Here is an 81,930-nt window from a genome sequence, read left to right on the forward strand (position 1 = left end):
TGCCTCCTGGATGGCGGCCAACTCCCGGGCCGCCTTGTCCTCGGAACGCTTGTCCGCGGTCGCCCGTGCGATCACTATGGCCTCTCGGGCACAGGCCAACGCATCTTCCGGCCGATTGAGGAGCCAGTTGGCCTTGGCCAGCAGAGTGAGGCACTCCGGCTCGATATCGCGGTCCTTAGCTGCTCGGGTCAGGGCGAGCGCCTCCTTAAGGTGGTGCTTCGCCGACCGCGGATCCTTGCGCTGGAGCCAGACTTTGGCCAGGAAACGGTGGGACGAGGCCTCCTGGAATCGGTCGCCCGCCGCACGCGCCATCGACAGTGCCTCTTCCAGCATTGCAGTGGCGGACGTGAGATCACCGAGTCCCCGGTAGGCGCTACCGAGCATGCCAAGCGCATGCCGTTCTCCTACAGCCGTACCGATCTCCCGGGCAATCGCCAGTTGTATCCGCGAGGATTCGAGGGCCTCCGCGTACCGCTCCAGGAGGAGGTAGGCGGCACTCAGGTTGCCGAGCGCTCGCATCTCCGCGAATCGGTCCGCCCGGTCGCGGTGAAGCCCCAACTCGATTTCATGGTGGGCCACCGCCTCGGACGGGCGTCCCACCAGCCCCAACGCCATCGCGACATGGCCGTGGGCCAGTGCCGTGAGCTCCTGATCGCCGAGGCGCTGTCCAGTGCGGAGTGCCTGCTGATTGATCCACAGATTGTCGTTTCGATGGCCCGCGCGGTACAGGTGCCACATTAGCGAGAAACCTATGTATACGCCCATGCGGGCGACTGCGTCGTCCGCTGATGACATGGCATGCGAAGCGGCGGCCAGAATGTTCGCCCGCTCACGCTCCAGCCAGGCGTAGGCGGCCTGGCCATCGGTGAGTGGCACCGGTTCCTGCTCGACCTCGGGCCAGGGAGCCAGGACACGGTGTGGGTCCAGCAGCGTCATGGCGAGACGCACTGTCGTTCCGTACTGGCCGAGCGTCCGTTTGAGCGCGTCCGACCGGAGCTGTTGTGACAGGTGGTCTTCCGCCAGCTCCATCGCGAACAGACGCACCAGATCGTGAAGCTGGAAGCGGTCGCATTCGTGCGACTCAATGAGGTGTGCCTCCACGAGGCGTTCCAGCGCTCGCTCGGCGAGATCGACGGGGGCGTCGAGAAGCGCCGCGACGACGTGGGGGGTCACATCCGGCACGTGGAGGACGCCCAAGTGGGGCAGCGTACGAGCGGCCGTGCGATCGATCGGGCGGGAGCTGCGCGAGAGCGTGTCATGACTCAGCTCCAGGCTCGATCGTACGGCGATGTCCCCCGACTCCAGCTCGTGCAGGATCCGGCCCCGGTCTTCGAGCCGCTCGACCAGGTGTCGTACCTCCCAATGCGGCCGGTCGATCAGGCGTGCCGCGGCCAGTCGCAGGGCCAGCGGCAGGCCGTCGCAGAGATCCACCAGCCGGGCCGCCGCGGCGGGGTTCGCCGCGACCCGCCTCGCACCGATCAGTTTGGCGAGCATGGTGACCGCCTCCGAGCGGACCATCATGCCGAGACGTACCTGAGCGCAGTTGTCCACGGCCGCGAACGACTCCCGGCTCGTGATCAGGACCGCGTTCCCCGACGGCAGATCCAGCAGTGGGCGCACCTGATCGGGGCCGGACGCGTCGTCGAGCACGGCGAGGACGCGCCGCCCGGCCAGCGTGTCCCGCAGCATGGCCGCCGCCTCGTCGACCTCATGCGGCACGGCCTCGGCGCGCACGCCGAGCGCGCGCAGGAACCTGCCGAGCAGGTCGATCGGCTTCAACCGCTCGACCCCCGGCGTCGCGCCGAGCAGGTTGGCGTAGAGCAGGCCGTCCGGAAAGTGATCGCCGACGGCGTGGGCGGCCTGAACGGCCATCGCCGACTTGCCGGCTCCCGCGGGACCGGTGATGGCGACCACGGCCTGCGGCGGGCCGCCCTCCCAGGGAGCCAGCAGTGCACGCAGCCGCACCGACTCATCGGTCCGGCCCACGAACCCGTCCATGGCGCGGGGGAGTTGACGCGGCACCGGAACCTCGGGATCTCCCGCGTGAAGCGGTGACCGGGAGTCGAGCCTGATCTGTCCCTGATCGGGGTCGGCCGAGTCGAACGTCGGGTCGCTTCGCAGGATCGCGTGATAGCGCCTCTGCAGGCTCTCACCCGGATCCACCCCGAGCCGCTCCGCCAGGAGTCGGCGGAAGTCCAGGTAGGCGTCCAGCGCAGCGGCCTGCCGACCGGAGCGGTAGAGCGCCAGCATCAGCAGTTCCCGAGCCCGTTCCCGGAGGGGGTGTTCGCCGACCAGGTCATGCAATGCCGGGAGAGCTTCCTGATGACGGCCCAGTCCGAGCAGGATGTCGGCGCGATCCTCAACCGTGATCAGGCGGAGCTCCTCCAGCCGGGCCCGTTCCGCCTCGGCGAATGGGCCGGGAATTCCGGACAGCGCCCGCCCAGTCCAGAGTTCCAGTGCGGCGTCCATTGCGCGCAGCGATTCTTGGCGGTCGTCTTCGGCGCGAAGTCGACGGGCCTTGGCGATGCCGTGCTCGAACTCCTCGGAGTCGATCTGAAACCGCCCCTGTGACAGCGTGTATCCTCCCGACCTGTTCACGAGCAGGGCGAAAGGACCGCGAGGTCCTCGATCCGGTTCCAGTTCTCGCCGGAGTCCGGCGATATAGGTATAGATGCTCTGGGATGCGGTTTTGGGGGGAGCCTCCCCCCATAATCCGCTGATGAGAGTTTCCTTCGCCACGATCTGACCCGGTCGGGCGGCCAGGATGCACAGGGTGGCCCGCTGGAGCGGAGCTCCGAGATCCAGTCGGCGTCGCCGATGCCAGGCGGTCACGGGACCAAGTACATGGAAACGGTGGGCCGGATGCTGGGACTCTTCGTACTCGCCAGCCATATCCATACGCCTGCGGATCTCCATGTGAAGGGTTGCGCATTCAGTGATGGTCGGGGAAGTCCATGGCCGCATCCGCCATAGAAGGAGATGACGGTTGGTGCGGAGTTACCGTATTCCGTAGATCCAGATGCCGTCTAGTTTCTCGGGATGGTGTGGACTCCGGCATCGCAGGTGCGCACAATGAATCGGCGTAGGGCCTACGCGTGCGACCAGATCGGAGTCGCGTGCAACCCGCCACGAATATCGCGGCGTTGACCCCGCCCCGGCATCTGCCCCCCGAGTAGGGCCAGCGGGTGAGCACGAGGCGGGGTGTCGTCCTTACGGGCAACGAGTCGGCTCGGTCAGCAGCAGGTCGTCACGGCGCTGAGGTGCATGGGTGACGTGGAGGCGCTGGCGGACGTAGCATTGCCTGCAGTAACCAGGCCAACCGATATCAGGGCAGTCAGGGCAAGCAGTGCGAAGCGGCGCATGAGAGTCTCTTTCGTGAGGGACTGACTGTCAGATCTACATTCTCTCTAGAGGTGCATGTGACCAGTCAAGGTTTGGTCGGCGAGCGGATCAAGATGATCCGTCGGCAGCGCGGTCTCTCGCAGGCACAGCTCGCCCATCCGGAACTGTCAGACAGCTACGTCTCCTTGATCGAGAGTGGAAAGCGGACGCCGACCCCCGCTGTCCTGGAACTGCTTGCCCAGAAACTGGACTGCTCGCTCACCTTCCTGGTCAACGGCGTCACGGCCGAGCAGATGGAGGACCTCGAGCTGGGGCTGCGCTTCGCGCGACTCGCTCTGGAGAACGGAGAGGTGACCGAGGCGAGGAGTCGGTACGCGGAGCTTCTGGAGGACAACAGCCTGGCGGGCCTGGCGTCGCTGAGGCAGGACGCCAGATACGGGTATGCACTGGCCGCCGAGGCCTGTGGAGACCTTCCGGAGGCGATCTCCGTTCTGAGTTCGCTCAGGGAGGACGAGACCGAGGGGCAGTCTCCGGAACGCCGTGTTCAGATCGCTCTCGCCCTCTGCCGCTGCCACCGCGAGTTCGGGGACTTCTCGGCAGCGGTGCGGATCGGCGAAGAGACGCTCGGGTTGGCCTCCAACAGCCCGCAGTGGAACGACGACCTGATCGAGCTCGGGTCGACGCTTCTGTCGGTCTACCTCGATCGCGGTGACCTGCTTCGCGCCAGGCAGTTCGCGGCCGAACTTCTGTCGGCGGCCGAGCAACTGGGTACTCCCCGTGCCATCGTCGCCGCCTGCTGGAACGCCGCGGTGACGGCCGACCTGCTGGGGTCGGGTGAGGAGGCCATGGCCCTGGTGGAACGCGCGATGGCCATCCAGTCGGAGAACGGCGAGCCGCGCAACCTCGCCCGACTTCGCAGCGCCTATGCCATGTTGCTCTACCGCGTGCGACCGGCAGAGGTGGCAGCCGCCCGGGATCTGCTCCTGCGCGTGCTGTCGGAGTTGAAGGAGTCCGCTGCGGCCAGAGGGGACATCGCCCAGGCGTTGCTCTACCTCGCGCGAGCGGAGATGACGCTGGGCCACCCGGATGAGGCGGTCGATCATGCGCACGCCGCCTTCGTGATCGCGGCTGATGGGACGAGTAAGGCCTTGCTCGCCGAGGCGCACCTGGTGCTGGGGCAGGCGTATTGGATGCGACGCCAGGATGACGAGGCGGCCGCCGAGCTGGGTTCGGCCGCCGGATGCCTGGAGCGTCTCCCCGCGACGCGAAAGGCCGCCGAGACTTGGCAGGCCGCCGCGGAGACGTTTGGCCGCCTGGGCGATCACGAGGCGAGCGCGGCAGCCTACCATCGGGCCCTTGCCTGCGTGGGCCTTTGACGGACCGGCCACCGGGCTCGGTAGCCTGGGGGTGCCATGAGAAAATACTCGTTCGCCACCGTCGCCGGGTTGATCGTGACGCTGACGCTGGGAGTGGTGCTCGCCCTCCCGGCGTGGGCCCATACTTCGCTCAGGAGCAGTGATCCGGCGAAGAACGCCCAGGTTCAGACCTTGAGCAAGGTGACCCTGGAGTTCACCGAGTCCGTGCGCTTCCCCGTCGTGGTCGTGCAGGGCCCGGGCGGCAAGCGGTACGAGAGCGGTGCTCCCGTCGTCGAGGGGCCGAAGGTGACCCAGGCGGTCCTGCCCTCGGTGCCCCCCGGCAAGTACACGATCGCCTGGCGGGTCGTCTCCACCGACGGGCACCCGGTGGAGGGGGAGATCCCCTTCACCGTGATCGGCTCGCCCGGTGCGTCGGAGGCCGTGCCGGATTCCGCGAGCTCCCAGGGGTCTGAAAGCCCACAGGGCGTCGAAGGCGCCCAAGGGGGCTCCGGCGAGGCCGCCCCGGCGGCCACGTCGGTGGCCCAGAACGCTCAGGACGCTCAGGACGCTCAGGAGACGACCATTCCCGGTTGGGCCTGGGCCGTGATCTTCGGGGTCGCCGGAGTCGGCATCGGACTGTTCCTCAGTCTGCGGAAGAGGCCGTGAACCGGGCCGCGCGCCTGACCGTCGCTGCGCTGTGCGCGGCGGTCGGCGCCCTGGCGATCACGATGATCCTCAGCGGCGCGGCCACTCCGCGGATCATTCCCGGCCTGCCCGACGAGGGCATGGTCACCCGGTGGATGCTGCCCATCTCGAAGCTCACCGTGGACGTCTCCGGCGTGCTGACCGTGGGGCTGCTGGCCGCCGCCGCGACCTTCCTGCCCAGCGACAAGGGCCTGCTCGGCGAGGCCGCCCAGTTGTACGTCAGGGCCGCCTCCTGGACGGCGCTGGCCTGGGCGGCGGGGGCGGCCGGTGCGCTGGTCTTCGGCGCTTCGAACACGTTCGGCCAGCCGGTCAGCGAGCTCATCGACGGTGCCATGCTGACCAGCTACGCGAGCCAGACATCACAGGGTGTCGCGCTCACGCTTGTCGTTCTTTTCGGCGTCGCCATCGCCCTGTTCGCCCGGAACGCGATCACCGCGGGTGTCGCCGCCGGACTGCTGGCCCTCGCGCTCGTGACGCTCCTCCCGCCGGCCCTCACCGGTCACTCCGCCTCGTCGCCCAACCACGGGCTCGCCACCACCTCGGTCGCGTTCCACCTGCTGTTCCTGGCACCGTGGGTGGGTGGGCTGGCCGTCCTGTCCGTGCACGCGCTGCGTGGAGAACGTCACCTCGCCGTCGCGGCCGACCGGTTCTCCCGCATGGCGTTATGGTGCTTCATCGGCGTCGGAGTGTCCGGCCTCGCCAGCGTCGCCGCCCGGCTCGCCTCGGTCGACGCCCTGTTCACCTCGTCGTACGGCCTGATCCTGCTGGCCAAGATCGCCGCGTTCGTGCTGCTCGGCTTCGTGGGATGGCGGCATCGCAGGCGGACCCTGCCCCGCCTGGCCTCCGGCGAGCCGCACGCGTTCCTGGCACTGGCGCTCGGTGAGATCCTGGTGATGGCGGCCACGATGGGCCTGGCCGTCGCGCTGTCGCGCACCGCTCCGCCGCCGGTCGAGGTGCCGCTGGACCGGGCGTTCGAGCTGCTCGGCTACCTGGTGCCGCCTCCACTGACCTTGGGCAACCTGCTGGCGCTGTGGTGGCTCGACCTGTTCTTCGCCGCGCTCGCCGTCGTGCTGGCCGGGCTCTACGTCGCCGGAGTCGTACGGCTCTACCGCCGCGGCGACCGCTGGCCGTGGGGACGCACGGTCAGCTGGCTCCTCAGCATCGTGATCTTGGTGTTGACGACCCAGAGCGGTGTCGCGCGCTACGGGCCCGTGCTGTTCAGCGTGCACATGACCCAGCACATGATCCTCTCGATGCTGATCCCGATCTTCCTGGTGCTGGGCGCGCCCGTCACGCTCGCGCTGCGCGCGCTCAGGCCGGCGGTACGGAAGGGCGACCGGGGGCCCCGTGAATGGATCACGGTGATCCTGCACAGCCGGGTCGTCAAGTTCTTCACTCATCCCGCCATCGCGACGGCGATCTTCATCGTCTCCACGTTCGCGCTGTACTTCACTCCGTTGTTCGCCTCCGCGATGCAGGAGCACATCGGGCACATCGCGATGATGGTGCACTTCCTGCTCAGCGGCAGCCTGTTCTTCTGGGTGATCATCGGGGTCGACCCCGCGCCGAACAAGTTGCCCCACTTCGGGCGTCTGCTGCTGCTCATGGTCACGATGCCGTTCCACGCGTTCTTCGGGATCGCCGTGATGAGCATGGGCGCCGTCCTGGCCGCCGACTACTACGGTCAACTCGGCCGGACCTGGGGGGTCTCCTCCCTGGCGGACCAGGAGACCGGCGGAGCGATCGCCTGGGCCTTCGGCGAGGTCCCGACGCTGATCGTGCTGCTGGCGCTCGGCTTCCAGTGGTGGCGTGCGGACGATCGGGCGGCCCGCCGGGCCGAGCGGCGGGCCGACGCCGTCGCCGCGAAGACCGGCGGCACCGGTGACGCGGATCTCGACGCCTACAACGACTACCTGGACAAGCTGAACAAGCGGGACGCGACGGCGGAGTAGCGGCTCCCCGATCTCACCGTCAGGGTCCACAGGCCCGAATGACCGGTCAGGGGAGCGTGAGGATCTCGCGGCCCGAGTCGGTGACCAGGATCGTGTGCTCGAACTGGGCGGTGCGCTTGCGGTCCCTGGTCACGGCCGTCCACTGATCGGGCCAGATCTCGTAGTCGATGGTGCCGAGCGTGAGCATCGGCTCGATCGTGAACGTCATCCCCGGCACCATGGTCACCGGCAGGGACGGATCGTCGTAATGCGGGACGATCAGTCCGGAATGGAAGGCCGCGCCGATGCCGTGGCCGGTGAAGTCGCGGACCACGCCGTACCCGAAGCGCTTGGCGTAGGCCTCGATCACCCGGCCGACGATGTTGAGCTGCCGTCCGGGGGCGACCGCCTTGATCGCCCGCATCATCGCCTCACGGGTCCGCTCGACCAGCAGCCGGGACTCCTCGTCGACCTCGCCCACCAGGAACGTCGCGTCGGTGTCGCCGTGCACGCCGCCGATGTAGGCGGTGATGTCCACGTTGACGATGTCGCCGTCCCGCAGCACGGTGTCGTCCGGGATCCCATGACAGATCACCTCGTTGATGGAGGTGCACAGGGACTTGGGATAGCCGCGGTAGCCCAGCGTCGAGGGGTAGGCATCGTGGTCACAGAGGAACTCGTGGCCGATGCGGTCGAGCTCGTCGGTGGTCACGCCGGGGACGGCGTGTTTGCCGACCTCCTCCAGGGCCTGCGCCGCGATACGTCCGGCGATCCGCATCCTTTCGATGGTCTCCGGGGTCTGGACGTCGCTGTCGCCCCTCTTGGGTTCGGCCTTCCCCACGTACTCCGGCCGGACGATATGGGCGGGGACCTTGAGGGTGGGCGAGATACGCCCTGGGCGGAGCAGCGTCGTCATGCGGACAAGTCTAGTTCCGCCGCGAGGGGGCACGATTAGGGCGTGAGCGATCAATGGTGGTTCTGCCTGAAGCACATGCGAGTCGAACCCGAGAAGGGATGCCCCAACAAGGACCGGCTCGGCCCCTACGAGTCGGAGGACGTCGCCGCCCATGCCCTGCGGCGGGCGGCGGAACGCGACAAGGCCTGGGCGGAGCAGGACAGGGAGTGGGAAGGAGACTGACCGGTCACGGGCCGGGCCGCCTCCCCGCCGCGTGCCCGGCCGCGCGTCTGGCCGCGACCCGGCCGATGGCCACGACCCCGACCCCGCCCCACACCATGTTGAGGATCGCGGACGGCCAGGCCGAATGGTACGCACTGTTGATCATCAGTGCGATCCCGCCGCCGAGGTTGAGCAACTGGTACGGCAGCCCGTCCCCGGCCAGTTTCCGCGCCGACACCATCGCGTAGCCGTACAGGAGCACCACGGCCCCGATCATGCCGATGATCGTGATGAGAGTGGACATCGTCACGCTCCCTCACTCGCTCACTCGTTCACCCGCGGCCCGCTGATCCGGTCGGCGAACCGGGCGAGCCGCTCCCGTAGGCCGAGCCGCCGAGTCTCCCCGGCCGCCATGCTGACGAGATGCTGAGCGCCGTCGAAGCTCAGCGGCCCGCCGCCGTCGGGCGGTAAGGCGATCGCGTCGTGGGCCAGCGACTCGAGATCCGGGTCACCGCCGTCCAGGGCGAGGATCGTCGCGCCGGTGCGCCGCGCGTCGTCGACCCGTTCCAGCAGCGGCACCGGGGCCTGCTGTTCAGTGACCACGAAGAGAGTCTCCCCGCGCCGGGCGTCCCGCAAGCGGTCCAGTCCGACACGCAGGTGGGGCGGCGCGTTCACCGGCGGCTCCCAGCGCACGAGGGTGGGGGCGAGCTGGGGGAGCCCGGACAGCCCGGCTTCGTCGTCGAGGTGTGCGGCGACATGCCAGGGCTCCTCGTCGGGTGTGCCGACGACGAGCAGCCCGCCGGGTGACCGGGTGGCCTGTAGCGCCAGCCCCAGTTCGCGGGTGCGTTCCACCCAGCCAGAGCCGGCGAGCAGATCGCGGAGCAGGCTCACGGATGCGGCGTCCATGCGGCCATGGTGCCTGACAACACGGGGTGCGGTCCCGGCAATCGGGTTCTTGACAACGGGTTACCTGCAAGTAACGATCGGCCCAACGGCGCGTCGTCGAACAGTAAACCAGTTGCCGGAAGGCAGGCACATGCACCTTCGCGTTCGCGCCGTCATGCCCATGATCGGGGCACTCCTACTCCTGCCGGCTCTCCTCGGCCCCAAGGTGGGCGGCGCCGCCGCTGAGGCGGCCTCGGCCGGAGACGTCGTCGAGGCCGTTCCCACCACCGTCTATCTCGCGCCCGGGAAGCTGCTGGAGGTGCCGGTGAAGGCCTGGCACCTGCGCTACCGGTCCACCTCCGCGACCGGCGCCGCCAACATCGTCTCGGGCACACTGCTGGTGCCCAGGTCGGCCCACTCGCTCGGCAAGCGGCCGATCGCCGGGTACGCCGTGGGGACCCACGGCATGGGCGACCAGTGCGCCCCCTCGGCGGCCATGGCGCGCGGCACCGAGGCCGAGCTCGCGATCATCAGCCTGATGCTGCTCAAGGGCTGGGCGGTCGCCGTGACCGACTACGAGGGGCTCGGCACGCCGGGTGACCACACCTACATGGTGGGCGTCTCCCAGGGCCATGCCGTACTCGACTCCATCAGGGCGGCGGCGAGGGTGCCCGGAGCGGGTCTGTCCGCGAATGCCCCCGTCGTGGTGATGGGCTACTCGCAGGGCGGCGCCTCGGCCGGGTGGGCGGCCCAGCTCCAGCCGTCGTACGCCCCTGAGCTGCGGCTCAAAGGCGTCGCGGCGGGCGGAGTGCCGGCGGACCTGCTGGCCGTGGGCGAGCACCTCGACGGCACCGCGGACTTCGGGCTCGCCGCGGCGGCCGGCGCCGGGCTCGACGCCGCCTACCCGGAACTGTCGCTGAACAGCCACCTCACCCCCGAGGGAGCCGCGCTGTTCGCCGAGGCGCGTAACGCCTGCGTCGCCGACCTGCGCGACCGGCTCGCCGGACGGCGCCTCGCCGAACTGACGACGACCGACGTCATGCACCTGCCGGAGTGGCAGGCGCGACTCCAGGAGAACCGTCTGGGCGCATCCATGCCCCGGGTGCCGATGTTCCTCTACCACGCCAAGGGCGACGAGATCATTCCGTACGGCGTGGGGCGGACGCTGCGTGACGAGTACTGCGCGGGCGGCGCGAAGGTGCTGTGGGCCGGCCTGCCCGCCGGGAGCCACGTCCTGGGCGCGGTCGAGGGCGCGCCGCTGGCCGTCGGGTGGCTGGCCTCCCGCGTACTGGGACTCCCGGTGGTGGACAACTGTTAGCGGGCTGGCATCATCTGGCCTTATGGCTGAGCACAACATCGATCTCCCCGACGTCAGCGGGCTGACCATAGGCATCCTCGGCGGGACCGGCGACCAGGGCAGGGGACTGGCTCGCCGGTTCGCGCTGGCCGGTCACCCCGTTCTGATCGGCTCGCGCAGCGCGGAGCGGGCCGAGGAGGCGGCCGGGAGCGTGGCCGCTCCGGGAGCGCGGACCCAAAGTAAGAATTTGAGGGGCGCGGAGAACGCGGTCGTCGCGGCCGAGGCCGACATCGTGATCGTCGCCGTTCCCTGGGACGGCCACCGAGCCCTGCTGGAGTCCCTTCGCGACGAGCTCGACGGCAAGATCGTGATCGACTGCGTCAACCCCCTCGGCTTCGACAAGCAGGGGGCCTACGCCCTGCCCGTCGAGGAGGGCAGCGCGGCCCAGCAGGCGGCCGCCGTGCTGACCGGCAGCCGCGTGGTCGCGGCCTTCCACCACGTCTCGGCGGTGCTGCTGCTCGACCCGGCCGTCGACCGGATCGACCTGGACGTGCTCGTGCTCGGCGACGACCGCGAGGCGACCGACACCGTGCGGGCGCTGGCCGCGCGCATCCCCGGGTTCCGCGGCGTGTACGGGGGCCGGTTGCGCAACGCCCACCAGGTGGAGGCGCTGACCGCGAACCTGATCTCGATCAACCGGCGCTACAAGGCGCACGCCGGCCTCCGCATCACCGACGTGTGAGGATCACGTCCTAGCCTTGACGGCATGAGCCCTCTTCATCCGGAAACACGTGCGGTCCATCTCCCCCGACCCGATCTGAACGGCGGCAGGCCGATCTCGACGCCGATCTACCAGACCTCGGGATTCGCCTTGGCGGACCCGGAGGTCTTCGCGGACGGGATGAGCCGCCCCGACGGCGCTTTCGTCTACGGCAGGCACTCCAACCCCACGGTTCGGGCGATGGAGGAGGCCGTCGCCGGTCTGGAGGGCGGTGTGGCCGCAGTCGGGACCGGCTCGGGGATGGGCGCGATCAACTCGGTGCTGCTCGGCCTGCTCAGGCCGGGCGACCATATGATCGCGCAGCGGGCGCTGTACGGCGGCACCGCCGCCATGCTGGCCGACCTGGCGGCGCGTTTCGGGATCGAGATCACCTACGTGCCGGAGGACGACCCGGCGGCGGTGCGCGCCGCCGTACGGCCCACCAGCCGGTTGCTCTACCTGGAGACGATCGCCAACCCGATGACGCAGGTCGCCGACCTGCCGGGGATGTGCGACGCGGCGCGCGAGGCCGGGCTCGTCACGGTCGTGGACAACACCTTCGCCTCGCCGGTGCTGTGCCGCCCGATCGAGCACGGCGTCGACGTGGTCGTCCACTCGGCCACCAAGTACCTGTCCGGCCACTCCGACGTCCTGGCCGGCGTCGCGGTCTTCGCCTCCGCCGAGCTGTACCGCGAGGTCTGGTCATACGCGGTGAAGCTCGGAGTGACGGCCGACCCGTTCGCGGCGTGGCTGGTCCTGCGGGGTCTTCAGACGCTGCCGCTGCGCATGGAGCGGCACTGCGCCAACACGCGGGTGCTGGCCACGCGGCTCGCCGAGCATCCCGCCGTGGCCGCCGTCCACTGGCCCGGACTGCCGTCCCACCCGTCGTACGGCCTGGCCGCCAAGCTGCTGCCCGATTTCGGCGGGGTCTTCTCGTTCGACCTGACCGGCGGGCGTGCCGCGGGGGAGGCCTTCATGCGTGCCGTACGGCTCGCGCTGCTGGCGCCCTCGCTCGGCGGCGTGGAGACGCTGGTCATGCACCCGGCGACGACGTCGCACCGGTCGCTCGGCCCCGCCGAGCTGGCCGCCGCGGGGATCGGTGAGGGGACGGTCCGGGTCGCCGTGGGCATCGAGCACGCGGAGGACCTGTGGGCCGACTTCGACCAGGCTCTCGGCGGGGGTGCGGCGTGAGCGCCCCGCTTACGTGCCCGGCGACGGCGAGAGGGTGGCCGTGATCGTGTGCGGTTCCAACACGGACCCGGCCACCCTGCTCGATCGGTGACGACTCAGCGGTAGCTGTGGTCGGGGGTGGGGAAGACGCCGGCGACGACCTCGTCGGCGTACGCCCGTACCGCCCGGTCCATCTCGCCGGCGAGGTCGAAGTACTTCTTGACGAACTTCGCCGGTTGCGGGGTGAGGCCCATGAGGTCCTGCCAGACGAGGACCTGGGCGTCGGTGTACGGCCCCGCCCCGATGCCCACGGTGGGGATGCTCAGCGAGGCGGTGACCCGCTGGGCGAGGTCGGTCGGCACGCACTCCAGCACGACGGCGAAAGCGCCCGCGTGCTCCAGCGCCTTGGCGTCCGCCATGAGCTCGTCGCCGGCCTGGCCGCGGCCCTGCACACGGTAGCCGCCGAGCGCGTTGACCGACTGCGGGGTCAGGCCGAGGTGGGCCATGACCGGGATGCCGGCCGAGACGAGCAGCTCCACCTGGGGGAGCACCCGGTGGCCGCCCTCCAGCTTGACGGCGTGCGCCCCGGCCTCCTTCATGAAGCGTGCGGCCGTCTCCAGGGCCTGCTGGGGGGAGGCCTGATAGGAGCCGAACGGCAGGTCGGCGACGACCATGGCGCGTGACGAGCCGCGGACCACCGCGGCGGTGAGCGGGATCAGGTCGTCGACGGTGACGGGCAGCGTCGAGTCGTAACCGTAGACGACCATCGCCGCCGAGTCTCCGACGAGCATCACCGGAATGCCCGCCTCGTCGAACACTCCGGCGGTCATCGCGTCGTACGCGGTGACCATCGGCCACTTCTCGTGCCGTTCCTTGGCCGCCGCGATGTCGCGGACCGTGACCCTGCGCTTCGACGCACCGCCGTAGAGGGCGGCGGGCGGGCTGGAAACGGCTGGAACAGCGGAAACTGCGGATTCAGAGGACATGGTTACCTCCAGGCCTCGTGGCGCCCCTGTGGCGTCCCCGGACAGTCAGATCATTGCATGTCGGCTATGGATAGAACACCCCCCGGTGTGACTGATGTGTCGGGTCCGCACGGCACAATGCCCTGCGGAGGTAAGTAACCAACATGGCAATTGAACCTTACCGGCGGGTGCTGGCACTGCCGGGCGTGCGCACACTGCTGCTGGTCGGCCTGGTCGCCAGGATTCCGCTGACCGGCACGGGCATGACCCTCACGCTGCACGTGCTCAACACCCAGCGGCTGGGGTTCTTCCAGGCGGGCCTGGTCGGCGCGATGAGCATGCTCGGGGCCGCGGCGGGTTCGCCGCTCGCCGGCCGGTTCGTCGACCGGCGCGGCCTGCGGCCGGTGATGGCCGTCACCACGGTCGTCCAGCTGTGCTTCTGGTGCGCCGCCCCGGCTCTGCCGTTCCCCGCGCTGGTGTCCGGCGCGCTGGTGGCCGGGGTGTTCACCCAGCCCGTCTTCAGCGCGATCAGGCAGTGCCTGGCCGCGATGGTGCCACCCGAGCGTCACCAGACCGGGTTCGCCCTCGACTCGATGGCCGTCGAGCTGTCGTTCATGGTGGGTCCCGCCCTCGCCGTCGCGTGCGTGACCGCGTTCTCCAGCACCGCGACGATGTACGGGGTGGCGGCCGGTCTGGTCGGCTCCGGTGTGGGGCTTTACCTGCTGAACCCGCCCACCCGCTCGCCGGAGGAGTCCGCCGCCGGGGAGGCGGCGGTGCCGAGGCGGCAGTGGCTGCGGCCGGGCCTGGTCACGCTGCTCGGCGCGGTGTCCGCGCTGACGTTCGTGCTCACCGCGACCGAGCTGTCCGTGGTCGCGATGCTGAAGGCCGACGACGCGACCGCCTGGGCGGGCCTGGTGCTCGGCGTCTGGTGCGCCTACTCGCTGGTGGGCGGCTTCGTGTACGGCGGGCTGCCACGAGGCCTGCCGCCGCTGGTGATGATGGGCGCGATGTGCGCGCTGACCGCGCCCGTCGGGCTGGTCGGCGGCCCGTGGTGGTGGCTGTTCGCGGCGCTGCTGCCGGCCGGGGTGCTGTGCGCTCCCGCGATGTCCGCGACGGTGGACGCGGTGAACCGGCGGGTTCCGGCGGCCGCGCGGGGGGAGGCGATGGGCCTGCACGGCATGTTCCTGACCGTCGGCGGGGCGTGCGCCGGCCCGGTCGTCGGCGGGATCCTCGACGCGCACGGCCCGGCCTGGGCGCTCGGGGTCGCGGGAGCCGTCGGCGTGCTGCTGGTCCTGGTGGCCGTGCCGTTCCAGCGCGTGCGGGCCACGTCACCGGCCGACCCACATTATGAAACGGTCCCGTTGCGTATCGAATAGCAGTTGCGCTACGCTCCCGTTGCGAAACTCATTCGTATCGAAATTTTGCAGCGAAGTAACGGGGGTTACATGGAACCGCATTCCGGGCACCCGCGCCGATGGCAGATCCTCGGCGTGATGGTGTTCAGCCTGCTGGCCGTCGTGCTGGACAACACGATCCTCAACGTGGCGATCAAGACGATCGCGGACCCGGTCCACGGCCTGGGGGCCACCCAGAGCGAGCTGGAGTGGGCGATGAACTCCTACACGCTCGTGTTCGCCGGTCTGCTGTTCACCTTCGGGGTGCTGGGGGACAGGTACGGGCGTAAGAGGATGCTCATGACCGGCATGGCGATGTTCGGCCTCGCGTCGCTGGTCAGCGCCTACGCCCAGGACCCGATGCAGCTCATCGGCGCGCGGGCGCTGATGGGGCTCGGCGGCGCGGCCATCATGCCCGCCACCCTGGCGATCATCTCGAACGTCTTCCCGTTCCACGAGCGGGGCAAGGCCATCGGCATCTGGGCGGGCGGCGTCGGCATCGCGATCGCGATCGGCCCGATCACCGGCGGTCTTCTGCTGGAGCACTTCTGGTGGGGTTCGGTCTTCCTGGTCAACGTCCCGATCGTGCTGGTCGCCCTGGCGCTGATCACCGCGCTGGTGCCGGACTCCAGGGACCCGGACAAGGTCGGCCTCGACCCGGTCGGCGTCCTGCTGTCCATCGTCGGTCTGGTCAGTCTCGTCTACGGCATCGTGCGGATCAGCGATCTCGGCACGGTCGCCGACGTCTCCGTCGTCGTACCGTCGCTGGCGGGCCTGGCGATCCTCGCCGCCTTCGTCTGGTACGAGAGCCGGATCGATCACCCGGCCTTCGACGTGCGCCACTTCCGCAACCCGGCCTTCACGACCGCCATCTCCAGCGTCGGCCTGGTGTTCTTCTCGGCGATGGGCGTGATGTTCTTCCTGGCCTTCTACTGGCAGATCGTCCGCGGATTCTCCCCGCTGGAGTCCGGGGCGCTGGTGCTGCCGTTCGCGATCGCCCAGCTGATCTTCTCGCCGGCCAGTGCACGGATGGTGGACAGGTACGGCGCGAAGGCGCTGGGCACCGCCGCCATGGTGGTGATCACCCTGTGCCTGGCGGCGTACGCGCTGGTCGAGGTGGACACCCCGATCTGGATCCTGCTGGTCCTCGGGTTCGTCCAGGGCGCCGCGATGGCCAACCTCATGCCCCCGGCGACCACCGCCATCATGAACGCCCTTCCCAGGGAGAAGGCCGGCGTGGGGTCCTCGATGAGCAACGTCGTCCGGCAGGTCGGCGGCACGCTCGGCATCGCCGTCCTGGGCGCGATCCTGTCCGCGGTCTACCGGGGCGGCATGGAGGCCGGGGCGGGTGCCGTTCCCGAGCAGCTCCGCCACCTCGTGACCGAGTCGATCTCGGGGGCCGCGGGCGTGGCGGGCCGCCTCGGCCCGCACGGCGCGAGTCTGATGGACGCGGCGAACGACGCGTTCGTCGAAGGCGTGCACTGGGCCGCCCTCGGCTCCGCCGCGGTCGCTCTGATCGGCACGTTCGTGGTCGCCCGCTGGATGCCGGGCCGTACGGCTCAGGCCGTGTCGCCGGTGGTGACGAAGGCCGAACCCGAGAGAGAAGCGGCGGTAGTGTGAACGGGCGATGAACATGCGGCAGACGGCTGAAGGCACGGCCCGCCCGGCGGGCCGCCCGCGCAGCGAGAAGGCGGAGAAGGCGATCGTCGACGCCACCCTCGACCTGCTCGGCGAGGGCATCGGCGTGGCGGAGTTGTCCATCGAAGCGATCGCGGCACGCGCCGGCGTCGGGAAGACCACCATCTACCGGCGCTGGTCCAACAAGGAGGACCTGGTCGTCGACGCGCTGGCGACGCTCAAGCCGCCGATCCCGCCGCTGTCCGGCACGTCGGTCCGGGACGATCTGGTGACCTATCTCCGGGTGCTTCGCGAGGAGTCGAGCCACCAGCGCACCCGCTGCATCATGAACATCGCCATGAGCGACTCCGAGCGGCACCCCCGCCTGGCGGAGCGGTTCCGGGAGATCGCCCTCGAACCGCGCAGGACCGCCCTGCGCGGCGTCCTGCGCCGGGGGATGGAGACCGGCGAGCTGCGCGCGGACCTCGACGAGGAGATGGCGATGGCCATCCTCTCCGGGGCCATTATGTGGTACACGAAGTGGCACAGATCCGGCGTCGAGCCGCCCGAGGACGTGGCCGAACGCATAGTGGACGAAGCCCTCACCGGCTTTCGCGCCAGCGGTTGGTGATGGGCAGGCGGCGGTCCCGGCCGAAGTTCTTTGAGGTGATCTTGGGGCCCGGCGGGTACTGGCGGCGCTTGTACTCGGCCAGGTCCACCAGCCGGAGGATGCGCGCCACCAGTTCGGGGTCGTGGCCGGCCGCGACCAGCTCGTCGCGGCCCATGTCCCGCTCCACGTAGTCGCGCAGCAACGGGTCGAGCACGTCGTACGCCGGGAGCGAGTCGGTGTCGCGCTGGTCGGGCCGTAGCTCGGCGCTCGGCTCCTTGGTGATGGAGTTCTCCGGGATCGGCGGGTCGCCGGGCTGGGCGTTGCGCCACTCGGCAAGCTTCCAGACCAGGCTCTTGAGCACGTCCTTGATCGGCGCGTAGCCGCCGGCCGAGTCGCCGTACAGCGTGGAGTATCCGACGGCCAGCTCGCTCTTGTTGCCGGTCGTCAGCACCAGGTGGCCGTGCTCGTTGGACAGGCTCATCAGCAGCATCCCGCGCACCCGGGCCTGGAGGTTCTCGGCGGCCAGGCCGCTGAGGTCGATCTCCTTCTCGAAGGCGGTGACGATGTCCGCGATCGGAATGACGCGCGCGTTCAGTCCCTGACGGCGCACGAGCTCCTCGGCGTCGGCGAGCGAGTGGTCGGAGGAGTATCGCGATGGCATCAGCACCACATGGATCCGCGAGGGCCCGATCGCGTCGGCCGCGATCGTCGCGGTCAGCGCGGAGTCGATGCCGCCGGACAGCCCGAGGATGACCGACCTGAAACCGTTCTTGGCGACGTAGTCGCGCAGGCCGAGAACCAGCGCCTGGTAGATCTCGGCCAGGTCGTCGAGGCGCTCGGCGATCAGCGGCGGCTCCGGCCGGTACGGTTCGACCGGCGCGGCCGACAGCACCAGCCGCTCGACGGTGATCTCGCTGTCGTCCCGCGGGCCCATCCGCGGATCGCCGGGCTCGGCGGCCCCCTCGGGCAACGCGGGCAACGCGGGCAATTCGGGCAACGCGGGCAGATCGAGATCGGTTACCAGCAGTTCCTCCTCGAACCGCCGGGCGCGGGCGACCAGCTCGCCGCGCGCGTCCACGATCAGCGAGTCGCCGTCGAAGATCAGCTCGTCCTGGCCGCCGACCATGTTCACGTAGGCGAGCGCGCAGCCCGCCTCCCTGGCCCGCCGCGCGCACAATTCCAGCCGCACGTCGTCCTTGTCCGTCTCGTACGGCGAGCCGTTCGGCACCACGAGCAGCCCCGCGCCGGCCTCGGCGACGACCGAGACCGGGCCGCCCTCCTGCCACAGGTCCTCGCAGATCGCGATGGCCACGTCGACCCCGTGCAGCCGGAAGATCGGTAACCGGTTGCCGCGCGCGAAGTAGCGGTGCTCGTCGAACACGCCGTAGTTCGGCAGGTGATGCTTGGCCGATCTCATCACCGCCTCGCCCCCGTGCAGGACGGCGGCCGCGTTGAGCGGCTTTCCTCCGCCGTCGGCCCGGTCGCCGTCGGTTCTGTCGCCGTCGGTCCGGTCGAGGTAGCCGACGACCACCGGCAGCCCGCCGAGACCCTCGGCCGCCAGCCGGGCCGCGACCGCCGTCAGCGCGGACCGCGACGCCTCGACGAACGACGAGCGCAGCACCAGGTCCTCGGCCGGATAGCCGGTCAGGAACAGCTCGGGGAAGACGACCAGGTGGGCGTCGCGCTCCGCGGCCCGGCGGGTCCACTCGACGAGCTTGTCCGCGTTGCCGGTGAAGTCGCCGACGACGGGATTGGTCTGGGCGAGCGCGATGCGAAGTTGAGCCACGGGTCCACCCTAAATCGTGCGAATTGTTGTCGTCAAAGCGACGATAAGTCGGATTGTGATGCCGCTCAGGTCCCGGCCGAGTCGGGGCTGACCAGGCCCTTCTCGTAGGCGAGCACCACGAGTTGCGCCCGGTCGACCAACTCCAGCCGCCGCAGCAGGCCGGTGATCTCGTGGGCTATCTCCCGCTCCGGCACGCCCAGTGTCATCGCGATCTGCCGGTTGGTGAAGCCCCGGGCGACCAGCTTGATCCGGTCGACGTCGGAGTCCGACAGGCCTTGGGGCACGCCGGGGTCGCTGCGCCCGGCGAAGGCGGCGATGAGGTGTGTGGTGACGGCGGGGTCCAGCAGCGCGTCGCCGGCGACGGCCGCCCGGATCGCGGCGATGAGCTGCTCGGGCGGCGACGTCTTCAGCATGAAGCCGCTCACCCCGGCCCGCAGCGCCGCGTAGAGGTTCTCGCCGGTGCCGAACGTGGTCATCATGATCACCTTGGTCGGCGCTCCGGAGGCGAGGATCCGGCGGGCCGCGGCCAGGCCGTCCAGGCGTGGCATCTGGATGTCCATGAGCACCACGTCCGGCCGGGTCGCCATGGTCAGCGCGATCGCCTGCTCGCCGTTCTCGGCCTCGCCCGCGAGCTCGAGGCCGGGCTCGCTCGCGAGGATCACTTTCAGCCCGATCCTGACCAGCCCCTGGTCGTCGGCGATCAGCACGCGCAGCGGCGCGCGCGTCTCCAGGTCCGGGGCCGGTTCCGGCGCGGGCGCAGGGGACGTGGCGGGGGTCAGGTGGGCGTCGTCGAGGTGCGGGGCCTGGGCGAGGATGTCCTGCTGGAGCCGCTGGAGCGCGGGCCCGGGATCCAGGCCCAGCTCCTCGCGCACCACCTCCCTGGCACGGTGCAGCGCGCCCAGCGCGTCCCCGCGCCGCCCTGCCCGGTAGAGCGCGAGCGCGAGCAGCCGCCAGGCCTCCTCACGGAGTGGGTGCGCCGAGGCGTGGGCCTCCAGGTCGGGAATGAGCGAGTCGGTACGGCCGAGCCGTACGGCGGCATCAGCACGCCGTTCCACCGCGAGCAGGCGGAGCTCGTCGAGCCGGTGCGCCTCCGCCTGCGCCCACGGCAGGTCCTGGAACTCGGCGAGCGCCGGGCCACGCCACAGAGCGAGCGCGCTCTCCATCCGATCGAGCGTCTCGGCCGGATCGCCGCCGTGGTCGACTTTCACCAGGTTCTCGAACCACCAGCAGTCGACGTCCTCCGGCCGGGCGCGCAGCGCGTACCCCGGCGGCGCCGACACCAGGACGCCGGCCTCCTGCCGTGGCGCCCGATGCGGTTCCAGCACCCGCCGCAGACGCGAGACGTAACCCTGGATGGTCGACAGCGCCTGGGCCGGGGGCTCGCCCGGCCACAGCTCGTCGATCAGTATGCCGATCGGTACGGCACGCCCCCCGGCCACGAGCAACCGGGCGAGCACGGCTTGTTGCCGCAGCCCGCCCAGGTCGAGCGTCTCGCCCTCGACAATTACCTCAAGAGGCCCGAGAGCACGAAATATCACCATGGCATCGGTAAGCGTACGGCCGGGGGACACCGCCCACGTCCGGCCCCGGGGTCGGCCGGTCAGCCGGTCAGCGGGAAGCGGGCCTCCACGACGGCGCCGCCGGTGTCGGGGGAGATCACCACGCAACTGCCGCCCAGCTCGGCGGCCCGCTCCCGCATCGACGACAGGCCGACCCCCGCCTGGACGTGGTGCGGCAGGCCGATGCCGTCATCGGCGACCCGGACGCGCAGTTCGCCGTCGCTCCCCGCTGAGCCGTCGCTCCCCGTTGCGCCGTCGCTCCCCGCCCCGGCGGTCCCGCGCCGTTCCGCCGTGATCACCACCCGGGTGGCCCTCGCATGCCTGCGGATGTTGTTCAGCGCCTCCTGGACGATGCGGTAGACGGCGACCTCCACGGCGGCGGGCAGCTCGGTCATCTCGTCACCGAGCCGAACCTCGACCCGCGGCGCCTTCTCCGATCCCGTGGCCGACGCCGCGGGGAGAGAAGGCGCCGCGGGGAGAGTCTCCTCCGCCAGCGCCCGTACGGCTCCCGCCAGGCCGAGGTCGTCGAGGGCCGGCGGACGCAGGCCGTACACCAGCTCCCTGATGTCGCCGGTGACCGCGTCCATGCCGGCCCGCAGATCCCGTAGCAGCCCGTCGGCGGCGGAGGGGGAGCTGGTCAGGCTCATCCTGGCCATGTTGATCGTCATGGCCATCGCGCCGAGGGTCTGGCCGAGGCCGTCGTGCAGGTCGCGGCGCAGCCGCCGCCGCTCCTCCTCCCTGGCGGCGAGGATGCGTTCGCGTGACCGCTGCAGATCGGCCGCCATCCGTACGGCGTGGGCCACGTCGGCCACATGCGGAAGCAGTGTCGCGATCACCCGTTCGTCGTGGGCGGCGGCGAACCGCCGCGCCCCCGGCCTGCCGATCAGCAGCCGTCCCACCGGCTCGCCGTGCCAGACGAGCGGGATCCGTCTGGCGTCCGGGCCGACTTCGCCGCTTTCGACGTACCGCGGCCGTCCGTCGGCGATCTCGACGGCCACGCCGTCGACGGCCAGGCCGTCCCGCACCACCGTGACCACCGCGGACAGCGCGTCGGCCGGGTCGGCCCGCCGCACCTCCTGCGTCAGCCGTTCGGCGAGCAGGGCCGGGTCGCCCACCCTGCCGTACAGCGCGCGGTCCATCACGCGCTGCAGGGTGCGGCGCAACGGCTGGAAGAAGGCGCCGGCGAACAGGGCCGCCGCGAGTCCGGCCACCTGGTGGTAGCCGGAGGCCACAAGGCTGGAGACGGCCCCCACCCCGAAGTAGACGGCGCTGATCATGGCCAGCAGCCCGGCCGCGATGAAGGTCCGGCTGATTACCGTGTCGATGCCGTACAACCGGTAGCGCAGCGCGGCGAACAGGATCGCGAACGGGATGAGCGCCGTCCACACCGTCGCCGGGATCCACCAGTCCGGACCCAGCAGGTAGAACACGACGTACCCGGCGAAGACGGTGAGGGGCCAGGCGATCTGCCGCCGCGTGACCGGGTCGGCGCGGCGCAGCCGCAGCGCCAGCGAGGCCAGCGAGGCGACCACGCAGAACCTGATGACGTACTGCAGGACCGTCTGGGCCGGCTGGTAGTAGGGGAGGAGGGCCCGGATCTCCAGCGGGTTGTGGATCACTTCCGGCCAGGGGTACGCGGCGGGGTCGGGGTCGGGCCGCAGCAGGGCGAGCCCGGCCTCGGCGGCGGTGGCGGCGACGCCCAGCACGGCGAGGGGGATCCAGCGGCGCGAGGGCAGCCGGCCGGTGGGCGAGCACAGCGGAACCAAGATGGCCAGCAGCAGGCCGGCCGCCGCCCAGCACACGAGCTGGACCGCCCGGGCGACGATGGCCGCCCGCATCTGGTCCTGCGCGGCCCAATGGAACATGAGCGCGGTGAAGGCCACGTTCCCCGACCCGAACAGGCCGCCCACGCAGATCAGCCAGGCCGTGCGGAACCGGGGCCGCTGGGACACCAGGACCGCCCCGGTGAGCGGGAACGTGAGCGCGACGCCGAAGTCCGGGTTCAGCGGCGGCCGGGGCTGCCACTCGGCGGGGATCCGGAGCTGGACCGAAATCCCCACGATCGTCAGGACCAGCGCGGCCGCGGCCATGACCCAGGCGACCGCCCGCGCGGGGAAAACCGGGGAGTTCTCGTCCATAGTTGGATGGATTATGTACTGGCGCGTTCCATCCTGCCCACCGGAGGATCACGCTTTCGTGGTCGCGTGCGTGGCGTCCGCGTCCTGGGCATCCTCGCGCGGCGCCGCGGCGGCGCCGCGGCGGCGGATGGCCCGCCCCAGCGCGAGCTGCCCGGCCGCGGCGAGCAGGGCGAGCCCTCCGATCACCGGCCACAGCAGTCCCGGGCCGACCGCGAGCAGCCGGGTCCCGGCGAGGGGCGCGAGCAGCGTGGCCGCCGACCAGGCGAAGCCGTACAGGCCGGAGTAGCGGCCGCGCAGGTGCGCGGGGGCCAGGGCGGCCACGATCGCCCCCGGGATCCCCGCGGTGAGGACCTCGCCCAGCGTCCAGACCATGACGGCAGCCGCGTGTCCCGCCAGCGACGACATCAGGGCGTGCAGCATGAATCCGGCGCCCACGACGGCGTAGCCGGCGGCCAGCCACCTGGCCGGGTCGCGCCGCGCCAGCCAGGTGTTCATGATCGGTTGGACGACCACGATGAGCACCCCGTTCACCGCCATCGCCGTGCCGTACGCGCTGGTGGGCAGGCCCTGGCCGGTCATCGCCAGCGGCAGCGTGGTGTGCGCCTGGGTGTAGACCATGCCGTACAGCAGGCTGGTCAGCACGAAGGCGACCATGAGCCGGTCGCGCAGGACCTCGCGGAATCCTCCGCCCCGGGCCTGTGCGGTCGCCGGGCGGGTCTCCGGGACGGCCCGCCAGACCAGCACGCCGAAGACCAGACAGGTGACGGCGTCCACCCAGAAGAGCAGGGTGAAGCCGGAACGGGCGAGCCATCCGCCGGAGACCATGGCGATCGCGAACCCGAGGTTGACCGCCCAGAACAGCAGGCCGAACGCCCGCGGCCGGTCCTCCGGGGACACCAGGTCGGCGACGAGCGCCTGGGAGGCCGGACGGTAGGCGTCGATCACGAGGCCGAGCACGAGCATCGCCGCGACGATGCCGGCGATGCTGGTCGTGTAGCCGAGGACGAGCATGGTGATCGCGGTGGCCGTCATGCCGCCGGTCAGGGTGACCCGGCGGCCGAAGTGGTCGGCGAGCCACCCGGCGAGGGGCTGGGACAGCATCGACCCCACGCCGAACATCGTCAGCACCAGGCCGGTCGCGGCGAGCGACAGACCACGGGTCTGAGTCAGATAGATGCCGATGAACGGCCCCACCATCGTGCCCAGCCGGTTGACCATGGTGCCGGCGAACAGCACCCAGAACGGCCGGGGAAGGCCGCCGAGCCTCGACCGGAGGAAGCCGTCGATCACAGTCGTCACGGGCCCATCCTTGGTCAATCCGCTCAGGCGACGCCAATCGTTTTACGGCCGCTCAGGGGGAGCGGCTTCGTAACCCGCGCGAAACACGCGGAGGGCACACTGGTAGGAGACGCGACGTGTGATTTTCCGAGAGGTACGTCTTGGACCGCCAGCAGGAATTCGTCCTCCGCACACTGGAAGAGCGGGACATCCGGTTCATCCGGCTGTGGTTCACCGACGTGCTCGGCTTCCTGAAGTCGGTGGCGATAGCGCCGGCCGAACTGGAGGGCGCCTTCTCCGAGGGCATCGGGTTCGACGGGTCGGCCGTCGAGGGCTTCTCCCGGGTATACGAGTCGGACATGCTGGCCAAACCCGACCCGTCGACCTTCCAGATCCTGCCGTGGCGCAGCGAGAACCCGGGCGCCGCCCGAATGTTCTGCGACATCCTCCTGCCGAACGGGTCGCCGTCCCACGCCGATCCCCGCTGGGTGCTGAAGCGGGCGCTGGCCAAGGCCGCCGACATGGGCTTCACCTTCTACACCCATCCGGAGATCGAGTTCTTCCTGCTGCGCGGCAGACCGGAGAAGGGCGGCCTGCCGGAGCCGATCGACGACGGCGGCTACTTCGACCACACGCCGCACAGCGCCGGCCACGACTTCCGCCGCCAGGCGATCATGATGCTGGAGTCGATGGGCATCTCCGTCGAGTACAGCCACCACGAGGGCGCTCCCGGCCAGCAGGAGATCGACCTGCGGTATGCCGACGCGCTCACGACGGCCGACAACATCATGACCTTCCGCCTGGTCATGAAGGAGGTCGCGCTGGAGCAGGGCATCTGGGCCTCGTTCATGCCCAAGCCGTTCACCAGGTATCCCGGCTCCGGCATGCACACCCACATGTCGCTGTTCGAGGGCGACCGCAACGCGTTCCACGAGGCGGGCGCCGCCTATCAGCTCTCCAAGACCGCCAGGTCGTTCATCGCCGGCCTGCTGAGGCACGCCGCCGAGATCACCGCGGTGTGCAACCAGTGGATCAACTCCTACAAGCGGCTGTGGGGCGGGGCCGAGGCGATCGCCGGGGCGGGCGGCGAGGCCCCCTCCTACATCTGCTGGGGCCACAACAACCGGTCCGCGCTCGTCCGCGTGCCGATGTACAAGCCGCACAAGGGCGCCTCGACCCGTGTCGAGTTCCGCTCGCTGGACTCCTCGTGCAACCCCTATCTGGCCTTCGCGCTGATCCTGGCCGCCGGGCTGAAGGGCATCGAGGAGGGGTACGAGATGCCGCCCGAGGCCGAGGACGACGTGTGGGCGCTGACCAGCCGGGAACGGCGGGCCCTCGGCATCCAGCCGCTGCCGCAGTCGCTGGATGAGGCGATCTCGACGATGGAGCACAGCGAGATGGTCGCCGAGACGCTGGGCGAGCACGTCTTCGACTACTTCCTGCGCAACAAACGGGCCGAGTGGCGGGAGTACCGCCGCCGGGTGACCCAGTTCGAGCTCGACCGCTATCTGCCCGTCCTCTGAGGGGGCGGGGTGGGCGCCGGTCCGCGATTCCGGACGACGGCCGGGCGCCTGGCCGCACTCGGCTTCGCCGACGGCGCCAGGGCCGAGCGACTGCTGCGCGGTCTCGGCCCGGAGGCGGCCGATGACCTCGAACTGCTCGACGACCTCGCGACCGCGGCCGACCCCGATCTCGCGCTCACCTCGCTGAGCCGCCTGACGGACAGAGAACCCGGCATATCGGCCGCTTTGCGGGCCGATCCCGGCCTGCGCCGCCGGCTCCTCCGCGTGTTCGGCCTGAGCGCCGCCCTCGCCGAGCACGTCGTACGGCACCCGGCCGACGTCGGGCGGCTGGGCGGCCCGGGCAGTCCGGGCAGTCCGGGCAGTGCGGGCGGTGCGGGCGGTGCGGGCGGTGCGGGCGGTGCGGGCAGTACGGCGCCGTCGTACGAGGAACTGCCGCGGGCCGTCCAGGCCGGCCACGAGCATCCCCTCGACGTGCTGCGCGTCGCCTACCGCGGCAGGTTGCTGCGGCTGGCCGCACGCGACGTCATGGGAGAGGCGTCGCTCATCGAGGTCACGGCGGGGCTGGCCGATCTGGCGGCCGCCGCCCTCGAGGCCGCTCTCGCCATCGCCCGCGCCGAGACCGAGGACGCCGGAGACGTCCGGCTCGCCGTCATCGGCATGGGCAAGTGCGGCGCCCGCGAGCTCAACTACATCTCCGACGTCGATGTGATCTTCGTGGCCGAGCCGGCGGAGGGCGTCGAGGAGACCCACGCGCTTCGCGTCGCCACCCGGCTCGCCCAGGCCGTGATGTGGGCCTGTTCGGCGAGCACGGCGGAGGGATCCCTCTGGGAGGTGGACGCCGGGCTGCGGCCGGAAGGCAAGATCGGCCCGCTGGTGCGCACCCTCGACAGCCACCTGGCCTACTACCGGCGCTGGGCGAAGACGTGGGAGTTCCAGGCGCTGCTGAAGGCGCGGCCGGTCGCCGGCGACCTCGAACTCGGCCACGCGTACGTCGCCGCGGTCGGCGAACTGGTCTGGCAGGCCTCGGCCCGGGACGGCTTCGTCGAGGACGTGCAGGCGATGCGCCGCCGCGTGGAGGCCCACGCGCGGACCAACGCCCGGGCCGGCGAGGCCGACAGGCAGATCAAACTCGGCCCGGGCGGGCTGCGGGACATCGAGTTCGCCGTGCAGTTGCTCCAGCTCGTGCACGGCCGCACCGACCCGCGGCTACGCCGCCGCGCCACGCTCCCGGCACTGGCCGCCCTGTCCGAGGGCGGATATGTCGCGCGGGACGACGCCAAGGCGCTCGCCGAGGCGTACACCTTCCTCCGCAGGGTCGAGCACCTGCTCCAGCTCCACCGGCTGCGCCGCACGCACGTGGTGCCCGACGACGAGGCCGACCTGCGCCGCCTCGGCCGGGGCCTCGGCATGACGGCCGACCCGGCGGGGGAGTTCACCGAGACGTGGAAGCGCCACGCTCGCCAGGCGCGGCGGCTGCACGAGAAGCTGTTCTACCGGCCGCTGCTCCAGGCGGTCGCCCGGCTGCCGGAGACGCAGGCCCGGCTCTCTCCGGAGGCCGCCGCCGCCCGGCTGGAGGCGCTCGGCTACGCCGACCCCGAGGGCGCGCTGCGGCACATCGCCGCGCTGACCGGCGGCGTCTCCCGGCGGGCCGCGATCCAGCGGACGCTGCTGCCGGTCATGCTCGGCTGGTTCGCCGACGCGCCCGACCCGGACGCCGGCCTGCTGGGTTTCCGCCAGATCAGCGACAAACTCGGCTCGACGCCCTGGTACCTGCGGCTGCTGCGCGACGAGACCGCCGTGGCCGAGCGCCTTGCCCACCTGCTCGGCACCGGCCGCTACGTGACCGGGCTCCTGCTGCACGCACCTGAGGCGGTCGCCATGCTCGGCTCGCCGGCCGAGCTCGCCGTACGGCCCGCCGCGGCGCTGGCCGCAGAGGCCGCCGCGGCGGTCGGCCGGCACGGCGCCCACGCCGAGAGCGCGGTCGCCGCCGTACGCGCGCTGCGCCGCAGGGAGCTGCTCCGCACGGCGTGCGCCGACCTTTCCGGGCTGATCGACGTCGAAGAGGTCGGCCGGGTCCTGTCGTCACTGGCCGACGTGACGATCCAGGCCGCGCTGGACGCGGCGCTCAACGCGGTGCGCGACAAGATGCCGGGCGGCGCCGACCTCCCGACCAGGATCGCGGTGATCGCGATGGGCCGGCTCGGCGGCATGGAATGCTCCTACGGCAGCGACGCCGACGTGATGTTCGTGCATGAGCCCCGGCCGGGTGCCTCAGAACGGGAGGCGGCCCAGGCGGCCCACGCGGTCGCCGAGGAACTGCGCAGGCTGCTCGCGCTGCCGGCCCCCGATCCGCCCCTGCACGTCGACGCGGACCTGCGGCCGGAGGGACGGCAGGGCCCCCTGGTCCGTACGCTCGCCTCCTACCGCGCCTACTACAGCCGATGGTCGTCCCACTGGGAGGCCCAGGCGCTGCTGCGCGCCCGCTTCTGCGCCGGAGACGATGTGCTCGGCCGGGACTTCGTCGGCCTCGTCGACCCGCTGCGCTTTCCGGTGGGAGGCGTCTCGCCCGAGGCCGTACGGGAGATCCGCAAGCTGAAGGCGCGGATGGAGGCCGAGCGGCTGCCGCGCGGGGCCGACCCGGCCCTGCACACCAAACTGGGCCGGGGCGGCCTGGCCGACGTCGAATGGACGGCCCAGCTCATCCAGCTCCGGCACGCGGCAGCAGTACCGGAGCTGCGGACGACCCGCACGCTGGAGGCCCTGCGGGCGGCGGTCCGGGAGGGCCTGCTCGACCCGGCGGACGAGGCGGAGCTGGCACGGGCGTGGCGGCTGGCGTCCCGGATCCGCGACGCGATCATGCTGGTGCGCGGGCGGGCGGGCGACGGCGTGCCGACCCTGGTGAAGGAGCGCACGCTGGTCGCGCGGGCCCTCGGATATCCGCCCGACGGGTCGGAGGACTTCGTCGACGACTACCGGCGGGTGACCCGCCGGGCCCGCGCGGTGGTGGAACGAGTCTTCTATGAGGACTGAGCGAGTCGAAGACCGAGTTGAGCGGGAGCGGTCAGAGCTTACGGCCCACGGCTCCGTACGCGCCGTGCGTACGGCGATAGGAGTCTTCGCCCGGAGCCGGACGCCAATGGGAGAGTCCCACCATGCCGGGCTCCACGAGTTCGAAGCCGTCGAAGAAGCGCATGATCTCGGCGCCGGTGCGCAGGGTGAGCATCTCGTGGGTGCTGTTGTAGGCCTCCGCGAAGGCCTCCAGGCTCTCGGGCTCGAAGTCGGCGGTGACGTGGGTGATCGCCAGGTGGCTGCCGGGCACGACCGCGTCCGTGTAGCGCTTGACGACGCCGAAGGCGTCTTCCTCGTCATCGACGTACATCAGCGTGCCCACGATCACGACGGCGATCGGCTGGTCGAAGTCGAGGGTCGCCAGGGTGTCCGGATGCTTCAGGATGCTGTCGGGATCGCGGAGGTCGGCCTCGATGTAGGCGGTCCTGCCCTCCGGGGTGCTGCGTAGCAGCGCGCGGGCGTGGGCCATCACGATGGGATCGTTGTCGACGTAGACGACCCTCGCGGCGGGGTTCACCGCCTGGGCGACCTCGTGGGTGTTGCCCTGGGTGGGAATGCCGGTGCCGATGTCCAGGAACTGAGTGATGCCCTGTTCCGCGAGGAATCGTACGGCCCTGCCCAGAAAGGCGCGGTTGTCCCGGACGCCCTGGAGGACCCCGGGGGAGGCGGCGACGGTGGCTTCGGCGACCTTGCGGTCGGCCTCGAAGTTGTCCTTGCCGCCCAGTAGGTAGTCATAGATGCGGGCGGGGTGTGGAACCGAGGTGTTGATCTTCGGGGGAGCGGGTGCGTCGTCGGCCATGCCGTACTCCAAGGGGGAGGTTTTACTTGATCTTACATATTCGGTGCGTAGCACCCATGCCGCTTTGATCAAAACGTTGCCGATGTGGTGCGGAGCGGTGTATCAACGGTGCGGGTGATCGCTTTGATCTCGTATTACGCGGACCTCGCCATCGGCCTCGTGCTGGCCTTCCTGCTGCTGTCGCTCCTGGTGAGCGGCATCAACGAGGGCATCGTCCGGCTGCTGGCGATTCGCAGCAAGTTCCTGTGGGCGTACCTGCGCGACACGCTCGACGGCGCGGAGCGGCCGGATGGCGAGGCGCGGCCGGCCCGGCTGCTGGACCGCCTCCTGCGCGCGTTCAAGGGATTGGGCCGCAGGCTTCGGGCTCCCCTGATGGAACTGCTGCCGCCGCCGGCGCAGGGACGCTCCCGGTTGCCCGCGACCGTGCTCGGAGTCTTCGCGCGGCTGCCGTTCGGCAGGGACCCGCGGCCGCCGTTCACCCCGGGGCCCGCACCCGCTGACGGGGAACGGGCCGGCAGGTCGCCGGCCGATCTCCTGCACGAGCGGCTGCGGGAGATCGACCACGTCAAGCGTGGTAGGACCACCATCGCCGACATCCCCCCGGTCCGGTTCGCGGTCGCGGTGATGGAGATCGCGACCGAGCACGGCGGGATCGAGGCGCTGATGCGGGACCTCGACCGCATGAAGAGCCCGATCTACCGCCCGCTCAAAGCGGTCTGGGACCGGGTGGAGCACGACGTCGAGTCGTTCCGCCGCGGCGTCGGCGAGTGGTTCGACGGCGAGATGGAACGGCTCAGCATCCTCTACCGGCGCTACGTCCGCTGGGTGGTGGCCGCGCTCGGGATCGCCGTGACGCTGCTGTTCGGCATGGACGCCCTGGAGTACGGCAAGAACCTGCTCAGGGACAACGCCTACCGCAGCGAGGTGAGCGCGTTCGCCCAGTCGGGGCCGGTGGCGCTGGCCCCGATCCGGCAGGAGTGCGGGCCGGGGCAGGACACCTATACCTGCGTCACCGACGTGCTGAGCACCCCGGCGTTCGTGAAGATCTTCGCCAACGCGCCCGTCGGCGTGACGATGGGCGACGGCGGCGACAGCCCGTCCTGGGCGTGGAACTGGGACGCATGGTGGCAGCGGTTGTCGACACCCGGGCACTGGCCCGGTTTCCTCATCACGGCCGTGGCTCTGCTGTTCGGCGCGCCCTTCTGGTGGGACATGCTGCGCCGTGTCGCCGGCCTGCGCTCCCGCGCCGGCGGCACCGCCGGCCCGACCGGAAAGCAGGGATCCGTCAGCCCCCGGTGACGCCGTCGGCCATCTCGCGGACCGGTCAGAGCTTTCTGCCCACGGCCCCGTACAAACCCGCCTGACGGGTCACCGGGGAGTGGCCCTCGTCCGGGTCGGGGCGACCTCGCGGTCGGCCTCGAAGTTGTCGTTGCCGCCCAGCCAGTAGTCGTAGATGCGGGCGGGGTGTGGCACCGAGGTATCGAGCTTCGGCGGAGTGGGCACGTGTTCGGCCATGCCGTACCCCAGGAGTCAGGTTCTGGTGTGATCTTACAGTACGTATTCGGTGAACCCATGGGTCATGGCCGGACCAGTCAAGCTCAAGCGGTAGACCACTCTCAAGATCCCACGTTATCCCCGATACGGTTACATCTTACGCATTCACGACGAGGCGCCCATGCCGTTTCGATCAAAGCGTTGCCCATGGAAGCGTCGATGCAGGGCGCGTACCTGCTCGGCGAGTTCTGGAACGGGGCCCTCCACCACGATGCCGGGGGCGACCTCCTGGATCGGCAGTGCTCGTACGGGCGCAGCGGGGACGCCCAGCTCGGCGAGCCAGGACACGAGCTGCTCGGAAGAGCTCGCGTACACTATGCGGCCCAGGCCGACCCAGGCGTGCGCGGCGGCGCACATCGGGCAGTGCTCGCCTGAGGTGAAGACCGTCGCCCCGGCTCGCTCCTCGGGGGTCATGTTCGCCGCGGCCCAGCGCGCCAGCGCGAACTCCGGATGCCGGGTCCGGTCGCCGCCGGCGACCCGGTTGTGGTCCTCAGCCAGCGAGGTCCCGTCCGCCGCGACCAACACGGAGCCGAACGGCTCGTCGCCGTCCTCCAGAGCCTCGGTCGCCAACTCCACACAGCGGCGCAGATGCCGCAGCTCAGCCTCGTTCACCACGAACGTCTCCCAGCTTTGATCTGCGATTCGACGCCGGACGACACCCTACGGGCCTGGCCCGTGGTCCGCGACGCCCCCTGGAGTCCGTCTTCTCGGATTGCACGAGATTACGCTCAAGGAGCCCCGAGCCGCGCAGACAGCCACTGAGAGCCTCTGGATAGCTGGGCAAACGCTGACCTGGACCTACGGCGGTCAATTGGCCGTGAGTCCCCGTGACTCCCCGGCGATCGCCAACCGTACGGGCACGCCATGACGGGTAGTCTTCAGCGGTCCGGTGCCCCGATAGGGACCTTGAGCTCTTCTTCGGCGGCCAGCACAATACCGCCGAACGCGAGTTGAGCTGCGGCCACGGAAGCGCCCCGGTCGTTGCCCGGCCAAAAATGGGTGAGCATCAGTCGGCGGGCACCCGCCCGGCTGGCCCAGTAACCGGCCTCGGCGGAGGTCAGTAGATTGCGCGTGGGGCGACTGGTCTCGCCATCCCGGTCGGTGGCCTCGACGATGAACAGGTCGACGCCGCGGCCGAGTTCGGCCAGCACGGGAGTTGGGCCGGTGTCCCCGGAGTAGGCCAAGGCGATCCCGCCGGCCTCTAAGCGGATTCCTGCATTGAGTACGTAGTGCGGGAGCGACAGTCCTGTCAGGTCAAAGGGACCCAACCGGTAGCTTCCGGGCAGCGGATGCACGTCGAAGACCGCGTGCAGGTCAACGTCGGGTTCCAGGCCGCCGATACGGTCGAGCACGCCGGGCGGGCAGTACAACGGTAACTTCGGTACACCGGTGTCACCGTAGAACCGCATCCGAAACAGCCCGTGCAGGTCGATGCAGTGATCAGGGTGCTCGTGGGTGATGACGACGGCGTCTATCGCACCGTCCGGCCAGTGCGCGAGCAGCCGAGGCAGCGTGGCATAACCGAGGTCGAGCACCAAGCGGTAACCGTCCCAGTCCACTGCGAAACCACTACAGGCACGGCCTGGTTCGGGAAAGGCGCCACAACTGCCGAGCACGCTGACTTGCCGCATCTGCAAAGGATGTCAGAACCCGCGCTGTCAGCTTGCTGCCTCGCTCGGGACGTACGTGCATCCGCTGCCGCCCGGTCGGGAGCACAGTGCCGGATCGTGTTGGCCGAGGTCGGCGACGAGTGGAGCCGTGATATCTTAATCTGAGTTCGTATATACGGAGAGGGTGGTGCGTGATGGCCAAGACCGTGATCGACCTCGATGATGAGGCTCTGGCCGAGGCTGCTCGGCTGCTCGGCACCTCTACCAAGAAGGACACGGTCAACGCGGCCCTGCGGGAGATCGTCGACCGGCGCCGCCGGGCGGCGGCTGTGGCGCGGATGCGGGAGATGGTGGCCGCTGGAGAGGTGGACCTCTCGATCATCGAAAAGGGTGGCAGCGATCAGCGGGCTGTGGCGTGACCGAGCTTTACCTGATCGACACCAGTGCCCTGGTCCGTTTCTATCGAGGCCAGGTGGGGGCGGAGTGGGATCAGACTGTTTCTGCTGGGCTTGTCGGCATCTGTGAGCCGGTCAGACAGGAGTTCCTTCGGGCGGTCGGCGGTCGTCCGGCCTTTTATGAGGTAGGGAACCTACTCCGGGAGACCTTCCCGTATTACGCAATCCGCGAGTCGGTCTGGGAGGAGACTGGTGAGTTGCAGCACGAACTGGCCGACAGGGGATGGCATCAATGTGCCTCTCCGGTCGACCTGCTCGTGGCCGTGACGGCTCGCCATCACAAACTCACGCTGCTTCACGCGGATGGTGACTTCGAAACCATCGCCCGCTTGACCGGGCAGCCGGTGCGCTGGATTCGATGATTTTCGGGTGGCCCGTCCCGCGCACACGGTCCTGCTCGCCGCCGGCATCCCGATCGTGGAGCACCTCACCAACCTCGGATCGCTCCCCGAGACGGGCGCCGGCTTCCACCGGGTGATGTGATCAATACAGGTCGTTGACCTGCCCATTCCTTGATTGCTAAGGGGTCTGTTCCGCCCCTGTTGCGGTTTCGGGATCCTCCAGCGGAACGCCCCGTCGATCGCCTTCCGTATCCGGCCGTCACTGTCGGGCATCAGATGCGACCGGGCATCTTCTGTCGAGAAGAAGCCAGCGTCAACGGCCCTGCTGAGGGCTGCTGTGGCATAGCATCGTGATGATCATCTGCGTGAGCAGCTCGTAGCTGTCGTCCAGGTCGAGGGGGAGGCCGAACGCACCCGCGCTCTCCAGTACGGCGAAGCCGTGGACGGCGGCGCGTATGCACCTTGTCGCGTGGAGGGCGTCCTGCCCTTCCAGGCCGTACGCGCGAAGCACGGCGAGCGCAAGGTCGACCAGCCTCTCCCCGGCCTCGGCGAGCTCCGGCCGCGGGGTCTGGATCAATGCGGCGTACCGGCCGGGGCGCTCCTGGGCGTAGCCGCGCCAGGCATTCATGAAGGCGCGGACCGCCTCATCTCTGGATCGGCCGAGCGCGGCCTCGCGCAACTGGTCCGCCAGTTCGTTCATGACCCGTATGGCGACCAGGGTGTTGAGCTCCGCAATATTGCGCACGTGCTTGTAAAGGGAGGGCGTGGCGACGCCGGCGCGGCCGGCCACCGCAGATAGTTTGACCGCGTCCGGGCCCTCCTCGTCGATGATCTGCAGCGCGAGATCGACGATCGCGTCGGCCGACAGGCCGGCCCTAGCCACGGGCGTGCTCTTTCAGGAACGGCAGCATCACCTCGGCGACCTCGGCCGGGAACTCCGCGTGTGGGTAATGGCCGGCGCCCTCGATCATGGCGATGGTGCCACGCCCCGTCGGCATGTCCGCGACGACGCCCTCCGCCTCGGCCCTGGGGTCGGCCCAGTCGGGGTCGAGCGTGCCCATGACGACCAGGGCTGGAACGCCGAGGTTCGGAAGCCGAGCACCGGCGTCTGTCGGCGTGGACATGCCCATCTTGCTGACCACGGCCATCCGGCCCGGTCGGCGCAGTGCAGCCTCCAGCACGGTCAGGTACTCGTCGTAGTCGCCGGGCCTGACGCTCGGATAGGCGTGGTCGAGATAGCGCTTCCAAAACCTCACGCTGCGCAGCGCCCCGGCGGCCAGCAGCAACGCGACGCCCTTGCGGTGCCGGCCGTTGCGCAGCAGGCCGCCCAGGTCCGGCTTCTGAGGCCGGGTGAACGGGCCGATCTCGACCAGGGCGCTGACCAGATCGGGCTCCAGCGCCGCCGCGATGGTGGCCGCCCCGCCGGCGAAGGAGTGTCCGACGATGACCGCCGGCCGGCCGGGGGAGGCCGGCGTCCTTGATCGCGATCAGGAGGGCCAGGGCGAGACCGCCGCCGGCGGACTCGCCGCTGACGGCGATCGCTTCTGCCGGGATGCCACGGTGAAGTAGCCCGCGGTAGGCCGCGAGAGCGTCGTCGACAGCCGCCGGGAACGGGTTCTCCGGCGCGAGGCGGTAGTCCACGGTGTAGACGGTGGCGCTGGAGTGGCGGGCGACGTCTGCGGCCAGGTTGATGCTGGCTGCGGCGGATCCGAGGGCGTAGCCGCCGCCGTGGAAGTACAACACCGCTCCCGACGCCTCGCCGCTACCCGCCGTCACCGCGATGGCGCGGACGCCGCCGAGCTCGACGGTTATGGCGCGGACGTCCTCGGGGACGGGGTGGGAGCCGATCATCTCGTCGAAGACGGGGCGCATCTTGTGCGGGTCGCCGCCCATGTCGAGCGGGGAGCTGCGCAGCAGGTCGATGACCGCGCCGAGCTGGGACTCAGCCATGATGATCTCGCTTTCTCGACAGGTTCGTAATGGCAGAGGGTCAGGCGCGGCGCAGTCCCAGGACCTCGCCGAAGTGGCCTTCTCGTTGCGAGCGGCCAGCGGATCCAGGATCTTGTACGCCTCAGCGACGGCGGTGTCGGCGGCACGGCCGGCCGACGCCGGTGATGAGAGCAGTGGACATGGGATCTCACCTGCCATGCGGTGCGTGTTCTTGTTGATCGGTCGGTACGCCGGAGATCGGCGGTCAGGCGAGGCCGCCGTTGGTGAACAGGACCTGCCCGTTGACCCACCGGCCGCCGGGGCCGGCCAGGAAGGTGACGGCGCGCGCGATGTCCTCGGGCGTGCCAAGCCGTTCCAGGGGTGAGGCGGCGGCGATCTGGTTGATCAGCTGCTCGCTCTTGCCTTCGGTGAAGAGCGGGGTCGCCGTGGGCCCGGGGGCCACGGCATTTACGGTGACGTCCCGGCCGCGTAGTTCGCGGGCGAGGATCAGGGTCATCGCCTCGACCGCGCCCTTGCTCGCCGCGTAGGCACCGTAGGTCGGCTGCTGGAGCCGGGTGATGGACGTGGAGAAGTTGACCAGTGCACCACCGGGGCGTAGCCGCCGGGCCGCGAGCTGGGAGACGACGAACGTGCCGCGCACGTTGACCCGGTGCATTCGGTCGAAGGCGTCGAGGTCCATCTCTGCCAGCGGGGCCAGTAGCATGATCCCGGCGGTGTTCACCACCACGTCGACTCCGCCGAAGCGCTCCTCGGCGGTGTCGAACAGGGCCGTCATCGCCGTCTCGTCCGCGACGTCGCCTGGTATGGCGACGGCCGTGCCACCGGCCTCCTGGATCGAGGCGACGACCTTCTCGGCACGCTCGGCGCTGCCGGAGTAGTGCACGAGCACGGACATGCCGTCGGCGGCCAGCGCGTGCGCGACCGCGCTGCCGATCCCGCCCGAACCCCCGGTCACGATCGCCACGCGGGCGGCGGACTGCTCAATGGTGGTCATAGCGACCCCCTCTCATCTTTGTGGATGATGAGTACACTAACAGTATGTGGATCAAAGGTCCATATATATGTGGCCCACGGGTCCATTTAATTGTTGTCGGAGGCCGCGCCAACCAGGCCGGCCGTGCCGGACGAGGAGGAGACGCATGGAGCGAACAGACGCCGAGGCCCCCGGCCTGCTCAAGCCGGGGCGCGGACGCCGCCGGGCGGAGGACGTCCGCCACGCGACGCTGACCGCGGCAGCCGAGCTACTGCTCGCCGAGGGAGTCCACGCCTTGACCTTCTCCAAGGTCGCCGCTCGCGCGGGCGTCAGCAAGATGACCCTCTACAAGTGGTGGCCCTCCCCCGGAGCCCTGGCCTTCGACGCCTACTTCAACGCCTTCCAGGCCACCCTCGCCTTCCCCGACACGGGCGACATCAAGGGCGACCTGACCACGCAGTTGCACGTGTTCGTCGACCTACTGAACCGCAACGGCTCCGTCATCGCCGGGATCATCGGAGCCGCCCAAGGCGACCCCGACCTGGCGGAGGCGCTCTCGACGCACTATGTCATACAGCGCCGCGCCCTCGCCGTCGAACGCCTCACGCGCGCGCAGCAAGCCGGCCAGATCCGCGCAGGGGTCGACCTGGAGACGATCGTCGACCAGCTCTGGGGCGCCGTCTACCACCGGCTGCTGCTGCCCGCGCAACCGCTGACCAAGGAGTTCATTGATCAGTTGATCGCCAACCTCTTCCAGGGCGTTGCCCCGGGCTCTCTGGACTCGACGACGTAAGGTACAGCAGTGGCAGCCTTCCCGACCGACGTTGGCGCGTCGGCCTGCTTGAGATACCTGATCAGATTCGGGAAGGTACACCCTTCCCGTCAGATCCACAGGTTTCAAGCATTGCTCGTCCGGCCGAGCGGCTCCGACAAGGGCACTTTACTCATCCTGCCGATAGCCAATGAATCTGGTGTAACCGCGGTGTGACCAAGTGTCACGCCGTCAAGGTGTCTACCGGGCAGCGGATGATTCCGCTGTGCGCCAGCGGCTCGAACTTCGCGTCTGTGGTCACCAAGGGTGCTCCCAGATCGTCGGCGAGCGCCGCGTACACCGCGTCGAACGGGTACATGTTGTGGCGCAACTCCCAGATGCGGGGCAGCAGGTGGGCGAAGGTGCAGCGGATCAGGGCCATGTCGGCCAGTTCGTCGATCGCCTGGGTGGCACGGCCCTCGTCCAGTTCCTTGCCGGACAGTCGTCGCAGAACCTTGGCTGCCTCGGCGTCGATGAGGGCGGGGGCATAGAGCTGTTCTCCGGCGGCCTCTTCGTCGAGCAGCCGGGCACGGTGACTGTGGGTAGTCAACTGTACTCTGAACTTGAGGTCAAGATCCACAAGCTCTGAACGAGAACTGGACCACCACGACGACCCAGGTTCCTCGCTCCGGACGGACGCGCATCCGCTGCCGCCAGGTCAGGAGCACATGCGAAAGGCCATCGGCCGTACCCCTGACGAAGGGTACGGCCGATGGCCATTCGCGACGGATCGCCGGACTAACAGTCGTAGTACAACTCGAACTCGTGGGGGTGCGGGCGGAGGCGGAGCGGCGTGATCTCGTGGTCCCGCTTGTAGGAGACCCACGTCTGGATGAGGTCGGGGGTGAACACCCCGCCTTCGAGCAGGTACTCGTGGTCGGCCTCGAGGTTGTCGAGCGCCTCCTCGAGCGAGGCGGGCACCTTGGCGACGCCGAGTGCCTCCTCGGGCGGCAGCTCGTACAGGTCCTTGTCGAGCGGCTCCGGCGGCTCGATCTTGTTGCGGACGCCGTCCAGACCGGCCATGAGCATGGCCGCGAACGCGAAGTACGGGTTGCACGACGGGTCCGGCACGCGGAACTCGATGCGCTTGGCCTTCGGGTTCGACCCGGTGATCGGGATGCGCACGCAGGCCGAACGGTTGCGCTGCGAGTAGAGCAGGTTGATCGGGGCCTCGTAACCGGGCACCAGGCGGTGGTAGGAGTTCACCGTCGGGTTGGTGAGGGCGAGCAGCGACGGGGCGTGCTTGAGCAGGCCGCCGATGTAGTACCGCGCCGTGTCCGACAGCCCGGCGTAGCCGACCTCGTCGTAGAACAGCGGCTCGCCGTCCTTCCAGAGCGACTGGTGGCAGTGCATGCCCGAGCCGGCCTCACCGAAGAGCGGCTTCGGCATGAACGTGACGGTGTGGCCGTGCCGCATGGCCGTGTTCTTGACGATGTACTTGTACAGCATCAGGTTGTCGGCCGTCTTGAGCAGCGTGCCGAACCGGAAGTCGATCTCGGCCTGGCCGGCCGTGCCCACCTCGTGGTGCTGGATCTCGGTCTCGATGCCGGCCTCGATGAGGTTGCGGACCATCTCCGAGCGCAGGTCGGTGAAGTGGTCCATCGGCGGGACCGGGAAGTATCCGCCCCTGTAACGCGGCTTGTAACCCAGGTTGCCGCCCTCGGAGGCCTTGCCGGTGTTCCAGGCGCCCTCGACGGAGTCGATGAAGTAGTAACCCGCGTTCGCCCGGGTCTCGAAGCGCACGTCGTCGAAGATGTAGAACTCGGCCTCGGAGCCGAAGTAGGCGGTGTCCGCGATGCCGGTGCCCCGGAGATACTCCTCGGCCTTCCTGGCCACGTTACGGGGGTCGCGGCTGTAGGCCTCCCGGGTCAGCGGGTCGTGCACGAAGAAGTTGATGTTCAGCGTCTTGTGCTTGCGGAACGGGTCGAGCACTGCGGTGGACGGGTCCGGCAGCAGCAGCATGTCGGACTCGTGGATGGCCTGGAAACCGCGGATGGACGACCCGTCGAACATCAGGCCGTCGGTGAAGACGTTCGCGCCGAAGTTCTCGACGGGGAAGGTGAAGTGGTGCGTCGTGCCCGGCAGGTCGGTGAACCTGACGTCTACGAACTGCACCCCCTCGTCCCGGATGAACTTGAGGACGTCATCGGCGGAGTTGAACACTCTCGAACCTCCAAGGGTCATCGACCGGCAGACCCGAAAATATGCGCGAGCCGTTTCCGTGCCATGTCTCGTTTGTTTCGCCGGTGTTAAGGTCACCGGCCGTCCCCGCGCGCCACCCGGCGCGAAACGTGAATAGGCTGAGGAGCCATGAACGAGCGCCAACCGCGATGGACGCAGACCTGGCTCGGCGGGGTCCGGGCCGCCGGCGTCGACCTGGGCCACCCAGGTGTACGGCTCGGCCTGCCGGAATCGGGCAGCGGCGCGGTCGCCGGATGGGGACGCAGGATCGGGGCCGTCCTGGTCGACTGGCTGATCTGCTCCTGGGCCATCGCCGCGGGCCTGCTGCGCCAGCAGGGACAGGACGTCGGCGTGGTCGGCCTCGGCGTATTCGCCTTGGAGTACGTGCTGCTGGTGAGCACGGTCGGGATGACGCTGGGCATGCGGCTGCTGCGCATCCGGGTCGCCGCCCTCAACGGCGGCCGGCCGTCGCTACCCGCGGTGCTGCTGCGCACGTTCCTGCTGTGCCTCGCCGTACCCGCTCTGATCTGGGACCGCGACCGCCGGGGCCTGCACGACCGCGCCTCCGGCACCGTCGTGGTCAATCTCTGACGGTCCGGAAGATCGCCGTGCCGGGGAGGACGCGGCCGCGCAGCGGGCTCCAGCCGCCCCACACCCGGTCGTGCCCCGCGGGCCACTCCGGCTCGACCAGCCCGGTGAGGACCAGGCCGGACGAGGCGATCAGGCCCACCCAGTCGCCCATCGTCCGGTGGTGCTCGACGTAGGACGGCATGCCGTCGGAGAACTCGACGTACGGAGCCCGGTCGAAGTACGGACGGTCGGCCGTCAGTCCGCGCGGCCCGGGATCGTCGGGGAACGCCCACCGGATCGGATGGCTGACCGAGAACACGAACCGCCCGCCGGGCCGCAGCACCCGCCGCACCTCGGCGAGCACCGCCCCCGCGTCGGCGACGAACGGCAGCGCGCCGAAGGCCGAGCACGCCAGGTCGAACGAGCCGTCCCGGTACGGCAGGGCCTCGGCGTCCGCCTGCACGACGGGCAGGGCCGTACCGGCGGCGAGGTCGATCCGCCGCGAATGCTGCAACTGGCGGTACGACAGGTCGAAACCGGTGACGGTCGCACCCTGCGTGGCGAGCCACCGGCCGCACTGTCCGGCCCCGCAGCCGACCTCGAGGACGCGCCGCCCCGTGACGTCGCCGAGCAGGCGGGCGCCGGCCTCGTCGAGCCCCTCCGGGCACCAGATGAAGCCGTGGTCACGCAGGAAACCGCCGTGCTCGGCCTGGTAGTCGTCGGCCGCGCCGTCCCACCAGCCGCGGTTGGCCCGTGACGTCTCGGCGGGGGAGACGGGCCGCCTGCCGACGACGTCCATCCCGGTCATCCCTCAGTTCATCTCTCAGTTCATCTCTCAGCGCGTCTTGGGGCCGCGCGGCATCCGGATGCCCTTCGGCAGCGGGCCCTTCGGCATCGGCACCGCGGGCGTCAGCGCGCGCATTCGGTTGTTGACCTCGGAGACGGCCGGCTTCTTGAGGTTGCGCGGCAGCTTCATCATGTGTCGTGACAGCTTGGCCAGCGGGATCTGCCCCTCGGCGTCGCCGCACTGGACGTCGTAGACGGGCACGTCGATGGCGACCCGCTGGACACGCTTCTTCTCCGCCACGAGCATGCGCTGGACGCGGCTCGACGGGCCCTCCGAGACCAGGATGACGCCGGGATAGCCGACGACACGGAACACCAGGTCCTGGTCCCGGTTGACCGCGACGGGCTTCTCCTCCACATACCAGGTGCCGCGCAGCCCCTGCAGGATCGCGTACGTCGCACCGGCCTGTCCGTGCAGCAACGAGTACTGCGCCTTCTGCGCCAGCCGGCTGAATACGATCATGCCGACCAGCAGGGCGGAGAAGACGCCGAAGACGTACCAGGTCCACCCGAAGAGCACTCCGAGCACGACGAACACCAGGAGCGTGCCCAACGCCGAGGCGTAGACGATCGGCATGCCCTTGGGGTTCGACCGCTTGATGATCTGGGCGACCATCCGGATCTGCTTGAGCCGGCCCGGAGTCGCTGCGTCTTTCGCCATGGTGTGAAGGATACAAATTCCGTGGTGGATTAATGAAAACGAGACCCGCCGACGTCAGCCGGCGCCCCCGGTGGTGGTCCGCGCGGCGATGGCCTGCTGGTAGAGGCGGCCGGCGCGGTAGGACGAGCGGACCAGCGGCCCCGACATGACGCCGGCGAACCCGATCTCCTCGGCCTCATGCTGAAGCTCGACGAACTCCTCCGGTTTCACCCAACGGTCCACGGGGTGGTGGCGCGGGCTCGGCCGCAGGTACTGGGTGATCGTGACGAGGTCGCAGCCGGCCTCGTGCAGGTCGCGCAGCGCCTGGCTGATCTCCTCGCGCTCCTCGCCCATGCCGAGGATGAGGTTCGACTTGGTGACCAGCCCCGCCTCGCGGGCCATGGTGATCACGGCAAGCGATCGGTCGTACCGGAACGCCGGGCGGATCCGCTTGAAGATCCGCGGCACCGTCTCGATGTTGTGCGCGAACACCTCGGGCCGGGCGGAGAACACCTCCTCGAGCTGCTCCCGGTGGCCGTTGAAGTCGGGCACGAGCAGCTCGACGCCGCAGCCGGGGACCATGTCGTGGATCCGCCGGGCGGTCTCCGCGTACAGCCAGGCGCCCCCGTCCGGCAGGTCGTCACGGGCGACGCCGGTCACCGTGGCGTACCGCAGGCCCATTTGACGCACCGACTCGGCGACGCGGCGCGGCTCGTCCCGGTCGTAGTCGGCGGGCCTGCCGGTGTCGATCTGGCAGAAGTCACAGCGCCGGGTGCACTGGTCGCCGCCGATGAGGAAGGTCGCCTCGCGATCCTCCCAGCATTCGGAGATGTTGGGGCAGCCCGCCTCCTGGCAGACCGTGTGCAGCCCCGCGCCCTTCACCAACGACTTGATCTCGTTGAAGTTGGGGCCGTTGTGCAGCCGCGTCTTGATCCACGGCGGCTTCTTCTCGATCGGAGTCTGGCTGTTGCGGACCTCCAAGCGGAGGAGCTTCCGGCCTTCTGGTGCAACCGTCATGCGACAACCCTTGCCTTGTAGGCTCGCGCGCTTCGCTCGCTCACGGACCCCAGCCTATTACCCGCCCGCACCACGTGATCCGGGACGTCTTCCTCTCCGCCGCTACGAAAGATCCTCTTCGTACAGGTCGTACGGCTCGACGCCGAGGGCCTCGGCGAGGCGCTTCTCGGCGAAGGGGATGACCTCGTCGACCGTGATGCGGCGGCCGGTCTCCGCCGACAGCGACGTGACCCCGGCGTCGGCGTCGGCGCCCAGCATGATGCGGTTGTACCAGCTCAGGTCATTCACGCAGTTGAGTGCGAAGCCGTGCATGGTCACCCCGCGGGCGATCCGGACGCCGATCGTGCCCAGCCTGCGGTCGGGCAGCCCGTGCCCGGGGTCGCCCGGCGCCCAGATGCCGCCACGGCCCTCGACCCGCCGGGCGGCCAGCCCGAAGTCGGCGCAGACCTGGATCAGGACCTCTTCCAGCAGGCGGAGGTAGCCGACGACGTCGTCGCCGACGCGGATGATGGGGTAGCCGACGAGCTGCCCCGGACCGTGCCAGGTGACCTTGCCACCCCGGTCGACGTCGATGACCGGGGTGTCGTCGGCCGGCCGCTCGTGCGGCAGCGTCCGCTTGCCCGCCGTGTAGACGGGCGCGTGCTCCAGCATGAGGCACAGATCCGAGATGTCGCCCGCCACCCGGCGCCCGTGCAGCACCCGCTGCAGGTTCCAGGCCTGCTCGTACGGAACGTCGACGCCCATGCGGACGATGGCCAAGCCTTTCACGGCTCAAGGTTAGTGGACGTCAGCAGGCGGGGTTCGATGCGGAACTCCTTCACACCCGCACACTCCTTCACACCCGCACCGTCGCGCTCGATGCGGTAGGCGGCACCCGTGGGGGAGACGCTGACCGCCTGGATGAACTCCGTGCCGACATAGTGGAGCGCCACGCCCTCGTCGGCCGCGTACGCCTCCGGCAGCTCGCCGGAGGCCACCGACTCGTGCAGCAGCGTCCTGCGCTGCGGATCGGAGTCGTAGTGGACGCCGCACGAGTACGGCAGCAGCGCCAGGCCCTCGGCCCAGGGACGCAGCCTGGGCCCGAAGGAGTCGGTGTTGCCGCCGACGTGCCAGCACAGCGCCCCCGCGCTCTGCCCGGACAGGATGACACCTGACCGCCAGGCCTCGGCGAACGCCTCGTCCAGCCCGTGCAGCCGCCACAGTGCGGCGAGGTTGGCCACGCTGCCGCCGCTGACATAGATCGCGTCCTGCTCCAGAACCCACTCGCGCGGGTCGGCCACGTTGGGCATCGGGAAGACCGTCAGGTGGCTGACCTCGACGTCCCAGCGGCTGAAGGCTCCGTACATCTTCAGCAGCCAGTCGGAGTCGTCGCCGGTGGCGGTCGCGAGCAGCCCGAGCCTGGGCCGGTCCTGGCCGGTCAGATCGAGCACGTAGCGCAGGAGCGCGGTCGGCTCGATGAACCCGTACCGCTCCGATGGCCGAAACGACCCGCCCCCGATGGCGACGATGTGCGACTGCCCGATTCGGCTCATGCCCCACTCCTGTGCTCACTCAGCTCGACGGTCTTCCCAGGGTACGGCGGGGCGCCGGAGAGGGATGGCCGAACCCGCGGAAACGGGCGGCCGCGCTGCTCCTGAACGGGCGTGGCCGTCCCGTGCGCGCACGGGACGGCCACGTCGAAACGAGGGGAGGACCTCAGGCGAGGCCGAGCTGGCTCTCGAAGTGGCCGTCCTCCAGGCGGCGCTTGATCGTGGTGAGGAAGCGGGCGGCGTCCGCACCGTCGACCAGACGGTGGTCGTACGTCAGCGCCAGGTACACCGTCGACCGGACCGCGATGACCTCGCCCTCGGGCGTGTCCACGACGACCGGGCGCTTGACGACCGCACCGGTGCCCAGCATGCCGACCTGCGGCTTGTTGAGGATCGGCGTGTCGAACAGCGCGCCGCGGCTGCCGGTGTTGGTCAGCGTGAACGTGCCGCCGGCGATGTCGTCCGGTGTGATCTTGTTGGTCCGGGTGCGCTCGGCCAGGTCGGCGATCTTGCGGGCGAGACCCGCGATGTTCAGGTCGCCCGCGCTCTTGATCACCGGGACGATCAGGCCGCGCTCGGTGTCGACCGCGATGCCGAGGTTCTCGACATCGTGGTAGGTCACCTCGTTGGTCTCATCGTCGATGACCGCGTTCAGCTTCGGGTGGACCTTCAGCGCCTCGACCGCCGCGAGCGCGAAGAACGGCAGGAACGACAGCTTCACGCCCTCGCGCGCCTCGAAGGCGCTCTTGGCCCGGGTCCGCAGCGCGGCGATCCGGGTCACGTCGACTTCGACGACGGTGGTGAGCTGCGCCGAGGTGTGCAGCGACTCCATCATGCGGTCGGCGATCACCTTGCGCAGCCGCGACATCTTCTCGGTGGTGCCGCGCAGCGTGGTGTCCGCCTGAACCGCCGCGGGTGCGGCCGGCTGGGCCGGAGCCGGGGCCTGCGCCGCGACAGGCGCGGGGGCCGCGGCGGGGGCCTGCGGCTGCGGCGCGGCGGCGGCGGCCGCCGCCGCGCGCTCGCGCTGGACGCGGGCCGCCTCGATCACGTCCTGCTTGCGGATCCGGCCGCCCACACCGGTGCCGGTCAGCGAGTCGAGGTCGACGCCGTGCTCGGCGGCCAGCTTGCGCACCAGCGGCGTGACGTACGGCGCCTCGCCGGGGGGCGGCAGCGGCGTCGGCTGGGCCACCGGGGCGGCCTGAGCGGGCTGGGCGGGCGGCGCCGGCGGGGCGGGCGGGGCGGGCGGCGCTGCCGGGGCCGGCTGCGGGATGGAGGAGATGGGCGGAGCCGGGGCCGGAGCGGGCTCAGGCGCGGGCGCCGCGGCCGGAGCCGGCTCGGGGGCGGGCTCGGGCGCCTGCTGGGGAGTTGGGGCCTGCTGCGGAGCGGCACCGGCGCCGTTGGCGTCGATCACGGCCAGTTCGGCGCCCACCTCGACCGTCTCGTCCTCGGCGACGAGGATCTTGGTCAGGTAGCCCGACGACGGCGACGGGATCTCGGTGTCGACCTTGTCGGTCGACACCTCCAGCAGCGGCTCGTCTGTCTCGACGTGGTCGCCTTCGTTCTTCAGCCAGCGGGTGACGGTGCCCTCGGTTACGCTCTCACCGAGCTGGGGCATGGTTACGGAGACCGGCATTTTTCGTCTTCTCTCGCGTTCGTTCAGTTGTGGACGTGGAGCGGCTTGCCGGCCAGGGCCAGCATCGCCTCGCCGAGAGCCTCGGACTGGGTCGGGTGCGGGTGGATCAACTGGGCGACGTCGTTCGCCGTGGCCTCCCAGTTGAAGATCAGCTGAGCTTCCGCGATGAGCTCGCCGACCCGGCCGCCCACCATGTGCACACCCAGGACCCGGCCGTCGCGCTCGGCGACGACCTTGACCTCGCCCTGAGTCTGCAGGATCTTGCTCCTGCCGTTCCCGGCCAGGTTGTAGGTGAGCTCGACGACGTCGTGGCCGCGCTCACGGGCGACGGCCGTGCTGATGCCCACCGACGCGACCTCGGGCTCGGAGTAGGTGATGCGCGGCACGCCGTCGTAATCGATCGGCACGGGGCTCAGGCCGGCGATGTGCTCGGCGACCAGGATGCCCTCGGCGAAGCCGACGTGGGCGAGCTGGAGGGTGGGGATGAGGTCGCCCACCGCGTACACTCCGGGCACGCTGGTCCGGCAGAACTCGTCCACCTGCACGTGGCCGCGCTCCATACGGACGCCGGCCTCCTCGTAGCCCAGGCCGGCCGAGACCGGCCCACGGCCCACGGCGACCAGCATGAGCTCCGCGTCGAGCGTCTTGCCGTTCTCCAGCGTGACGACCACGCCGGTTTCGGTGGTCTTGACGCTCTCGAACCTGACGCCCAGCTCGTACTTGATGCCGCGACGCCGGAAGGCCCGCTCGAGCAGCTTGGAGTTCGACTCGTCCTCGAGCGGCAGCAGGTGGGGGAGCGCCTCGACGATCGTCACCTCGGCGCCGAACGACCGCCACACGCTGGCGAACTCCACGCCGATCACGCCGCCGCCCAGGACGACGACCGAGGAGGGCACGCGGTCCAGGACCAGCGCGTGATCGCTGCTGATGATCTTGTCGCCGTCGATGTCCAGGCCGGGCAGCGACTTGGGGGTCGAACCGGTCGCCAGCACGACGTGGCGGCCCTCGTAGACCTGGCCGCCCACCTCCACGCGGCCGGGGCCGGCCAGCCGGCCCTCACCCTCGACGACGGTGATCTTCTTGCTCTTGATGAGACCGGCGAGGCCCTTCCAGAGCCCGCTGATCACCTTGTCCTTGTAGGCGTGGACGGCCGGCACGTCGATGCCCTCGAAGCTGGTCCGCACCCCGAAGGAAGCGCCCTCACGGGCCTGGTCGGCCAACTCGGCGGCGTGCAGCAGTGCCTTCGTGGGGATGCAGCCGCGGTGCAGGCAGGTGCCTCCGACCTTGTCCTTCTCGATGAGGACGACGTTCATGCCGAGCTCGGCCGCCCGCAGGGCACATGCGTAACCACCGCTACCGCCACCTAGGACGACGATGTCGAAGGGGCCGCTGCCATCAGCCACTGAATGCTCCTCGCTGGGTTTCCTGCCACCGGATGGGTCCGACAGCATCTTTTCATTTGTCCATGAAGATCGTGGTTCGGTCGCGGCGGCCGCCCGCGCGGACGGCCGCCGCGTCGCGGCACCCGTCAACGCCTGCCCGCGTACCGCTCGGCGATGCCGACGAGCGTACGGGTGGCCGCGCCGGTGCCGCCCTTCGGCGTGTAGCCGTACGGCTCGCCCTTATTGAACGCGGGACCGGCCATGTCGACGTGCGCCCAGCGGACGCCCTCGGGCACGAACTCGCGCAGGAAGATGCCCGCGGTGAGCATGCTGCCCCAGCGCTCGGGCTGCAGGTTGGCGATGTCGGCGACCGGGGAGTCGAGGCCCTTGCGCAGCTCCTCGGGAAGCGGCATCCCCCAGGCGCCCTCACCCTGCTCCGCGGCGATCTCCACGACCTCCTCACGGAGCGCGTCCTCGTTGGCCATCACGCCGGCCGTGCGCCAGCCGAGCGCGACGATCTGCGCCCCGGTCAGCGTGGCGACGTCCACGATCAGCTCGGGGTCGTCCTCGGCGGCGCGGGCGATGCCGTCGATCAGCACCAGGCGGCCCTCCGCGTCGGTGTCGAGCACCTCCACCGTCTTGCCGCTGTAGGTGTGCAGCACGTCGGACGGACGCTGGGCCGAACCCGACGGCATGTTCTCGGCGAGGCAGAGGTAGCCGACCACGTTGATCGGCAGGCCGAGCCCGGCGATCGCGAGGAGCGAGCCGAACACCGCTCCCGCGCCGCCCATGTCCGACTTCATCCAGTCCATGGACGCCGCGGGCTTGAGTGACAGGCCGCCCGAGTCGAACGTGATGCCCTTGCCCACGAACGCGATGGTCCGCGCGGCCTCCGGGTGCTCGTACGCGAGGCGGACCAGCCGCGGCGGGTTGGCCGAACCCTGGCCGACGCCGACGATGCCGCCGTAGCCGCCCTCCTTGAGTTCGGTCTCGTCGAGCACCTCGACCGACAGGCCGGCCTGGCCGCCCATCTCCCGGGCGATCTCGGCGAACCGGGCGGGCGACAGATCCGATGGCGGTGTGTTGACGAGGTCACGGACCAGGTTGACCGAGGCCGCGATCTCCGTCGCGTGCCGGACGGCCTCCTCGGCCCCCGGGGCACCCGAAAGCACCACGAGCTCGCCCACGGGCGCCTTGCGCTCACCGTCGGTGCGATATCTGGTGAAGCCGTACGCCCCGAGCAGGCCGCCGATCGCGATGGCCTCGGCCTGTTCGGCGGTGGCGGCGGGCAGCGCGAAGGCGGCGGTGGCCGTGCCGGCGACGGAACGCGCGGCGGCGCCGGCGGCGCGGCGCAGGGTCTCCAGCCGGTAGTCTCCATCCGGGCGGTCACCGAGACCGACCACGACCACGACCGGCGCGGACAGCGCGCCGAAGGTCGGGATCTTGGCGATCTCCTCCGCCTTCCCGGTGAAGCCCACCGCGTTGAGGATTTCGGTCAGCCGGCCGTCGAGGGCCTGGTCCAAGCCCTCGGAGCCGGGAGCCGGTGTGGGGCCGTCCGGAGTCGCGTGGACGCCCACTATGAGTGCACCGGTCTCGATGGAGACCGTCTCAGATGGATTGACGCGCACAGTGGTCACGTGAGCCGATGCTATCCATGCTTTCTTCGCTGCGCACAAACGGGTGGTCATCGGATGAACCGATTGGTGCATGCGGATTGTCGGCGGGCTGGTCATCAGGGGAGAAGCATCGCGCAGCACAGCAGGGCGGCGGTCGTCGCGCACTCGCACAGCGCGCCGAGCACGTCGCCGGTGATGCCGCCCAGCCGCCGTACGGCCCGGCGGCGCAGCAGCGTGGCGGCCACCAGCCCCGCCGCCATGGCCACAAGCGGCTTGAGCGGTTCGACGGGGGGAAGTCCCGGACGCGTCATGACCACGACGCCGACGGAAACGCCGAAGGAGACGCCGACGGAGAAGAGGGTCGCCAGCAGAGCCCGGCTCAGCGGCACGGCCCGCGCGACGAGCGTGCCGAGACCCTCCGGCCGGGCGGCGGGCACACCTTGCCCGCATGCCCAGGTGATGGCGAGCCTGCCGGTCGTGCAGGCGGTGACCAGGCACGCTCCGGCCGAAAGAGGAGATGACTCCGTCAGCGCCGTGAGCGCCGCCACCTGCAGGAGCAAGGTGAACACCAGCGTGACGACGCCGAACGGGCCGATGTCGGATCGCTTCATGATGGCCAGCGCCCGCTCCGCGGGTTTGCCGCTGCCCAGGCCATCCGCGAGATCGGCGAGGCCGTCGAGATGGAGGCCGCGGGTGAGCCAGGCGAGCGTCCCGACCGCGAGAACGGCGGACAGCAGCGCGGTGCCGCCCGTCCAGCGGGCCACGACCAGGACCGTTGCGGCGGCGAGCCCGAGCAGCGCCCCCACCGCGGGGGCGAAGGTCATCGACCGGCGGGCGAGCCGCCGATCCACGACGGCGACGGCCCGCACGGGGAGCACGCTCAGCATTCCGATCGCGAATCGCCACGCGGCGATCACCTGACCGGTCGCCCGCGTGTGTTTTGGCGGTGCAATCTGTACGGGCAGGCCACGCGAACACGGCAGTGCTCACTCATGCGACCCCACCTCCCAACAGTGAAGAACCCCGGCCGGCCACCTCAAAACGATCATAATCTCGATGGCCGCCCCCATGTTGCCTCCCTTCCCAGCCGCTCGCTCCTCAAAGATCACGACCTTCGGCCGTCGTGACGGAGCAGGGCTTTCCCGTTACCGAAAACGTGTTCGCATATGTTCGAAAGGCTGTGAGTGAACCCATGACGATCAGCGTCCGGCTTATCCGTCCGGACGCGCCAACGTGCTGCCCTGATCACGGCCCTGATGCTGCCGCTCTCGCTCGTGAGCGCGCCCGCGATCGCCCAGGGCCCCACACCACCCCCGACCTCCTCCTCCTCCTCCGCCGCATCGGCAGCCGCATCGACAGCGCAACCGGATGCCACATCGGATCCGGCACTCAAGGCCGCCTGGGAGAAGGCGGCCACGTCCGGTAAGCCCGTGGAGGTGCCTGCCCGGTCCACCGAGAGGATGAAGGTCACGTGCTGACCTTGTCGGCTTCGTCGTTCCGTACAAGCAGGACCCGACCGTGGGCAGCACGACCAACGACTACTCGGTGCGGATCATTCTCGGGAGGGACAACTGTTCGTCAGGATCCCGTACAAACTGGTTCTACCAGCGCAACCGCATCAGGCAGTACTCGCCCTTCTGGGTCGACGTGATTCTTCCTGGTGAATCCAGGCCGGTGAGCGGGACCCGCGGGAACATCGTGACCGACCCATTCCCCGAAGAGATCGAGGACTTCGACCTCTGTACGACTGGTGGGGGCGCGTCTCGCGCCCCCACTTCCGCCAATTCATCGATCGGACTCGCCATGAGCTCTTCTTTCGTCACGTATGAACGGTTGTGGCCCGTGTTCCCCAAACAGTGCTGTGTTACTTGGATCCGAACCGGCGAATCGGATGCCGTGTTCGCCGATCTGGTCCGCCGTTTCGGTGGTGATCCCTCTGCCGTCCACCCGGCCACCTGGGCGGACGTGGAGGACGAGGCGTATGAGGACCTCGACGAGGAGGCAGATGGCGCCATGCTCACCGCCCGGCACGGCGTGTGGACGGTCGTGATGGAGCCGTTCAACGTCCGGGGGACCAGCGTGCGGATCCTGAGCGAGGTGGCGGCCGACAGCCAGGCATATAGCGTCCGTTGGACGGCGGACCGTCGGGTGAGGGTCACGTACGTGGCCGACGGTGAACTCATCGCAGCTTTCAATCCTTTTGATCTGGACGGCGTGACTCCGAGGTCCGGGCGCGACTGGCTGTCAGGGGTGGCGGTGACGGAGGAGCAGTGGCGGCGGAACGGGTTCGCCGCAGGGCTGGCCGTCGGCGAGGAACTGTCCGGGGTACGTGTGGACGGGCAGTGGCTGAAGCAGACGCATCTGGGCGTTCAGTTGTACCCGCTGCCGCTGCACCCGGTGACGCCTGCGGATCTTCTGGATGCGGACATGCAGGCCATCGCCAGGAGCGATCCCCGGATCGGGGCGATCGCCGCCGAGCCCACCGCCGACAAGCTGCCGGAGATCATCCGTATCGCCGCCGAACTCGCCGTCGCCACCACTGGATTGGAGGGCTCGCTGATCGACGAGGCGATGCGGTTCGTCGCGGCCGGCGACCGTGGCGCGGCGGCACAGGACGTGCGTAGCCGCCTCTACCGTCTTCGGGACCAGTACCGGGCCGAGGCCGCGCGAGGAAACAACCCGATCCCGGGCCATGACACCGAGCTGGGGCGCCTGCTGCTGAAGGAACGAGCCGTGCAGGCCCTCATTTACGCCCTCAAGAACGACGTGGATCTCGTCGCTGCCGTCGAGTACACGGTCCAGGCCGCAGAAGAAACCCACCTGAGTGAGGAGAACGGCGACCGCGAGCGAGCACGCGTTCTCAATGTCGTTACCTACTACCTCCGCACCGGAACAAGTCCGTGGTGAGTAGCCGTCTGGCTTGCCTTCGGCGAGCACGCCATTCCATCGGGTCGGAAGGATTCGCCACGAGCCAGGATCGTAGGCGCCCGGCCGATCGAAGCCGTATGTACGGCGGCGGCAGGTCAGATCGGGAGAGGAAGCAGACGGCCCGCGATTACTATCGCGACGTCTTCGGACTCGCGGGCCAGTCGCTGGTTGAGGCGGCCCAGCTCGTCGCGGAACAGCCCTCCGGCGGCGGTGGCCGGGACGACGCCGAGGCCGACCTCGTCGCTCACCGCGACCACCCGGGCCCGGGTGCGCCGCCAGGCCGCCACGAGTTCGTCGCACCGCCGAGTCACCTCAGCCCGTGCCAGGCCGGGGTCGTGGTCCGAGCCCGGCCACGCCCCGCATTCGTCGAACATCGCGGCCAGCCACGTGCCGATGCCGTCGATCAGCAGTGTCCGGCCGGGGTCGTCCGTTGTGGCGAGGACGGAGGTGAGGTCGGTGGTCTCAAGGGTCCGCCAGTGCCGGGGACGGCGATCCCGGTGCAGCTTCACCCTGGCCAGCCACGAGGGGTCGTCGCCGGGGGAGGGGCCCGTGGCGACGTAGGTGACGTCGGGGTCGGCGGCCACCCGCAGTTCGGCCTCCTCGGACTTGCCCGATCGGGCGCCGCCGAGCAGCAGCGTCCGCCTCGCCATGCCCGACGCCGGTGCCCCGGTGAGGGTGCTCACGCGCCTGTCCTGGGTGTGCAACACGGTCCCGTCCGGTACGGCTCTCGCTCTCCAGTGGGCGAGCCTGCGGGCCAGTTCGGTCTCGGAGGGGACACGGTGGTCGAGGTGTACGGCGATGATCTGCGTCTCGGGCGTGACCCGGCCGCGGCGGCGCAGATCGCCCAGGCGCTCCGGCTCGTCGAGTAGGTCGATGAGCAACAGGTCGAAGGGTTCCCGGGGACAGGGCTCATCGAGGCCGTCACCTCGCCGGGGGGCATCGGGGATGCCCGCATCGGACGGCGCGTAGAGCATCCGGCTCCGGTCGGGACCGGTGATCTCGTAGCCGTCGGGGCCGCGGGCGAGGAGATAGCCGTCCGGCACCACTCCGCCCTGTGCTGTGCCGGTACGGGACGGGAGTCGTACGAGCCCGTCGATCACGATCGATGCGGGTGCGCGGCGATCGGGGGCATCGGGGGCGAGGCGGCCGCAGGAGGCGCAGCCGCAGCCCGGCGCGGGCCAGCCCTCCGGGCCCCCGGTCCCCGCCAAGCGGACCTCCACCCGGCGCTCCTTTCGCATAGGGTCGATGAGACGTGCGTGTTCGACTGGTTCGGCGGGAAGGGGCGGATGGGCATGACATGGCGGTGGCGGTACGAGGACGCGAACGGCGCCGAGATGACGGACCGGGCGCTGCCGAGTGAGATCTTCACCAGCCAGTCGGACGCCGAGTCGTGGCTGGGAGAGTCGTGGCGTGACCTGCTCGAAAACGGGGTGGAGCAGGTCACGCTCCTGGAGGAGGACCGCGTCGAGTACGCGGGGATGTCGCTGCGCCCCGCCTGACGTGGTCCGAATCGGCTACGGCCGCTTGGCGGGGCTGACGGTCTTGGCCGGGTCCCGCTCGACCACGTCGCCGAGCACTTCGTCGATCCGGCGCATGGTCTCGTCGTCGAGCCGGACCCCCGAGGCCTTCACGTTGTCGCGCACCTGCTCCGGACGTGTGGCTCCGACGATGGCGGACGACACGTTGGGGTTGCGCAACACCCAGGCCACCGCGAGCTGGGCCATGGTGAGCCCGAGGTCGGCGGCGATCGGCTTGAGCTCCTGCACCCGGCGCAGCAACTCGTCGTCGAGCATCCGGCCGATGAAGCCGGAGCCGGTGGGGTCGGTGGCGCGCGAACCGGCGGGCGCCGGCCGGCCGGGCAGGTACTTGCCGGTGAGCACGCCCTGTGCGATGGGCGACCAGACGATCTGGCTCAAGCCCTCCTTCTCGCACAGCGGCACGACCTCGGCCTCGATGACCCGCCACAGCATCGAGTACTGCGGCTGGTTGGACACGAGCCGGTCGAAGCCCATCTCGTCGGCGATCTTCAGTGCCCGGGCGATCTGGTCGGCCGTCCATTCGCTGACGCCCACGTACAGCACCTTGCCCTGCCGTACGAGATCGTCGAAGGCGCGGAGCGTCTCCTCCAGCGGCGTCTCGACGTCGAAGCGGTGCGCCTGGTAGAGGTCGACGTAGTCCGTCCGCAGGCGGCGCAGCGAGCCGTTGACGGACTCCATGATGTGCTTGCGGGACAGTCCGCGGTCGTTCGGCCCGGTCCCGGTGGGCCAGTAGACCTTGGTGAAGATCTCCAGGGACTCGCGGCGTACGCCCTCCAGCGCCCGCCCGAGCACCTCCTCGGCCCGTGTGCCGGCGTAGACGTCGGCGGTGTCGAACGTCGTCACGCCTTCGTCAAGGGCCGCGTGCACGCATGCGCGAGCCGCGTCCTCCTCGACCTGCGAACCGTGGGTGATCCAGTTTCCGTAGCTGATCTCGCTGACCATGAGGCCGCTGCGGCCGAGATGGCGGAATTCCATGCCCCCGACATTAGTGCGCCCTCAGCTGACGGTGTGACCGCGGTCATCGCGCATGGCGGCGAAACCCGGGGCCGGTGCGGGGTCCGACCGTACGGCGATCAGCTCCTGGGCGGAGCGGTTCCCAGGTATGCCGAGGCGAGCGCGTCATCGGAGGCACGAAGCGGCTCGGGCGGGCCGCCGTAGGTGAGGGAGCCGTGCGCCAGTACGTACGCCGTGTCGGCGACCGTGAGGGCGGCGTGTGCGAACTGCTCCACGAGCAGCACCGCGCAGCCGCCGGCGGCGAGCCCGCGCAGCACCGGGAGCAGCCGCCGCACGATGGCCGGCGCCAGGCCGAGCGACATCTCGTCCAGCAGCAGTACGGACGGACCGCCCACGATCGCCCGGCCGAGGACGAGCATCTGCTGTTCTCCGCCCGACAGCAGTCCGGCGCGGACGTCGAGGCGCTTTTCCAGTTCGGGGAAGAGCTCCAGCGCCCGGTCGAGGGGTCCGACCAGTCGGATGTTCTCCCGCACGGTGAGGGTGGCGAAGACGGCACGGCCCTGTTCGACGTGGGCCAGGCCCTGCCGGGCCCGGCGAGGACGGGACCAGGACGTGATGTCCCGCCCGGCCAGCCGGATCCGGCCGCCGGCCGCCGGGAGGACGCCGGAGACGGCCTCCAGCAGGGTGGTCTTGCCCGCGCCGTTCGGGCCGAGCAGCACGGTGACCTGACCGGCCGCGGCGGTGAGCGAGACGCCGCGCACGACCGGCTGCCCGCCGCGCGCCACAGTGAGGTCGTCCAGGGCGAGCGTCATGCGGCCATCTCCTCTCCAAGGTAGGCGCGAAGCACATGCGCCCGGGTGAAGACCTCGGCGGGAGGGCCCTCGGCGATGACCCGGCCGAAGTCGAGCACGGTCACCCTCGTGCACGCCCTGCGCACGAGGTCGAGGTCGTGCTCGATGAGCAGGACGGCCGAGCCGTAGCGGGCGGGTACGGATGCCAGCCACTCGCCCAGCCGGGCCGATTCGGCGTGACCGAGTCCCGCGGCGGGCTCGTCCAGCACGGCGACCGCGGGGCGGGCCAGCAGGGCCCCGGCGACCTCGAGCAGTCGCCGGGTGCCGACGTCCAGCGCGGAGATCGGCCCTTCCGGTCCGACTTCGACCAGCCCGGCCAGCGCCTCGGCGATGTCCGCGTCGCTGACCGGGCGGCGGGCCGCGAACCTGAGGTATTCCCGCACGGTCAGCCCCGTGGGCACCCTGTCCTGCTGGAACGTGCGGCGCAGCCCGGCGCGTGCGCGGCGGTGCACGGGCAGGCCGTCCACCCGGCCGCCGCTCACCGTGATCGTGCCGGCCGATCCCGGCAGGAAGCCGCTGACCGCGTCGACCAGCGAGGACTTCCCCGCCCCGTTGGGCCCGACCAGTCCGACGACGGTTCCGGCGGGAACGGTCAGGCCGACCGCGTCCACCGCGGTGACCCGCCCGTAGCGCACGGTCAGTCCGGTGACCTCCAGTGCGCCGCCGGTCGTCTCCGGGCCGGCCGGTGCCGCGGCGTCGGCCGGCGCCTCCGCCGGAGCCCCGGCGGCCACCGGCACAGGCGTCCCGGCCGTGGCGGGGTGAGCGCGGCGCCCACGTGCCACCCCGTGCAGCAATCCCCGGATCGCGTCGCTCATCCCCGCTCCCTGGGTCAGGGCCTGTACGGCGCCGACCGCGAAGATCACGTTCGACCACTGCTGGGGGACACCGAAGCGGCGCAGCATCTCCGCGACCGCCACGCCCAGTGCGCCGCCGATCAGCGCGCCCTCGGGATGGTGCGCCCCCACCATGATCGCGACGGCGTACATGACGAGTGACTGGCCGGGGTCGAAGTTCTTCGAGACGACCATGGCGAGCTGCCCGGCCAGCAACGCCCCCGACAGCCCGGCGACGAAGGCGCTGACCGCGAAGGCGCTGAGCTTGGCCCCCGGCACGCTGGTGCCGGCCGCGGCCGTGGCGCGCTCGGACTCGCGCAGCGCCCGCCAGGAGGCGCCGAGCCGGGTCCCCCTGACCAGCTTGAGCGCGATGCCGACGATCGCGAAGACGGCGCAGCAGAACAGGAAGTACTGCCGGTCGGAGGTGAGACCGGCCGGACGCGTGACCGTGATGCCGTGGTCGGTCCCGGGGAAGGAGGTCGCGGCGAGCACCACGTCCACGGTGGCGGCGAAGCCCAGCGTGACGATGGCCAGGTGCACCCCGCGCAGCCGCAGTGCGGGCAGGCCGATCAGCAGGCCGAGCGGCACCGCGGCGAGCCCGGCCAGCGGCGCCCAGACGTACAGCCCGCCGGGCACACCCCAGACGTGAAGCTGGGCGGTCGTCCACGCGCCGATCGCGGCGAACGCCATCTGGCAGAGCGAGACCATGCCCGCGTGCCCGGCCACCACGCCGAGGCTCTGCAGCAGCACGCCGGAGATCACCGCGGACATGGCGAGGAAGACCCAGTACGCGGGCAGCCCGGCGGCCAGCCCATAGCAGAGCCCGGCCAGGAAGACGCCGACGACCCCGGTCCTGACGAGATCGGTTCTAGCGCGCCGCATCCCATACCTCCCCGCGCTGGTTCCAGACGAGGATGAACAGGATGACGACGAAGGGCACCACGTCGCGGTACTGCTGGACGGTGGCCGAACCCGCCAGAGCGCCTTCGAGAAGGCCGAGGCCGAGCCCGCCGAGCAGCGCCCCGCTCAGCAGTCGCAGTCCGCCGACCAGCGCGGCGGCGCAGGCGGGCACGATGAGCATGCTGAGGGACAGGATGTCGCTCGACCGCACCGGCGCGACGAGCAGCAGCACGATCGAGGCCAGCGCCCCGGACAGACCCCAGACGGTCACCGTGAGCGCGCGGGTGCCGATGCCGAGCAGTTCGGTGGTGATCGGCCGCTCGGCCATCGCCCGCAGCCGGAGCCCCAGCGAGGTACGGGTGAGCAGGACATGGATGCCGGTGCCGATCAGCACGGCGAGCGCGATCAGGATGACGGAGCCCATGGTGATGGTCACGCCGGCGACCGTGGCGACCCGCCCGTCCGCCGGGTTCGGCAGGACGCGGGGCTCGTCGCCGAAGCAGATGTAGGCCAGCGCGATGAGCCCGATGAGCTGCGCGATGGACACGGCGGTGCGGATCTGCGGGCCGCCGGTCGCGAACCAGCGGGTCATGATGAGCCCGCAGCAGACCGAGGCCAGCGCGCCCGCGACGATCCCGGCGAGCGCAGCCACGCCGTACGGCCATCCGGCCTGGACGAGCAGGGCCATGACGTAGACCCCGACCACGCCCGTCGCCGCGATCGCCAGGTTGACGGTCGCGGTCAGCCGGTACATCACCGTGAGCAGCAGGCCGAGGGCGGCGAAGGTACCGCCCCCGGCCAGCCCGGAGACGACGCCCTGGAGCATCAGCCGAGCGTCCCCGGATAGCGGACCCAGTCGGGCGTGACGACCCGCCACTGCCCGCCCTCGAGCTGAACGATCTTCCCGGCCTTGTTCGACATGTGCCCGGCCGCGTCGCCGAACTCGTACGGGGTGCCGGTCAGCGGCGACTCGATCGGCTTCAGCTCCTTGAACGCCTTGGCGACCGACTCGCGAGTGATCGGGCCTTGAATGGACCTGAGGGTGTCCACCAGGTGGGTGGCCGCGAGGTAGCCGCCCTGGCCGAACGACGTGAGCGGCACGTTCTTCTCGGTCATCAGCGACCGCCAGTCGGCCAGCGCGGAGGAGTCGGCCTGGGTGAACGGCTCAAACTCGGCATTGGCATACATTCCGTCGCCGTCCGTGCCGAGCGCCTTGGCCACCGCGTCGGTGTAGGGCGCCGTGGTCATCAGCCAGTCGATGCCGGTGATGTTCTGCTGTTTGACGGCCTTCATCCACGCGATCGCCATCGGCTCGGTGCCGTTGTAGAGCACGGCCTGGCAGCCCTCCTTCTTGGCCCGCAGCACGAACGGCGTCGGGTCGGAGTCGGGCTTGACCGTGCGGTCGTCCACGACCGGGGTCTTCCCGGTGAGCTTGGTCCAGCTCGCGATGGCCTGGCCGTACGCGTCGTTGGTGTTGCCGAGGATGGCGAGGAACGAGCAGACCTTGTCCCGCTTGAGCACCTCCGAGGCGTAGTAGAGGTTGATCGCGGTGTTGAGGTACGGCCCGGCGTTGACCGGCGAGATCGCGGCGGAGCTGAAGCAGGTCGGGTCGACTCCGGTGCCCTGGACCGAGACGATGCCCGACTGCGTGTAGAACGGCGCGTTCACCGCGCAGTCGACCAGGCTGGCCGAGCCGGCGAGGGCCACGACACCCTGGTTGGTGACCAGGTCCCTGGCCGCCTGGGCGGCGGCCGCCGGGTCGCCCTTGTCGTCGGTGACGATGTACTCGATTTCGCGTCCGTTGATGCCTCCCTGGGCGTTGACCCGGTCGAACACCGCCTTGGCCGCCGACGAGGAGTCGGGGAAGGTGACCGGCCCGCTCAGGGCGTTCACACTGCCGATCTTGATGGTGCCCGAGTCTCCGGAGGAACCGGAGGCGGAGGCCGCCGGGGAGTCTTCGGACAGGCCGCAGCCCGATGTCAACGCGATGGCGGCGAGCAGTGCGACGGCTGCCTTGGACGCGGTCATGTGTGGGCCTCCATGGGGGGACATAACGCCCGGAACACTTCGTATACGATTCCCGGGAGCGTATGGCCTCGAGTGGAAGCCCGGCAAGATCCTGGAGTAGATCGAAAACGCATCGATCGCCGACCTCCCGCACGTCACGGGTAGATCGGCCTCAATCGTCTTCTGGGCTCAGTCCTTGGGCGGAATGGGCACGCCGCCGGGGAGCAGCGTCGGCTTGGGGAAGCGCAGCCGGCGGATCTGGGTCGACCGCATCGCCGCGTAGAAGGCCACGCCCCGGAGGTTCTCGCCGGGGAACCTGGCGGCGGCCTCCTTCTTCACCCGGCGGCCGACGTAGAAGGCGCTGCCCAGTACGAGCACCATCACCACAGGCAGGGACAGCGTGTAGACGAGAAGGACGACGCTCTGGATCGCCGGCGTGGCGGGCACCATCGACAGCAGCATGATGATGAAGACGACGGGCAGGAAGTACTGTCCGGGCAGACGCCGGGAGTCGACCCAGTCGCGGGCGAACTTCCGCACCGGGCCGCGGTCGCGCGCCGGCAGAGCCCGCTCGTCGCCGCGCAGCAGCGCCTCGCGATGCTTGGCGCGCAGCGCCTTGTCGCGCTCGCGCTGCATCCGGTAGGCCTCCTTGCGGTTGGCCGGGGCGGTGACGGGCGAGCGGCGGCGGCTCTGCGCCTCGCTCCGCTTCGGCGTGGGACGGCCCTTGCCGGGAGTCTGCCCGGGCTTAGGATCCTCTACAGAAGCGGGAGAGTCGTCGGCGGAGGTCTGGGTACGACGTCGGAACACGGCGTCCAGCCTACCGGGAGTGCAACTTAGTGACGCCCTCGCGCGTTATGCGTAGGGTGAACCCAGGCGGTTTCGCCATGCATAACCTTGAGAAGGGGACGGCCGACGCGCATGAGCGTGATGAAGAGACTTTCCATGATCTTTAAGTCCAAGGCCAACAAGGCCTTGGACAAGATGGAAGATCCACGAGAGACGCTGGACTACTCGTACCAGCGGCAACTCGAGTTGCTGCAGAAGGTCCGCCGGGGTGTGGCCGACGTGGCGACCAGCCGCAAGCGGGTCGAGTTGCAGATCAACCAGCTTGAGGGGCAGGGCGCCAAGCTGGAGAACCAGAGCCGGCAGGCGCTCGCCGCCGGGCGGGAGGACCTTGCGCGCGAGGCGCTCACGCGACGCAACGGCCTGAACGCGCAGATCGCCGACCTCCGCCTCCAGTACAACAACCTCCATGGCGAGGAGGAGAAGCTCACGCTCGCCAGCCAGCGGCTGCAGGCGAAGGTGGACTCCTTCCGCACCAAGAAGGAGACCATCAAGGCCACCTACACGGCGGCGGAGGCGCAGACGCGGATCAACGAGGCGTTCTCCGGCATCTCCGAGGAGATGGGCGACGTCGGCCTGGCCATCCAGCGTGCCGAGGACAAGACCGCGCAGATGCAGGCGCGGGCCGGTGCGATCGACGAGCTGCTGGCGAGCGGCGCCCTGGACGACTTCACCGGCCAGCGCGACGACATCCAGGCCGAGCTCGACCGCATGGGCGCCGGCAGCGACGTCGAGCTGGAGATCGCCAAGATGAAGGCCGAGCTCGGCCAGGGCCCCGCGCCGCAGGGCGCGATCGAGGCCGGACAGCCGGGCCAGGCGGGGCAGCCCGCGCAGCGGACCCAGCAGCTGCGCCAGCCGGGGGAGGGCCTGTGATCGTCAGAATCATGGGAGAGGGCCAGGTCGAGATCGCCGAGGCCGACATCGACGTGCTCAACGAGCTCGACGGCGAGCTCGAGGCCGCCATCGAGACCGATGACGAGGACGTGTTCCGCGTCAAGCTGCACGCGCTGCTGGACAAGGTCCGGCAGGTGGGCAAGGCACTGCCGGCGGATTCGCTCGAGCCGTCCGAGCTGATCCTGCCGCCCGCCGACGCTTCGATCGAGGAGGTGCGGGAGATGCTCGGCGACACCGGGCTCATCCCTGGATGATGGCTGCGACGCGATTCGCCCCGGACCGCGGCCTGACCGTGCGGATGACCGTGACGATGTTCCTGCTCGGGCTCGTCTACGTGGCGTTCATGGCCGCGCTGGTGGCTCTCGGTGTGCGGGCGATCGCCGTGCTCGTGGTCGCCGCGGGGCTCCTGCTGGTGCAGTTCCTCCTGTCCGACAAGATCGCGCTTTTCGCGATGGGCGGGCGTGAGGTCTCCCCGCAGGAGGCCCCCGAGCTGCACGGGATCATCGACCGGCTCAGCGCGATGGCCGGAATGCCCAAGCCCCGGGTGGCGATCGCGGACACCGACATGCCCAACGCGTTCGCGACCGGGCGCGACCAGAAGAACTCGGTGGTGTGCGTGACCACCGGCATCCTGCGCAGGCTGGACGCCCGGGAGCTGGAGGGCGTGATCGCGCATGAGATGTCGCACGTCGCCCACCGCGACGTCGCCGTCATGACGATCGCGTCGTTCCTCGGCATCGTGGCCGGGCTGATGACCCGGTTCGCGCTGTACACCGGCCTCGCGGGAGGCCGCCGCAGCAACAACGGCCCGCCCATCGGGGCGATCATCTTCCTCGTCTCCGGCCTGGTGTACGCGGTGAGCTTCCTGCTGACGAGAGCGCTGTCGCGCTACCGGGAGCTCGCCGCCGACCGCGCCGGAGCGCTGCTCACGCAGCGGCCCTCCGCGCTGGCGAGCGCGCTGACCAAGATCAGTGGGGAGATCGCCAGGATCCCGACGAGGGACCTGCGTGAGGCGCAGCCGTTCAACGCGTTCTTCTTCGCCCCCGCCGTCTCCGGGCAGAGCATAGCCTCGCTGCTCTCGACGCACCCGCCGCTGGAGCGCCGCCTGGAGCAGCTCGCCCGGATCTCCGCGGCGCTGAACCGCTGATCGGCCGACGACAATGGGATGGCTGGACGCACTGCTGGGGAGATCGAAGCCCGCCAAGCCCGATCTCGACGCGCTGTTCGCGCTGCCCGCCGCCGCCGTCACCCTTCAGGCGGCCACCGCTTTCACCCCGGTCGGCATCGGCTCGGTCTCCTTCCGCGCGGCCGAAGGCGGCGCGTTCGCCCGCCTCGAGCAGGACGTCCAGGCGCTGCTCGGCAAGTCCGAGTTGGTCCGCGACTCCTACGGTTACACCTGGGTCGTGGTGCGGGACCCGGACGTCTCCGCGCTCGTCACCGACCTCCACGCGGCCAACTCGTCGCTGGAGTCCGCCGGGTTCGGGCCGTCGCTGCTGTGCTCGCTGGTGACCTTCGCCGATCCGTCCGGCCGGCGGCTCGCGATCGTCTACCTCTACAAGCGCGGCACCTTCTACCCCTTCGCCCCGGCGGGGGACACCCGCCGGGACAACGCTCTGGAGCTTCAGGTGCGCGGGATCCTCGGCGAGGAGCTGAAGATCGAGCCGGACCTCGCGAGCTGGTTCCCCGTCTGGGGCGCACCGGGTCTGTGACGCCGGGCTGTGACGGCTAGGGCAGCGCCAGCATGCGGTCGAGGGCGACCTTGGCCCAGTGGGTGGTCTCGGGGTCGACCGTGATCTGGTTGACCACCTTGCCGTCGGCCAGGGACTCCAGCGCCCAGACCAGGTGCGGCAGGTCGATTCGGTTCATCGTCGAGCAGAAGCACACGGTCTTGTCGAGGAACGAGACGCTCTTGCCGGGGAACATCCCGGCGAGCCGCTTGACCAGGTTCAGCTCGGTGCCGATGGCCCAGGCCGAGCCTTCCGGGGCTTCCCGTACGGTGCGAATGATGTACTCGGTGGATCCGACGAAGTCGGCCTTGGTCACGACCTCATGACGGCATTCCGGGTGAACGAGGATGTTCACTCCCGGGATGCGCTCACGGAACTCGTCGACGGCCGCGGGGCTGAACCTGCCGTGGACCGAGCAGTGTCCCTGCCACAGGATCATCTTCGCGTTCTTGAGCTGCTCATCCGTGAGTCCGCCGTTCGGCCGGTGCGGGTTGTAGACCACGCAGTCGTCCAGCGACAGGCCCAGCTCCAGCACCGCGGTGTTGCGCCCCAGGTGCTGGTCGGGCAGGAACAGGACCTGCTGCCCCTGCTCGAACGCCCAGGTGAGCGCGCGCTCGGCGTTGGAGGAGGTGCACACGGCGCCGCCGTTCCGCCCGCAGAACGCCTTGATGTCCGCGCTGGAGTTCATGTAGGTGATCGGTACGACCCGGTCGGCGCCGGCGTCCTCGAGGACCTCCCAGCACTCCTCCACCTGGTCGAAGGTCGCCATGTCGGCCATCGAGCAGCCCGCGGCGAGGTCCGGCAGCACGACCTTCTGCGAGTCCGCCGTCAGGATGTCGGCCGACTCGGCCATGAAGTGGACGCCGCAGAACACGATGTACTCGGCTCCGGGCCGGGCGGCGGCCTCGCGGGCCAGCTTGAACGAGTCGCCGGTGACATCGGCGAACTGGATGACCTCGTCGCGCTGGTAGTGGTGCCCCAGCACGAACAGCCGGTCGCCGAGCCGTTCCTTGGCGACGCGGGCGCGCTCTACCAGTGCCGGGTCGGACGCCGGCGGGAGCTCGCCGGGACAGTCGACCCCGCGCTCGCTGTCCGGGTCGGCGCCGCGACCCAGGGCGAAGAGCGGAACGCCGGTCTCAGTGATCGTCACGACCACACCCCCTCGGGGACTTATCGTCGGATTGACGACTAATCATTGCACACGCTCGTCGCGTCCCGGTGACCCACGTACCACCCCGCGGAATGTGTGACGGGCGGCGCGTGTTGGTAGCGTCTAGTAGAACCGAAGTAAACGACCGTCCCGGGTGGGCGGTTGGCGCAGACCGCGGGAGTCAGCACATGACGGTTGAGAGCAGCGAGACCACGCAGCAGGGCCTGATCCTGACTGACGGGGCCGCCGCCAAGGTCAAGAGCCTGCTGGAGCAGCAGGGCGAGGAGGGCCTGCAGCTGCGCGTCGCCGTGCAGCCCGGTGGCTGCTCCGGCCTGCGCTACCAGCTCTTCTTCGACGACCGCTCCATGGACGGCGACATCGTGTCGTCGTTCGGCGGTGTGAGCGTCGTCACCGACAGGATGAGCGCGCCGTACCTGGGTGGAGCCACCATCGACTTCGTCGACACCATCGAGAAGCAGGGCTTCACGATCGACAACCCCAACGCCGGGGGCTCGTGCGCCTGCGGCGACTCGTTCAACTAGGTCGTGCTGTCGACCGGGTGACAGATCGATGCCTCGCCCCGTACGGGTCTCCCGTACGGGGCGTCGTCATGCCGGAGACGGTACGCTTCGACGGATTGGGCGATCTAGATCCCCCCGGATCCCCCGCCCGCACTCCTTCCATCCCGAGATGCTGACAACGAGGAGAACACCCCGTGCGCATCGCCGTCACCGGTTCCATCGCGACCGACCATCTGATGACCTTCCCCGGCCGTTTCGGCGACCAGTTGATCGCCGAACAGCTCGACCGGGTGTCGCTGTCGTTCCTCGTCGACGATCTGCAGATCAGGCGCGGCGGATGCGCGGCCAACATCGCGTTCGGGATGGGCTGCCTCGGGCTTTCCCCCATTCTCGTCGGCGCCGTCGGCGCCGACTTCGCCGACTACCGGTCCTGGCTGGAACGGCACGGTGTCGACTGCGCCTCGGTCCACGTCTCCGAGCTGCACCACACGGCCAGGTTCCTGTGCACCACGGACGAGGAGCACAACCAGATCGCGTCGTTCTACACCGGCGCGATGGCCGAGGCACGGGAGATCGAACTGGGGCCGATCGCGGAGCGCGCCGGCGGCCTCGACCTGGTCCTGGTGAGCCCCAACGACCCGGACGCGATGCTGCGGCACACCGACGAGGCACGCGACCGGGGCATCCCGTTCGCCGCAGACCCGTCCCAGCAGCTCGCCCGGATGCCCGGCGAGGAGATCCGCCGGCTCGTCGAGGGCGCGGCCTACCTGTTCAGCAACGACTACGAACTCGGCCTGATCTCGCAGAAGACCGGCTGGTCGGACGAGGAGATCCTGGAGCGGGTCGGCGTCCGGGTCACCACTCTCGGGCCCAAGGGCGCCAGGATCGACCGCCGGGGCGAGCCGACGCTGCACATCCCGCCCGCGCCCGAACTGGGCAAGGCCGACCCGACCGGCGTCGGTGACGCGTTCCGGGCCGGCTTCCTGGCGGGCCTGGCGTGGGGCCTGTCACTGGAGCGCTGCGGCCAGATCGGCAACCTGACCGCCACGCACGTGCTGGAGCGGGTCGGCTGCCAGGAGTACGAACTGGGGCAGCGGGCCTTCCTCGAGCGGTTCGCCGCGTCGTACGGCCAGGCGGCCGCGGACGAGGTGGCCGCCAACGTGAGGTGCCACCACTCCTGATCGCCGCGACACGGGTTCGCCGGTTTCAGTAGTTGCGACGCACGTGGATCGACCAGCCGCCATGGGGCAGCTCGTAGCTGGCCACGTGCTCATGGGACTTGAGGCGGCACCAGGCGGGGATGTCGGTGAACGCGGCGGGGTCGTCGGCCAGCACGGCGATCACGTCGCGCATCGCCACCTGGTTGATCCGCTCGGCGAGCATGATGATCGGGATCGGGCACTTGCGGCCGAGCGCGTCGATCGTCAGCGCGGGCTCGGCCGCGCCGCTCATGCCGGCACCGGCGTCGGCGCTCCTTTCGGCGAGGTCCCGCCCGTCCCCGCCGCTCGCGCCGCCCGTCCGTCTCCGCCACATCACTGGACTCCCAAGCTCGACCGGATCCGCCGTACCACGTCCGGAAGCACCCCGAGGAAGCGATCGATGTCGTCGTCGGTCACGCCACGAGGCAGCGATACCCGGACATTTCCGTGGGTAAGCACGCCCATGGCCTCCAGAACGTGTGATGGCCGAAGCGTACTCGCCGTGCAGGAACTACCGGACGAGACCGCGAAGCCCGCCCGGTCGAGTTCGGTCAGCAGCGCCTCGCCCTCGACGAAGAGGCAGGAGAACGTGACGACGTGCGGCAGGCGCCGTACCGGGTCGCCGATGACCTCCACGTCCGGCACCAGGCGCGGCACCTCGGCGCGGATCCGGTCCACCAGGGCCGACAGGCGGGGTCCCTCCGCCGCCTCCTCCACCACGCGGGCGCGCAGCGCCGCCGCGGCGGCCACGATGGCCGGCACGTTCTCGAAGCCGGGCACGCGCCGTCGCTCCCGCTCGTCCTGGGGGTACGGCGAGCGCCAGCGGGTGCCCTTGCGTATCGCCAGCACGCCCACGCCGGCCGGGCCGCCCCACTTGTGGGCGCTGGCGGCCAGGACCGACCAGCCGCCGGGGATCGGCAGGCGGCCGGCCGACTGGGCCGCGTCGACCAGGAGCGGCACGCCCGCCGCCAGACAGGCCTCGGTGGCCTCCGCGACCGGCTGCAGCGTCCCCACCTCGTGGTTGGCCGTCTGCAGGCAGGCCAGAGCCGTACCGGGCCTGGAGACCGCCTCGGCGAACGCGGCGGCCTCGACCCGGCCCGTGCGGTCGACGCCCACGGTCTCGACGGTCCCGCCGTCGCGTTCGTGGACCTCCGCGGCGTGCAGGACACTGGAGTGCTCGACCGCGCCGGTCACCAGATGCCGGCCGGCCCGCTGTCGGCCCCGGAGCGCGCCCAGGACGCCGAGGTGGACGGCCTGGGTGCCGGAGGAGGTGAAGGACACCTCGTCCGGACGGGCGCCGAGGACCTCGGCTACCTCCGTTCTCGCCTGCTCCAGTAGCATCTGGGCGCGGCGTGCCGTGCCGTACAGGCGGGCGGGATCGGCCCAACCGGCGTCGATCGCCGCGAGCAGGGCGTCACGGGCGGCGGGATGGAGAGGTTCGGTCGAAGCAGCGTCCAGATAAGGCACAGTTAGGACACTAACGGGGGCTGCTCAGAGGGGCGCGGCGGGTCCGCGCTAATGTGTCCCCCAAGCGTGAACTCAACGAAGTAAAGGGGCACACCGGCGAGAATCTCCTGCTGGTGACACCCGAGTCAATTGGAAAACCGCCCAGGAGGGGACCTCTTGGGCTTCATCTGTGGGGTAGGCGATCCGTGAGTCCGACCCGCCGTACGACACGGCGACCGTGGACGCGCCGCCGGTTGCCCGGCGCCGCCGCAGTGGCGCTGCTGGTGGCGTCCGCGACGGCGTGTAGCAACGAGGCGATCGATGAGTGGTCCCGTGGTGGCATGCCGGAAAGCATCACCAAGCAGGCTGAGATTACTCAGACGCTCTGGAACGGCGGCTGGATCGCGGCTCTCGCCACCGGGGTCGTCGTCTGGGGCCTGATCTTGTGGGCCTGCGTGTTCCACCGCAAGAAGAAGGGCTCGAGCGAGGCGCTGCCGCCGCAGGTGCGGTACAACCTGCCGATCGAGATCCTCTACACGGTCGTACCCGTGATCATGGTGGCGGTGTTCTTCTTCTTCACCGCGAGGGACGAGACCGAGATCACCAAGGTCTCGAACACGGCCCCGGTCAAGGTGTACGTCGAGGGCTACCAGTGGAGTTGGCGCTTCACCACGGAGTACGAGGGCCAGAAGGTGGTCACCGCGGGCATCCCGGTCGACCTGAGCAAGCAGGACAAGGACAACCCGCAGGGCCCGCAGCTCGTGCTGCCGGTCAACAGCCGGGTGCACTTCGACCTGCACTCGCCCGACGTCATCCACTCGTTCTGGGTGCCCGAGTTCCTGTTCAAGCAGGACGTGTTCCCCGGGCCCAAGCACAACGAGTTCGAGATCACGACGCTCGACCGGACGGGCGTCTTCATCGGCCGCTGCGCCGAGCTCTGCGGTGTCGACCACAGCAAGATGCTGTTCTCCGTGAAGCTCGTGCCCCAGGCGGAGTTCGACCAGTTCATCAAGAGCCAGGCGGGGAGTGCGCAGTGACCGCCATCCAGGGAGCCGCCGGGGCCGCCGGACGGCCGTACCGCAAGGGCTCGATCATCGCCAAGTGGCTGTCCTCGACGGACCACAAGGTGATCGGGCACATGTATCTGATCACGACCTTCGTGTTCTTCCTGATCGGCGGCGTGATGGCGCTGGTCATGCGGGCCGAGCTCGCGCAGCCCGGCCTGCAGTTCGTGTCCAACGAGCAGTTCAACCAGCTGTTCACCATGCACGGCACGATCATGCTGCTGATGTTCGCGACGCCGCTGTTCGCCGGCTTCGCCAACGAGCTGATGCCGCTGCAGATCGGGGCGCCCGACGTGGCGTTCCCCCGGCTGAACATGGTGAGCTACTGGCTCTACCTGTTCGGCAGCACGATCGCGGTCGCCGGGTTCTTCACCCCGGGCGGGGCGGCGTCCTTCGGCTGGACCGCGTACGCGCCGCTGTCCGACGCGGTCAGCTCTCCGGGGCTCGGCGGCGACCTGTGGCTGATGGGCCTGACGCTGTCCGGTCTCGGCACGATCCTCGGCGCCGTCAACTTCATCACCACGATCATCACGATGCGCGCCCCGGGCATGACGATGTTCCGGATGCCGATCTTCACCTGGAACACCCTGATCACCAGCATCCTGATTCTGCTGGTCTTCCCGGTGCTCGCGGCGGCGCTGCTCGCCCTGGAGTCCGACCGCAAGCTCGGCACCCACATCTTCGACTCCTCGGTCGGCGGGCCGATGCTCTTCCAGCATCTGTTCTGGTTCTTCGGCCACCCCGAGGTCTACGTCATCGCACTGCCGTTCTTCGGGATCATCACCGAGGTGCTGCCGGTGTTCAGCCGTAAGCCGATCTTCGGCTACGTCGGCCTCGTCGGTGCGACGATCGCGATCGGCGGCCTGTCGATGACGGTCTGGGCGCACCACATGTTCGCCACCGGTCAGGTCCTGCTGCCGTTCTTCTCGTTCATGACGTTGCTCATCGCGGTCCCGACCGGAGTGAAGTTCTTCAACTGGGTCGGCACGATGTGGCGGGGCCATCTGACGTTCGAGACGCCGATGCTGTTCGCCATCGGGTTCCTGGTGACGTTCCTGTTCGGCGGGCTGACCGGCGTCATCCTGGCGTCGCCGCCGCTGGACTTCCACGTCACCGACACCTACTTCGTCGTCGCCCACTTCCACTACGTGGTCTTCGGCACCGTGGTGTTCGCGATGTTCTCGGGCTTCTACTTCTGGTGGCCCAAGTTCACCGGCAAGATGCTCAACGAAAAGCTCGGGAAGTTCCACTTCTGGACGCTGTTCTTCGGCTTCCACCTCACCTTCCTCGTGCAGCACTGGCTGGGCGTCATCGGTTTCCCGCGCCGCTACGCGGACTACTCGGCGGTGGACGGCTTCACCGACCTCAACATGGTCTCGTCGGCGGGCGCGCTCCTGCTGGGCGCCTCGACCCTGCCGTTCCTGTACAACGTGTGGCACACCTGGAAGAACGCGCCCAAGGTCACCGTCGACGACCCGTGGGGCTACTGCGGTTCGCTGGAGTGGGCCACCTCGTGCCCGCCGCCGCGGCACAACTTCCTGTCGCTGCCGCGGATCCGGTCCGAGCGTCCCGCGTTCGACGTCAAGTACCCGCACCTCGCGCCGCCGTCCGCGCCTGAACTGGTGGAGGAGAAGATATGAGGATCCAGGGATGGATGTTCATCCTCGTCGGCGTCTTCTTCGCCGCCATCGACGCGGTCTACTGGCTCTGGTCCAAGGAACCGGCCGGCACCACGGCACTGGCGATCTCCTGCGGCCTGGGCCTCATGATCGGCTACTACCTGCTGTTCACCTCCCGCCGGGTCGGTGACCAGCCGGAGGACAACAAGGAGGCGGAGATCAGCGACGGCGCCGGGGAGGTCGGCTTCTTCAGCCCGCACAGCTGGTGGCCGCTGTTCCTGTGCCTGTCGGCCGCGCTGACCTTCTTCGGCTTCGCGATCGGCTGGTGGCTCTTCTTCATCGGCCTGTTCGCCACCGTGATGAGCATGGTCGGGTTCGTGTTCCAGTACTACCGAGGCAACTTCTCGCACTGAGCCACATCACAGGGGAACCAAGGCCGTAGCAGTACAAGGACGCCCTCGTGGCGGCGAGCACTCGGAAGATCTTTGCCGGCTTCGGGTCGACCCCCTCCAGCGGAGGGGGAATAACCTTCGAAACCGAATCGGCGGAGGGGGACCGACGTGCGAGCTGCTGCGGGGGCGTTGGCCTTGTTGGTGCTGCTGACCGGATGTTCGGGAACGTCGGAGGACGGCGACAAGGCACCCAAGGCCACGGTGAACATCTTCCCGATCGACGGGGCACGGGATCTGCCTCCCGAACAGCCCATCATGGTGGGGGCGGCCGGGGGCACGCTGAAAAACGTCACGGTAGAGGCCGCTGGACGGCCCGTGGCGGGCTTCTACAGCGCGGACCGTACCCGATGGCACAGCGAGCGCCCGATGGCTCCAGGCGTCTCCTACCGCGTCCACGCGGTCGTCACCGGTCCGGGCGGCGCCTCGGCCGAGCGGACCAGCCAGTTCGCCACGAAACCGGCCCGCAAGACCTTCGGCCTCAAGACGCTGCTTCCGAACAAGGAGACCGGTCTCACGGTGGGCGTGGGCATGCCGATCATGCTCACCTTCGACCAGCCGGTCACCGACCGCGTCTCGATCGAACGCAACCTCGTCGTCCAGGCCTCCAAGCCGATCACGGGCGCCTGGCACTGGCTCGACGACAAGCGCGTGGTCTTCCGGCCGAAGAAGTACTGGCCGGCTCACACCAAGGTGCGCTTCGTCGCGCGTCTGGCGGGCGTTCGCGGCGCCGACGGCATGTACGGCAAGCAGGACTACACCCGGGACTTCCAGATCGGGCGGTCGCAGATCAGCGTCGCCGACACCCAGACCCACTACATGGAGATCCGGCGAGACGGCAAGCTCATCAAGAACTTCCCGATCAGCGCCGGCATGGGCGGCGTGATGCGGCACTACACGACGAGCGGGATCCATCTCGCGATGTCCCGTGAGCCGGTCACCGTGATGACCTCGCCGGACGCCGGTCCCGGCCAGGCCGGCTACTACCAGACCACGGTCTACAACACCGTACGGATCTCCGACACCGGAGAGTACGTCCACTCGGCGCCATGGTCGGTGGGCGACCAGGGCAACTCCAACGTCAGCCACGGCTGCGTGAACGTCAGCCCGGCCAATGCCAAATGGTTCATCGACAACACGCTGCTCGGCGACCCGATCATCGTCACCGGTTCGCCGCGGCCGCTCGACCCGACCAACGGCTGGAGCTACTGGCAGGACTCGTGGCCGCAGTGGCTGAAGTCGAGCCGCCTGCGCGCCGACACCGCCGCCTCCTTGTAGGAGAGAAGAAAGACGCCTCGCCGTCGTCGCGGCGTGAGGTGTACGGGCCCAAGCGGCCTGCGGGCGGGCAGCGGGGACATCGAGGCACGCGGATGGAGATGTCGGCCATCCCGGATCGGGTCGAGACGCTGCCTGCTCCGGATCGGTGCGCGGGCTGTGACGCGGCCCTGGGTGACACATCTGATGTGGGACATCGGCGGGCTCAGGTGACCGAGTTGCCGCGGGTGCGGCCCGAGACGGTCGAGTGCCGGCTGCCGGTACGGCGGTGTGGGTGCGGTCATCAGACCAGCGCCGTGGCCCCGCCCGGGGTGCAGGCTGGGCAGGCCTGCTACGGCCCGAACGTCAAGACCATGGTGGCGTTGATCGCTGAGATCGGGCACACGAGCATGGAACGCACCGCGCTGCTGATGAAGCTCATGTTCGGCCTGAGTGTCTCGACGGGGTTCGTGGCCAAGGTCGACGCCCAGCTCGGTGACCGGCTCGCCCCGTTTGAGGAGCAGGTCAAGGAGCGTCTGCGCAAGGCGGAGATCGCCGGGACCGATGAGACGCCGGTGTCGCTGGCCGGCAGCACCGCCTACATCTACGGCATGCATGACGGGAAGGTCGTCTGGTACGGCGCCGGCGCCACGCGCGGGCACGAGACCATCAAGGGGTTCGGCCTGCTCACCGGGTTCACCGGCATTCTGGTCCGCGATGACTACGTCGGCTACTACTTCCTGGACAGCCTGCTGGCCGGGGTGCAAATTTGCCTGGCTCACATCGTGCGTGATCTCCGCCGTCAGGTGGAGAACGACCCGGTCCGTAACGCCTGGGCCGGGCGGCTGCGCAGCCTGCTGCAGGAGGCGATCCACACCGCCAACCAGGCCGTCCGCGACGGAAACGAGCAGTTGAATCCGCAGGTCATCGCCGATATCCGGGCCCGCTACCTGGAGTTGGCCCACGAGGGCATCAGGTTCAACCCCCAGCATGCCGGACGGCCGAAGAACAAGGCGCGCGTCCTGGCCGAGCGTCTGGTCGACCGGGTCGACAAGGCCCTGCTCTTCTTAAGCGATCTTCGGGTTGGGGCGACCAACAACGGCTCGGAACGGATCTTACGCCGAGCCAAAACCCAGATGAAGATCAGCGGCTGCTGGCGCTCGATGGGCGGCCTGCGGGCGTTCTGCCGTGTCCACACCTACCTCGTCACCGCCGCCAACCACGGCATCGACGCCTTCACCGCGCTCCGTGACGCGTTCCTCGGCACCTCCTGGACGCTGCCTCAAACCACCGCATAACCCCAGCTCACAGATAGGTGTGAGTGGTTACCTTGCCGGGCCGCGGCGCTGCCCTCCTCGCCGCGGCTGAAATGACGGGGTCAGCCCTGACAAGCTCGCTGGGGCACGACGGTGTAGTCCGGTCCCAGCGGAGAGTCGCCGAGGCCGAGTCCGGTCCAATAGACTCCCACATGCGCTCTGGGGCGATCCTTATCCATGGCCACGAAAAACTCTGAGACGTATCGTTGGCCGTCGAGAGTGTGACCTTCGAGCCCCAGGACCCATCCTCCCTGGCGGTTCTCGATGGCCGGAACGGCGGCAGATCGCTTGATTACCGGTGGTGGTCCCGGCATGAGGCAGTCCTCGAGTGCCTGGTCAAGAATCGATGAGCACGCACCGATTCCTATTGCAAAGTCCTTGCAAAAACCTGCGACACCTTTCTGGGCTACACCCGCTATAACTTCAGCTAATACTTTTTTGGCTGATTCCTCCGTCACGGCGGGAGGTGGCGTGGCCTTCCGGCTCGGAGAACATCCGGCGACAAAGGCGAAGGTGACTGACAAAATAATGCAGGCGCCCCGTCGATAGTGTCGTTGCATTCAGGCCTCTTCCTATGCTATGGCCAGCAGGGAGATCCTGGCGGAAGGGCATTCCGTAAGGATCTCCCTGGATGACTTACTTGAAGTTCACGTCCGTGTCAGCAGTACGGTGGTCGCAGCCAGCAGTACTGGTTATCCGAACTAGACCAATGGGTCCACTTTGGGCGGCCGTCTTTCTGCGCTACCTTTACAGCTACGTGATGTTTTGTTCCCCCCAGGGGCTCGTTGGCGTTTCCTCGAGAAAAGACCTTTCCCTGCCAGTAGCTGGTCATGTGGCCGGCGGCCGAGTATCTGATAATGCGCTGTTCTTCGCAAGAGGTATACGAGTAGCCGACGGCGACATTGTACAAAGTGATGGAGTTATCGATGGTTCGACATGAAGGCGGGCTACTGGCGATCGGCGCGTAGTCCAGCCAACGCAGTTTGGGAGAGCTGGAGCTGGGCCCTACGCCGCGCCCGCAGGACGCGAGATAGTAATTCCCCTGCACGCCGCATGAACTCCACACATGCGCGGAATAGTAATTCCAGTTGGGATTGCCGTCGTACTTCTCCACCCAGTATCGCCAGCAGCTGTCCGACCAGCTGTCCGAGCCCTCCCAAAGCCGGGCTGCGCAGTCTTCCCCGTAGTGATCCTTGTACGGAGCGGCTGCTGCGATTCCGGATAGTTGCTCGGGATCATCTTGGACATCCTGGTCCGCGGGTGAATCTTCCCAGATCATAGTGACTGAGCAGGGTCCTGAAGATGCGTGGGATCCGAGGCTTCCTCTTACGTAGCGGACCTCGGTCACTTCTCTGGGAACGATCACGACTTCTGTGTGCTGCTTGCATCCCGGAGTGGGAAGCATCTTGGTCACGTCCACTCGAAGGACCCGGTACTTCGTAGCTAGGGCCTCGGCGCTCATCGCCTGAAGTCCAGCGGCCTGGGTTACTCTCATTGAGAAGTCCCGCAGAGCTTGAGCCCCCTCTGCGGTGGCGGTGGAGTCTTGCGAGTTGGTTTCGTTGACCTTGACGCCGGTGTCAGGAGATTCGACTTGCGTGACAACCTGGCCTCCACCGCGATCTGCGGTGTCATCAGTCATGGCGAAGCTAGGGTTTGTGCTGGTGGCCAGGACGGTCGCGAAAACGACCAGTACGTAGCCTAGGCGAAGTCTTGCGCGCAAGGGTATCCTTCCTATGCATCGAGAGATGCGCCACGGACGGGGGAAGCTTGCCGGCGCTCCCGTTCGTGGCTTTAGACGAGCATGTTGGCAGTTGTCGTCGATTGCCCCCGATCTCCTGCTTCGATGCCGAGATAGGCATCTGACGCAAGTGAAGCAGCGAACATTTGGGTTTGCAACTGCATGCCATGCAACGGAGGAATGAATCGAGGAAATGGTTGGCGCGCACGGTAACTCTAAGTGGTTTCTTCTGATGCTCTTGCTGGTTGTGGCAATGTCGAGTTAGGAATCCTTAAGTCTCTGTGGTCGTCGCAAAGCAGGTTGTGTCTAATTTGGACGCGGAAAATCTCTGAAGATTCGGGACCTAAATTGCGTACGGACTGTACCTGCCTGGTCTTGATCTGCATCGATGTGCTGGGCAGGTGGCCGAGCCCGGTCGACTTCTCACATCGGATCCGGTCCTCGACGCGGGCGTGGACCCGGTGGCGGGCTTCCAGGAAGTCGAGTTGGCGTCCGGGGGTGTTGGTGACGAACAGGCTGTAGCGTGTCCATTCACGGGGCCTCGTGACCTGCGGCGCTGCTTGGGGTTGATCGGAACGGCCTGATCCGCGATCATGTCGCCACTGGGGAGAAATCACCAACCGGCACCGTGACTGGCACGAGGGCAACCACCCCGGCTACGTCCTAGCCCGCAGGTTGAAAGACAAAGCCGAACAAGTCTGGACCTTCACCCGCAACCTTGCCGTCCCATGGACGAACAACTCCAGTGAGCAGGCGCTCAAGGGTCCTAAACGCCATCAAGCGGTCTCCGGTTACTGGCACACCATGGCCACGCTCAGCCGCTACTGCCGCGTGCACTCCTACCTCGTCACCGCGAAGGGGCACGGCATCCGCGCCATCGACGCCATCCACGCCGCACTCGCCGGACGCCCCTGGCTCCCCACGCCAGTCACCGCCTGACCCTGCTCCATCCCTGAATGGACACGCTGTAGCGCCAGCCGTCGGCTTCTTCCAGCAGTGACAGCTGGGCACCGCTGCCGGGCCGTTCGCGGCGGCAGATGATCCGCATCGTCTGCGGCCAGCCGGCCAGTTGGTCGCCGCCGACGCTGCGGCGTAGCAGGCCGGTGAGTTCGGCGACGCCGGCGTCGTCGAGGCTGCGTGCCTTGCCGTCGGCGTCGGTGACGTGGTCCCACACATCCTGCGGCAGGGGTGTGATCGCGCCTTGTTCGCGTTCACCCAGCTCCCAGCCGATGGAGTACTCCAGGTGCTGCCCCCGCTTTGCGGCCAGGTCGTGCAGGTGGTCGATGAAGTAGTGGGTGGCGCGGGCGCCGTCGGTGGTGATCAGCAGGTTGCGCCGGTACGGCCAGGGCACGGCGGTGATCGAGGCGTCGGCCACGTCGATGTGGTCGCGGGCGGTGTTGCTGCCGGCCGTGCCGGGACGCAGCGTGACCACCAGCGCCTCGCCGGTGTTGTCGCAGAAGGAGGCCAGGGGGTGGTGGCCGTACCCCTTGAAGTTGGCTGCCGCCCCCTCTTTGTCGCTGTGGCTGGGGATCATCGTGGCGTCCAGCCGTATCACGATCTGTTTGCCCAGGTCGCGGTCGGCTACGGGGGAGGCGGGGATGCCGCCGTGCCGGGCGGCGATCAACTGCCAGACCTTGCGGCGTACGGTGGCGCGGGCGGCGGCGATCCGGTCCAGCGCCAAGGAGTCGATCTCGCTCAGCGCGCGGCGCAGGGTGGGGTCGGAGGCGACGGGCCCGAACAGTTCTCCCTGGTCGCGCAGGGTAGCCAGGTCCGACAGGACGCGCCCGCCGTCGGCGATCATCACGGCGGTGTCGGCGAGGACGCTTGACAACATGATCGACAACGCAGCCGAAGATCGGCCTCACACCAGGGCAAGTCCCATGCACCTCACCCGTGACTGATCAAGGCTGGGTCGCCAGGGAGCCGGTTCCGGCGATGCCTTCACTGCGTCGTCGATCTTCACATAGAGTGCGGTTGCGAGCGGTTCCCGCGTTCACTGTCATCCAGCCGAGTTCTGGCGGGCGTTCACACGAGGGGTGACCGGCTGGCTTCGACCCACCGGTCGAGCGTGGCCGCCGCCCGGCCGGAGTCCACCGCCTCGGCCGCGCGCGCGTACGCCGCGCCCATGTCGGCGACCAGGTCGCCGCCGTCGGTCTCGCCGAGGGCGATGTCCAAAGCGACCAGCGCGGCCGCCGCGTTGACCAGCACCGCGTCGCGCACCGGGCCGGTCTTCCCGTTCACCAGGTCCCGTACGGCTCCCGCGTTGAAGTCGACGTCGCCGCCGCGCAGGTCCTCCGCCCGCGACCGGCGGACGCCGATGTCGGCGGGGTCGAAGCGGACCTGCGTCGCGCCGCCCTCGCGCACGACGAAGACGCTGGACGGCGCGGCCGTCGACAGCTCGTCGAGGCCGTCCTCGCCGCGGAACACCAGCGCGGAGACGCCGCGCTCGGCGAACACCCCGGCGACCACCGGCAGCATGCGCGCGTCGTAGACGCCGATGGCCTGCGCCGCGGGACGGGCGGGGTTGGTCAGCGGGCCGAGGAAGTTGAAGAAGGTCGGCACGCCGATCTCCTTGCGGGTCGGTCCCGCGAACCGCAGCGCGGGATGGTAGACCTGCGCGAAGCAGAACGCGATGCCGGCCTCCACCGCCACCTTGGCGGTGACCTGCGGCGGCAGGTCGAGGACCACGCCCATGTGCTCCAGCACGTCGGCGGCGCCGCACAGCGAGGACGCGGCACGGTTGCCGTGCTTGACCACCCGCGCGCCGGCCGCCGCCGCGACCACGGCGGCCATGGTCGACACGTTGACGGTGTGCGCCCGGTCGCCGCCGGTGCCGACGATGTCGACGACCGGCCCGGGCACGGACAGCGGGGTGGCGCGCTCGAGCATGGTGCGGGCCAGTCCCGCCACCTCGGCGACGGTCTCGCCCTTGGCGCGCAGCGCGACCGCGAAGGCGGCGATCTGCGCCTGCGTCGCCGCACCCGACATGATCTCGCCCATGGCCCACGCCGTCTCTTCCGACGTCAGGTTCTCTCCGGCGATGAGGGCACTCAGCACGGAGGGCCAGGTGGTGCGCAGGTCCATGTTCTTCCCTTGTCGGAGGCTGGGGTCGTCGGCGGAGACCGGTGTCATCCCCTGGCGGAGGCGAGCCTGCGCCGCAGGAGGTCGGCGACGGTCTCGGCGAGGACGACGGGATCGAGGGGTTGTGCCACCACCGCGTCGGCCCTGGACCAGTTGGCCAGCCACCGGTCGTCGCGCCGTGCGATCAGCAGCACGATCGGCGGGCAGTCGTGCACCTCGTCCTTGGCCTGGCGGCTGACCCCCATGCCCCCGGCCGGGACGGCCTCGCCGTCCAGAACGGCGACGTCGATGTCCCCCGAGTCGAGGTACCTGACCACGGCCGGTTGGGTCGCGCACTCGACGACCTCGACGAGAGGCACGTCCGCGGCGGGCCGCCGCCCGATGGCCAGCCGCACCTTCTCCCTGGTGCCTGCGTCGTCGCTGTAGACGAGAACCCTCATGTCACGCTCACTGTCGAATCGCGGAGTATGGTCATCGTGATGCTACCGGCGCCGCAGCGGGGCCGCAGCGCCCCGAGGCCATTGCCGTACTGTGCTGGTTTCCGGGGCTTGAGCTGACCCTAATGGGGGGTCGTGGGCCGACCCGACCTGGGGAGCCGCAATAATGTCGAGCGTGGCGACAGCATCCGCAATTACTACGACGACACGACCGCACGGGTCGAGCCGGCCGAACCTGGTTCAGGTCGGGACCATCGTGTGGTTGTCCTCTGAGCTCATGTTCTTCGCGGCGCTGTTCGCGATGTACTTCACCATCCGTTCGGTCAGCCTCGGACAGGATCAGCCCTGGCCGGGGGCTCACCTCGACGTCCCGTTCGCGACGTTCAACACGACCGTCCTGGTCCTGTCGAGTGTCACGTGTCAGCTGGGCGTGTGGGCCGTGGAGCGGGGCGACGTCAAGAAGCTCAGGTTCTGGTACATCGTGAGCTTCCTGATGGGCGCCTTCTTCATCGGCGGGCAGCTCTGGGAGTACGCGAACCTCGCGCGCGAGGGACACGTCCTCTCGGCCGGCCCGTACGAGTCGGTGTTCTACCTGACCACGGGCTTCCACGGACTGCACGTGACGGGTGGCCTGATCGCGTTCCTGTTCATCCTGGGACGCACGTACGCCGCGAAGCGCTTGACGTATGAGCAGCAGACCAGCGCGATCGTTGTGTCCTACTACTGGCACTTCGTCGACGTGGTCTGGATCGGCCTTTTCGCGACCATCTACATCATCAAATGATCGGAACGGGAATTTCGGTGAACTCCACCACCGCCCGACGGCGCCATCCCCTCGCGCGAGTAGCCGTCGTGGCGCTCGCGCTTGGTCTGCTCGGCGGGGGGTACGCCCTTGCCGCGCCGAACGGCAGCACCGCTGACGCCGCGATCGCGTCCGGCAAGGCCGACGACGCGGATCAGGGCAAGAGCCTCTTCGTGGCCCACTGCGCGAGCTGCCATGGGATGAACGCCGAGGGCAGCAGCAAGGCTCCCACGCTGATCGGCGTCGGCGCCGCGGCCGTGGACTTCCAGGTCAGCAGCGGCCGGATGCCGATGACCGACTCCGGCCCGCAGGCGCTGCGCAAGCCGCGCCCCGAGTGGGCGACCGAGGAGGCGATCAGCCAGCTCGCGGCCTACGTCCAGTCGCTGGGCGGCGGCCCGACCATCCCGGGCGCCGAGCAGGTCGACCCGGCCAAGGGCGACCCGGCCAGGGGCGGTGAGCTGTTCCGGGCGAACTGCATCCAGTGCCACAACTTCACCGGCTCGGGTGGTGCGCTGACGTACGGCAAGCACGCGCCGACGCTGAACCCGGCGACTCCGACGGAGATCTACGAGGCGATGATCACCGGCCCGCAGGCGATGCCGGTCTTCAACGACACGACGATCACCCCGGAGCAGAAGCGGGACATGATCGCTTACATCACTCACGTGCGGCAGCAGGTCGACCCGGGCGGTTCCGGACTCATGCGGATCGGCCCGGTGACCGAGGGCCTCGTGGCATGGATCGCCGGCATCGGCCTCCTCGCCCTCGCCGCGATCTGGATCACCGCTAAGAGGCGGCGGGTGAAGGCATGACAGACAACACCATCGAGCAGCCGGAGAACCGCGTCCCACCGCGCGTCATCGGCACGCCGCAGGCCGCCGGACCGAGCGTCGGCGAAGAGCCCATCCACGCGCCGGAGGGCGAGCCCGGCGTCATCCCGCAGGACCCGGCGAGCGCTCGCCGGGCCGAGCGCGTGGTCGCGCTGCTGTTCACGATCGCCTTCCTTGCGGGTGTCGGGTTCATCGCCTCGTACGTCGCATTCCAGGTCGGCGACATCGACAGGACCGCGACGTCGAACCTCGCGCTCGGCGGCACGCTCACCCTGGCGCTGCTGTCACTGGCGATCGGCATCACGGTCTGGGTCCGGCAGATCATGCCGAAGTACAACCTGGTCCAGGAGCGTCACGCGATGGCCTCCGACTCCGAGACCCGTGAGCACGTCAAGGAGACGTTCCTCAGGGGCGCCGAGGAGAGCGGCTTCGTCAAGCACGGGTTGCTGCGCCGTACGCTGCTGCTGGCCGCCGCTCCGCTGGGCCTGGCCCCGCTGGTGCTGCTCAAGGACCTCGGCCCGCTGCCGGGCACGGTGCTGCGGCACACGGTGTGGGGCGAGCCGACCAAGGACGGCAAGCCGCGCCGGCTCGTGGTCGAGGGCACCGGTCAGCCGATCCGCGCCGCGGACTTCAACTCGCCCGGCGGCATCCTCTCGGTGGTCCCCGAGGGCTACGAGCATGATCTGAACGCGCTGGCCAAGGCCACGCTGATCCTGCTCAAGTTCCGGCCCGAGGAGTTCAAGTCGGGCACGAACCTGAACTGGACGCACGACGGCATCGTGGCCTACTCGAAGATCTGCACCCATGTGGGCTGCCCTGCCGCGTTGTACGAGCAGACGACGCACCACATCCTCTGCCCGTGTCACCAGTCGACGTTCGACGCCGCCGACGGCGCGAACGTCATCTTCGGCCCGGCCGCCCGGCCGCTGCCGCAGCTCCCCATCGGGATCGACGACGAGGGCTACCTCATCGCCAAGTCCGACTTCCACGTCCCCGTCGGGCCCAGCTTCTGGGAGCGCGGCGACGCCGAGGCGGAAGCAAGGGAGACCAAGTCATGAACGCTCCCCCCAAGGCCATCGCCGGAACCTCGACGTTCCTCGACGACCGCCTGGGCGCGGGCAGCTTCCTCAAGCGCAACCTGAGGAAGATCTTCCCCGACCACTGGTCCTTCCTGCTCGGGGAGATCGCGCTCTACTCGTTCATCATCCTGCTGCTGACCGGGACGTTCCTGACGTTCTGGTTCAAGCCGAGCATGGGCCACACCACCTACCTGGGCAGCTACGCTCCGCTGTACGGCGTGGAGATGTCCGAGGCCTACGCCTCGTCGCTGCACATCAGCTTCGACGTCCGGGGCGGACTGCTGATCCGGCAGATGCACCACTGGGCGGCGCTGCTGTTCGTGGCCGGGATGATGGTCCACATGCTCCGGGTCTTCTTCACCGGCGCCTACCGCAAGCCGCGTGAGCTGAACTGGCTCATCGGCGTGCTCCTGCTCTCGCTGGCGCTGGTCGAGGGCCTGACCGGATACTCCCTCCCCGACGACCTGCTCTCCGGCGCCGGTCTGCGGATCACCCAGGGCGTCGCGATCTCGGTGCCGGTCGTGGGCACCTACCTTTCGTTCTTCCTGTTCGGCGGCGAATATCCGGGCCACGACGTGGTCTCGCGCTTCTACTCGCTGCACATCCTGCTCATCCCGGGCATCCTGCTTGCGCTGATCTCCGCCCACATGATCCTCATGTGGGTGCAGAAGCACACCCAGATGCCGGGCAAGGGCCGGACCGAGAGCAACGTGGTGGGCGCCCCGTTCTACCCGGCGTTCATGGCCAAGGCCGGGGCGTTCTTCCTGTTCACCTTCGGGGTGATCGCCCTGCTGGGAACGTTCGCCCAGATCAACCCGATCTGGCTGTACGGTCCCTACACGCCGGCGGACATCTCGGCGGGATCGCAGCCCGACTTCTACATGGGCTTCCTCGAAGGCTCGCTGCGAATCATGCCCGCATGGGAGTTCAACCTCTTCGGCTACACGTTCCCCATGAGCGTGCTGATCCCGGCGCTCGTGCCGCTCGGCATCGTCATGACGGGTCTCGCGCTCTATCCGTTCCTGGAACAGTGGGTGACCGGCGACCGCCGCGAGCACCACATCTGCGACCGGCCGCGCAACAACCCGCACCGCACCGCGATCGGCATGGCGGGCATGACGTTCTACGGCGTCCTGTGGCTGCTGGGCGCCAACGACGAGATCTCGGCCACCTTCCACGTCAGCCTGTACTCCACGACGATCTTCGGGCGGTTCGCCATCTTCATCGGTCCGGCGATCGCGTACGTCGTCGCGTACCGGATCTGTATCGGTCTGCAGCGTAAGGACGCCGAGGTGCTGTCCCACGGCGTGGAGTCCGGCGTGATCAAGCGGATGCCGGACGGGCAGTACATCGAGGTTCACACGCCTGCGGCCGAGGACATCGCGGCCCACATCCGCGGCGGGAAGAAGGAGATCCCGATCATCGACGGCGGAGTCGACGGCGAGGAGGTCCCGCCGAAGGGCCTGCGCAGCGGCCTCGGCAGGCTCCGCGCCAAGATGAGCAAGGCGTACGGCACGGACCACGTCCCCTTCCACGAGGAGGAAGAGGAGCACGCGGCGGTCGGCGCGGGCGAGCACAAGCAGCTCCACTGAGCCGCCGAAGCCGACAATCTGACACACCGTACGGCCCGGGCCGGGAGCACTCCCCACCCGGGCCGTTCGCTGCCGTCACCGCTCACGTGCGGCCCGAAGGGTCACTCAGAGGCGTCGAGGCCGATGGAGAAGGCGGCGTCGAGGTCGTGCCGGGAGTAGGCGCGGAAGGCGATGTGCGTCTCGGTGTGCCGGACACCGGGCACCTTGTTCAGGCGTCCCGGCACGACCTCGGCGACCTCGTCGTAGCGCTGGACCCGGACCATCGCCAGCAGGTCGAACTCGCCGGTGATCGAGTAAACCTCGCTGACGCCGTCCAGCCCGGCGATCGCCGAGGCGACCTCGGGGATCCGGTCGACATCCGCCTTGATGTGGACGATCGCGGTGACCATGCGGCTTCTCTCCTGTGCTTTTCGTGCCATGACGTGCGAATTCGACACTACCGGTGGAACCGGTACATGAGCACGGTCGGT

At 69.4% G+C, this 81,930-nt stretch carries 78 protein-coding genes and 2 pseudogenes; 37 read left to right on the forward strand and 43 right to left on the reverse strand.

Features of this window, described 5'->3' with window-relative positions; all coding sequences use genetic code 11:
• A partial coding sequence (locus Mth01_RS15685) for an AfsR/SARP family transcriptional regulator (RefSeq protein ID WP_308440804.1) occupies positions 1–2,964 on the reverse strand: 2,964 nt, incomplete at its 3' end.
• Positions 2,965–3,419: 455 nt separating this feature from the next.
• On the opposite strand from Mth01_RS15685, the gene Mth01_RS15690 reads away from it, so the two are divergent.
• From Mth01_RS15690 to Mth01_RS15700, 3 genes are read left to right on the forward strand one after another with little or no spacing between them, the layout of a single operon-like run.
• Complete coding sequence (locus Mth01_RS15690; protein WP_204016603.1) at positions 3,420–4,718, forward strand: helix-turn-helix domain-containing protein; 1,299 nt, start codon at positions 3,420–3,422, stop codon at positions 4,716–4,718.
• Between the two features lie 36 nt (positions 4,719–4,754).
• Positions 4,755–5,363, forward strand: coding sequence for a copper resistance CopC family protein (locus tag Mth01_RS15695; RefSeq protein ID WP_204016604.1), 609 nt, complete (start codon positions 4,755–4,757; stop codon positions 5,361–5,363).
• Positions 5,360–7,354 (forward strand): cytochrome c oxidase assembly protein, encoded by a 1,995-nt coding sequence (locus tag Mth01_RS15700; protein ID WP_239089701.1) that lies wholly within the window; start codon positions 5,360–5,362, stop codon positions 7,352–7,354. Before Mth01_RS15695 ends, Mth01_RS15700 begins: the two co-directional genes overlap by 4 nt.
• A 46-nt stretch (positions 7,355–7,400) precedes the next feature.
• Here the strand turns inward: Mth01_RS15700 and map are convergent, their stop codons facing one another.
• Entirely contained in the window at positions 7,401–8,249 is an 849-nt protein-coding gene (gene map / locus Mth01_RS15705) for a type I methionyl aminopeptidase (RefSeq protein WP_204016605.1), read from the reverse strand.
• Between the two features lie 42 nt (positions 8,250–8,291).
• Here map and Mth01_RS15710 point away from each other — a divergent pair, with 42 nt between their 5' ends.
• Positions 8,292–8,471: a hypothetical protein gene (locus tag Mth01_RS15710; protein ID WP_204016677.1), complete on the forward strand. Its 180-nt coding sequence runs from the start codon at positions 8,292–8,294 to the stop codon at positions 8,469–8,471.
• A 4-nt stretch (positions 8,472–8,475) separates the two neighbouring features.
• On the opposite strand, the gene Mth01_RS15715 is transcribed toward Mth01_RS15710, so the two are convergent.
• Together Mth01_RS15715 and Mth01_RS15720 are read right to left on the reverse strand one after the other, a co-directional pair.
• A complete protein-coding gene (locus Mth01_RS15715) occupies positions 8,476–8,754 on the reverse strand; it encodes a CBU_0592 family membrane protein (RefSeq protein ID WP_204016606.1) in 279 nt (92 codons plus the stop codon).
• Between the two features lie 20 nt (positions 8,755–8,774).
• Positions 8,775–9,356: a hypothetical protein gene (locus Mth01_RS15720; protein WP_204016607.1), complete on the reverse strand. Its 582-nt coding sequence runs from the start codon at positions 9,354–9,356 to the stop codon at positions 8,775–8,777.
• Between the two features lie 160 nt (positions 9,357–9,516).
• Between Mth01_RS15720 and Mth01_RS15725 the strand changes: the two genes are divergently transcribed.
• From Mth01_RS15725 to Mth01_RS15735, 3 genes are read left to right on the forward strand one after another with little or no spacing between them, the layout of a single operon-like run.
• Positions 9,517–10,653, forward strand: a complete 1,137-nt coding sequence (locus tag Mth01_RS15725; RefSeq protein WP_204016608.1) for a lipase family protein — start codon at positions 9,517–9,519, stop codon at positions 10,651–10,653.
• 22 nt (positions 10,654–10,675) lie between these two features.
• Positions 10,676–11,374 (forward strand): NADPH-dependent F420 reductase, encoded by a 699-nt coding sequence (npdG, locus tag Mth01_RS15730; protein WP_204016609.1) that lies wholly within the window; start codon positions 10,676–10,678, stop codon positions 11,372–11,374.
• Between the two features lie 24 nt (positions 11,375–11,398).
• Positions 11,399–12,583 (forward strand): trans-sulfuration enzyme family protein, encoded by a 1,185-nt coding sequence (locus Mth01_RS15735; RefSeq protein WP_204016610.1) that lies wholly within the window; start codon positions 11,399–11,401, stop codon positions 12,581–12,583.
• A gap of 95 nt (positions 12,584–12,678) precedes the next feature.
• Here the strand turns inward: Mth01_RS15735 and panB are convergent, their stop codons facing one another.
• A complete protein-coding gene (panB, locus tag Mth01_RS15740) occupies positions 12,679–13,548 on the reverse strand; it encodes a 3-methyl-2-oxobutanoate hydroxymethyltransferase (RefSeq protein WP_204016611.1) in 870 nt (289 codons plus the stop codon).
• Positions 13,549–13,691: 143 nt separating this feature from the next.
• On the opposite strand from panB, the gene Mth01_RS15745 reads away from it, so the two are divergent.
• From Mth01_RS15745 to Mth01_RS15755, 3 genes are all read left to right on the forward strand, one after another.
• Positions 13,692–14,903: an MFS transporter gene (locus Mth01_RS15745; protein ID WP_204016612.1), complete on the forward strand. Its 1,212-nt coding sequence runs from the start codon at positions 13,692–13,694 to the stop codon at positions 14,901–14,903.
• 69 nt (positions 14,904–14,972) lie between these two features.
• Entirely contained in the window at positions 14,973–16,541 is a 1,569-nt protein-coding gene (locus Mth01_RS15750; RefSeq protein WP_204016613.1) for an MFS transporter, read from the forward strand.
• 7 nt (positions 16,542–16,548) lie between these two features.
• On the forward strand, positions 16,549–17,169 hold the full coding sequence (locus tag Mth01_RS15755; RefSeq protein ID WP_239089702.1) for a TetR/AcrR family transcriptional regulator: 621 nt from the start codon (positions 16,549–16,551) through the stop codon (positions 17,167–17,169).
• Here the strand turns inward: Mth01_RS15755 and Mth01_RS15760 are convergent.
• The 4 genes from Mth01_RS15760 to Mth01_RS15775 all read right to left on the reverse strand — a co-directional run bounded on the left by Mth01_RS15760 (position 17,141) and on the right by Mth01_RS15775 (position 23,930).
• Positions 17,141–18,934 (reverse strand): NAD+ synthase, encoded by a 1,794-nt coding sequence (locus Mth01_RS15760; RefSeq protein WP_204016614.1) that lies wholly within the window; start codon positions 18,932–18,934, stop codon positions 17,141–17,143. The genes Mth01_RS15755 and Mth01_RS15760 overlap by 29 nt on opposite strands.
• A 65-nt stretch (positions 18,935–18,999) precedes the next feature.
• Positions 19,000–20,475 (reverse strand): BTAD domain-containing putative transcriptional regulator, encoded by a 1,476-nt coding sequence (locus Mth01_RS15765; protein ID WP_204016615.1) that lies wholly within the window; start codon positions 20,473–20,475, stop codon positions 19,000–19,002.
• A 59-nt stretch (positions 20,476–20,534) separates the two neighbouring features.
• Positions 20,535–22,631, reverse strand: a complete 2,097-nt coding sequence (locus Mth01_RS15770) for a sensor histidine kinase (RefSeq protein WP_204016616.1) — start codon at positions 22,629–22,631, stop codon at positions 20,535–20,537.
• 48 nt (positions 22,632–22,679) lie between these two features.
• Positions 22,680–23,930, reverse strand: a complete 1,251-nt coding sequence (locus tag Mth01_RS15775; protein WP_239089703.1) for an MDR family MFS transporter — start codon at positions 23,928–23,930, stop codon at positions 22,680–22,682.
• 140 nt (positions 23,931–24,070) lie between these two features.
• Between Mth01_RS15775 and Mth01_RS15780 the strand changes: the two genes are divergently transcribed.
• Both Mth01_RS15780 and Mth01_RS15785 read left to right on the forward strand, forming a co-directional pair.
• Positions 24,071–25,432: a glutamine synthetase family protein gene (locus Mth01_RS15780; RefSeq protein WP_204016617.1), complete on the forward strand. Its 1,362-nt coding sequence runs from the start codon at positions 24,071–24,073 to the stop codon at positions 25,430–25,432.
• A 9-nt stretch (positions 25,433–25,441) separates the two neighbouring features.
• Positions 25,442–28,462 (forward strand): bifunctional [glutamine synthetase] adenylyltransferase/[glutamine synthetase]-adenylyl-L-tyrosine phosphorylase, encoded by a 3,021-nt coding sequence (locus Mth01_RS15785; protein ID WP_204016618.1) that lies wholly within the window; start codon positions 25,442–25,444, stop codon positions 28,460–28,462.
• Positions 28,463–28,493: 31 nt separating this feature from the next.
• Here the strand turns inward: Mth01_RS15785 and Mth01_RS15790 are convergent, their stop codons facing one another.
• Positions 28,494–29,300, reverse strand: a complete 807-nt coding sequence (locus Mth01_RS15790) for an SAM-dependent methyltransferase (RefSeq protein WP_204016619.1) — start codon at positions 29,298–29,300, stop codon at positions 28,494–28,496.
• Between the two features lie 114 nt (positions 29,301–29,414).
• Between Mth01_RS15790 and Mth01_RS15795 the strand changes: the two genes are divergently transcribed.
• Complete coding sequence (locus Mth01_RS15795; RefSeq protein ID WP_239089704.1) at positions 29,415–30,599, forward strand: hypothetical protein; 1,185 nt, start codon at positions 29,415–29,417, stop codon at positions 30,597–30,599.
• A gap of 69 nt (positions 30,600–30,668) precedes the next feature.
• Here the strand turns inward: Mth01_RS15795 and Mth01_RS15800 are convergent, their stop codons facing one another.
• From Mth01_RS15800 to Mth01_RS15810, 3 genes are all read right to left on the reverse strand, one after another.
• Entirely contained in the window at positions 30,669–30,815 is a 147-nt protein-coding gene (locus Mth01_RS15800; RefSeq protein WP_275408957.1) for an SAM-dependent methyltransferase, read from the reverse strand.
• Positions 30,816–30,959: 144 nt separating this feature from the next.
• The gene (locus Mth01_RS15805) at positions 30,960–31,469 is read right to left on the reverse strand and encodes a nucleoside deaminase (RefSeq protein WP_204016620.1); all 510 of its coding nucleotides are present in this window, start codon (positions 31,467–31,469) and stop codon (positions 30,960–30,962) included.
• Positions 31,470–31,732: 263 nt separating this feature from the next.
• Entirely contained in the window at positions 31,733–32,485 is a 753-nt protein-coding gene (locus Mth01_RS15810) for an MBL fold metallo-hydrolase (protein WP_239089705.1), read from the reverse strand.
• Between the two features lie 173 nt (positions 32,486–32,658).
• Between Mth01_RS15810 and Mth01_RS15815 the strand changes: the two genes are divergently transcribed.
• Entirely contained in the window at positions 32,659–32,883 is a 225-nt protein-coding gene (locus Mth01_RS15815) for a type II toxin-antitoxin system VapB family antitoxin (protein WP_204016621.1), read from the forward strand.
• Entirely contained in the window at positions 32,880–33,281 is a 402-nt protein-coding gene (locus Mth01_RS15820) for a PIN domain nuclease (protein WP_204016622.1), read from the forward strand. Before Mth01_RS15815 ends, Mth01_RS15820 begins: the two co-directional genes overlap by 4 nt.
• Positions 33,282–33,573: 292 nt before the next feature.
• On the opposite strand, the gene Mth01_RS15830 is transcribed toward Mth01_RS15820, so the two are convergent.
• On the reverse strand, positions 33,574–34,143 hold the full coding sequence (locus Mth01_RS15830) for a TetR/AcrR family transcriptional regulator (protein WP_204016623.1): 570 nt from the start codon (positions 34,141–34,143) through the stop codon (positions 33,574–33,576).
• The gene (locus Mth01_RS15835) at positions 34,136–34,705 is read right to left on the reverse strand and encodes an alpha/beta fold hydrolase (RefSeq protein WP_204016669.1); all 570 of its coding nucleotides are present in this window, start codon (positions 34,703–34,705) and stop codon (positions 34,136–34,138) included. Before Mth01_RS15835 ends, Mth01_RS15830 begins: the two co-directional genes overlap by 8 nt.
• Between Mth01_RS15835 and Mth01_RS29745 the strand changes: the two genes are divergently transcribed.
• Complete coding sequence (locus Mth01_RS29745; protein WP_239089706.1) at positions 34,611–34,829, forward strand: hypothetical protein; 219 nt, start codon at positions 34,611–34,613, stop codon at positions 34,827–34,829. The genes Mth01_RS15835 and Mth01_RS29745 overlap by 95 nt on opposite strands.
• Here the strand turns inward: Mth01_RS29745 and Mth01_RS30400 are convergent.
• A pseudogene (locus Mth01_RS30400) lies at positions 34,770–35,036 on the reverse strand (alpha/beta hydrolase fold domain-containing protein); the annotation flags it as partial. The gene Mth01_RS29745 and the pseudogene Mth01_RS30400 sit on opposite strands and share 60 nt — an antisense overlap.
• Here Mth01_RS30400 and Mth01_RS29750 point away from each other — a divergent pair.
• Positions 34,923–35,240 (forward strand): hypothetical protein, encoded by a 318-nt coding sequence (locus tag Mth01_RS29750; RefSeq protein WP_239089707.1) that lies wholly within the window; start codon positions 34,923–34,925, stop codon positions 35,238–35,240. The pseudogene Mth01_RS30400 and the gene Mth01_RS29750 sit on opposite strands and share 114 nt — an antisense overlap.
• Before the next feature lie 214 nt (positions 35,241–35,454).
• Here Mth01_RS29750 and Mth01_RS15845 read toward each other — a convergent pair whose 3' ends face one another.
• Complete coding sequence (locus Mth01_RS15845; protein WP_204016624.1) at positions 35,455–36,204, reverse strand: SDR family oxidoreductase; 750 nt, start codon at positions 36,202–36,204, stop codon at positions 35,455–35,457.
• A gap of 145 nt (positions 36,205–36,349) precedes the next feature.
• On the opposite strand from Mth01_RS15845, the gene Mth01_RS15850 reads away from it, so the two are divergent.
• Positions 36,350–36,976 carry a TetR/AcrR family transcriptional regulator gene (locus Mth01_RS15850; RefSeq protein WP_204016625.1) on the forward strand — a complete coding sequence of 209 codons (627 nt, stop codon included), beginning with the start codon at positions 36,350–36,352 and terminating at the stop codon, positions 36,974–36,976.
• Positions 36,977–37,178: 202 nt separating this feature from the next.
• On the opposite strand, the gene Mth01_RS15855 is transcribed toward Mth01_RS15850, so the two are convergent.
• Entirely contained in the window at positions 37,179–37,544 is a 366-nt protein-coding gene (locus Mth01_RS15855) for a type II toxin-antitoxin system VapC family toxin (RefSeq protein ID WP_204016626.1), read from the reverse strand.
• A 188-nt stretch (positions 37,545–37,732) separates the two neighbouring features.
• A complete protein-coding gene (glnA, locus tag Mth01_RS15860; protein ID WP_204016627.1) occupies positions 37,733–39,157 on the reverse strand; it encodes a type I glutamate--ammonia ligase in 1,425 nt (474 codons plus the stop codon).
• A 147-nt stretch (positions 39,158–39,304) separates the two neighbouring features.
• On the opposite strand from glnA, the gene Mth01_RS15865 reads away from it, so the two are divergent.
• On the forward strand, positions 39,305–39,766 hold the full coding sequence (locus Mth01_RS15865; RefSeq protein WP_204016628.1) for an RDD family protein: 462 nt from the start codon (positions 39,305–39,307) through the stop codon (positions 39,764–39,766).
• Here the strand turns inward: Mth01_RS15865 and Mth01_RS15870 are convergent.
• From Mth01_RS15870 to Mth01_RS15915, 10 genes are all read right to left on the reverse strand, one after another.
• Positions 39,756–40,544 carry a class I SAM-dependent methyltransferase gene (locus tag Mth01_RS15870; protein ID WP_204016670.1) on the reverse strand — a complete coding sequence of 263 codons (789 nt, stop codon included), beginning with the start codon at positions 40,542–40,544 and terminating at the stop codon, positions 39,756–39,758. The genes Mth01_RS15865 and Mth01_RS15870 overlap by 11 nt on opposite strands.
• 36 nt (positions 40,545–40,580) lie before the next feature.
• On the reverse strand, positions 40,581–41,252 hold the full coding sequence (locus Mth01_RS15875; RefSeq protein WP_204016629.1) for a DUF4191 domain-containing protein: 672 nt from the start codon (positions 41,250–41,252) through the stop codon (positions 40,581–40,583).
• Positions 41,253–41,306: 54 nt separating this feature from the next.
• On the reverse strand, positions 41,307–42,248 hold the full coding sequence (lipA, locus tag Mth01_RS15880) for a lipoyl synthase (RefSeq protein WP_204016630.1): 942 nt from the start codon (positions 42,246–42,248) through the stop codon (positions 41,307–41,309).
• Between the two features lie 102 nt (positions 42,249–42,350).
• On the reverse strand, positions 42,351–43,016 hold the full coding sequence (lipB, locus tag Mth01_RS15885) for a lipoyl(octanoyl) transferase LipB (protein WP_239089709.1): 666 nt from the start codon (positions 43,014–43,016) through the stop codon (positions 42,351–42,353).
• Positions 43,013–43,780, reverse strand: a complete 768-nt coding sequence (locus Mth01_RS15890; RefSeq protein ID WP_204016631.1) for a Type 1 glutamine amidotransferase-like domain-containing protein — start codon at positions 43,778–43,780, stop codon at positions 43,013–43,015. Before Mth01_RS15890 ends, lipB begins: the two co-directional genes overlap by 4 nt.
• 163 nt (positions 43,781–43,943) lie before the next feature.
• A complete protein-coding gene (sucB, locus tag Mth01_RS15895; RefSeq protein WP_204016632.1) occupies positions 43,944–45,410 on the reverse strand; it encodes a 2-oxoglutarate dehydrogenase, E2 component, dihydrolipoamide succinyltransferase in 1,467 nt (488 codons plus the stop codon).
• 23 nt (positions 45,411–45,433) lie between these two features.
• Positions 45,434–46,813, reverse strand: coding sequence for a dihydrolipoyl dehydrogenase (gene lpdA, locus Mth01_RS15900; RefSeq protein WP_239089710.1), 1,380 nt, complete (start codon positions 46,811–46,813; stop codon positions 45,434–45,436).
• A 125-nt stretch (positions 46,814–46,938) separates the two neighbouring features.
• Positions 46,939–48,480, reverse strand: coding sequence for a leucyl aminopeptidase (locus Mth01_RS15905; protein ID WP_204016634.1), 1,542 nt, complete (start codon positions 48,478–48,480; stop codon positions 46,939–46,941).
• Positions 48,481–48,524: 44 nt separating this feature from the next.
• Positions 48,525–49,295 carry an adenosylcobinamide-GDP ribazoletransferase gene (locus tag Mth01_RS15910; protein WP_204016672.1) on the reverse strand — a complete coding sequence of 257 codons (771 nt, stop codon included), beginning with the start codon at positions 49,293–49,295 and terminating at the stop codon, positions 48,525–48,527.
• A gap of 218 nt (positions 49,296–49,513) precedes the next feature.
• The gene (locus Mth01_RS15915; RefSeq protein WP_204016635.1) at positions 49,514–49,879 is read right to left on the reverse strand and encodes a hypothetical protein; all 366 of its coding nucleotides are present in this window, start codon (positions 49,877–49,879) and stop codon (positions 49,514–49,516) included.
• A 332-nt stretch (positions 49,880–50,211) separates the two neighbouring features.
• On the opposite strand from Mth01_RS15915, the gene Mth01_RS15920 reads away from it, so the two are divergent.
• On the forward strand, positions 50,212–51,315 hold the full coding sequence (locus Mth01_RS15920; RefSeq protein ID WP_407695951.1) for a DUF6461 domain-containing protein: 1,104 nt from the start codon (positions 50,212–50,214) through the stop codon (positions 51,313–51,315).
• 116 nt (positions 51,316–51,431) lie between these two features.
• Here Mth01_RS15920 and Mth01_RS15925 read toward each other — a convergent pair whose 3' ends face one another.
• Positions 51,432–52,556: a bifunctional adenosylcobinamide kinase/adenosylcobinamide-phosphate guanylyltransferase gene (locus Mth01_RS15925; RefSeq protein ID WP_239089712.1), complete on the reverse strand. Its 1,125-nt coding sequence runs from the start codon at positions 52,554–52,556 to the stop codon at positions 51,432–51,434.
• 36 nt (positions 52,557–52,592) lie between these two features.
• Here Mth01_RS15925 and Mth01_RS15930 point away from each other — a divergent pair, with 36 nt between their 5' ends.
• Positions 52,593–52,835 carry a hypothetical protein gene (locus Mth01_RS15930; protein WP_407695952.1) on the forward strand — a complete coding sequence of 81 codons (243 nt, stop codon included), beginning with the start codon at positions 52,593–52,595 and terminating at the stop codon, positions 52,833–52,835.
• 15 nt (positions 52,836–52,850) lie between these two features.
• Here Mth01_RS15930 and Mth01_RS15935 read toward each other — a convergent pair whose 3' ends face one another.
• From Mth01_RS15935 to Mth01_RS15960, 6 genes are all read right to left on the reverse strand, one after another.
• Positions 52,851–53,849, reverse strand: a complete 999-nt coding sequence (locus Mth01_RS15935) for an aldo/keto reductase family protein (protein WP_204016638.1) — start codon at positions 53,847–53,849, stop codon at positions 52,851–52,853.
• 98 nt (positions 53,850–53,947) lie between these two features.
• Positions 53,948–54,640, reverse strand: coding sequence for an ABC transporter ATP-binding protein (locus Mth01_RS15940; RefSeq protein ID WP_204016639.1), 693 nt, complete (start codon positions 54,638–54,640; stop codon positions 53,948–53,950).
• Positions 54,637–56,394 (reverse strand): branched-chain amino acid ABC transporter ATP-binding protein/permease, encoded by a 1,758-nt coding sequence (locus tag Mth01_RS15945; RefSeq protein WP_204016640.1) that lies wholly within the window; start codon positions 56,392–56,394, stop codon positions 54,637–54,639. Before Mth01_RS15945 ends, Mth01_RS15940 begins: the two co-directional genes overlap by 4 nt.
• Positions 56,381–57,238 carry an ABC transporter permease subunit gene (locus tag Mth01_RS15950; RefSeq protein ID WP_204016641.1) on the reverse strand — a complete coding sequence of 286 codons (858 nt, stop codon included), beginning with the start codon at positions 57,236–57,238 and terminating at the stop codon, positions 56,381–56,383. The genes Mth01_RS15945 and Mth01_RS15950 overlap by 14 nt, the downstream gene beginning before the upstream one ends.
• Positions 57,238–58,440: an ABC transporter substrate-binding protein gene (locus Mth01_RS15955; protein WP_204016642.1), complete on the reverse strand. Its 1,203-nt coding sequence runs from the start codon at positions 58,438–58,440 to the stop codon at positions 57,238–57,240. Before Mth01_RS15955 ends, Mth01_RS15950 begins: the two co-directional genes overlap by 1 nt.
• Positions 58,441–58,608: 168 nt before the next feature.
• Entirely contained in the window at positions 58,609–59,226 is a 618-nt protein-coding gene (locus Mth01_RS15960; RefSeq protein ID WP_239089713.1) for a DUF3043 domain-containing protein, read from the reverse strand.
• A 111-nt stretch (positions 59,227–59,337) separates the two neighbouring features.
• Between Mth01_RS15960 and Mth01_RS15965 the strand changes: the two genes are divergently transcribed.
• From Mth01_RS15965 to pspAB, 4 genes are read left to right on the forward strand one after another with little or no spacing between them, the layout of a single operon-like run.
• Positions 59,338–60,135: a PspA/IM30 family protein gene (locus tag Mth01_RS15965; protein WP_204016643.1), complete on the forward strand. Its 798-nt coding sequence runs from the start codon at positions 59,338–59,340 to the stop codon at positions 60,133–60,135.
• Positions 60,132–60,410 carry a PspA-associated protein PspAA gene (gene pspAA / locus Mth01_RS15970; RefSeq protein ID WP_204016644.1) on the forward strand — a complete coding sequence of 93 codons (279 nt, stop codon included), beginning with the start codon at positions 60,132–60,134 and terminating at the stop codon, positions 60,408–60,410. Before Mth01_RS15965 ends, pspAA begins: the two co-directional genes overlap by 4 nt.
• Complete coding sequence (htpX, locus tag Mth01_RS15975; RefSeq protein ID WP_204016645.1) at positions 60,410–61,303, forward strand: zinc metalloprotease HtpX; 894 nt, start codon at positions 60,410–60,412, stop codon at positions 61,301–61,303. Before pspAA ends, htpX begins: the two co-directional genes overlap by 1 nt.
• 13 nt (positions 61,304–61,316) lie before the next feature.
• Positions 61,317–61,865, forward strand: coding sequence for a PspA-associated protein PspAB (gene pspAB / locus Mth01_RS15980; RefSeq protein ID WP_204016646.1), 549 nt, complete (start codon positions 61,317–61,319; stop codon positions 61,863–61,865).
• Positions 61,866–61,881: 16 nt separating this feature from the next.
• Here the strand turns inward: pspAB and nadA are convergent, their stop codons facing one another.
• Complete coding sequence (gene nadA, locus Mth01_RS15985; RefSeq protein WP_204016647.1) at positions 61,882–63,033, reverse strand: quinolinate synthase NadA; 1,152 nt, start codon at positions 63,031–63,033, stop codon at positions 61,882–61,884.
• A gap of 188 nt (positions 63,034–63,221) precedes the next feature.
• Here nadA and Mth01_RS15990 point away from each other — a divergent pair, with 188 nt between their 5' ends.
• Positions 63,222–63,575 carry a HesB/IscA family protein gene (locus tag Mth01_RS15990; RefSeq protein WP_204016648.1) on the forward strand — a complete coding sequence of 118 codons (354 nt, stop codon included), beginning with the start codon at positions 63,222–63,224 and terminating at the stop codon, positions 63,573–63,575.
• Positions 63,576–63,748: 173 nt separating this feature from the next.
• A complete protein-coding gene (locus tag Mth01_RS15995) occupies positions 63,749–64,735 on the forward strand; it encodes a carbohydrate kinase family protein (protein ID WP_204016649.1) in 987 nt (328 codons plus the stop codon).
• Positions 64,736–64,760: 25 nt separating this feature from the next.
• On the opposite strand, the gene Mth01_RS16000 is transcribed toward Mth01_RS15995, so the two are convergent.
• Both Mth01_RS16000 and Mth01_RS16005 read right to left on the reverse strand, forming a co-directional pair.
• Positions 64,761–65,087 (reverse strand): sulfurtransferase TusA family protein, encoded by a 327-nt coding sequence (locus tag Mth01_RS16000; protein WP_239089715.1) that lies wholly within the window; start codon positions 65,085–65,087, stop codon positions 64,761–64,763.
• A complete protein-coding gene (locus Mth01_RS16005) occupies positions 65,087–66,220 on the reverse strand; it encodes a cysteine desulfurase family protein (RefSeq protein WP_204016650.1) in 1,134 nt (377 codons plus the stop codon). The genes Mth01_RS16000 and Mth01_RS16005 overlap by 1 nt, the downstream gene beginning before the upstream one ends.
• 185 nt (positions 66,221–66,405) lie before the next feature.
• Between Mth01_RS16005 and ctaC the strand changes: the two genes are divergently transcribed.
• The 6 genes and pseudogenes from ctaC to Mth01_RS16035 form a co-directional block, all read left to right on the forward strand.
• Positions 66,406–67,236, forward strand: a complete 831-nt coding sequence (gene ctaC, locus Mth01_RS16010; protein ID WP_204016651.1) for an aa3-type cytochrome oxidase subunit II — start codon at positions 66,406–66,408, stop codon at positions 67,234–67,236.
• Positions 67,233–68,903: an aa3-type cytochrome oxidase subunit I gene (gene ctaD / locus Mth01_RS16015; RefSeq protein WP_204016652.1), complete on the forward strand. Its 1,671-nt coding sequence runs from the start codon at positions 67,233–67,235 to the stop codon at positions 68,901–68,903. The genes ctaC and ctaD overlap by 4 nt, the downstream gene beginning before the upstream one ends.
• A complete protein-coding gene (locus tag Mth01_RS16020; RefSeq protein WP_204016653.1) occupies positions 68,900–69,295 on the forward strand; it encodes a cytochrome c oxidase subunit 4 in 396 nt (131 codons plus the stop codon). The genes ctaD and Mth01_RS16020 overlap by 4 nt, the downstream gene beginning before the upstream one ends.
• A 147-nt stretch (positions 69,296–69,442) precedes the next feature.
• Complete coding sequence (locus Mth01_RS16025) at positions 69,443–70,609, forward strand: L,D-transpeptidase (RefSeq protein WP_239089716.1); 1,167 nt, start codon at positions 69,443–69,445, stop codon at positions 70,607–70,609.
• A gap of 38 nt (positions 70,610–70,647) precedes the next feature.
• Complete coding sequence (tnpC, locus tag Mth01_RS16030; protein ID WP_275408958.1) at positions 70,648–71,883, forward strand: IS66 family transposase; 1,236 nt, start codon at positions 70,648–70,650, stop codon at positions 71,881–71,883.
• Positions 71,884–74,245: 2,362 nt separating this feature from the next.
• A pseudogene (locus tag Mth01_RS16035) lies at positions 74,246–74,578 on the forward strand (IS66-like element ISFsp11 family transposase); the annotation flags it as partial.
• Here Mth01_RS16035 and Mth01_RS16040 read toward each other — a convergent pair.
• From Mth01_RS16040 to Mth01_RS16050, 3 genes are all read right to left on the reverse strand, one after another.
• Entirely contained in the window at positions 74,568–75,473 is a 906-nt protein-coding gene (locus Mth01_RS16040; RefSeq protein ID WP_204016656.1) for a transposase, read from the reverse strand. The pseudogene Mth01_RS16035 and the gene Mth01_RS16040 overlap by 11 nt on opposite strands.
• A 191-nt stretch (positions 75,474–75,664) precedes the next feature.
• A complete protein-coding gene (gene trpD, locus Mth01_RS16045; RefSeq protein WP_204016657.1) occupies positions 75,665–76,723 on the reverse strand; it encodes an anthranilate phosphoribosyltransferase in 1,059 nt (352 codons plus the stop codon).
• Between the two features lie 44 nt (positions 76,724–76,767).
• Positions 76,768–77,160 carry a response regulator transcription factor gene (locus Mth01_RS16050; RefSeq protein WP_204016658.1) on the reverse strand — a complete coding sequence of 131 codons (393 nt, stop codon included), beginning with the start codon at positions 77,158–77,160 and terminating at the stop codon, positions 76,768–76,770.
• Between the two features lie 163 nt (positions 77,161–77,323).
• On the opposite strand from Mth01_RS16050, the gene ctaE reads away from it, so the two are divergent.
• Genes ctaE through qcrB form a run of 4 tightly spaced genes read left to right on the forward strand, consistent with a single transcriptional unit; the run spans position 77,324 to position 81,460 of the window.
• Positions 77,324–77,941: an aa3-type cytochrome oxidase subunit III gene (gene ctaE / locus Mth01_RS16055; protein WP_204016659.1), complete on the forward strand. Its 618-nt coding sequence runs from the start codon at positions 77,324–77,326 to the stop codon at positions 77,939–77,941.
• 17 nt (positions 77,942–77,958) lie between these two features.
• Positions 77,959–78,771, forward strand: a complete 813-nt coding sequence (gene qcrC / locus Mth01_RS16060) for a cytochrome bc1 complex diheme cytochrome c subunit (RefSeq protein ID WP_204016660.1) — start codon at positions 77,959–77,961, stop codon at positions 78,769–78,771.
• A complete protein-coding gene (gene qcrA / locus Mth01_RS16065; RefSeq protein ID WP_204016661.1) occupies positions 78,768–79,847 on the forward strand; it encodes a cytochrome bc1 complex Rieske iron-sulfur subunit in 1,080 nt (359 codons plus the stop codon). The genes qcrC and qcrA overlap by 4 nt, the downstream gene beginning before the upstream one ends.
• Positions 79,844–81,460 carry a cytochrome bc1 complex cytochrome b subunit gene (gene qcrB / locus Mth01_RS16070; protein ID WP_204016662.1) on the forward strand — a complete coding sequence of 539 codons (1,617 nt, stop codon included), beginning with the start codon at positions 79,844–79,846 and terminating at the stop codon, positions 81,458–81,460. Before qcrA ends, qcrB begins: the two co-directional genes overlap by 4 nt.
• A 101-nt stretch (positions 81,461–81,561) precedes the next feature.
• Here the strand turns inward: qcrB and Mth01_RS16075 are convergent, their stop codons facing one another.
• Positions 81,562–81,849, reverse strand: a complete 288-nt coding sequence (locus Mth01_RS16075) for an Lrp/AsnC family transcriptional regulator (protein WP_204016663.1) — start codon at positions 81,847–81,849, stop codon at positions 81,562–81,564.
• Between the last annotated feature and the right edge of the window lie 81 nt (positions 81,850–81,930).

Source organism: Sphaerimonospora thailandensis, assembly GCF_016863115.1.
Lineage (GTDB): Bacteria > Actinomycetota > Actinomycetes > Streptosporangiales > Streptosporangiaceae > Sphaerimonospora > Sphaerimonospora cavernae.

What these genes read in the sequence shown, in the direction of transcription:
- Mth01_RS15695 (WP_204016604.1), top strand. Translation starts at nt 4,755, where the DNA reads ATGAGAAAATACTCGTTCGCCACCGTCGCCGGGTTGATCGTGACGCTG.
- map (WP_204016605.1), bottom strand. Translation starts at nt 8,249, where the DNA reads ATGACGACGCTGCTCCGCCCAGGGCGTATCTCGCCCACCCTCAAGGTC.
- Mth01_RS15715 (WP_204016606.1), bottom strand. Translation starts at nt 8,754, where the DNA reads ATGTCCACTCTCATCACGATCATCGGCATGATCGGGGCCGTGGTGCTC.
- Mth01_RS15720 (WP_204016607.1), bottom strand. Translation starts at nt 9,356, where the DNA reads ATGGACGCCGCATCCGTGAGCCTGCTCCGCGATCTGCTCGCCGGCTCT.
- Mth01_RS15725 (WP_204016608.1), top strand. Translation starts at nt 9,517, where the DNA reads ATGATCGGGGCACTCCTACTCCTGCCGGCTCTCCTCGGCCCCAAGGTG.
- npdG (WP_204016609.1), top strand. Translation starts at nt 10,676, where the DNA reads ATGGCTGAGCACAACATCGATCTCCCCGACGTCAGCGGGCTGACCATA.
- Mth01_RS15735 (WP_204016610.1), top strand. Translation starts at nt 11,399, where the DNA reads ATGAGCCCTCTTCATCCGGAAACACGTGCGGTCCATCTCCCCCGACCC.
- panB (WP_204016611.1), bottom strand. Translation starts at nt 13,548, where the DNA reads ATGTCCTCTGAATCCGCAGTTTCCGCTGTTCCAGCCGTTTCCAGCCCG.
- Mth01_RS15745 (WP_204016612.1), top strand. Translation starts at nt 13,692, where the DNA reads ATGGCAATTGAACCTTACCGGCGGGTGCTGGCACTGCCGGGCGTGCGC.
- Mth01_RS15750 (WP_204016613.1), top strand. Translation starts at nt 14,973, where the DNA reads ATGGAACCGCATTCCGGGCACCCGCGCCGATGGCAGATCCTCGGCGTG.
- Mth01_RS15755 (WP_239089702.1), top strand. Translation starts at nt 16,549, where the DNA reads ATGAACATGCGGCAGACGGCTGAAGGCACGGCCCGCCCGGCGGGCCGC.
- Mth01_RS15765 (WP_204016615.1), bottom strand. Translation starts at nt 20,475, where the DNA reads ATGGTGATATTTCGTGCTCTCGGGCCTCTTGAGGTAATTGTCGAGGGC.
- Mth01_RS15770 (WP_204016616.1), bottom strand. Translation starts at nt 22,631, where the DNA reads ATGGACGAGAACTCCCCGGTTTTCCCCGCGCGGGCGGTCGCCTGGGTC.
- Mth01_RS15790 (WP_204016619.1), bottom strand. Translation starts at nt 29,300, where the DNA reads ATGGCCGACGACGCACCCGCTCCCCCGAAGATCAACACCTCGGTTCCA.
- Mth01_RS15800 (WP_275408957.1), bottom strand. Translation starts at nt 30,815, where the DNA reads ATGGCCGAACACGTGCCCACTCCGCCGAAGCTCGATACCTCGGTGCCA.
- Mth01_RS15810 (WP_239089705.1), bottom strand. Translation starts at nt 32,485, where the DNA reads ATGCGGCAAGTCAGCGTGCTCGGCAGTTGTGGCGCCTTTCCCGAACCA.
- Mth01_RS15815 (WP_204016621.1), top strand. Translation starts at nt 32,659, where the DNA reads ATGGCCAAGACCGTGATCGACCTCGATGATGAGGCTCTGGCCGAGGCT.
- Mth01_RS15845 (WP_204016624.1), bottom strand. Translation starts at nt 36,204, where the DNA reads ATGACCACCATTGAGCAGTCCGCCGCCCGCGTGGCGATCGTGACCGGG.
- Mth01_RS15850 (WP_204016625.1), top strand. Translation starts at nt 36,350, where the DNA reads ATGGAGCGAACAGACGCCGAGGCCCCCGGCCTGCTCAAGCCGGGGCGC.
- Mth01_RS15865 (WP_204016628.1), top strand. Translation starts at nt 39,305, where the DNA reads ATGAACGAGCGCCAACCGCGATGGACGCAGACCTGGCTCGGCGGGGTC.
- Mth01_RS15870 (WP_204016670.1), bottom strand. Translation starts at nt 40,544, where the DNA reads ATGGACGTCGTCGGCAGGCGGCCCGTCTCCCCCGCCGAGACGTCACGG.
- Mth01_RS15875 (WP_204016629.1), bottom strand. Translation starts at nt 41,252, where the DNA reads ATGGCGAAAGACGCAGCGACTCCGGGCCGGCTCAAGCAGATCCGGATG.
- lipA (WP_204016630.1), bottom strand. Translation starts at nt 42,248, where the DNA reads ATGACGGTTGCACCAGAAGGCCGGAAGCTCCTCCGCTTGGAGGTCCGC.
- Mth01_RS15890 (WP_204016631.1), bottom strand. Translation starts at nt 43,780, where the DNA reads ATGAGCCGAATCGGGCAGTCGCACATCGTCGCCATCGGGGGCGGGTCG.
- sucB (WP_204016632.1), bottom strand. Translation starts at nt 45,410, where the DNA reads ATGCCGGTCTCCGTAACCATGCCCCAGCTCGGTGAGAGCGTAACCGAG.
- Mth01_RS15905 (WP_204016634.1), bottom strand. Translation starts at nt 48,480, where the DNA reads ATGACCACCCGTTTGTGCGCAGCGAAGAAAGCATGGATAGCATCGGCT.
- Mth01_RS15910 (WP_204016672.1), bottom strand. Translation starts at nt 49,295, where the DNA reads ATGCTGAGCGTGCTCCCCGTGCGGGCCGTCGCCGTCGTGGATCGGCGG.
- Mth01_RS15920 (WP_407695951.1), top strand. Translation starts at nt 50,212, where the DNA reads ATGAGCTCTTCTTTCGTCACGTATGAACGGTTGTGGCCCGTGTTCCCC.
- Mth01_RS15935 (WP_204016638.1), bottom strand. Translation starts at nt 53,849, where the DNA reads ATGGAATTCCGCCATCTCGGCCGCAGCGGCCTCATGGTCAGCGAGATC.
- Mth01_RS15940 (WP_204016639.1), bottom strand. Translation starts at nt 54,640, where the DNA reads ATGACGCTCGCCCTGGACGACCTCACTGTGGCGCGCGGCGGGCAGCCG.
- Mth01_RS15945 (WP_204016640.1), bottom strand. Translation starts at nt 56,394, where the DNA reads ATGCGGCGCGCTAGAACCGATCTCGTCAGGACCGGGGTCGTCGGCGTC.
- Mth01_RS15950 (WP_204016641.1), bottom strand. Translation starts at nt 57,238, where the DNA reads ATGCTCCAGGGCGTCGTCTCCGGGCTGGCCGGGGGCGGTACCTTCGCC.
- Mth01_RS15955 (WP_204016642.1), bottom strand. Translation starts at nt 58,440, where the DNA reads ATGACCGCGTCCAAGGCAGCCGTCGCACTGCTCGCCGCCATCGCGTTG.
- Mth01_RS15965 (WP_204016643.1), top strand. Translation starts at nt 59,338, where the DNA reads ATGAGCGTGATGAAGAGACTTTCCATGATCTTTAAGTCCAAGGCCAAC.
- htpX (WP_204016645.1), top strand. Translation starts at nt 60,410, where the DNA reads ATGGCTGCGACGCGATTCGCCCCGGACCGCGGCCTGACCGTGCGGATG.
- pspAB (WP_204016646.1), top strand. Translation starts at nt 61,317, where the DNA reads ATGGGATGGCTGGACGCACTGCTGGGGAGATCGAAGCCCGCCAAGCCC.
- Mth01_RS15990 (WP_204016648.1), top strand. Translation starts at nt 63,222, where the DNA reads ATGACGGTTGAGAGCAGCGAGACCACGCAGCAGGGCCTGATCCTGACT.
- Mth01_RS16000 (WP_239089715.1), bottom strand. Translation starts at nt 65,087, where the DNA reads ATGTGGCGGAGACGGACGGGCGGCGCGAGCGGCGGGGACGGGCGGGAC.
- Mth01_RS16020 (WP_204016653.1), top strand. Translation starts at nt 68,900, where the DNA reads ATGAGGATCCAGGGATGGATGTTCATCCTCGTCGGCGTCTTCTTCGCC.
- Mth01_RS16040 (WP_204016656.1), bottom strand. Translation starts at nt 75,473, where the DNA reads ATGTTGTCAAGCGTCCTCGCCGACACCGCCGTGATGATCGCCGACGGC.
- trpD (WP_204016657.1), bottom strand. Translation starts at nt 76,723, where the DNA reads ATGGACCTGCGCACCACCTGGCCCTCCGTGCTGAGTGCCCTCATCGCC.
- Mth01_RS16050 (WP_204016658.1), bottom strand. Translation starts at nt 77,160, where the DNA reads ATGAGGGTTCTCGTCTACAGCGACGACGCAGGCACCAGGGAGAAGGTG.
- ctaE (WP_204016659.1), top strand. Translation starts at nt 77,324, where the DNA reads ATGTCGAGCGTGGCGACAGCATCCGCAATTACTACGACGACACGACCG.
- qcrA (WP_204016661.1), top strand. Translation starts at nt 78,768, where the DNA reads ATGACAGACAACACCATCGAGCAGCCGGAGAACCGCGTCCCACCGCGC.
- qcrB (WP_204016662.1), top strand. Translation starts at nt 79,844, where the DNA reads ATGAACGCTCCCCCCAAGGCCATCGCCGGAACCTCGACGTTCCTCGAC.
- Mth01_RS16075 (WP_204016663.1), bottom strand. Translation starts at nt 81,849, where the DNA reads ATGGTCACCGCGATCGTCCACATCAAGGCGGATGTCGACCGGATCCCC.